We start from the raw sequence: 82,223 nt of genomic DNA, 5'->3' as shown, positions 1-82,223 counted from the left end.
GGTGCCCGGGGGGGGGTGGCCGGGGGGGCTCACGCCCCGGGGGGGGGCGGGGGGGGGGGGGGGGGGGTGGTGCGGGGGGGGGTGGGGGGGGGGGCCCCCCCCCCCCCCGGGCCCCCCCCCTGCGTGGCGTGCGTGGCCTGCACGACCTGCGTGGCCCGCGTAGCCTGCGGGCACCCCGTCACGCCCGGCTGCGCACCCACCCCGCCCAGCCCTCACGCCGGGCCGCCCTCAAGCAAGCCCTTCAGCAACGCCCCGCAGAGCCGAAAGCACCCTCCCCACCGCAACCCCCGCCTCACTCCCCCTCCGCACAGCCGCCACCACATGCCGAACCGGCCGATCCGCCTCAAGCCGGCGCATCACGACCCCGCCTCTCCCCACCGCAACCATCCGCGGCACCAACGCCACCCCCATCCCCGCCTCCACCATCGCCAGAATCGCCGTCCACCCCGCCGCCGAATGCCCTTGCCGAGGACTGAACCCGGCCGCCTCGCACGCCCCCCGCGTGATGTCCGACCACGGCCCGCTCCCCCCGAAGATCCAGTCCTCCCCGGCGAGATCGGTCAGCCGCAGCCCTTCCACGCCCGCCAGTGCGTGCCCCCGCGGAAGCGCGACGTCCAACGGGTCCGCGAGCAGCTCCACCCGCGTGAACCGCACGTCCCCGACCGCCGGCGCCTGCGCGGCCAGCGACAACGCGAGGTCCACCTCCCCCGCCGCCAGCAACTCGTACGCCTCCCCGGCCTCGGCCTCCCGCACCCGCACGACCACCCCGGGCGCCGACTCCCGCAACGCCCGCACAGCCGGTACGACCAGCGCGGGCACCGCCGTCGAGAAAGCCCCCACCCGCACCTGGCCGACCTCACCGCGCACGTAGGCCGCCAACTCGGCGTCCGCCCGCTCCAGTTGCTCGAACACCGCCTCGGCATGCCGCAGCACCAGCCGCGCCGCGTCCGTCAGCCGCACCCGCCGCCCCTGCGCCTCCAGCAGCGGCACCCCGACCTGCTTGGCGAGATTCGTCAGCTGCTGCGACACGGCCGACGGCGTCATCCGCAGCGCCTCCGCCGTCGCGGTCACGGTCCCCCGTTCCCGCAACGTCCGCAGGATCCGCAGCTTCCGGATGTCCCAGTCGACCATGGCGGCAACCTACGTCACCGACGCGCCGCCGCACCCAGCACGACTCCGCCGAGGATCAGCGCCATGCACACCGCCTGTGTCCAGCCGACCGCCTCGCCGAGGACCGCCCAGGACAGCAGGGCCACGCACACCGGCTGGAGGTAGTAGACGACCCCGGCACGGCTCGGACCGACCAGCGCGATCGCCCGGTTCCAGGCGAAGAAGGCGACCGCGGAGGAGGCGACCCCCACATACAGGATCGGCAGGACCGTGCCGGGCGTCGGGTCGAATCCGCCCTGCACGGCGAGGCTCACCCCCTGCGCGGGCAGCAGCAGTGCCGTGCCCAGCAAGAACGTGGCGAACAGGAAGGCCGTACCGCCGAGTTCGGCCGGCTTGCGCCGCAACAGGGCGCTGTACGACGCGAAGCAGCACGCCGCCGCCACCATCCACAGGTCCCCCGCCACGAAACCGGCCCCGCCCGTGCCTCCCGCCATCAGGAGCACGACTCCCGCGCACGCCGTCAGCAGCCCCAGCACCCGGCGCGCACCCAGCCGTGTCCCCGCGACCCGCTCGAAGACGGCCATCAGTACTGGTGAAGCGGCCATGATCAGACCCATGTCGGCGGCCGGTGTGGTCAACCCGGCCTGGTTGACCAGGGTGTTGTAGACGCTCACGCCGAGGAGCGAGGCGATGACCACGAAGCCGAGGTGGCGGCGGATCACCGTCCGCTGCCGCCAGGCCTGCCGAGCCCCGAAGGGGGCCACCGCGGCCAGCGCCACCAGCCATCTCCAGAACGCCTGCTGCACCGGCGGCACGCTGTCGCCCAGCGCCCGGGAGGTGACGAAACTCCCCGACCAGACGACGGTGGCGAGGGCGGCGAGCGCGATGCCGAGGGCGGTCGCCTTGAGGAGCGGGGTCGGGGTGGTGGTGGCTGTGGTGGTGTTGGCCGTGGTGGTGTTGGCCGTGGTGGTGGCTGTCCTGGGGAGGAGGACGGTCACGGAGATCCTTTCGCTGGTCGGTGATCGGTCCGATCTACCGTCGCAGCGCCGATCCCGTCAGGTCCATCGAATCTTTTCGACCAGTCTGTTCAGGAGAACTGAAAGAACCGGCAGATCGAAAGGATGCCCGGCCCGCAGTCGTCCGGCCCGGCCCCAGTTGACCCGCGACCGTCGCCCCGAACGCGAGCGCCATCCCCGCCAACTGCAGCGGGGCCAGCGCCTGCCCGAGCGCCGCCCAGCCGATAACCGCCGCCGTCAGGGGGGACAGCGGACCCAGGAAGGTGACCTGCGTGGCGCTGAGGCGGCCGATGCCGCGGAACCAGAGCCAGTACGCGACCGCCGTGTTCGCCAGCGCCAGGTAGAGATAGCCGGCCGCCGCCCGGCCGTCGAGCGCGGGCGGCGCGCCCTCGACCAGGACGGCGAGCGGGGCGATGAGCAGGCCGCCCGCCGTCAGCTGCCAGCCGGTGAGGGCGAGCGGGCCGACGCCGTCCGGGCGCCCCCAGCGCTTGGTCAGTACGGTGCCGGCGGACATGGACGCCGTGGAGGCCAGGGCCGCCAGCAGGCCGAGCGGATCGAGCGCGCCGGCCGCCTTCAGCACGACCAGACTGACGCCGAACGCGGCCACGACGCCGGTGAGCACGTTCCGCACCGTCGGCCGCTGCCCCAGCAGCAGCGCCGAGAGACCCACGACGAACAGCGGGCCGACCGAGCCGACGACGGCCGCCATACCGCCGGGCAGGCGGTACGCGGAGAGGAAGAGCAGCGGGAAGAAGGCACCGATGTTCAGCGCCCCCAGCACCACCGACTTCCACCACCAGGCGCCGCGGGGCAGCACCCGGGCGACGGCGAGCAGCAGCAGACCGGCGGGGAGGGCGCGCATCAGGCCTGTGAAGAGTGGCCGGTCGGGCGGGAGGAACTCCGTGGTGACGGCGTAAGTGGTGCCCCAGGAGATGGGTGCGAGGGCAGTGAGGAGGGTCAGGGCGGCACGGTCGGCGGCCATGGGGACACACCCTTCGGAAAGGAGGCGAGGGGAAAGTAGGCCAGTGGAAAGTAGCTTACTGCTAAGCTACTTTCCGTCAAGCCACTTTCTTGCGGCCGAGCGTCCGACGGCCGATACTCGGCGCATGAGCGAAAGCCCGCAGCGCAAGGACCCCGTCGACGCGATCATCGACCAGTGGGCGGCCGTGCGGCCGGACCTCGAGACGAAGCCCATGGAGGTCTTCGGGCGGATCTACCGCCTCTCGCGCACGATGGGCGACCGCATGGAGAAGGCGTACGCGCCCTACGGCATCTCACGCGGCGAGTTCGACGTCCTGGCGACCCTGCGCCGCTCCGGTGAGCCCTACACACTCTCGCCCCGGCAGCTCTCGGCGACACTGATGCTCACCACCGGAGGCATGACCGGCCGCCTCGACAAGCTGGAACGGGCCGGTCTGCTGCGCCGCTCCCCCGATCCGCACGACCGCCGCGGACTTCAAGTCACGCTCACCGAGAAGGGGTTGAGCCTCATCGACGAGGCCGTCGGCGCCGGGCTCGCCGTCCAGACGGAGGCACTGTCCACCCTCGACGACGAACAGGCCGACCGACTGGCCGACCTGTTGCGGGCGCTGCTCGCGGGGACGCCCGAACCCCGATAGGAGGGGTTCCGCTCACCCCAGGTGGGCGGCGAGCGCCGCCTCGACGGCCGCCGCATCCGCGGTGTCCGCCGCCCAGGCCACGTAGCCGTCGGGCCGCACCAGCACGGTCGTACGGCGATCGCTCGCCCAGCGCTCGACGGTCAGGCGGTCCTTGCGCCCGCCCTGCCCCTCGGACACCTCCACGCCGTCCGGCGCGATCAGCACGAACCGCCCGCCGCGCAGGGCCTCGTAGAGCCGGCCGCTCTCCAGTGCCACGTCGGGGAGGCGGGTGCCGACCAGGCGGTGGGAGCCATGGGGGGCGGGGTACTTGTAGCCGATGCCCGAGATCTGGGCCAGGGCCTTGGCCCGGGCGGGCCGGGCCGCGTTGACGAAGGCGGAGAAGAGGGCGCGTACGGCCCGCAGCGCCGGGTTCTGCGCCCGCGCCAGCCGGACCAGCCCGCCGCTGCTGCGCAGCACGGCCTTGCCGACGGGGTGCCGCTCGGCCTGGTAGGTGTCCAGCAGCCCCTTGGGAGCCCAGCCCCGGACGGCAGCGGCGAGCTTCCAGCCGAGGTTGGCGGCGTCCTGGAGGCCGGTGTTCATGCCCTGGCCGCCGGCCGGTGAGTGGACGTGCGCGGCGTCACCGGCGAGGAAGACCCGGCCGACCCGGTACTCGGGCGCCTGCCGCTCGTCGCTGTGGAAACGGGAGAGCCAGCGGGCGTCGTGCATGCCGTAGTCGGTGCCGAGGGCACGCCGGGTGACCTCCTTGACCTCGTCGAGGTCGAGCGGGGCGTCGTCGGGGACCTCGTGGCGCCGGTTCCAGCCCATGACGCGGTACCAGCCGTCGCCGAAGGACGCGATCATCGCGAAGGAGTCACCCGCGCCGTTGACCGTCAGCACACTCTCGGGCCGCTCGGCGAGCCGGACGTCCGCCAGGAACAGGGACTTGATGACCGAGACACCGGGGAAGGACAGACCGATGGCCTCACGCACGGCGCTGCGGTGACCGTCCGCGCCGACGACGTACGCCGCGCGACGCGTCACGACCACCCCGTCCGGGCCCCGCACATCGAGGTCGACCCCGCTGCCGTCCTGCCGCAGCCCGACGACCTCGTGCTCGAACAGGAACTCCACGCCGAGCTCCCGCGCCCGCCGCTCCAGCAGCCGCTCGACCTCGTACTGCGGGGTGATCAGCAGGAACGGGAAGCGGGACGGCAGCGTGCCGAGATCGAGCGAGAGGCGACGGAACAGGCGCAGCTCGGTGATGGTGCTGCCGGTGGCGAGCAGTGGGTCGGCGAGGCCGCGGGCGTCGAGCTGCTCCAGGGTGCGGGCGTGCACGCCGAAGGCGCGGGAGAGGTTGCTGATCTTGTGAGGCCGGCGCTCGACCAGGGCGACGGGGACACCGGCGGCGGCCAGGTCACCGGCGAGGAGGAGACCGGTGGGGCCGGCGCCGACGACGATCACGGGGTGGGCGCTGTCCGGGGTGCCGGGGGTGTGAGTGCCGTTCACGGTGGTGCCGTTCATGGTGGCCTCCTGTTTGCCAACGCTTGTTGGTCAACGCTTGTTGGCAACAATAGGAGCGCATTACGAGGGTGTCAACACCCGTTGGCCAACGTGCGTTGACCCGCGCACGTTGGCCTGCGCACGTTGGCCTGCGCCCGTTGACCTACCTCCGTTGGCCTACGCCCGTTGACCTACCCCCGTCGGCCTGCACCCGTTGCCCCACGAACGTTGGCCTACACCTGTTGGCCTACACCTATTGGCCCCCACCCGTTACTCAACCCGCCGCCCCACACCCGTTTGCCTACATTTGTTGACCCACACTCGTTGGCCTACGCTTGTTGGCATGAGCCAGAGCACTCCCCCCGCCCCCTCCCGCCGCTCCGACGCCACGCGCAAGGCGATCCTCGACGCCGCCCGCGAGCGCTTCGCGACCGACGGATACGAGCGCGCCACCATCCGCGCCATCGCCAAGGACGCGAGCATCGATCCGTCGATGGTGATGCGCTACTACGGCAACAAGGAGGGCCTGTTCGCGGCGGCCGTCGCCATCGACCTGCGCCTGCCGGACCCGGCGTCGCTGTCCCGGGACGACGTCGGCCGGGCGCTCGTGACGCACTTCCTGAGCATGTGGGAGAAGAACGAGGTGCTCACGGCCCTGCTCAGGGTCGGCGCGACCAACCAGGCCGGGGCCGAGCGCATGCGGGGCATCTTCGGGGACCAGTTGCTGCCGGTGGCCCGCCGGGTGTGCCCCGACCCGGAGCAGGCCCCGGCGCGGGCGGCACTGGCGTCGGCGCAGTTGCTGGGGCTGGCGCTCACGCGCTACGTCCTGCGGTTCCCGCCCGCCGTGGAACTGGCCCCCGAGGAGGTCGTGGCCTGGCTGGGGCCCACGGTGCAGCGGTATCTGACGGCGCCGCACCCGGCGTGAGAACACAGCGAGGGCGCCGACCTCGTCCTACCGTACGGCAGCTGCGCGTACGCACGACGGGGTCGGCGCCCTCGGGAAGAGAGATGACCGGACGGAACCGTCCCGGTCAGGCCTTCGCCTTGGCCTTCGCCTTCGGCTGGCGGTCGGTGGAGCGGTCCAGGACCATCACCAGGCCCGCGATGACCGCGAACAGCACGATGGGGGCCAAGACGAACTGGCCCAGCGTCTCCATGACACTCAGGCCCTGGCCGGGGTCGTCGCCGTCGTCACGCGTGAGCGCGAGCGCGGGGGACGACATGAGCAGCATCATCAGCGTCGTACCGGCGGCCAGGGCGCCGGCGCGCAGGGCGTTCTTCTTGTCCACGGTCCCAAAAGTACAGAACCCCACGAGGGGCCGCGCGCCCGGGGTGCCGTATGCGACGCGACCGCCCCGCCCACCTTGCTCAGCCCTCTCCCACGCTCAGCCCCCACCCACGCTCACCCCGCGCCGGGCCCCATCGTCATCCCCGCCGGACGATCTCCCCGCGCAGCACCTCCACCAGCGCCCGCACCCTCGGCGAAGCCGCCAGCTCCTCCAAGGTCACCGGCCGCCCCTGCGCGTCGGCGATGGGCAGCCGCCAGTTCGGATACTGGTCCCACGTCCCCGGCAGGTTCTGCGGTCGCCGGTCGCCCACCCCGTCCGGAAGCCAGACCCCGACCATCCGCGCGGGCGTACGCAGCAGGAACCGGTGGACCGCCTGGATCTCGGCCTCCTCCTCCGAGGGGCCGCGCCCGCCGCCCGTGCCCCGCAACAGCCCCAGCCGGGACAGCAACTCCAGCCACTCCCCCGTGTCCGCCGCGGCCTCCGCCCGCTCCTGTTCCAGGGGACGGGTCAACAACCCCAACTCGTCCCGGAGTTCGACGTGCTCACCGGTGAGACGGGCCGCGGTCGGCGGCAGGTCATGGGTCGTGGCGGTGGCGAGGCAGTCGGCGCGCCAGGACTCCGGCGGCAGGGGACGGCCGTCCCCGTCCCAGTCCCGCTCGAACCACAGCACCGAAGTGCCGAGCACTCCCCGCGAGCGCAGCGTCTCGCGCACCCCCGGTTCCACCGTGCCGAGATCCTCCCCGATCACCACCGCCCCGGCCCGGGAGGCCTCCAGCACCAGGATCGCGAGCATGGCCTCGGCGTCGTAACGGACGTACGTCCCCTCGGTCGGCGCATGCCCCTGCGGCACCCACCACAGCCGGAACAGCCCCATGACGTGATCGATGCGCAGGGCGCCCGCGGAACGGAACAGGGCCCGCAGCAGCAGGCGATACGGCTCGTATCCCGACTCGGCCAGCCGGTCCGGCCGCCAGGGCGGCAGCCCCCAGTCCTGGCCGCGCGCGTTGAAGGCGTCCGGCGGCGCGCCCACCGACATCCGGGCCGCGAAGTACTCCTGCTGCGCCCAGGCGTCCGCGCCCCCGGGGTGCACACCGACCGCGAGGTCGTGCACGATCCCGACCGGCATCCCCGCCTCCCGCGCGACCCGCTGGGCGGCGGTCAGCTGGGTGTCGGTGAGCCAGGCGAGACGGCAGTGGAAGTCGACCCGGTCCATCAACTCGCCGCGCGCGCGGGCGGTGTCGGGTGACCGCGGGTCCCGCAGTCCCTCCGGCCACCGCTGCCAGTCCGAGCCGTGCACCTCGGCCAGCGCGCACCACGTGGCGTGGTCCTCCAGTGCCTGCCCCTCCCGCGCGAGGAAGTCGACGTAGGCGGCCCGCCGACCCGGCCCGAGCGGCACCTCACGGACCAGTTCGAGCGCCTCCCGCTTCGCCTCCCACACCGCGTCCCGGTCGATCAACTCCCCCTTCTCCAGCACCGCTTCCCGCAGCCGCCCGGCCCGTTCGAGGAGCCCCCGTACGCGCTCGCGGTCCTCGACGTACGCGAACTCGGGGATGTCCTCGAGCCGCAGGTGCACGGGGTCGGGGAAGCGGCGGGAGGAGGGGCGGTAGGGGGACGGGTCGGTGGGGGCGCCGGGTACGGCCGCGTGCAGCGGGTTGACCTGCACGAATCCGGCGCCGAGCGCCCGGCCGGCCCAGCCGGCGAGTTCGGCCAGGTCACCGAGGTCGCCCATGCCCCAGGAGCGGCGGGACAGCAGGGAGTAGAGCTGGACGAGGAGGCCGTACGAGCGTCCGCCGGGCGTGGGCAGCCGGGGCGGGGCGACGACCAGGTGGCTGGTCGCCGTACGGCCGTCCGGTGTGGTCGCCGTCAGGCGGTGGACGCCGGGCGGGAGCAGGCCGGTCTCGGTGCGGATCTCGCCCTGCTCTGTCGTGATGTGCAGCCGGGTGCCGGACGGGAGCCCGGCCGGCGTCCCGGGCTCGGCCCCGCTCCAGCACACCACTGTCGGGGGCAGCAGCCGCTCGCGCAGTTCCCGCTCTCGCGCGGCGAGCGCGGCACGCACGGCGCCGGGCGTGCTCGTGTCGATGCCGAGGGCGGCCAGGGCGAGGGTGAGTGCGGTGGCGGAGGCGGTGACGGTGCGGTCGGCGGACGGCTGGTAGGAGGTGGCTACGCCGTACAGCTCGGCGAGCCGGGACAGGTCGTCGGAGGGGCGGCCCTCAGCGTCCTCAGGACCTTCGGGACCCTCGGCAGGGGGTTCGGCCGACCGCTGAGCTGTCATCTACGACCTCGGGAAGTCCATGTCCATGTCCATACCGGTGTCCATACCCGCATCCCACACCGCCGCCTCACTGGTCAGCGGCGCGGCGTCGGCGAGCGGCGGCTCGCTGGTGAGGGGCTCGGCGTCGGGCAGGGGTGGTTCGCTGGTGAGCGGGGTCTCGGCGCAGGCGCCCTCGGCGCTGAAGACGCAGTCGTGCATCTCGGGCTCGATGGGCGCCTCAGGTTTGGACAGGGCCGATGCTGCGGGCACGGGTTCCTCCTTGTCGAGTACGTCGGGTACATCGGGTACGTCGGGTACGTCGGGTAGTAGGTCGTCTTCGTCAGGTACGTCGGGTACGTCGTGTACGTCGTGGCGGTTACCGCAGCCCTACCCAGTGGGCGCGGAGGCAGACGTACACAACGCAACAACGTGCCTCTCGTCACATTCGTTATCCCGCCACGGGAGCTCACCGGTGTTCCGGGGCGTGAACCGGTCGCACCCCACTCGTCGATAGACGGGGTGTGAGACTGTTCCGCCCCATGGGGGGCCACCGGGAGAAGGACGAGGAGCACTCGGACGCGGCACTGCTGCGTGCCGTGGCGGGCGGCGACTCGGCGGCGCTGGCCACGCTCTACGACCGGCACGCGGGTTGGCTGCACGCCCGGCTGCGTCGGCGCTGTGCCGATCCGGAGGTGGTGCGCGAGGTGCTGCAGGACACGTTCGTGACGGTGTGGCGGTCGGCGGACGCGCACCGTGGCGACGAGGCCGGCGGCTGGCTGTGGACCATCGCCGCGCGGCGCCTGGTCGACGCACGGCGGGCGCAGGAGCGAACCACGCGCCTCGAAGCGGCCCCGGTGGACGAGGCTCACACCGGGCACGCGCCGGAGACGGCCGTGCCGTCCGCCGAGGACCGGGTCCTCGCGGGGCTGGAGTACGGCGATGTCGGCACCGCCCTCGACCGGATCTCGCCCGAACTGCGCGACGTGCTGCGCGCCACGGTCGTCGACGGACTGTCCACCCGCGAGACCGCCCGCCTGCTCGGCATCCCCGAGGGCACCGTCAAGTCCCGCGCGATGCGCGCCCGTGCCGAACTGCGCGCCGCGCTCGCCCAGTTGCACCCCTCGCCGTTGGGAGGCCCGGCATGACCGGCTGGCACGCGTCCGACGCCCTTGTCACCCGCTACGCGAACGGCTCCCTGCCGGAACCGGACGCCTGGTCGCTGGAGAAACACCTGGAATCCTGCGGGAGTTGCGCGGCCCGCGCGTCGCGAGCGGTGCGGGAGACACCGGCCGGCGTGGTGCTGGCCGAGGTGCGGGAGACGGTGCTGAGGGCGAGCGAGCGGGAAGCGGCGGCGGACACCTCGGCCGCCGCCCCCTCACGGCCTCTGCGCCGAGCCCGGTTCCGGGTGTCCCGGCCCCTCACCTCCACGCCGATCGGCTCCCGCACGGCCCGTGCGCTGTGGGCCGCCGGGCCCGCCGTGCGCGGTGCCTGGTCGGCGAGCGTGCTGGGGGTGGCGCTCGCCGCGGTGCTGCTGGCCCGGTTCGCCGACTTCGCGGGAGCGCGGCCGCTGCTGCTTGCCGTCGCTCCGGCGGTGCCGGTCGCCGGTGTCGCCCTGTCCTACGGGGCGCACTCCGATCCGCTGCACGAGATCGCGGCGGCGACGCCTTCGGCCGGGATCCGGTTGGTGCTGACGCGGACGGCCGCCGTGCTGGCGGTCAGCCTGCCGCTGCTGACTGTCGCCGGGGCGCTGCTGCCCTCGTCGGGCGCCCCCGCCGCGGCGGCCTGGCTGCTGCCCGGGCTCGCGCTGACGCTGGTTTCGCTGGCCCTGGCCGGTTACCTCGGCTTCCGTGCCGCGACGGCCGTGACCGGCGGCGGCTGGCTGTGTGCCGTACTGGCCCCGGTACTCACCGCGGACGGCCGGCTGACCGCACGGCTGGCCGGGCAGGTCTCCGCCTACCTCGACGGCGCCCCGGCCCAGGGCGGCTGGGCGGCGACGGCGGTGCTGTGCGCCGCGCTGCTGATCGCCCGCCGTTCCGCCTACGACCGCCTGGACCGGCGTTGACCCCGGCCGACGGGCCCGGCCGGGGCCACGCCCGGCAGCGCACGGAAACCACCTCGCCTGTGCCGCCGTGCCGTGCTCCCCTCACCCCCGCCGCCGCCCGTGACGAGCCCGCCTGCGCCACCACCCGTGACCACCCACCCGCGCCACCACCCGTGACCACCCGCCCGCGCCACCGCCCATGACCACCCCACCCACGCCACCACCCGTGCCCAAGTTCGCCGCCGGCCCACGCCTCCCCTCCCCATCCCCCTCCCCCTCCCCCCGTCCGCCTGCCCGCCCGCCCGAGGCGGCCACACCTCACGCCCCCTCACCCCACCCGATCCACCTGGAGCCCCCTTGCCCACCATCCGCGTGACCGACCTGCGCGTCCGTCACCGCAAGACCGTCGCCCTCGACTCCCTCGACGTCGACTTCGGCCCCGGCGTCCACGGGCTGCTCGGTCCGAACGGGGCCGGCAAGACCTCGCTGATCCGCGTTCTCGCCACGGTCGCCGAACCGACCGGCGGCCGGGTGGAGATCCTCGGCGAGGACACCGGGGAGTTGCGGCGGCGCGGCGCGGTGCGGCGCAGACTCGGCTATCTGCCCCAGGAGTTCGGCTACTACCCGGGCTTCACCGTGCGGGAGTTCGTCGCGTATGTGGCGTGGCTGAAGGACATGCCCGCCGCCGATACACCGGCCGCCGTCGAACGGGCCGTCGCCCGGGTCGGCCTCGGCGACCGGATCGACGCGAAGGTCAAGACGCTGTCCGGTGGGATGGTCCGCCGTGTCGGCATCGCCCAGGCCATCGTCAACGACCCCCTGGTGCTGCTCCTCGACGAGCCGACCGCCGGTCTCGACCCGGAACAGCGCGTGGAGTTCCGCGAACTGCTGCGCGAACTGGGCGCCTCGGCCACGGTCATCGTCTCCACCCACCTCGTGGAGGACGTGGCGGCGGCCTGTACGGAGGTCACCCTCGTCGACGCGGGCCGGGTCGCCTACCGTGGCACGCCCGAGTCCCTCGCGGCTCTCGGTGAAACGGCGCCGGGCGTCGTCGGCGACAACCCGATCGAGCGCGGTTACACGGCCGCCCTGCGCGCCCACCGCGGTCCCGGGTCCGCCGCCCGCACGGCCAATCCCCTCGAGGGGGCGGCCCGATGACCCTCGTAACAGCCAAGGAGCAGGCGTCGGGCCGGGAACCGGAACAGCAGGCGCACGCGAATGACCCGAGCGCCCCGACCCTGCGCACATCCCGCCGTCCTCGCCGCGCGTCCCGCCATCCTCTCCGCGCCGAGTTCCTGCGCGGCTTCGCCCCCTGGGCCGGCGCGGCGCTCTTCCTCGCCTGCGCCGTGGCCATGGCCGCTACGTCCGCGCAGTGGCAGGGCGGATGGGCCGAGACCCGTGAGCGGCTGCACGTGACGGCCGTGTTGCTCGGCGTGCCGCTGGCCCTGGCCGCCGGCTGCCGGCAGGGCGGCCGGGAGCGCAGACGCCGTACCGAGGAGCTGATGGCGACGGCCGTGCGGGGCACGCTCGCCCGGTCCCTGGCCGCCGCACTGCCGGTCGCGTGCTGGGCGGTCGCCGGGTACGCGGTCGCCGCCGCCCTGGCCCTGCTCGCCACGGCGCTGACTGCCACAGGTGATCGTCCGGACCTCGTCGCGCCGCTCATGGACGCGGTCGCCCTGGCGTCCGGCGCTCTGGTGGGACATGTGGTGGGCCGCCGGCTGCCGTGGCGGCTGACGCCGCCGCTGTTCGCGGTGGCCGGGTACGTCGTCCTCGGCGTCGTGGCGTACGACAGCACCAGCTCGCTGCGGCAGCTGTCCCCCATCGGCAGCACGTCGGACACCGACGTACCGGTGTGGTGGCAACCGCCTGTGATGGCCGTGTGGTTGGGCGGTCTGGCGGTGGCCGCGGTCCTCGCGCACGCGGCCCGCCGCCGGCTCACGGCCCTGTTGCCGCTGGCCGCCGCGACGGCCGCGGGCACGCTGCTGGTGCAGACCGGCGACGGACTGTGGCACACCAACCCCCTCGCCCGGCGGCAGGTGTGCGACACCTCGACGGCCCCGCAGATCTGCGTCAACGCCCGCTACGAAGACCTCCTGCCGCAGGTCACGGACGCCCTGGCCGACCTGACGACCCGGCTGGACGGCGTACAGAACCTGCCGGTCCGCTTCACCGACCTGCCGGGGGAGCCCGGCCCGGACGAGGTCCACCTGCCGATCACCACGCCGATCGGTTGGACGGTCGTACGGGGACGGCTCACCGATCCGCGGCAGTTCGCGTGGGAGGCCGGGATGGCGCTGTACGACCGCGACGAGTGCGACACGGCCGTGGACCCGGTCGTGGCAAGGACCGACGAGGCCGTGCAGCACTACCTGGCGCCGCATCCGCTGGCTGGGCACTTCGAGAAGCTGCAGGCCCAAAGGGGCGAGGCCGAGCGCGCGGAACTGCGGGAGCGGCTCGCCGCCCGGGCCCGTCTGCAGGCGATGGGCGGGGAGGAGCGCCGCGCCTGGTTGTCGGCGTACTTCGCGACCGCGCGGGAGTGCGACCCGAGGGAGGTGCCGGCCCTGTGACGACGTCCGGCCTGCTCCTCTACGCCCGCTCGCGCACCGTCCCCCGCTCGGTCGCCGCGCTCGCCGCGACCGCGGCCCTCGCGGTCTGGGCCGCGCACGGTCTGGACGCCTATCTGGACCCGGAGCGCAGGGTGCCGGTGATCGCGCTGGCCCCGCTGTTCGCGGCCTCGGTGATCGGCACGAGCCTGTACGCGGCCTCCTGGGAACTGGACCGCACGGCCGTCCACCCCTGGTGGCGGCGCCGTCTGATCCATCTGCTGGCCCTCACGGCGCTGGCCGCGGCCCTGCTGCCGTGGGCCGTCCTCGGACACCCGTCCTTCTTCGGCCCGTCGGCCATGATCCGCAACACCCTCGGCTGCACCGGCCTCACCGCGGCCGCGGCCGCCCTGCTCGGCGCCCGGCTGAGCTGGCTGCCGGTGTTCGGGTACGTCAGCGCGGTGTACCTGGGCGCCTCCGCCCTGCGCGGGAACTCGGTACCGCTGTGGGCGTGGCTGGTGCAGCCGGCCGCGGAGGGAGGCGCATGGCTGGTGGCGCTCGTCGCCTTCGGGGTGGGCGGCGCGCTGTATGTGCTGCGGGGCGCGCGGGCGGAAGGGGCGCGCGACTGAGGGACCCCGTGTCGGGGGACCCCGCGGCATGGCCACGGGGCCCCGGAGGCACCGGGTATGCGAAGGCCCGGATCGTCAGGCTGAAATGCCGTCGATCCGGGCCATGGCGTCCTCCGCGCCGTACGGCTGCAAGTACGGCAGCCAGCGCGGGTCCCTATGCCCGGTGCCGATGATGCGCCAGGCGAGACCGGTGGGTGGAGCGGGTTTGTGGCGCAGCCGCCAGCCGATCTCGAACAGGTGTCGGTCGGCCTTCACGTGGTTGCAGCGGCGGCAGGACGCCACCACGTTGTCCCAGACGTGCTTGCCCCCGCGGCTGCGCGGGATGACGTGGTCGACGCTGGTTGCGACGCCACCGCAGTACATGCACCGGCCCCCGTCGCGCGCGAAGAGCGCTCTGCGGGTGAGCGGAACGGGCCCCCGATAGGGAACCCGGACGAATCGCTTGAGCCGGACCACGCTGGGTGCGGGGACTGTGACGGTTGCGCTGTGCATGAAGGCGCCGGACTCCTCGAGGCATACGGCCTTGTTCTCGAGGACGAGGACGAGCGCGCGGCGGAGCGGTACGACGCCGAGTGGCTCGTACGACGCGTTGAGGACCAGGACATGCGGCACGGATGCCTCCTTGGGCGTCGGCGGCGCGTGGCTCGCGCCGGGACGATCTGTAGTCAGTCTCCCCTCTTGCCTGGTGAAAGCGCCACCATGTCCCGGTAACGGGCTGGGAGTGTTTTCAACCACATCTCAATCCATCCCCCGGATGATGAACGCTTCATCCCACCAGTTCATCCCCGGGTGGGCACGTTTCCTCCCTCGAACATGGCGGCGATCCACACACGATGCCCCGATAGTGTGGTGGACCTGCCCCACCGGTGACCTTTTCGTGACCTTGATCAGCTGACCATCTGCCGGTGGGGCGGGCGCTGCACTGGAGGTACCCGCCGTGTCCCTGCCCGCCGTCCTACTGGCCGCCGGTTCGTCGCCGTCACCGACTCCCTCGGAGTCGACGACCCCGGCGGTTCCCTCGATCCAGGACGCCCAGGAGAGCGCGACCCAGGCCGCGAGCTGGGTCGAGCAGAACTGGTCGACCTGGCTCGCGATAGGCCTCAAGGTCCTGCTGATCCTCGTGATCGCGGGCGTGCTGAGAGTGCTGATCCGACGGGCGATCACCAAGCTCATAGACCGGATGAACCGCACCGCGCAGGCGGTGGACGGCACGGCCATCGGCGGCCTGCTGGTCAATGTCGAGCGCCGCCGTCAGCGCTCCCAGGCGATCGGCTCGGTGCTGCGCTCGGTGGCCAGCTTCCTGATCATGGGCACCGCCGCGCTGATGGTCCTGTCCGCCTTCGACATCAACCTGGCCCCGCTGCTCGCCTCCGCCGGTGTCGCGGGCGTGGCGATCGGCTTCGGCGCCCGCAACCTGGTCACCGACTTTCTCTCCGGCGTCTTCATGATCCTGGAGGACCAGTACGGCGTCGGCGACTCGATCGACGCGGGCGTGGCCTCCGGCGAGGTGATCGAGGTCGGCCTGCGCGTGACCAAACTGCGCGGCGACAACGGCGAGATCTGGTACGTCCGCAACGGCGAGGTCAAGCGCATCGGCAACCTCTCGCAGGGCTGGTCGACGGCGGGCGTGGACGTCACGGTCCGCCCCTCCGAGAACCTCGACCGCGTGAAGGCCGTCCTGAACGGCGTCGGCGAGGCGATGAGCAAGGAGGAGCCCTGGAACGAGCTCCTCTGGGGCCCGATCGAGGTGCTCGGTCTGGACAGCGTGCTGCTGGACTCCATGGTCGTGCGCGTCTCGGCGAAGACCATGCCCGGCAAGTCCCTCACGGTCGAACGCGAGCTGCGCTGGCGCATCAAGCGCGCCTTCGACGCCGCCGACATCCCAATCGTCGGCCGCACCCCCCTCACGGTGGAGGAACAGCCCGCGACCGACCCGACGGCGGGCATGGCAGCCCCGTCGGCATACTCGAACACGTCCTCGCCGCAGGCCCAGGCGGCTACGCCGCTGGCGCCGCCGAGTGTGACGAAGTAGGCGTACGAGGCCGAGCAGATGTACGACGAAGGGGGCGCCCGGAGATCCGGGCGCCCCCTTCGCGCTCAGCGTGCGGCCACGGACCTCAGCCGACCCACCCCCGCCACCGCGGCCAAGGCGGCTCACAGCGCCCGTCCGCGACGGCCTCCTCATAGGCCTGCTGGGCGTACTCGTCCAGCTCACGTCCGGTCGGCTTGCCGAAGACCGAGTAGGCGACCACGCACTCGTCGTGCGGCACCGGCCGGGTCGCCCAATAGACGAAGGACATACCCGCGAGGATCACGGCGAGCCAGGCGAGCAGCGAACGGCGACGATCATGTGGCATCCGTGCAACCTAACCTCGAGCGGTCACCGCGCCCAGCCCGGCGTCCACATCTCTGTCTCCCGGCGCTCGGTCCGGCTCGCGACGAGGTGGGCGCGCAGGGCCGCGAGCGTGGGATGGGGGTTGTCGGCGCGCCACAGCAGGGAGTGCGGATAGACCGGGGTCGGGTCGCGCAGCGGGACGCGGCGCAGGTCCTGGCCGGCGGGCGGGACGACGCCGGTGTCCGCGCCGACGAGGGTCGCCAGTACGGCGGAGCCGGCGATCGTGTCGAGGAGCGGCTCGGTGCCGAAGTCGGGCCCCGTCGCCTCGATGGTGAGTCCGAACTCGGCGGCGAGGGACTCGTAGTAGGCGGCCCATTCGGTGCCCTCGACGATGCCGGGCATCCAGATCCGGTGCCCGGCGAGTTGGGCGGGCGTCACGGCGCGGGCGGCGGCGAACGGGTGCCCCGGTCCGGTCAGGAGCTGCACCGGTTCGTCGTAGACGCGGACGGCCTCGATGCCGTCGGGCAGCCTGCGCGCGGGCATGGTGACGGCGCGGAAGGACACGTCGATCGTGCCGGCGCGCAGGGCCGCGACCGCCGCGTCGGCGTCGAAGAGGGTCACGACATCGAGGTCGGTGCCGGGGTGGGCGCGGTGGAAGTCCCGCAGCAGGACGGCCGGGGCGAGCCGCCGGCCGATCACGTCGACGTGCAGGGCACGGCGGCCGGGTCGTACGGAGTCGATCGCCCGTTCCTCGGCCTGGAGAAGGGCACGCGCGTGGGGCAGGAACGCCTGCCCGTCGATGGTGAGCCGGGCCCCGCGCGCGGTGCGGGTGAACAGACGCACCCCGAGGCTCTTCTCCAGCGCGGAGATGCGCTTGGAGACCGCCTGCTGGGTGATCGACAGGCTCGCCGCGGCGTCCTGGAACCGGCCCGCGTCCACTGCGGCGACGAAGGTGCGCACGGCGTCGAGGTCCACGGCCGCCAGCCTAGGCGTACAACCGATGGTTGTGCCGGTGGACACCGGTCGGTTGTTTGATCCGCGGAACCGCCCCTCGCTTGGATGGCTCCGGTCGACGTGATGGCGGGGATGGGATGCGCATGGCGGGCGGGCGGTCGTTGGGGCGCGGGTTCGGGTGGCTGTGGGCGTCGTACGCGGTGAGTACGTTCGGGACGCGGCTGGCCTTCGACGCGTTGCCGCTGATCGCGGTCCTCGTGCTGCAGGCGGGAGCGACGGAGGTGGCGCTGCTGGCGGCGTCGGGGCTCGCCGTGGGGGCAGTGGTGGCGGTGCCGCTCGGGGCGTGGGTGGAGTTCCGCCGGAAGCGGCCGGTGATGATCGCGGCCGACCTGCTCCGGTGCGCGGCGCTGCTGAGCATTCCCGTCGCGTTCGCGCTGGACGGGCTCGGTCTCGGGCAGCTGCTGGTGGTGTCGGTGGTGGTCGCCGCGGCGGACATCACGTTCACCGCGGCGAGCGGCGCCTGTCTGAAGTCCCTCGTGCCGCCGGAGGACCTGCTCGTGGCCAACGGCCGTTTCGAGGCCACCATGTGGACGGCTACCGCGCTCGGGCCACCGCTCGGCGGGGTGGCGATGGGGGTGTTCGGCCCGATGACGACCGTGCTGACGGACGCGGCGAGCTATCTGCTGTCGGCACTGGGGATCGGGGCGATCGGTGGTAAGGAAAGGCAACAGACCCGCCCTGACACGCCGTCGGGCCTGCGGACGAGCGACCTCATGGCGGGCTGGCGACACATCCTCACCCACCCCGCCCTGCGCCCGCTGTTCCTCAACCAGGTCCTGGTCAACGCCCTGATCATGGCCCCGACCCCGCTGCTCGCCGTCCTCATGCTCGGCCGGCTCGGCTTCACTCCCTGGCAGTACGGGCTCGCCCTGGCCACCCCATGCCTGGGCGGCCTGCTCGGCTCGCGCCTGTCGCGCCGGCTGGTGGCCCGTTACGGCCGGCACCCGGTCCTGCTCACCGCCGGCACACTGCGCGCCTGCTGGCCCATCGGGCTGGCCTTCGTCGGCCCGGGCACCTCCGGGCTCCTCCTCGTCATGGCCGTCGAGTTCGGGTTGATCACCTGCATCGGCGTCTTCAACCCGGTGTTGGCCACCGATCGCCTCGACCACACCCCCCGGGACCGGATCACCCGCACCTTGGCGGCCTGGTCGGTCACGGGGAAGACGACGACCGCGGCCATGACGGCGCTGTGGGGCCTGCTGGCGGCGGCGACCGGCCCGCGCACCGCCATCGCCCTGGCCGGCGCCCTGCTCCTGGCGACCCCGCTCCTGCTCCCGCGCCACGAGCGGGAACCGCACCACAGCGCCCCGAAGTAACGACCGCGTTGCTGGTGTAGACCTCTCTTGACGCCACCTTCCCGCGGGCATACATTCTCGCCACCAGATAGGAAACTTTCCTAACAGTGATCCCTCGCAGCGACCTCGATGGCCTTCCGTCCTTCCGTGATGGACTTCCCTCGTAGATCGCTGAGAAGCTGGTCAGCCGAAAGGCAGGTGTCGATCCCATGGCAGGAAACGCCGGTACGCCGGGCACCCCGCGCGTCCTGCGCGCCATGAACGACCGTGCCGCCCTGGACCTCCTCCTGGAGCACGGGCCTCTGTCCCGCACGCGGATCGGCAAGCTCACCGGCCTGTCCAAGCCGACCGCCTCCCAGCTGCTGGCCCGCCTGGAGGCCGCCGGCCTGGTCCTGGCCACCGGCACGACCGAGGGGCGGCCCGGTCCGGGCGCCCAGCTGTACGAGGTCAATCCGGCCGCCGCGTACGCCGCGGGGCTCGACGTCACCCCCGAACGCATCCTCGCCGCCGTCGCCGACGTCACGGGCCGCACGGTCGGGTCGTACGAACTGCCCACCCCCGGCAGACGCCCGGCCCATCCGGTCGTACGGCAGGTAAGCGACGCCCTCGACGGCGCGGTGAAGGCGGCGGGCCTCGCCCGCGACGACGTCCACCGGCTCGTCATCGGCACCCCCGGCGCCTTCGACCCCAACACGGGCCGGCTGCGCTACGCCTCCCACCTCCCCGGCTGGCACACCCCCGCGCTGCTCGACGAACTCGCGGCCGCCCTGCCGATGCCGGTCGAGTACGAGAACGACGTCAACCTCGTGGCGGTGGCCGAGCAGCGGCTCGGCGCGGCCCGCGGCCACGAGGACTTCGTACTGCTGTGGAACGAGGGCGGCCTCGGTGCCGCCCTGGTCCTCGGCGGGCGCCTGCACCGCGGCTGGACCGGCGGCGCGGGCGAGGTGGGTTTCCTGCCGGTTCCGGGCGTACCCCTGGTCCGTCAGGTCACCAAAGCCAACAGTGGCGGCTACCAGGAACTCGCCGGCTCGCAGGCGATTCCCCGGCTCGCGCTCGAGATCGGCATGACGGACATCCCGTCCGGGTCGTACGCCGAGGCCGCCGCCGCACTCGTCCACCGGGCCGCCGCGGAGGACACCGTCCTGAACCGGCTGCTCCTGCAGACCTACGCGACCCGGCTGGCCACCGGTCTCGCCTCCCTGGTCTCCGTCCTCGACCCCGAACTGGTCGTCCTCAGCGGCGCCTCCCTGACCGCCGGCGGCGAGGTGCTGCGCTCCCTCGTCCAGGACGAGCTGGAGGAGCTGGCCGCGTCCAGGCCCCGGCTGGTCGTCGGCGACGTCCGTGAACACCCCGTGCTGCGGGGCGCGTTGGAGAGCGCGCTCGCCGCCACACGCGACGAGGTCTTCGACACCTCACGCTGACCGACCGCCCCGCCGACCGCCCACCACGGCGGGCCGCACTCACACACCCTCCGACTCACCCCCCGCCTTCCCTCACCCACCCCTGTCCCGCCCTTGGGAGACCTCGCCATGTCCGGAAAGTCCAAGAACGTCATATCCTCAGCGTCCCGCAGGACCGCCGCCGCCCTCGCCGCCACCGCCTCCCTGGCCCTGCTCGCCACGGCCTGTACCGGCCAGGCAGACAGTTCTTCGTCTGGCGCCACCGACGACCCCAACGCCAGGACGACGATCACCTTCTGGCACGGCTGGAGCGCGCCCGCCGAGGCCAAGGCGATCCAGGCGAACATCGACAGCTTCGAGAAGGCCCACCCCAACATCACCGTGAAGGTCGTCGGCAACATCAACGACGACAAGCTCAACCAGGCGCTGCGCGCGGGCGGTTCGAACGGGCCGGACGTCGTGTCGTCGTTCACGACCTCCAACATCGGCAAGTTCTGCTCCTCGGGCGCCTTCCTCGACCTCAAGCCCTTCATCGAGAAGTCCAAGCTCGACCTCGACAAGACCATCCCGAAGCCGATGCTGGACTACACCCAGTTCGAGGGCACCCGCTGCGCCCTGCCCCTGCTGGGCGACGCCTACGGCCTCTACTACAACAAGGACGCCTTCGACAAGGCCGGCATCAAGTCCCCGCCGAAGACCTGGTCGGAGTTCGCGAAGGTCGCCAAGAAGCTGACCGTAAGCAAGGGTGACAGTTACCAGCAGCTCGGTTTCATGCCGACGTACCACGGCTACGAGACGGTCGTGGACCACTACATGTCCCAGTGGGACCACGCCTACTTCGACGCCGACGGCAAGTCCAGCATCGCCAAGGATCCTGCCTTCGCCGAGATGTTCACGTACCAGAAGAAGCTCATCGACGACCTCGGCGGCTTCGCGAAGCTGGAGAAGTACCGCAACACGTTCGGTGACGAGTGGGGCGCCAAGCACCCGTTCCACACCGGTCAGGTGGCCATGCAGCTCGACGGCGAGTGGCGCCTCGGCATGGCGAGGGACGCGGGCGTCGACTTCGAGATCGGCACCGCCCCGATGCCCGTCGCCGACGACGAGGTGGACGAGTACGGCAAGGGCTTCCTCTCCGGCACGATCATCGGCATCGCCCCGCGGAGCGAGAAGCAGAACGCGGCCTGGGAGCTGGTGAAGTACCTGACGACCGACACCGAGGCCGTCGTCTCCTTCGCCAACGCCATCCACAACGTGCCGTCCACCTTCGCGGCCCTGAAGTCGCCCGACCTGAAGGTCGACCCGGGCTTCAAGACGTTCCTGGACATCGCGCAGCACCCGGAGTCCAACACCCCGCCGGCCTCCGTCAACGGCTCCACGTACCAGACGACGCTGCAGGACTTCGGCTACCAGTACGAGTCCGGCAAGGTGAAGGACCTCGAGGCCGGTCTGGAGAAGACCGCGCAGCAGATCGACACCGACATCGAGCAGGCGAAGTAGCGCCGTCGATGTCCACGCACACTCTCCGCGCGAAGCGCCGCAGGTCGGCGCTTCGAACGGTGGCCTTCCTGTCACCGTGGCTCATCGGGTTCGGCGTCTTCTTCGCCTATCCGCTGGTGTCCACCGTGTACTTCTCCCTGATGAAGTACGACGGCTTCGGCCCACCGGTGTTCCGCGGCCTGGGCAACTGGGCCTACGTCTTCGACGACTACCCGCTGTTCTGGCCGGCGCTGCGCAACACGCTCTGGCTGGTGCTGGTGATGGTGACCTGCCGGGTGGTGTTCGGCCTCGGCATCGGTCTGCTCATCACGAAGATCAAGACGGGCACGGGCGTCTTCCGCACCCTCTTCTACCTGCCGTACCTCGCCCCGCCGGTCGCCGCGACCCTGGCCTTCGTCTTCCTCCTCAACCCCGGCACCGGCCCGGTCAATTCGGTCCTGGAGAGCCTGGGCCTGCCGACGCCCGGCTGGTTCACCGACCCCACCTGGTCCAAGCCGGCCCTCACCGCGCTCGCGCTGTGGGGCGTGGGCGACCTCATGGTCATCTTCATGGCCGCGCTGCTCGACGTACCGAAGGAGCAGTACGAGGCCGCCGAGCTGGACGGGGCGTCGGCCTGGCAGCGGTTCCGGTTCGTCACCCTTCCCAACATCTCGCCGATCGTGATGTTCGCCGTGGTCACGGGCGTGATCCAGACCATGCAGTACTACACACAGCCGCTGGTGGCCGGAAAGGTCGCCTCCGGCGTCATCGGCGGCTCCGGCCAGCAGTTCGAGCCGGGCTACCCCGACAAGTCGACCCTGACCCTCCCCCAGCTCGTCTACAACCTCGGCTTCCAGCGCTTCGACTACGGCTCGGCCTGCGTGGTCGCGCTCGTCCTGTTCGCCCTCGCCATGGCGTTCACCTCGCTGCTGATGCGGCGCCGGGGCGGACTGATCCAGGCAGGTGACTGACCATGACCCAAGTGCTGGAAAAGCCGGTGGAGTTGAGTGCCCCGACCACCGCCGAGCGCACGTCCCGCCGCAGGGCGCTCCTGGAATGGATAGCGATCCATTCCCTCGGCATCGCGGCCGCCCTCTTCTTCACTCTCCCCTTCGTGTTCGTCGTCCTGACCTCCCTGATGAGCGACCAGCAGGCGCTCACCCGCGACCTGGTCCCGGACACCTGGGAGTGGGGCAACTACACCAAGGTCTTCGACACGCCCGGCTTCCTGACCTGGTGGAAGAACACGCTGATCTACGCCGGCCTGGGCACGGTCCTCACCGTGGTGTCGTCCGTGCCGGTGGCGTACGCGCTCGCCAAGTTCCGCTTCCGCGGCCGGAATCTGACCCTGATGCTGGTCATTTCGATGATGATGCTGCCGCCGCAGGTGGTCATCATCCCGATGTACCTGTTCTGGGCGAAGCAGCTGGACCTCTCGGGGACCCTCTGGCCCCTGATCATCCCGATGGCGTTCGGGGACGCGTTCTCGATCTTCCTCCTGCGCCAGTTCCTGACGACGATCCCGAACGAGTATCTGGACGCGGCGAAGGTGGACGGCTGCGGCGAGTTCCGCACGCTCCTGCGAGTCGTCCTCCCCATGGCGAAACCGGGCATAGCCGCGGTGGCCCTCTTCCAGTTCTTCTACGCGTGGAACGACTACTTCGGCCCCCAGATCTACGCGTCCGAGAACCCGGGCGCCTGGACGCTCTCCTACGGCCTGGAGTCGTTCAAGGGCGCACACCACACCGACTGGAACCTGACCATGGCCGCGACCGTACTGGTCATGGCCCCCGTGATCGTCGTGTTCTTCTTCGCCCAGAAGGCGTTCGTAGAAGGCGTCACACTCACCGGAGTAAAGGGTTGACCCATACATGAAACTCACCGTGGTCGGCGGAGGCTCGACCTACACCCCCGAACTCATCGACGGCTTCGCCCGCCTGCGTGACACCCTCCCCATCGAGGAACTGGTCCTGATGGACCCGGCGACGGAGCGCCTGGAACTGATCGGCGCCCTGGCCCGCCGTATCTTCACCCGCCAGGGCCACCCCGGCACGATCACCACCACCACGAACCTGGACGAGGCGGTGGCCGGCGCCGACGCGGTCCTCCTGCAGCTCCGGGTGGGCGGCCAGGCGGCCCGTGAGCAGGACGAGACCTGGCCTCTGGACTGCGGCTGCGTGGGCCAGGAGACGACAGGCGCCGGCGGCCTGGCAAAGGCACTGCGCACGGTTCCCGTGGTCCTGGACATCGCGGACCACGTCCGCCGCGCGAACCCCACCGCCTGGATCATCGACTTCACCAATCCGGTCGGCATCGTGACCCGCGCCCTGCTCCAGGAGGGCCACAAGGCGGTCGGCCTGTGCAACGTGGCGATCGGCTTCCAGCGCAAGTTCGCGACCCTGCTCGGCGTCACCCCCTCCGACGTCCACCTCGACCATGTGGGCCTCAACCACCTCACCTGGGAGACCGGGGTACGCCTGGGCGGCCCCGAGGGCGAGAACGTCCTGCCGAAGCTCCTCACGGACCACGGCGACACCATCGCCGCCGACCTGCACCTCCCCCGCACCCTCCTGGACCGCCTGGCCGTGGTCCCGTCGTACTACCTGCGCTACTACTACGCCCACGACGAAGTGGTGGAGGAACTGCGCGCCACGCCGTCACGCGCCGCCCAAGTAGCCGAAATGGAACGGCAGTTGCTCGAGCTGTACGCCGACCCGGCCCTGGACGAGAAGCCGGCACTGCTCTCCAGGCGGGGCGGCGCCTACTACTCGGAGGCGGCGGTGGACCTGGCGGCGGCGCTGCTGAACGGCGCGGGCAGCCCCTGCCAGGTGGTGAACACGTACAACAACGGAACGCTGCCCTTCCTCCCCGACGACGCGGTGATCGAGGTCCAGGCGGCGGTGGGGCCGTCGGGTCCGGCCCCGCTGCCGGTGCCCGCCGTGGACCCCCTGTACGCGGGCCTGATGGCGAACGTCACGGCCTACGAGGACCTGGCTCTGGACGCGGCGCTGCGCGGCGGCCGCGACCGGGTGTTCAGGGCACTGCTCGCGCATCCCCTCATCGGCCAGTACGCGTACGCCCACACCCTCACCGACCAGCTGATCGCACACAACCAGGAGCATCTCGCGTGGGCATGACCGCACGTGTCCTCGCTGTCGACGCGGGCAACAGCAAGACCGACGTGGCGGTGGTGGCGGCCGACGGAACCGTCCTGGCCACCGCCCGCGGAGGCGGCTTCCGCCCGCCGGCGGTGGGCGCGCAGCAGGCGGTGGACACCCTCGCCGAGGCGGTGGAGCAGGCCTTCACCGCGGCGGGGGTGACCTCCGTCGACCATGTCTCGGCCTGTCTGGCCAACGCCGACTTCCCGGTGGAGGAGGAGACCCTGGCGGCCGCGCTGCACGCCCGCGCGTGGGGCACGACCGTCGAGGTCCGCAACGACACCTTCGCGATCCTGCGCGCGGGGGTGCCGGAACCCCGCGGGGTCGCCGTGGTCTGCGGCGCCGGCATCAACTGCGTGGGCATGCGCCCCGACGGCCGTACCGCCCGCTTCCCCGCGCTGGGCCGTATCTCCGGTGACTGGGGCGGCGGTTGGGGCCTGGCGGAGGAGGCGCTGTGGCACGCGGCGCGGGCGGAGGACGGCCGCGGGGAGCCCACGGCGCTGGCGCACACGCTCCCCGGCCACTTCGGCCTGCCCACCATGTACGCCCTGATCGAGGCCCTGCACCTGCAGGACATCCCCGACGCCCGCCGCCACGAACTGACGCCGGTCCTGTTCGCCACGGCGGCGTCCGGCGACCCCGTGGCCCGCCGAATCGTGGACCGCCTGGCCGACGAGGTGGTGACCATGGCCACGGTGGCCCTGACCCGCCTGGACCTGCTGGAGGAGGAGACACCGGTGCTGCTGGGCGGTGGCGTACTGGCGGCCCGGCACCCGCAGCTGACGGACGGAATCCGGGACCTGCTGACGTCCCGCGCCCCGAAGGCGGTACCGCAGGTCGTGACGGCGAGCCCGGTGCTGGGGGCGGCACTGCTGGGCCTGGACGCGGTGAGGGCGGAGGCGGAGGCGCACGAGCGGGTACGCACCCACTTCGAACGCCGGTCCGCATAACTCAGCCCGTCCGGCGTTTGAGGACGAGGCTCGTTCAGGGCCGAAGCGGGGGTCTGGGGGCCGCAGGCCCCCAGGGGGGGGAACCGAACTGATTCCCACCGCGTGTACATGGGCAGGGGTGGTGCGGGGGGGGATCCGCCAAGCCGCCGGCAGGCACTCCGCTGCGATCGGATCAAGATCCAGTGAAGGCCGGTGCGGATGTCAGTCCCGCCAGCGATACTTGCGGCGACGGGATGACCACGGGGGAGGTCAACAGTGACACAGACGCCGACGAGCAGCGCACCACCACCGGGACACAGCCCGGCCCCCGGCGCGCCCACCATGCCGTCCGTACCCCCGCAGCCCACCCGCGCCGCCGCCCCCGCCCAGCCCCGCCGTACGGCCTTCGCCGAGGGCTTCGACCAACTCCGCGCCGCCGCCACCACCGAACCCGGCCGCCTGAGGATCATCGGCGCCCTGCTGGCCCTCTTCGTCGTCGCCTTCGGCGCCGTGGCCGCCTGGCAGATGACGGAACGGGCCGCCGCGGCCGACGACGTCCTCAACCGCAGCCAGCCCCTCAGCTCCGACGCGGCCGACATCTACCGCTCCCTGGCGGACGCCAACACCGCGGCCGCCAGCGGCTACCTGGCGGGCCTGCAGGAGAAGCCCGCCATGCGCGAGGGCTACGAGAAGGACATCCGCACGGCCGCCGAGAAACTCGTCAAGGCCGCCGCCAACTCCGAACCGGGCTCCCCGTCGGCGAACACGATCGCCGAACTGAGCAGGCTCCTGCCGGAGTACAAGGGCCTGGTCGAGACCGCCAGGGCCAACAACCGCCAGGGCTACCCGGTGGGCGGGGCGTACCTGCGCGCGGCGAACGAGATGATGCAGCAGAAGATGCTGCCGTCGGCCGAGAAGCTCTACCAGACGGAGAACCAGCGCCTGCGCTCCGACTACGCCGACGCGAAGTCCTTCCCCTGGGCGTCGGCCGGTCTGGGCCTGCTCGCCCTGGCCGCCCTCGCCTGGGCCCAGCGCCGCAACTACGAGCGCACGAACAGGGTCCTCAACCACGGCCTCGTCACCGCCACAGCCGCCTCCACCGTGGTGCTGCTGTGGCTCGCCGTGAGCCACACGGTGGCACGCGCGGACCTGAACGACTCCTACGACCACGGCGTCCGCTCCCTGGACGTCCTGCACGAGGCCCGCATCGCCTCCCTGACCGCGCGCAGCGACGAGAACATGACGCTGGTCCGCAGGGGCGCGGACTCGAAGACGCTCGACGACGGCACGGTCGTGGACTCCTACGACTGGGGCTACGACCAGCAGATCGCCCAGCTCGGCAAGGCTCTCGCCCGAGCGGAGGGCCTCGCCGACGACTCGGCGGGGCAGAAGCCCGTTCAGGAGGCGAACGGCTTCATGAAGGTCTGGAAGGACCGCCACAACCTCGCCCGCGACGACAACAACTCGGGCAACTACCAGGCCGCCCGCGACCGGGTCATCGGCGCCGCGAAGGAGCCGACGAGCGTGTGCTTCGACAACGTCGACAAGGCCCTGGCGACGGCGCTCACCCACGAGCAGAACGAGTTCAAGCTGGCCGCGAGCGACGGCCGTGACTCGCTGACCGGCCTCCCGACCGGCGCCGCGGTCCTCGCGGTCCTGGGCGCGACCGGCGCGGTCCTCGGCATCGGCCGCCGACTGTCGGAGTACCGGTGAGAGGGGGCACGATGAACGAACGCGACACGACGACGAACGCGGACGCCCCGGTCCACCCGCGGACCGCGGCCGACGCCTGGCGGCGTCTGCGCACCAGCTTGCGCGGCTGGGGCGGCGTGGGCGCGATGGCCCTCCTGTGCGCCCTTGCGGTGACCTTCGCCCTGCTGCTGCCCCTGAGCCAGCCGCAGGCCGACGACGCCGGCACGGCGACCGGCGGCCAGGGCGTCACCCGCACCACCCAGGTGAAGGCCGACGACTGCGAGAACCCGCAGGACCAGAGCCTGTCGCCGTCCGGCGGCGACGGCAAGGCGCCCACGCTGGACGCGATCAAGGCCCGCAAGGACCGGCGCCTGATCGTCGGGGTCGACACCAACAGCTACCGCTGGGGCTACCTCGACCCCAACAACCCGGCCGGGGAGCTGGAGGGCTTCGACATCGACCTGGTCCACCGGATCGCCGAGGACATCCTCGGCGACCGCGACGCGGTGCGGTTCAAGGCGATCCCGACCAGCCGCCGGATCGAGGCGATCAAGAAGGGCGAGGTCGACATGGTGGTCCGCACCATGACGATCAACTGCGACCGCATCGGGCAAGTCGCCTTCTCGGCACCGTACTTCGTGACCGGCCAGCAGGTCCTGGCGCCCAAGACCTCGACGATCACCGGGTTCGACAAGACCCTGGCCCGGAAGAAGGTGTGCTCGGCGCAGGGGTCCACCGCGTACGACAACCTCGAAGAGGGCAGGAAGAACGGCGACCTGCCGGACTCCACCGACATCAGGACCACCGTCCCCAACCAGCTCGACTGCCTGGTGAAGTTGCAGCTCGGCGAGGTCGACGCGGTCGTCACCGACGGCGCGCTCGCCGCGAGTCAGGCCGCGCAGGACCCCACGGTCGAACTGAAGGGCGGCCTGTTCACGGACGAGTACTACGGCGTGGCGATGAAACTGGGCTCCGACGATCTGGTACGCCAGGTCAACCGGACCCTGGAGAACTACGTCAAGGACGGCGGCTGGGAGGCGTCGTACGAGAAGTGGCTGCACCCCACCATGGACCAGGGCGACAAGAAGTCGGCGTCGGCGACTCCTCCCGAAGCCCGGTACAAGTGACCGACCATCGACTGAGGGACGTCACAACGGAACGCGGCAGCAGACGGCAGCACCCGACAGCAGACGACGGAACACAACGCAGCGAGAGGTGATCGATGGGCGTCACGGACCCCGCCGGGCCGGTGATGGACCGGGACGAGGTGGACCGTGCGCTGGCGCGGCTCGGCGCGGAGCACGAGGCGATCGAGACCTCGCTCCTCGCCCTGCAGGACCACGCGGGCCGCAGGCTTCTCGAGGGCGCCGAGCTCACGGGCGTCACCAAGGAGCGCTGGACGACCGCGGAGGCGTCGATCACGCTGCTGTGGGCGTACTTCGACGCGTACACGGACGCGTTGCGCTCCGCCCGCGAGATCAGGGCCCGGCGCCGCTGGTCCAGCCGCGAGGACCTGGTCGAGCTGACGGAGCTGCTGCGCGGCGAGTCCGTGACGGTGGCGGGATCGACGGCGGCGACCGCCAACGCCCCCACCCTGCACGGCGGTTCGGGCAAGCTCAGCGAACAGTTCACCCTGACCACGCTCGTGGACCGGATGAACGAGCTGTACGCGACCTCGCTGGACATGGTCGTCGCCGCCGACGCGGTCTGGTCGGCGCTGCCCGCCCGTATCGATTTACTGGCCGCCGAACTCCAGCGCACGCGAAGGCTCGCGCACTCCGTCGGCGTACGCCCCGGCGAGCACCCGGCGGGCGACGACCTGGAGCGCATCACGCGCACGCTCACCAACCTGCGCGCGCAGGTGGTCTCCGACCCGCTCGCGTACTGGCTCCCCGCGCAAGGGAGTTCGGCGCCCGGCGGCGGCCGGCCGGACACCACGGTCTACGACCGCGAGGCGCGCGCCCTGGAGGACGTACGCCGGGAGATCGACGCGGTTCTGACGGTACGTCAGGATGCCGAGCAGCGGCTGGTCAAGCTGCGTGACGTGCTGTCCCGCGCGGACCGCACGCTCGCCGAGGCCCGCACCGCGCGCGGCGAGGTGCTGGCGAAGATCGCCGCCACCGAGGTGCCGGTCGTCAGCGGCCCGCCGACCGCGCTGCAGGAGCAGCTGGCGACGGCCGCCGAGTACCGCAGACAGGCCCAGTGGCACCGTCTGTCCCCGCTCCTGGAGTCCCTGGAGCAGAAGGCGGAGGACGAACTGCTGCGCGCCCGCGAGTCGTTGACCGCGGTCACCGCGCCCCTGGCGGTCCGCGCCGAGCTGCGCGGCCGCCTCGACGCGTACAAGGCGAAGGTGGCCCGGCACGGCCTCGCGGAGGACCCGTTCCTCATCGAGCGCTACGACGCGGCCCGCCGCATGCTGTGGAGCGCGCCCTGCGACCTGCGCGTCGCCGAGCAGGCCGTCCTGCGCTACCAGCAGGCGGCCGCGGAACTGCTCGGCGGCCCGCGCGTGCCGGGGCCGCGCGGGCCCGAGGACCACCGGGGGCCGGGATCATGAGGGGCAGGGGGAACAGGGGGGAGTCGTCGTCATGACGCAGGCACAGCAGTCCTGCCAGCGGCCGGACTGCGGCGGTACGTACGAGGACATGGGCGGTGGCGAGCTGTACTGCGACACCTGTGGCCTCGCCCCGGTCGTCTCGGCGACCGGCATGGTGGGCTCGCCGCCCACCGGGGTGACGGGCGGCGGCAAGGGCTCGCGCGGCTCGGCGGGCAGCGGCAGCGCCCGCTCCACCAGCCGCGGCAGCTCCCGTACGTCGTCCCAGTCGTCGAAGTCCCGGCGCTCGGTGTCGGGGCGGCTGTCCCGCTCGCTGTCGGGCCGTACCACCGGCCGGTCGGTGTCGGTGCGCAGCTCCGGCTCGGGCGCCGGCTCCAGCGGGCGCGGCAGGCTCGGCGCGGGCCTGGTCCAGGTGCCGGACGTCCCGCGCCCCGACCCGCGCGCGATGGTGCTGGAGAACCCGGAGGTGCCCGAGCGCAAGCGGTTCTGCTCCCGCTCGGACTGCGGCGCCCCGGTCGGCCGGGCCCGCGGCGACCGCCCCGGCCGTACGGAGGGCTTCTGCACGAAGTGCGGTCACCCGTACTCCTTCATCCCGAAGCTGAAGGCCGGGGACATCGTGCACGGCCAGTACGAGGTGGTGGGCTGCCTCGCGCACGGCGGCCTGGGCTGGATCTACCTCGCCGTGGACCGCGCGGTCTCCGACCGCTGGGTGGTGCTCAAGGGCCTGCTGGACACCGGCGACCAGGACGCGATGGCGGCGGCGATCTCCGAGCGGCGCTTCCTCGCGGAGATCGAGCACGCCAACATCGTGCGGATCTACAACTTCGTCGAGCATCTCGACAAGCGCACCGGCTCCCTCGACGGCTACATCGTCATGGAGTACGTCGGCGGCAAGTCGCTCAAGGAGATCGCCAACGGCCGCCGCACTCCGGAGGGCAGGCGTGACCCGCTCCCCGTCGAGCAGGCGTGCGCGTACGGCATCGAGGCGCTGGAGGCCCTCGGCCATCTGCACAGCCGGAACCTGCTCTACTGCGACTTCAAGGTCGACAACGCCATCCAGACCGAGGACCAGCTCAAGCTGATCGACATGGGCGCGGTGCGCAGGATGGACGACGACGAGTCGGCCATCTACGGCACGGTGGGCTACCAGGCGCCGGAGGTCGCGGACGTGGGCCCGTCGGTGGCGTCCGACCTCTACACGGTCGCCCGTACGCTCGCCGTCCTGACCTTCGACTTCCAGGGCTACACGAACGTCTACGTCGACTCCCTGCCCGACCCCGACAACATCGAGGTCTTCCGCCAGTACGAGTCCTTCTACCGGCTCCTGGTCCGCGCCACCGACCCCGACCCGGCCCGCCGCTTCGCCTCCGCCCAGGAGATGGCGGAGCAGCTGACGGGTGTGCTGCGCGAGGTCGTTTCCTTGCAGACGGGGCGGGCGCGGCCGTCGCTGTCGACGCTGTTCGGGCCGGAGGTACGGGTCACGGACACGGAGTTGTTCCCCAAGCTGGACGGGGACGTCTCGCGGCTGGGGGCGCGAGTGGTACGGAACAGGAAGACGTCGGCGGCGTCCGGTTCGGCGGCCGCTCCGCCGACTCCCGCCGCGCCCAGCGCCTTCGCCGCGCCCGCCTCTTCCGCCGGTCGGCCCGCCGTCGGCACCGGGCGTGCCGAGCGGCCGGACGGGGGAGTCGCGAACGCCCTGACAGCCGCCACGAGGCTCGTCAAGGCCGTCAACACCCCGGCCGCCGCCCTCGCGCTCCCCGTCCCGCATGTGGACCCCGCCGACCCCAACGCCGGTTTCCTCGCGGGCCTGATGACCACAGCCCCGGCCGAGCTGCTCGGCGCGCTCGCCGCCGCGTCGGCGCCGTCGACCGAGACGCGGCTGCGGCAGGTGCGCGCCTGGCTGGAGAACGGCGACACGGGCACCGCGCACGAGACGCTGCTGAAGCTGGAGGACGAGCGGCCCGACGACTGGCGGGTCGTCTGGTACCGGGGTGTTGCCGCGCTCGTCACCGGCGACCACGAGGGCGCCGCGCTCGCCTTCGACGCGATCTACGACGCCTTCCCCGGCGAGCCGGCCCCGAAGCTGGCCCTCGGCATGTGTGCGGAGGTGCTTGGCCAGCTGGACAACGCCGCCGAGTACTACCGGCTGGTGTGGGCGACCGACCCGAGCTATGTGAGCGCCGCGTTCGGTCTGGCCCGCGTCCAGCTCGCGAGCGGGGACCGGCGCGACGCCGTACGGACTCTGGAGTCGGTTCCGGAAAGCTCCATTCACTACACGGCCGCACGCGTGGCGGCCGTCCGCGCGCGGCTGCGCGGCCGCACGGCGGTCGCCGCCGACGTACCGTTCCTGGAGGACCTGACCGCCGCCGCGGGCCAGGTCGAGGCGCTGGACGCGTACGGTCTGGATCCGGCGCGCCGGGAGCAGTTGTCGGCGGAAGTCCTCGGTTGCGCGCTGGACTGGATACTCTCCGGTGGCCAGGGTTCCGCCCCACCCGCCGCCGGAGGACGGACGCTGCTCGGCAGCGGCCTGGACGAGCGGGGACTGCGTTTCGGCCTGGAGCGTTCGTACCGCACGCTGGCCCGGCTCGCACGGGGCGGCGAGGAGAGGATCGACCTGGTGGAACGTGCCAACCGTTACCGCCCCCGGACGTGGGTGTAGTTGATGTCGCAGATGCCCCAGTTGTCCGCCTGCCCGAGCTGCGAATGGCCGCTCGAGTCGGGTGACCGTTTCTGCGGTGCGTGCGGATACGACCTGTCCGCCGTGCCCGTACGGCCGGACGACAACCCGACCATCGCCATGAACGGCTCGACGGCGCCCCCTGCCGGCGCGCCGGGCACGGGCTGGCCCGTCGCCGCAGCGCCGGACGGCACCGCCGCCCCGGCGGCCACGCATCGGCCGGCGGACCTTCACGGCAGGGACTCCGGCGGCCACGAACTGCCCCCGGGCACACCCCCGCCCCCGCTGTCACCGCCGCCTGCCCCGTCGACCCACCCGGCGCCGAGCGGCCCCCACGCGACGCCCGTCGCCCCGGCCTCCCCGGCTCCCGGCCACCACACCCCGCCCGGCTTCGCCTACCAGGCCCCGGGCGCCGCCGGCGTGCCGGACGACGCGCACCCGCAGCCCGCGCCCACCGCTCCGCCCACGCCACCCGTCCCGACCGGCTCCCCCGTCTCCCCGGCGTCCGGCGTCCGCTTCGACCGTCCGTCGGAGCCCGAGGAGTACCCGTTGCAGGCACCCGACCCCCGCGTCACCCCCGACCTGCCGACCCCGCGCGAGGGCACCAAGGTGTGCGTGGCCTGCCGCGCGGGCCGGGTCGACCACGATGGGTACTGCGAGAACTGCGGGCACGCCCAGCCGCGCGAACGCGACCACATGGAGCAGGACGCCGGCCCGGTCGCCGCCGTCAGCGACCGCGGCCTGCGCCACCACCGCAACGAGGACGCGTTCGCCGTCGGCTGCACCGCGCTGCCCGATGGCCGGCCCGCGGTCCTGGCGATCGTGTGCGACGGCGTGTCCTCGGCGACCCGCCCCGACGCCGCCTCGATGGCCGCCTCCCGGGCCGCGAGCGAGTCGCTGCTGACCGCTCTGCCGCGCGGCACCCACCCGCAGCAGGCGATGCACGAGGCGATCGTCGCCGCCGCGAACGCGGTCAACGCGCTCGCGGGCGAACCGGCCACGGCCCGCGAGCACGCCCCGCACCAGAACGCCCCCGCCTGCACGATCGTCGGCTCGGTGGTGACGCCCGAGCTGCTGATCGTCGGCTGGGTCGGCGACAGCCGCGCCTACTGGGTCCCGGCGGACCGCGGCACTCCCCCGGCCCGGCTCACCGAGGACGACTCCTGGGCCGCGCAGATGGTCGCCGCGGGCCTGATGAACGAGGCCGAGGCGTACGCCGACGAGCGCGCCCACGCCATCACGGGCTGGCTCGGCGCGGACGCCTACGAACTGGAGCCGCACACGGCTTCCTTCAAGCCGGACCGCCCGGGTGTGGTGGTGGTGTGCACGGACGGGCTGTGGAACTACGCGGAGGCGGCCGAGGACATGGCCGACGTCGTGCCCCTCGACGCCGCCGCGCGCCCCCTGCACAGCGCCCAGGTCCTGGTCGGTCACGCGCTCGACGGCGGGGGCCACGACAACGTAACAGTGGCCGTCCTGCCGTTCCCCGCGCCGCCGATGGGGGCAGGATCGGCCTGAGGCCGCACCGCGGGGCGGGTCTCCATACGGACCGGAGGGGACCGGTCCGTCGACAGCCATGGCACCGCCATGGGGTTCTTTAGGGGGATTTGAGAACGCATGGCCAATTTCTCGAAGTCGAACGTGCCGCAGTTCTCGGTGGACGTGTACCAGAACGAGTACCTGCCGGAGGGCGGTCGCGAGGTCAACGCGATCGTCACGGTGACCGCGACGGGCGGGGGCACCATCGGAAGCGCGGTCGCGGCGCCCCACCTCTACGCGCCGGGGCAGGGCCCGTCCGCGGCCGTGGCGATCATGGTCGACTGCTCGGGCTCGATGGACTACCCGCCGACCAAGATGCGCAACGCCCGCGACGCCACCGCCGCCGCGATCGACACCCTGCGCGACGGCGTGCACTTCGCGGTGATCGGCGGCACGCACGTGGCCAAGGAGGTGTATCCGGGGGGCGGCCGCCTCGCGGTCGCCGACGCGACCACCCGCGACCAGGCCAGGCAGGCGCTGCGCAGGCTCAGCGCGGGCGGCGGCACGGCCATCGGCACCTGGCTGCGCCTCGCCGACCGCCTGCTGTCCTCGGACGACGTCGCCATCCGGCACGGCATCCTGCTCACCGACGGCCGCAACGAGCACGAGTCGCCCGAGGACCTGAAGGCCGCGCTCGACGCCTGCGCCGGACGCTTCACCTGTGACGCCCGTGGCGTGGGCACCGACTGGGAAGTGAAAGAAGTCACAGGTATCGCCTCCGCTCTGCTCGGCAGCGCGGACATCGTCGCGGACCCGGCCGGTCTCGCCGCCGACTTCACGCGGATGATGGAGACGGCGATGGGCAAGGAGGTCGCGGACGTCGCCCTGCGGGTGTGGACGCCGGTGGACACGACCATCAAGTTCGTCAAGCAAGTCGCGCCGACGGTCGAGGAGTTGACCGACCGGCGCACGGAGGCCGGCCCGCGCGCCGGGGACTACCCCACCGGTTCCTGGGGCGACGAGTCCCGTGACTACCACGTTTGCGTCGAGGTCCCCGTCGCGGAGCTCGGCCGGGAGATGCTCGCGGCCCGGGTCTCCCTGGTCGTCCCGCAACCCGACGGCACCGCACGGAACTTAGGCGCCCAGGGTCTCGTACGGGCCGTATGGACCGACGACATGGCCGCCTCGACGTCGATCAACCCACAGGTCGCCCACTACACCGGCCAGGCGGAACTGGCGGAAGCCATCCAACAAGGGCTCGATCTTCGCAAAGCGGGCGATATCGATGGAGCAACGGCGAAACTGGGCCGCGCCGTTCAGCTCGCCAGCGCCTCCGGAAACGCGGACACCGCGAAACTCCTTGCGAAGGTGGTGGACGTGGTCGATGCCACGACGGGTACTGTGCGACTGAAGGCGAAGGTCGCGGAGGCCGACGAGATGACTCTCGAGACACGGTCGACAAACACTGTTCGTGTAAAGAAGTGACCCAGTACTGCCCTAGCAGGACCGTGAAAGCATCGAGCCTGACCCCTTGGGGTTGGAGAAATCCGGTCGAGGACGGCCGGAAAGGAGAGGGGGAAGCGCCGACATGCCGACCTGCCCGAACGGACACCAGTCGGGTTCCGACGACTGGTGCGAGGTCTGCGGTCACCGCATGGCCGGTGCCGTACCTCCACCCCCTCCGCCGCCCCCGCCCGGCGGCGGCTACGGCTTCCCACCGCCCGGCGGTCTCGGAGGTCCGTCCGGTGGCCCGAACGCCGGTCAGCCGGGCGGTCGTCCCCACATGTCCGCCGTACCGGAGCCCGAGCTGTGCCCGCAGTGCCGTACGCCGCGTGAGGGCGGTGCGCCGTTCTGCGAGGAGTGCCGGTGGAACTTCCTGACCAACACGGCGACGTCGTACACCCCCGCCGCCCCGCGCCCGCCGGCGCCCGGCGGCGGCGTGCCCTCCCACTTCCAGCAGCAGTCCGGTCCCCCGCCGTCGTTCGGCGGCGGTGACTCGTACGAGTACCAGGGCTCGCGCCCGTCCCAGGTGAACCGCCCGGCGGAACCGATCCCGCCGTTCGGCGCGGAACCGCCTGGTCCGGGTGGGCCCGGTGGCCCCGGAGGCCCGGGTGGGCCTGGCGGTCCCGGTCCTGGTGGCCCTGGTCCCGGCGGCCCGGGTGGTCCTGGTGCGGGCTTCGGCGGGCCTGGCGGTCCCGGTGGGCCTGGCGGCCCTGGCGGCTTCGGTCCCGGTCCCGGCGGTCCGGGTCCGGGTGGTCCGGGGCCGGGCCCCGGTGGTCCGGGCAACACCAACCCCGGTGGACCGACCGGCCCGGGCGGTCCTGGTGGTTTCGGCGGCCCCGGCGGCCCGGGTGTTCCTGGCGGCCCGGGAGGTCCCGGTGGCCCCGGCGGTCCCGGTGTCAACGCCCCCTCCGGCTTCGGCGGCGACCCGTCGCGGCCGGTTCCGCCGCCGCCCGGTCCGACCCCGCCCGGCGGTCCCGGCGCGACCAGCGGTGCCCCGCAGGCGTTCCAGCCGGCCGGACCGGCAGGTCCCGCCGCCCCGCCGGCCCAGCCCGGGTTCGGTCAGGACCCGCACCGTCCGCAGCAGGGCGGTCCGTCCTTCGGTGGCGGCAACGACGACTGGGTAATCTCCCCGCCGGGCCCCGGTGGCCACGGCGGTCCCGGCGGCCCGGGTGCCCCCGGCGCTCCGGCCCAGGGCGGCTACGGCTACCCGCAGCCCGGCCCGGCCCAGGCCCCGCCGCCACCCGGCCCCGCCTACCCGCAGCAGCCGGCGACCTGGTCGGCGACCATCGGCCCGGACCGCGACTACTTCATGGCGATGATGCAGCGCTCCGGCCCCGAGGCCGCGGGCCTCAACCTGCCCGCGTACTCGCCCGAGCAGCAGCGCACGCTCACCGGCAACCAGGTCACCATCGGCCGCCGCCGCCATTCCACCGGCGACACCCCCGACATCGACCTGTCGGTGCCGCCGGAGGACCCGGGCGTCTCGCACCAGCACGCGGTCCTGGTCCAGCAGCCGGACGGCACCTGGGCGGTCGTCGACCAGAACTCGACGAACGGCACCACGGTGAACGGCGCGGAGGAACCGATCACGCCGTTCGTGCCGGTGCCGCTGCAGGACGGTGACCGGGTGCACGTCGGGGCGTGGACGACGATCACGATCCGGCGCGGCTAGGTCCGGGCGCGGCTCGATTCGAGAAGACCGGGAGGGGGCGGTCGTACGGCGAAAAGTGCCGTACGACCGCCCCCCTCCGGCGTTCGACCGGCCTTCCGACGCTCGATCGGCCCCTCCGGCGTTCGGCTCACCGCCCGGCACGTCAGCCGGGCAGCGCCCAGGCGTACGGCCCCTCGGGGTCGTCCAGCCATGCCCACTCCTGCTCGCCGCTCACCGTGATCCCGTACCGCTCCCGCTGCGGCTGCCCCTCCCGCTCCCACAACGCGTACGCCTCCTGTGGGTCGAGGCTGCCGCGGGTCAGCGCCAGCAGGAAGCGGAACAGCTCGTGATCGCGGGCCCCGCGCGGCAGCCCGCCCAGGTTCGCGGCCCCCGCCTCGGAACGGATGCCGCCGCGCAGCGGCACGAAATAGGCGGGCGTGTGCAGGAACCGCCCTTCGGCGTGCTCGGCGTCATGTACGGCCAGGGCGACCAGGCCGGTGGCCAGCGGGGTGAGGATCCGGGCGCCGGGGCGGCACTGGGCCAGCCAGGCGCGGGGGATCGACGGCAGGGTGCAGGTCGCGATGATCCGGTCGAAGGGGGCGCGTTCGGGGACCCCGCGGGCGCCGTCGCCGGTGACGACGACGGGCTGGTAGCCGGCGGCCGCCAGATGCCGCCGGGCCGACTCGGTGATCTCCGGCTCCAGATCGACGGTGGTGACGAGGTCGTCGTCGCCGAGCCGGTGAGCGAGCAGGGCGGCGTTGTAGCCGGTGCCCGCGCCGATCTCCAGGACCCGGTTGCCGTCCTCGACCTCCAGCGCGACCAGCATCATCGCCATCAGGGACGGCTGGCTGCTGGAGGAGACCAGCTCGCCCTCGCGCAGCCGGGTGGCCAGCGGGGTGTCGGCGTACGCCCCGCGCACCCAGCGCTCGCGCTCGCCCGGGACGGGACTCTGACCCCAGCGCCGTTCGTAGCCGCCGACGACGCCGACGTAGTAGTACGGCACGAACAGATGCCGTGGCACGGCCGCGAAGGCGTCCCGCCACACGGGGTCCTCGGCCCACACCCCGCTCGCGTCGATCTCCCGCACCAGCGCGGCCCGCGCCGAGGCGGCGAGGTCGGCGACCCCCTCGGCGTCCCTGTCGAGATCCTGCGCGCTCATACGTCCACTGTCCTGCGGCACGCGGTACGAGGCGAGCGCCCCGCCGGACGAACCGGAACGCGTCGCTCGGGGGAGCGGTTGCCCCGGCTGCAGCCGTCGGCTGGTCCTAGGCCTGGAGTCCTCGGTCGCCGCGTCTGAGAGCATGGGAGCGTGAATGAGATTCGGCGCGGCACGCTTCAGGAGCAGACCTTCTACGAGCAGGTCGGCGGGGAGGAGACCTTCCGCCGCCTCGTCCACCGTTTCTACGAGGGGGTTGCCGAGGACCCGCTGCTGCGGCCCATGTACCCCGAGGAGGACCTGGGTCCGGCCGAGGAGCGCCTGACCCTCTTCCTGATCCAGTACTGGGGCGGCCCGACGACGTACAGCGACAACCGCGGCCACCCCCGCCTGCGCATGCGCCATGCCCCCTTCACCGTCGACCGCGCGGCGCACGACGCCTGGCTGAAGCACATGCGAGTCGCCGTCGACGAGCTCGGCCTCTCCGAGGAGCACGAGCGGACGCTGTGGAACTACCTGACGTACGCGGCGGCGTCGATGGTGAACACGGCGGGCTGAGCCTGCTGCCCAGCTCTCCCGGTCGCGCCGGCGAGGGACGCGGGCGGCCTGGCCGTCTCGCACATCAACGACGTGGGCTACTGGATGTTCGCCAAGCCGGCCGGCCTCGACGTGGCGAGCGGCCTGCGTACCTGGACGGTCCTGACGAGACCACGGTCCTGACGAGACCACGGTGGGAGTGATCGGCTTCGGCCTGACGGCCGCGCTGTGGCCGTTGGTGTGACCAGGGCTCTCAGCGGACGCTGATGTCCAGGGCGCCGAGTCCCGCACGCCGTACGGCGATCGACCCGTACGGCGTGCGCAGCCGTAGCCAGGCACCGGACGAGAGCAACGCCGGCTCCCCGCCGGGGCGCAGGAACCCGAGCGACTGGGCGGCGTGCACGGCCCGTACCGGAAGATGGGTGTCCCCGACGGTCCGGGACCAGATCTCCCGCCCGATGCGGTCCAGCTCGGCCCGGGTGCGCCGCTCGGGCACCAACTCCTGGGTGCGGGAGCGGAATTCGGCGACGCCCGCACCGACCATCGCCCGCAGGGCATCGGGCGCGGGCAGCCCGGGGACCGGCCGCCATCCGCCACGCGGCGGGAGCACCCCGGCCCATGGCGGCCCGGTCACCGCCCCCGGCACGACGGCGGTGGCCGCCGACTCGTCGACGGACTCGAGCAGCTCACCCGCGGAGACGGTCACGTCCAGTGTGACGTCGAGCCCGTTCTCGTACGGCTTCGCCAGCCGTACCGCGCGGATCGCCAGCACCTCGAAGGACGGCGGCCGCCCGAAGACGGCGAGCGCGGTGCCGGCCGCCTGCAGGCGCACCGCGGCTCCACGGTCGTAGTGGAGCAGCCGGGAGAGGAAGGCCGCGAGGTCCGCCGCCTCCCCCTCGTCGGCGAGGTGGAGCACCGTCATGCGGCGACGGCCTCCTCCTCGTCGTCATCCATGTACTCGCGCAGGAACTCCCGTTCCTCTTCGGTGAGCCGGCGCGGCCGCTGCGCCTCGAAGTCGAACGGCACGATCACCGTCGACGCACGGACGTAGACGACGTCGTCGTCCTTCACCTCATAGGTGAGGGTGAAGGACGCGGCCCTGATCTGCGTGACCCACAGCTCGATGTCCACGGGCGTGTGCCGGTGGACGAGCTGCCGCTTGTAGTCGATCTCGTGGCGCGCCACCACGGACCCCTGCTTGAAGTCCTTCTCCGGGCGGAACAGGAAGTCGATACGGGCTTCCTCCAGGTAGCGGAGGAACACCACGTTGTTGACGTGGCCGTACGCGTCCATGTCCGCCCAGCGCAGCGGGCAGCGGTAGATGTGCCGCAAGATCGATCAGCCCCGGGTCAGCTTCTTGTAGGTGGCGCGGTGCGGACGGGCGGCGTCCGGGCCGAGACGCTCGATCTTGTTCTTCTCGTACGACTCGAAGTTGCCCTCGAACCAGAACCACTTGGACTCGCCCTCGTAGGCGAGGATGTGCGTGGCGACTCGGTCCAGGAACCACCGGTCGTGGGAGACGACGACGGCACAGCCCGGGAAGTCGAGCAGCGCGTTCTCCAGGGAGCTCAGGGTCTCGACGTCGAGGTCGTTGGTCGGCTCGTCGAGGAGCAGCAGGTTGCCGCCCTGCTTGAGCGTGAGCGCCAGGTTGAGGCGGTTGCGCTCACCGCCGGAGAGCACGCCGGCCGGCTTCTGCTGGTCGGGGCCCTTGAAGCCGAAGGCGGAGACGTACGCGCGGCTCGGCATCTCGACCTGGCCGACGTTGATGTAGTCGAGCTCGTCGGAGACGACCGCCCACAGCGTCTTCTTCGGGTCGATGTTCTCGCGGCTCTGGTCGACGTACGAGATCTTGACGGTCTCGCCGACCTTGATGTCACCGGAGTCGGGCTGCTCGAGGCCCTGGATCATCTTGAAGAGGGTGGTCTTGCCGGCGCCGTTGGGCCCGATGACACCGACGATGCCGTTGCGCGGCAGCGTGAAGGAGAGGTCGTCGATCAGGACCTTCTCGCCGAAGGCCTTGCTGAGGTTGTTGACCTCGACGACGATGTTGCCGAGCCGCGGGCCCGGCGGAATCTGGATCTCCTCGAAGTCCAGCTTCCGCATCTTCTCGGCCTCGGCGGCCATCTCCTCGTAGCGAGCGAGACGGGCCTTGGACTTGGCCTGCCGCCCCTTGGCGTTGGAGCGGACCCACTCGAGCTCTTCCTTGAGCCGCTTGGCGCGCTTGGCGTCCTTCTGGCCCTCGACCTTGAGACGGGTCTGCTTGGTCTCGAGGTAGGTGGAGTAGTTGCCCTCGTACGGGTACGCACGCCCGCGGTCGAGCTCGAGAATCCACTCGGCGACGTTGTCGAGGAAGTACCGGTCGTGGGTGATGGCCACAACGGTCCCCGCGTACTTGGCGAGGTGCTGCTCCAGCCAGTTCACGGACTCGGCGTCGAGGTGGTTGGTGGGCTCGTCGAGCAGCAGCAGGTCAGGGGCTTCCAGCAGCAGCTTGCACAGCGCGACGCGGCGCTTCTCACCACCGGAGAGGTTCACGACGGGCCAGTCGCCGGGCGGGCACCCGAGCGCGTCCATGGCCTGCTCGAGCTGCGCGTCGAGGTCCCACGCGTTGGCGTGGTCGAGGTCCTCCTGCAGCTTGCCCATCTCGTCGAGGAGCGCGTCGGAGTAGTCGGTGGCCATCAGCTCGGCGATCTCGTTGAACCGGTCGAGCTTGCCCTTGACCTCGGCGACCCCCTCCTGGACGTTCTCCAGGACGGTCTTCTCCTCGTTCAGCTTGGGCTCCTGCATCAGGATCCCGACGCTGTAACCGGGCGACAGGAACGCGTCACCGTTGGACGGCTGCTCGAGCCCCGCCATGATCTTCAGAACGGTCGACTTACCGGCACCGTTCGGGCCGACGACGCCGATCTTCGCTCCGGGGAGGAAGTTCAGGGTGACGTCGTCGAGGATCACCTTGTCGCCGTGCGCCTTGCGCGCCTTGCGCATGGTGTAAATGAACTCAGCCAAGAGAAACCGTCCGGCAGCTTGAAATCTGGCAGTGGGCAGATACACCCCATCTTGCCCGACCGCTACCCCTGGGGGGAAACCCGTATCGCGGAGGGGCCCCGACCTGGGCTTTCAGTCGGGTCGGGCACCGGCTCGATGACGTCGGCCCAGACGCGGCCCAACCACGGGTTGTCCCCGACACCGAGGCGCGCGGCGACGACATCGTCGAGGAATTTCGCCTGCGGGATGTCCACCGTCTCGCCGGGCCACCACAGCGAGTCGCACTCGGTGCACAGCGAGAAGCGCGTCCCGTCGCCCTTGAAGCGGTACTGGTGGACCCAGTCCTGCCCACAGCGGGGACAGACGCGTTTTTCCGGCATGGGCAGCACACTACCCCGGACATTCGGGGGAAGATCGCAAATTTCGGCGCGCCATTCGGACATTCCAGAACTTTTTAATATTAACTACGCGTGACTGCACGAAATCGATCCGTTACGGATCGAACACACCTCACTTTCACCGGAGATGGCATGCACACGCTTCGCAAGGTTTCCGTCGTGGTCGTCGCGCTCGGCAGCGTCGGCCTCCTGGGCGCCGGCACCGCGACCGCCCAGGGCATGGACGGTCACGGCAACTCGATCCTGCAGAGCTCCAGCTGCAAGTCGCACGACCTGAACCTCGACGTCCTCGGCCAGGTCGGCCTGCTCAACGGCGTGCTGGGCAACGCGCTCAACGGCGAGGGCAACTCGGGCGGCCAGGCCACCCACCTGGGCTCGGAGATGGGCTGCAACAGCAGCGCCTTCTGACCCTCGGCGGGGTCCGCCGGCAGTGCGGACCGGTGCCCCATGGCATGACCTACCGGTGGAGTACGGACCGTGGGCAGACGGTCCCCTGGGTTCCGCCGATGGCGTGCACCGGTATCCCGTGAGCCGAGCCGACCTGGAACAGGTCAGGGGGCGGTCCGTCAGTGGCGGACCGCCCCCTCACTTGCGTGGGAACACCCCGACTCAGTCCTGGGACGCCGTTTCCTTCTTCCGTACGACCACCAGGGCCGCGCCGCCGATCAGAACCAGGCCGATGGCGATGCCCGCGATCAGGGGGGTCATGTCGGATCCGCCGGTCGCGGCGAGGTTGGTGTCGTCGGTCGTGGTGCCGACGGTGGCGGGGCTGGGCTCGCCGAGGGTCTGGACGTCGGGGCCCGCCGCCTCGGCCTCGGTCACCTGCGTCATGCAGTCCAGCACGCCCGTGAACCGCTTGTCGAAGCCGGCCGGGCCCTGGATCGTGAAGTCGTACGCCTGGTCCTCCTGCAGCGGAACCGTCACCGTCCGCGACTCACCCGCCGCGATGGTGTGCTCGATCCCGAGCAGTTCGAAGGTGAACGGCGCGTCGCCCTCGTTGGCCGCGGTGATGTCGACACCGCCCTTGTCGCAGTTCTCCACCGCCGACAGCGCAGGTATCGCACCGGTCTGCGCCCAGGTGGCGCTCGCCGTCGCCGAGACGGTCGACTCGCTGGAGCCGGCCAGGATCTGCGTCTGGCTGCGGCTCTCGGCGGCGAAGGCCCGCCCCACCGGCACGGTCGTCGAGGCCTGCACCGTCAGCTCGGCCTGGCCGTCCGCCGCCTTCTCCGGCACCTCGAAGAACACCTGACCGCCGTCCGCGGCGGACGTGACGGGCTTGCCGTCCTTGCCCACGATGCGCACCCCGCTGGTGGCCGCGTCCGCCGGCGGTGTCACCGTCACGCTCTCGGCGTCGGTGCGCACCGTCACCGGCCCGAGCCGCTCACCGGGGTGGCCGGAGACCGCGGGCGGTTCGAGCGTCAGCGACGCCCTCGGCTCCGCCATGTTCCGCGCGCTCTTGTGGAGGTAGTCCGCGAGCTGCTCGGCCTGCGGGTCGAGGGCGTCGACGTCCACCCCGTCCGAGTAGCGCCAGATGGCCACCTGGGTACCGGCCGCCGCGTCCTGCTCGGTGAGGCCGCCCTTGACGCCCGCCTTGCCCGCGAGCGCCGCGAGGTCGTTCACCTGCGGGTAGGAGTTCTGCAGGATCCAGCGGATCTTCCCGGCGTCCTTGTTGGCACCCAGCGAGGTGCCGCTCCAGGGGGTCTCGTGGTATCTGGCGTCGCGCTGCGTGGGGTTGTGGATGTCGACGCAGTACGTCTGCAAGGCGCCGCCGCCGTCGACGGACATCTCGAACAGGCCCGCCGAGATCTCCTGGTCCCCGGAGTCGGCGTGCACGACCGCCGCGCCGTATGTCTTGAGGCCACCTATCGTGGCGGTCGCCCCGCCCTGGCCCGGCGTCGCCTCGTCGGCCGCGGCCGGGCCGGCACCGGCCACCACCGTGGCGGCGACGAGCCCGGACACCAAGGCCGAGGCGGCGAGGCGGGCCACCCCTCGCCCCCGCACCGGCAGTGCAGAGAACGCAGCAAACACAGAATTCCCCTTCGAGCAGGACCCGTTGACGTGGGGGGAAGGTCCCACCAGCAGAATCACAAGCCCCGAGAGCTATGCCCGGCATCCTAGGGACGCGGCGCACCACGCTTCCCTGGGATCCCGGCAGAGGGCCGATCCGACTCGGAATCGTTATCGCCAAGATCCCTTGCGATCAGGGCTTATCGACAAATCCCCCGGGGTGGTTCGGCACGCATTCGTCGATAAGCCGCAGTTCGGTCAGCGCGTGAAGGTGACTGACGTCACGTCACTGCCGCTGGCTCAGGCGCCAGTTGGGAGTCGACGGCTGCGGGTGCCGTCTCCCAGTCGGGCTCGGGCCGGTCCGGTGCCGCGGCGGCGCCCGCCTCCGTCCGGGAAGTGCGCCGGAAGGCCGAGGTGCCGCGGGCGAGGTCGTGCCCGATCGCCACCGCGTCGATGTCGGCCGAGGTCCAGCTCTGTCCCTCGCGGACGTCCGACCGCACCTTCAGCCTGCCCTGGACCACGACGGGATCGCCCACGTTGAGCGACCCGGCGGCGTTCGTGGCGAGCTGCCGATTGGCCCACACCGTGAAGAAGTTGGTGTGCCCGTCGGTCCACTCGTTCTTCGCACGGTCCAGGTAGCGCGCGGTCACCGCGAGCCGAAAGCGGGCGGACGGTCCCGTCGCGAGCTCCCGGTACACCGGCTGTGTCGCCACGTTGCCCACCGCGCAGATGGTCGTCTCGTTCATCTCGAACCCCTCCCTCGCCCGGCCACTGCCGCCGGGCGGAAACACGTACGGGCCCGTCCCGTACGGCTGCGTCCGACGTGACGGCGGCGTACTCACCGCCGTCACCGCGATCGACCGCACCGTCGCGATCGCCGCGAAGCCAGACTGCCTCCGTCGGGCCGGGCCCGCTGAGCCCTGTGGATCACCGCCCGTCTGTGGAAAACTCCGCCACTCGAACGGGGGACACCATGGCCGCCGCACCCGGCCGCCGCCCCGGGGAGGGGCGCTGCCGCCCCCGGTCGCCGCAACCCCGGGACGCCCCCACAAGGGCACGGCCCGGGGCCCCCGGCTCACCTCACCGGTCCACCAACCCCCATCACCCGCCCGTACTGCTCCCGGACCTCGCGATAGCGCAGCAACTCGGCCGCCACCGGATCCAGCACCCGGGCCCGCCCGCACCCGGCCGCCGCCTCCCTGAGCCGCCGCTCCGCCTCCAGGCCGTACCGCCGGGCCGGCCCCCGTGCCGCGATCCGGCAGCCCCACTCGACGAGCGGCCCGCCGACGATGCCGGCCACCATCAGCAACACCGGCACGCCCAGGTTCGGCGCCATGACCCCGACGATCTGCCCCACCAGCCACAGCCCGCCGACGACCTGAAGGATCGTCATGGCCGCCTGCACCAGGACGGCCGCCGGCCACCAGCCCGGCCGCGGCGGGCGCCCCGGCGGCAGTCCGGCCCGCGCGGCCAGCTCGTCCAGCGCCTCGGGCAGCCCTTGGGCGCCCCGTACGGCCGCCTCGCGCACCGCCTGCGCCCAGGGCCCGGGCAGCCCGGCCGACGCCTGGTCGGCGACCGTCCGCACCGCCTGCTCGACGCGCTGCCGCGCGGTGGACTCCTCGTCCGTCTGGGTGCGCAGGGAGAGTCGTCCCGTCGGCGCCTCGCCCCGGTCCTGGTACCAGCGCCACAGCCGCAGCCAGGGCGTCCCGCACGCGCGGTTGGCGTTGCGCAGCCATGCCCGCTCGGCGGCCTCGCCCGCGGCGGTCGCGCCGATCGCGTCCGCTAGCCGGGCGGAGAACTCGTCCCGCGCCTCCTCGCTCAGCCCGGTCCGCCGGCGTGCGGCGTACACGGGCCGCAGCCGCCACCCCGCTGCCTCCACATCGGCCGAGATCCGGCGCGCCGCGGCCCCGCGCGCCGCCACGAACTGGCCGAGCGCCTCCCGCAGATCACCCACGCCGTCCCCGGTGAGCGCGGACAGCGCGAGCACCGTCGCGCCCGGTTCACCGTGCTCGCCCAGCGCGATGCCGTCCTCGTCGAGCAGCCGGCGCAGGTCGTCGAGAACCTGGTCGGTGGCCTCCCCGGGCAGCCGGTCGATCTGGTTGAGGACGACGAACATGATCTCGGCGTGTCCGGCCATGGGCCGCAGATAGCGCTCGTGCAGGACCGCGTCGGCGTACTTCTCCGGGTCGACGACCCAGATGACCGCGTCGACCAGCCCCAGGACCCGGTCGACCTGTTCGCGGTGCGCCACGGCCGCCGAGTCGTGGTCGGGCAGGTCGACCAGGACGAGCCCGCGCAGCTGCCCGTCCGCGGCAGCGCTCTGCGCCGGACGCCGCCGCAGCCGCGGCGGGATGCCGAGCCGGTCGATGAGGCCGACCGCGCCGTCGCTCCAGCTGCACACCAGGGGCGAGGCGGTCGTCGGCCGCCGTACGCCCGTCTCCGAGATGGTCACCCCGGCGAGCGCGTTGAACAGCTGCGATTTGCCGCTGCCCGTGGCGCCGGCGATGGCGACGACGGTGTGCTGCCCGGAGAGCCTGCGGCGCGCCGCCGCCTCGTCGAGCACCCGTCCCGCCTCGGCGAGCGTCTTGCTGTCGAGCCGGGTGCGCGAGAGCCCGACGAGCTCGCGCAGCGCGTCGAGGCGGGACCGCAGCGGCCCGTCGTAGGCGAGCGGCATCACGACCTGCCGCCCGGACGCCCGCGTCTCCACGACGGCGGGCTGCTTGGCGGAGGCGGTCTCATCCACCCTCCGCGCGATGAGTCCGTCGTCCCAGGGGGTCGAAGACTCCGTGCCGGAGGCGGCGTCCGCGCGGGAGGAGGGCTCAGGGCGGGACGGGGTTTCCACGCGGGACGACTCCTTACGGGATGAAGAATCGCTACGCGACGTGGAGTCCTTGCGAGACGGGGACTCCAAACGGGATGAGGGCTCCTTACGGGATGAGGGGTCCGTACGGGATGAGGGGTCCGTACGGGATGAGGACTCCGTACGGGATGAGGACTCCGTACGACGTGAAGCGCCCCCGGCCTCAGTGCCGCCTGAGCCGCCTGAGCCACCTGAGCCACCTGAGGCGCCGGATCTCGCGCGCCCACGCGCGTGAATCTCACCGTCCCCCACGCGCGCGTGGCCGCCGCTCGGCTGCTCCTCCCTCTTGCCCCGCTTCCTCCAGAGCTTGCGCCTCTCCGGCTCCGGGGCCGCCGCGGAGCTCTCGCCCTCACTTGGATCCCCCACCTCTCCCGCGGCGGAGCTCTCGGCCGCCGCTGGGCCCTCGGCCGCGGCGGAACCCTCACCCTCGCCGGACTTCTCCTCGGCGCGGTCACCCATCACGCGATCACCTTCAGCGCGGTCGCCCTCAGCGCCAGCACTCTCTGTGCCGTCGTCCTTCACGAGAAGGCCGTTCTCGGAAGCGGCCTCCTCGGGGGCGTCGTGCCCGCGCTCGTCGTCGCGGTCCGTGGCGGCGCTGTCCTCCGGGAGATCGACGTGTTCCGTCTGGTCCTGTTCCGTTTGGTTCTGGTCAGTGACGGCAGTCACCGGTCACCTCTCCTTCTGCAGTACGGACAGCGCGGCGATGAGTTCGGCCTGGGGGTCCGGATGGACCTCCAGCGCGTCCAGCGGGGCGAGGCGGCGCTCGCGTTCGTTGTGCATGACCCGGTCCAGGTGCTCGCTGAGCAGCCGCCCGGACCGGTCGCGCAGCCGCAGCGCCCCGTGCGCCCCGATCCGTTCGGCCAGCAACTCCCCCGCGGACCGCGCCCGGCGGGCGCCGAGCAGGGCGGTGGCGACGAGGGCAGCGACGACCTCGGGATCCTGGACGACACCGCGGTCGATGTCGTTCACCTCGTCCTCGGCGTACTCCTCGAGCTCGCGCCGCCAGCGCCGTACGGCCATGCCGATGCGGTGTTCGACGCTCGTCTGCGACGGGTCACGGCTCGTCAGCTCGGGCGCCGCGGCGGCCGGTTCGCGCCGCCAGGCGTCGTCGACCCGCTCGTCGGCGGCGGTGACCGCGCACAGCAGGAGGGTGCTCAGGCTCTCCACCAGCGAGTCGAGGAGCTCCCCGGCGGAGCAGTCGAGCGGAAAGGCGCGCCAGCGCTTCAGGGCGTCGCCGGCCAGCACGGCGCCGGCCTGCAACCGGCTCCGCACGCGCGCGTACTCGCTGTCGTACGCCGAGTCGACGGCGGCGGTGAGCCGCAGCGCGGCGGCGTACTGGGCGGCGGCGGCACTGGCGAGTTCGGGCATGCGGGCTTTGAGGGAGTTGAGGAACCCCTGGGCCGTACGGGCCATCACGTGCTGGCGTGCCGCCGGGTCGTTGGCGTGATGGACGAGCCAGTTGCGCAGCTGCGCCACCGCTGTTGCCGGGAGCAGGCCGCCGCCCCAGGCCGACTCGGGCAGCTCGGGCACCGTGAAGCGGGGTACGTCGCCGAGGCCGGCCTTGGTGAGCAGCGCCCCGTACTGCCGCGAGACCTCGGAGACCACCTGGTGGGGAACCCGGTCCAGGACGGTCACAAGGGTGGCGTCGTACTCCTTGGCGGTGCGCAGGAGATGCCACGGGACGGCATCGGCGTACCGGGCGGCCGTCGTGACCATGACCCAGATGTCGGCCGCGCAGATCAGTTCGGCGGCGAGGGCGCGGTTGTCGGCGAGGAGGGAGTCGATGTCGGGCGCGTCGAGGAGGGCGAGCCCGGGGGGCAGTGTGTCGGCGGTCTCCAGCCGCAGCACGCGCGCGGGGTCCTCGCCGGGCAGCATCAGTTCCTCGGCCGGATCGTGCTCGGGGACCCACACGCGCGTGAGGTCGGGCAGTACGCGCATCCCGCTGAACCAGTGATGATCCTCCGGATGGCAGACCAGCACCGGCGTCCGGGTCGTCGGCCGCAGTACGCCCGCCTCGGTCACGCGTCTGCCCACGAGGGAGTTGACGAGCGTCGACTTGCCGGCGCCGGTGGATCCGCCCACCACGGCCAGCAAGGGCGCTTCGGGCTGTCGCAGGCGGGGCACCACATAGTCGTCGAGCTGTGCGAGCAGTTCGTCGCGGTTGGCACGCGCGCGTGGGGCCCCCGCCAGGGGCAGCGGGAAGCGTGCGGCGGCGACACAGTCGCGCAGGGCGGAGATTGCGTCGAGCAGCTGAGGCCGTACGTCCAAGGTCACCACATGCGAAGAATGCCCAATTTTAGGGGAATTCTGAAGCATATGAGCATGTCTGCGTGCCGACGGGACAGAAGGGGCGGAAGGGACTACTGAGACACAGGCACAGTCCAGGCATAACGAGTGCACAACACCCGGGGCGCAAGAGGCCAAAAGCGGTGCACGATTCGTACCTGCCTGCGATTATCAGGACCGCTTCACCGAACCTCCACATCGAGCCACGGAGGCGAAGCAACAGGGACACGGATGCGGGACCTCTATCCTTGTCCCCGGCAACGTCACGGACCAGCCCACACCGGGCACCAGGACCGAGCCCACCACGACCGGCCCCCGTAGCTCAGTGGATAGAGCAGGCGCCTTCTAAGCGCTTGGCCGCAGGTTCGAGTCCTGCCGGGGGCGCACATGCTCCGCCCTCCCATCGGGAGGGCGTTTTTGCTGGTCAGAGGCCGTTCAGCGGGCTCGACGGAGCGGCTTCGCGGGTACGGGTGGGCCCTCGGGCGGAGTCGGCGGGTGTCCGGCTGGGGACGATTTCGTCCGGCTCTCGGCGGGTGTTCTTCCCGAAAACTTCCCGAAGTTTCGGTGCGGCCTCTCTGTAGTCGCCGCGGGACGACCACGTCGCCACAACCGAATAGATGGGGGCAAATCGGCATACAGGTTGAGGGAGCGCTGGATATCAGATCATCCTTGCCGTCATGAGTCTCGTCTCCACCTCGTTCGATGTGCCCGACATGGGTGACTACGCACACGACTGGGCCTTGGTTGATGTGGAGACGTCGGGTCTCATGGCCCGGCGAGATCGCGTGCTGTCCGTCGCGGTGATCACGATCGGTCCGGACGGCGAGCAGACCGGGGAGTTCTCGACGCTGCTCAATCCGGGGTGCGATCCGGGGCCGGTGGAGGTGCACGGGCTGACCGTCGAGCGGCTGCGGGGTGCGCCGACGTTCGACCAGGTCGCGGGGCGGATCGGGGCGATGCTTCAGGACCGGGTGCTGGTCGCCCACAACGCCCAGTTCGACTACGACTTCCTGGCCTACGAGTTCGCCCGTGCGCGGATGTGGCTGCCGGTGTCGCAGCGGCTGTGCACCCTGGCTCTGAATCGCCAGGTGGATCCGCCGACGGACGACATGAAGCTCGGCACCCTCGCCGCCCATTACGGCGTCCCCCAGCAGCGTGCGCACGATGCGCTGGACGACACCCGTGTGCTGGCCGGGATCCTGCGGGCGTCACTGCGCGAGGCGGCGCGGCTCGATCTGCCCTTACCGCTGGTGACCTGCCCGCCCCGGGCGGAATCGCAGTTCACGCCGAAGCCGCCGAAGACTCCCTGCGCCTACCGCAATCCGGGACGGCTGACTCCCGGCGGGCCTCTCCAGCAGGGGATGAAGGTCGCGATCACCGGTGAGACCGCCCATGCCCGGGCGGAGTTGGTGGGGCGGGCGGTTGCCGCCGGGCTGAACATGATGACGTCCGTCAGCCGGCACACCAGCGTGCTGGTCACCAATGAACCGGCGTCCGGTTCGGCGAAGGCCCGACGCGCACTCGCCGAGGGCGTGCCGGTCATCGACGAGCACGATTTCCTGCGGCTGCTGGCCTACGTACGGCCGGGCACCGCGCATGATGCGACGGCCGTCGCTGTCGCCCCGGTGGCCGAGCCGGAAGCAGAACCCGTCGTCGGGCCCATGGAGTCGGCGCCCACCACAACTTCTGCCGCCCCCGTCCCGGAAGCTGCGGCTTTCCCCACGGCCGCACCCGGTGCGCCCGTACCCGCTCCGCGTCGACCGGTGCCCTCCGTCGGCACGTTGGACAAGCCTCTGGCCGGGCGTCGCGTGCTGGTGCTCGGTGGTGTCCATGCCGATGCCGCGGCTGCCCGTACCCGCGTCGTCGAGCTGGGCGGGTCCGCGGCGATCAACCTGTCCGCCAGTGTCACCGACGTCGTACTCCTGGAGGGAGGGCGGGGTGACCGGCGCATGAGCCGCATCACCGCCCTCGAACTCCCCGTGCACGACCTCCACTGGCTCACCGCACCGACCGCCATCGCACCGGCCGCGGCGGCACTCCGGACTCAGGAGCCGTATGCGATGCCGAGAGGCGGTGTCATCGACCTGCCCATGCCGCACGGCAGACCCGCGCCGGAGTGGTATGTCACCGCCGGCTGGGCCCCGCAGTCAGACTGCGAGATCGACGTCGTAGCCTTCCTCCTCGACGAGGACGAACAGGTCACCTTCGACGAGGACTTCATCTTCTACGGGGCCCCGGAGAGCCCGGCTGGAACTGCGCGGCTGCTGACCGGCGGTCCTGCCGAACAGACCATCACCCTCAACCTGGCCTCCCTGCCGCCCGCGACGCGCAAGGTCGTCATCGCCGCCGCCATTGACGGCGCCGCGACCTTCGGGACGGTCGGTGCGGTCCAGATCGGTGCGGCACCCGGCAGCAGCGGGGCGCCTCTCGTCCGGGCCACCCTGGATGCCGCCACCACCGAACGCACCATGCTGCTCGCGGAGATCTACCGCAGAGGTCCGGTGTGGCGCCTACGCGCCGTCGGCCAGGGCTACCACCACGGCCTCGACGCCCTCGCACGCGGATACGGGGTCGACATCGCCGACTGAACGACGGTGCCGAAGACGGACGTACGTGCGTCCCCGGGGTCTCGGTCAGGCTCGGCGACGCGGTGCGGGCGTGGATCCGGGCTTGGGCACCGGCATGCTCGGGGCCGGCCTGGCGGGCAGTCGCTGGGGGCCTTCGATGCGCTGCTGGAGCTCGGCGAGCTGGCCCGTGATGCAGCGGGCGTAGGTGGCGAGCAGGACGGGGACACTGTTGCCGGCCCACTCGGCGACCTGGGCGGGTGGGATGCCGTGGTTGAGCCAGGTGGTCAGGCAGGTGTGGCGCAGGTCGTAGACGCGCTTGCCCACAGGTGACTCGTACTCGTGCTCCGGCAGGACCGCCTTGCGGGCCTTGTTCCAGGCGCGGCGGAAGACCGATCCGGCCAGCAGCCCGCCCTTCTCACCGGGGAAGAAGAGGTCGCCCGGCTGGAGGCCGTCCCTCTTGATCAGGTCGCGGAGGACAGCGACGAGTGCCGGGTGGGCGGGAACGGGGCGGGTGTCGCCCTCGGCGCGACCCTTGAGGTCGCGGGTCTCGTGGACGCGGCCGTCGTCGGTCCACTGGCTGCCGACCTCGGGCTCGGCGGTGTGGACGAGCAGCTCGCCCCAGCCTTCGGCGGGCAGTGTGGTGGCGCTGACGCGAAGGGCTACGGCCTCCTCCGGCCGTAGACCGGCGTAGTAGAGGGTGGCGAAGAAGGCATGGAGGCGGTGGCCGGTGCGAGGGCGGTCGGCGATCCAGGCAAGGAGGCGGGCGACCTGACCCGGATTGAGCAGCGACCGCTTGTCGACGGCCTCGGCCACCTTGGGGGCGGCGCCCTCCTCCTTGCCCTTGGGGAGCGGGTTGGCGGTGAGGATCTTCTGCCGGACGGCGTACTTCATCGCCACGTTGAGGATCCGATGCTCGCGCTTGACGGAGCTGGCGGCGGCCGGGCTGCCGTCCAGAAGTGTGTCGAGGGCCTGTATGACGGCGTCGATGCGTTTGGTGTCCTCCCAGGCCGTCATGGGGAGGGAGTTGCGGGCTATCCACGACAGGATGGTGCGGACTTCGGGCGTCGCCTCGTCGCGTCGGATCTTGTTGAAGGCGTACTCGCGCAGGGCCCGGCGTACGTCGATCGGGTCGAAGCGGTCCGGGAGTTCGGTGCGGAGCAGTGCGAGGGTGACCTTGGTGAGGGCCTTGGCGGTGTTCTTGCGGTTGTTGGCCGAGATGCGCGGCCACTTCATGTCGACGTACTGGAGGGCGAATTCGTAGTTGGTGACCTCGGCAGCCGAGGTGGCGTGTGAGACCGGCAGGCCGGTGTCCATCTCGAACGGTTCGCCGTTGTTCGCGGCTACGCGCAGCGTTGCGCGGAAGGATTCGGCGAGCGCGCTCGTGGCATAGCTCTGGCCGTGGCGCTTTCCGTTGACGGACCACCGGACGGTGTAGCTGGTCTTGCGCTTTCCCCTGTAGATCTCCGTGTCGTAGAAGCGGACCTTGTAGGACCGGTTGCTCAAGCGTGGTCCTCGCAGTCGGTCAGCCAGTTCTCGTAGTCACTGCGGCGGATACGCAAAGCGCCGTTGGGGATGCGTATGCAGCGCGGGGCTGTGCCCTTTTTGCGCCAGTCGTAGAAGGTGGAGCGGGAGATGCGGAGGTCGGCACAGAACTCGTCGACCGTGAGTTTGTCGGCGGGGCGGCGGGGCGGAGACGTCAAGCGGTGTTCCTTGGCTAGGGGGCGGGGCTGTCCTGCGTTTGCGCCGGGTTGGTGCGAAAGGCAGGCGGACTGTGGAGTTGCCAGTCGATAGCGGCGTGGATCCGTGGGCAGGGTCAGCACCTCGATTGGCACCACAACTATCCATAGAATCGCCGGTTTCGCTAACCGGCGATCGTCGTCTATATTGCGCTCGCGCGGTTCGCCGCAAAGCGGTTTCCCAGGGGCGGGAAGTACCGAAAACCGGCACATCAATCGACTATTTCGTCAACCGGCGATCGTGCCCTAAAATTTTGGGACCGCCTTCTACCGCCTTCTTTTTCGGCACCCCTTCTGCCGTGAGAGATGTCGCGGGATAGGGCTGGACTTGCGCGGCCCGGGTGTGGCTATGTGTTGACGGCACCCCCGGAAAGCGCGAGCGGCCACCAGTGCGCCACGCGCCGCCGGCCGGTCAACTCCCCCACCCCTGATGCCCGTACCGCCACGACGACGGTGAGCCGTGGGCTCCGCCCGCCTGCAACCGAGTGAGGAACCGCCCCTCTTGGCCCGAATCCGCACCATCAAGCCCGAAGCCTTCGTCTCCGAGTCCCTGGCCGCCGTCTCCCTGACCGCCGAGCGCACCTTCCTCGGCCTGCTCACCCAGGCCGACGACCAGGGCCGCCACCGCGACCATGCCGCGATCATCGCGGGACAACTGTGGGTGCTGCGCCCGGAACACGGGCCCTCGGACGTCGAGACGGACCTCGCCCAGCTCGCTGACGCCGGGCTGATCTGCCGCTACACGGGGCTGGACGACAAGCGGTACCTGCACGTCGTCACCTGGAGCCGGCACCAGAAGATCAACCGGCCCAGCAAGAGCCGCCTCCCGGCCTGTCCGCACCACGACGCCCCAGCCGCCGAAGCCACGCCAAGCGCCACGGGGGTCGGCTTCACGGAGCCCGCACTGCCGCCTCACGGAGCCCTCCGTGAAGCCGCACGCGAGATGCGCGAGCCCGCACCGAATCCGGGAACCGAAAGAGAATCCGCAGGTCAGGACGGATTCACGGAGTCCTCCATGAGGGCCCGCGGAGGACGCCCGGAACCGTCGGTGAAGCCTCACGGTACGGATCTAGGACCTAGGATCATGGACCTAGGAAGTACCCCTTCGGGGGGCGCAAGCGCCCCCGCACCCGATACCGTCTCGGCCCGGAAGCTGATCGCCGAGTACGTCGCTGCGTGCGCCCACCGTCCACCAGCTGGCGTCCTGGACCATCTCGGCCGGGAAGTGCGCAAGATGCTCGACGAGGGCATCGCCCCCGCCCACATCCGGGCCGGACTCGACCGCCACCGGGCCAAGGGCCTGCATCCCAGCACCTTGCCGAGTCTCGTCCACGAGGCCATGAATGCCGCGCCCGTGCCGGTCGGCCACACGCCGTGGACGAACCCCAGCGACATCGACGCCGCCTACGGAGGTGACCTCTGACCGCCACCCTCACCCGAGAGCCCCGCCAGGTCGGTCCGCTCGCCAACCGGCTCAACACGATCCTTGCCACCCGCGGTATCGACCCCCGCGTCACAGCCGAGGAACCGCCGCCCGAGCCCGTCACGGCACTGGAACTCGCGGACGCCCGGATCCCCGCCCGCTACCGCCGTGCCCTGGCCGACCACCCGCAGATCACCGCCTGGGCCGACCACGTCGCCGGAGCAGGACGCCCTGGCCCCGGAGGTCCGGGCATCGCGGAGGGCCCGTCGCTGCTGATCGCCGGCCCCACCGGCACCGGCAAGACCCACCAGGCGTACGGCGCCGTACGCGCCCTCCTCACACGGGGCGTCCGCCTGCGCTGGGAGGCCACCACCTCCGCAGACCTGCACGCGCGGCTCCGCCCCCGCGCCGGCCACGACGGCGAACGGGAACTGCAGACGCTGGCCCGCTGCCCCCTGCTGCTCCTGGACGACCTCGGCGCGGCCAAGACCAGCGAATGGACCGAGGAGCTCACCTACCGGCTCATCAACCACCGGTACGAGCACATGCTCCCCACCCTCATCACCACCAACCTCCCCACCGCCGAGCTACGCACCGCGCTCGGCGACCGCGTCGCCTCCCGCCTCGCCGAGATGACCGAACGCGTCATCCTCACCGGCCCGGACCGACGCCGCACCGCGCCCGCCGTCTGACGACAGCCGCGCCTCCCCTTCCCACTCTCACTTCACCCGCCCGCGTACAGGCATGCCTCGACCACGCGGGCCCATGGAGGCCCCCCATGACACCTCGCACCACCACGCCCCTGAGCGCCGAAGCGACCTCCACGTCGTTCGTGGCGCACTGGCTAAATTCCTCCATGGCAGCCCTCTTGCTGCTCGTCCCCGTCGCCCTTGCCTCTGTATGTCTGCTGTGGCAGAGCGCCCGAAAGCGTGCCAACGGGCGGCGACGCGGAACCGCCGCAGGTTGGCTCGCCGCCATCGCTGCTGTCGGCTGCACCGCCTACAGCGCCAGTACGAGTTGGCGATTCGCCGCCGACTACCTCGACATGCACAACACCGTCGAGCGCTGTGCCTTCTTCGCCACGGGGGAACTCGCCATGGTCGCCTACGCGGTGATGGCCCGCCAGAACCTGCACGGGCCACGGCAGGCCGCCGGTCTCCCCGCCGTCCTCGTCTGGGTGCTCGCCGCCGTGCTGACCATCCCCGCCTACGCGGAGCACGGCCTCGTCGGCGGCACCTGGAACGCCTTCTTCGGCCCCGTGATGGCGGCAGCGATGTGGCACCTGGCCATCGGGACCGAACCGCGCCATCGCACCCCCGCCGCCAAGCCCGCGTAGGCGTCCACCCCTGCGCCCCTCGCTCCCTCACCGCAAGTCCCACCGCACCAAACTCGGAGAAATCTGGCTTGCCCTCCCCCACCCCGAAAGCCCCAGCCGCCACGCACAGCGCCCGCACCGTCCGCGCCGGCATCGCCCTACTCGCCGCCGTAGCCTTCGCCCTCTCCTACGACGCCCTGCGCCAGATGGCCGTCGCAGGCCACGTACGCGGCCTGCTCACCTACCTCTTCCCGCTCGTGATCGACGGCTTCATCGCCATCGGCATCGTCGCCCTGCTCATCCTCCGCACCGCCCCGCGACGCTCCCGCTGCTACGTGTGGATGCTCGTCGGCGTGGCCACCGGCACCAGCATCGCCGCCAACGTCGTACACGCCGTCGGCCTCAACGAGGGAACCCGCCTCCGCCTCAACAACGCCACCGCGGGCGCTCTGTCCGCCATAGCCCCGCTCGCCCTCGCCGGCGCCGTCCACCTCTACCTCGTGATGAACCGCCACCTCGCCTCTGGCGGCGCCATGGCGGAAACGTCCCCGGCTACGCCGCCCGCCACATCCGCCACGCCAGGGGACGACCGTCCGATCCGCCAGGAGCAAGCGGACGACGTCGCCACCGCTCCTTCCACCAAGGCCGACCCCAAGCCCGAAGCAGACGCCACGATCACCAAGTCGCCACCGGCGAAGGCGAATCGGAAGAAGGGCGAGCGCAAGACCACCGCTCCCGACACGGTGCTTTGGTCAACGGCCCGCGCCATCGGAGCCGAACACGGCACAGTGCCCCGCACCACTCTGGAGGCCGCGATCAGGGCCCAGGGCTACACGATCCAAAAGGACCGCGCCAAGGAGATCGCCAACGCTGCCACGGCGGAACTCTCCTCCATCGCCAACACCGGCGCTGCCGCATAACCGCCACGGCGGAATACCCGGCCTTGGCGGAAGACCACCGCCAACGCCGGGCGCCGCCACTCGCACTTCGCCACCTCTACTCACACCACTCGGCGGCTCTTCAACTCGATTGCACCAACAGCTCGGCCAACTACGCCGCGGCTCTTCCTCACGGCCCTCGACCAGGGCGACGAACAGCACTTCTACCCGGCTCCACAACCACACACGCCCACTATCCGCACACTCCCTGGAGACACACTTCATGCCTGACCAGCACCGCGAAGACCCCACGACCCCCGAGAATGCACTGACGAGTAACCCTGCCTCAGGCGGAGCAAGTTGTACCGGGAGCAATGCTCCCGACGGTCCCGCCCCAGGGGTGGCGGGAACTGCCCGGTGCCAGGGGGCACCGGACAGTCAGGCTGCGACCGAGGGCGGATCGCAGCCGGGAGGGAAAGGGCAGGCCGAGTCCCTCTCGAAGAGACGTCAGCGCGCGCGTCTGCCGCGAGAGCGCAAGCGCCTGAAGCAGCCCAGCTGCCGTATGAACGACACCGAGTTCAAGCGATTCACTGATGCCGCCGCCTACTGCGACATGTCCAACGCCGCGTTCCTCGCCTACGCCGTCGACAAGACAGCCCGCGACCTGACCCGTACCGCCGCCGAGATCGCCACCGAACGGACTGTCATCGACGAGCTGTTCGCCGCCCGCCGCCACCTGGGCCGCATCCACGGCCTGTTCAACCAGGTCGCCAAGGCCCTCAACTCCGGCGCCGACGCACCCCAGCTCGGCGCTGCGACCGAGGCCGTCCGCCGCGCGGCCAGCCGCATGGAGGATGCCGCCGATGCCCTGCTCGCCCACCGCGACGGCGGCGCCCCGGAGTGATCCCCCGCATCCACAAACGCGGCAGCAAGACGATCGGGCTGATCCGCTACCTCTACGGCCCCGGCACCAAAGAGGAACACATCGACCCGCACCTGGTCGCGGCCTTCGACCCGCTCACCCCCGACCCCGGCCGCGACCCGAAGGCCACGTACGAGCAGCTGCAGCGCCTGCTCGACCAGCCCGTCACCGCCCTGCCCGCCAGCAAGCGCCCCGAGAAGCACGTGTGGCATTTGTCCGTGCGCGCCGCCCCGGAGGATCCGCCCTTGTCCGACGAGGACTGGGCGGCCATCGCCCGCCGCATGGTCGCCATCACCGGCATCGCCCCCGACGGCGACGAGCAAGCCTGCCGGTGGGCCGCCGTCCGCCACGCCGACGACCACATCCACATCATCGCCACACTGGTCCGTGACGACGGCCGCCGACCGCGCCTGCACAACGAAGCCCGTCGCGCGCAAGCCGAGTGCCGCCGTATCGAGGCCGACTATGGGTTGCGCCGCGTCGCGTCCGGGGACGGCACCGCCGCCAAGCCACCCACCAGCGCCGAGCGCCACAAGGCCGAACGCGAAGGCAGGGAGCAACCGGCACGCGAGGAGCTCCGGGAGACCGTTCGCCGCGCGGTCGCCGGCGCCACGAGCGAGGAGGAGTTCTTCGACCGGCTGGCCTCCGCCGGCCTGCTGATCCGCAAACGCGTCGCACCCTCCGGCGACCTGCTCGGCTACAAGGTCGCCCTCCCGGACAACCGCAACGGGAACAAGGAGCCGGTCTTCTACGCGGGCTCCACCCTCGCCCCCGACCTGTCCCTGCCTCGCATCCGCAAGCGCTGGGCCGATGACACCGACACGGCCTCCGTCCAGGCGGCGGGCCATGCGCCGAGCGGTCCGGCAACAGCGCGGCGGCGGGCGGCCGGAGCCGTATGGCAGGCCATGCTGATCATCGAACACGGTGAGGACGCTCAGGTGGCTGCGCACATCGCCGCCGCCGGAGAGGTCCTGGACGCGCTCGCCAAGACCTCAGCCGCCCGCACCCGCGCCCAACTCCGTGAGGCCGCCTTCGTGTTCGAGCGGGCCACACGATCCCACATCAAGGCCGTACGCGGGCACGACCGTGCCCTGCGCCAGGCCGCCCGCGACCTGGTCTACAGCGGACCCGCGCTAGGCCGCGGAGAGGACGGCGCGACGACCGCGATGGTGATCGACATGCTGTTCTTCCTCGTCACCGCCGCCGCCCACTGGCACGCCAAGAAGAACCACGCCCAGCAGGCGGCCGCAGCCCGCCAGGCCGCCGACCACCTGCGCGCCGCCTACCAGGCCGCCGCCGACGTCCCGCTGACCATGCTGTACCAGCGTGGCCGGCGCCTGTCCCAGCCCCTGCGCCAGAAGCAGGCCGCCCATCTGCGTCAGGCGATGCCGGAACTAGCAGAACAGGTCCTGGCCGAGCCGGGCTGGTATGCCTTGGCCGCCACGCTCGCCGACGCCGAGGCCGCCGGACACGACCCGACCGCGCTCCTGGCAGAGGCAGGTGGACGGCGAGAGCTGCACACCGCGGACTCCGTCAGCGACGTGCTGGTGTGGCGGCTGCGGCGCATGGCCGGCCTGCCCGCCGACGCGACCGCGATGCCCGAACCCACCACAACCACCGCCAGGGGCAGAGGTAGTACCGCCCAGCCCTCGCCCAGCCGGGACGACCGACTCGGCAAGTCACGGTGAATCAGCACATACAACGGTGCCCCTCTGCCAAGACCAAGGCAGAGGGGCACTGCAGTAGGAGCGGGTGGTCAGTCGGCGGCCTGAACCTTGGCCAGCGCCTTCTCCAAGTTGGCATCCACGAGCCCCGGCGAACCGGAGACGACCACCAGGACGTTGCCGGTGCGGACCGCCGTCTGCTTGACGACGCTGCGCTGCCCGCCAACCGAGTAGGTGAGCAGCTGACTCCACTGCTCGTCCCCCAGATCAGGAGCCGTCGCCTTGTCAGTGCCCATGTCGATGACCGTGCTGCCCGACACCACCTGGTACGCGGGACAAGAGACCATCGCATCGAAGATCTCCCCGATGCTCTTGGAGAGCTTCGCAGTGGTGTCGCTGTACAACTCCTCCGACACCTCTGAGTCGGCGCCGGCGGAATAGGTGAAAGACACCTTCGCCTTGCGCGAGAAGCCGAGGCTGGCACCGGTCGCCGCCTCCGCGCCAAGCTTCTCCAGCGCCGGGCAGCCGATCACAGTCACGGCGTCGTGCGCTGCCGGTCGCTGCGGCAGGCGGGTGTAGCCCTCGTCCAGGTCACTCCCGTCCAGGAGCAGCTTGGCCAGTGCGGCCGAGGACAACGGCGCCGACGCCGAGGCGTTCTCGGACGGCGCGGTCGCGGAGGGCGCCGGGAAGAAGGAGGTGCTGCCGGTCGAGCAGGCCGCCAGGGCCAGGACCGCGAGGGCGCTCAGGCTGAGGACGGTCATGGTGTGAAGACGCAAGTGAACCCCTAAGTGGCGTGCGAAACCGACGGGTTGACCAGGCCGGCCTTTCGGGCGCCGGCAGGACAAGGGGGTGTAGGGGGTTCGGGAATTCAGTGGCCGAGGTGGCGCAGGCCCTCTTCGAGGGTGGGGTGGAACCGGTCGGCCGGACCGGAGTGGCGGTTGTACCAGGCCGCGTCCAAGCCGGGCTCCTTCGTCGTGTGGCCGGCCCGGCAGCGCAGCCAGACCGAGTCGTCGCGCAGGCACAGGACGATCCAGTCCCGGTAGGCGCCGCACTCGGGGCACGTGCGGACCTCGCCATCGACGACGAGCGGCTGCAGCCAGCGCATCATCAGCCCGGCCACGTCCTGACGCGAGGGAACCCGTAGGCCCGGCGGCAGGAAGTCGGACGGCGGAGTCTGTGGCGCTGCCAGTGTCTCCGCGCCGGAGGCGGGATCCGGCAAGGGCCACTCAGCATGCATCTGCAGCAGTTCGTAGCCCGCACGCTGGGCCTCACGGAACGCACGGTCCGCGCGAGCGCGTCGAAAGAACAAGGACTCTTCCTCTCTGTCGTACAGCAGGCACGGGACCGGCCTCACACCTGTGACATGCAACTCATGGAAATCGGCGACGAGCACCGCCACAGGCCCCTTCGGACAGCGAGATGCTCAGCCCCGCCGGACCACGGTGAGGCGGCCCTGCGCACTCTCGGGCAAGGTGAGGCGGGGCACCGGGACCGGTGAGGCGAGCGAGGCGGCGAAAGCAGCGACCAGGTCATGCGGGACGCCGGCGCTGAAGCTCGCACACCACAGATTCGGGGCACCGACAACGGGTTCAGCCCACGCCTGCCAGCCCATCAGGTCAGGGCGTGGATCGGCGTCCTCGATGAGCGGCGGCAGCATCCCCAGAGAGATGCAGGCAGAGAGCCCGGGGTCCATGGCGGCGGTGTGGGGGCGGTCCACGTCCCGGATCCAGCCCCGGGCGATAGGCGCGTCGAGGACCGTCTCGGGCCGTTCAAAACCCGTGTCCGGGGCCTCGCGTGCATCGAGCGCGATGAGGAGGTCGGAGAGCGCCTCGTGCGGAACGCCGGCGGTGAAGTACGCGTTCCACTCCGCCATCGCGGAGGCCGCGTGCGAGCGTGCGCTCAGCTGCCAGGCAACAGGCAGGCCACCCAGTTGGAACGGGTGGCTGGCGAGGATCCACTCGGCTCCCCGCAGTCCGTCCGGGCTCACATGGAGCAGAGTGTTGCGGGCGGTGGGCCACATGCGCCAGCCGAGGTCGGCCAAGGTGTCGCCGATCCGCTCGGCGAGTACGCCATCGTCACCGGCCAGGTGCCGCGGGGTGACCCAGTACATCGGGTCCGGAGAGTCGGGGCGGAGGTGGTCGCTGGAATGGTGCGGGTGCAGGGGCGCCTCCGGGGGCTCGGGAGTGGGTTTTCCAGCAGAGCGTTGTACGTTGACATGCTCTGCCCCAGCGCACCAGTCCTTTCGCGACCTTTCCTGTCTGCCCCCGGCGAACTTTGTCCTTTGACATCGAAGTTAGTCGTGTGCAGCCCGCTGACCTGGGCCGACTAAGTTGGATGTCAACGATTCTGCTCGTGCTGACGCTGTCCGGGGTCGTGTGTATCGGATGTAGTGGCGGATGCTGTCGTATGTGACCAAGTAGTCGTGGTGGTCAACGTCCTCTGGGCACTCCTACGCGACGGGCGGTGCTACGAGCTCACCCCGCCCAGTGCTCTCGCGGCTTGACAGGCAGCATTAGGAATCACTGTCAACGGACAACTGTCCGCCGTCATCTCATCGAGGCTCGTTCCGATTCGGAACAACAACGCTGTCCCGTGACGGAACATATAGTAGGACTCCGTTAGGTCTGTCTCGATCTTGGTGTCGTGTGTGTCCTGACGGGCAGGGTTTGGTGGCAGGTGGTGCAGATGCCGGTCCAGCACCTCAAGGCGTCCTGGAGGGCGTCGAGGACTTGGTAGAGGGTGAGACAGGTCCGGGCACTTTTGGGGCCAGGCGCTGTTCGGTGAGGAAGGCGTGGGCTGCGGTCACGAGGGTGACGTGGTGGTGCCAGCCGGGCCAGGACCGGCCTTCGAAGTGGTCCAGGCCCAGGCCGTGTTTGAGTTCGCGGTAGTCGCGCTCGATGCGCCAGCGGACCTTGGCCAGACGGACCAGGTCGGCAACGGGTGTGTCGGCAGGCAGGTTGGACAGCCAGTAGTCGGTCGGTGCGTCGGCGTCGGCGGGCCATTCGATCAGCAGCCAGCAGTCCGGCAGGACCCCGTCCCACCAGCCCTGTTCGGCCGAGGCGGCGGCTTTGATCGGACGCTCGACGGCCTTGCCGGCCGGGCGGACACGCACCGCGGCGAAGCGGGAGCGTAACTCTCCTCGCGAGCCGTTGCGCCAGGTAAGAGGGGTGAATGCTTCCTGTCCGAGGTCGGCGGCCAGGGCTGCCATTGACGGCGCGGCCTGCCGGTAGCGCGGCTGGGGCCAGCAGCCGATGGGCCCGTTGCGGGCCGGGGCCACGGGTTTCGCGTCGAAGGGGTGGGCGCTCACATCCGAGCGGACGGCCAGGACGTAGGCCAGTCCTCGCTCGGACAGCGCGGTCCGCAGGTGGGCGTTGGTGCCGTAGGCCGCATCGGCCACCACGGCCGGCGGCCTCATGCCCCAGGTGGCGAGCGTGTCGAGCATGTCCAGGGCCAGGCGCCACTTCTCGCGGTGTGTGACCTCGGGTGGGATGCGGGTGACGGTCCGGCGGCCGGCGTCCGAGGCCCATTCCCGGGGCAGGAACAGGCGCCACTGCAGCGGGCAGGAGGCGGTGTCGGTCGCGGCGTGGACACTGACCGCGACCTGGCAGTTGGCCCGCTTGCCCAAGGCGCCGCAGTACTGCGGCGCCACCGCGACCGACATCCTCCCGTCCTTGGGCACGGACACATCGTCGATCACCCAGGCCACCGGGCGGATGAGCGGCAGCATCCGCTCGGCGATCCGCCGCTGCACCGGCATGGGATCCCAGGTCGACTGGTTCACGAACTGCTGCAGGTTCTGCTCGTTGCCGTCCGGCAGCCGCGAGGCCATCGCCTGGATGGACTTGCGGCGGCCGTCCACCATCAGTCCCCGCAGATAGCAGTCACCCTTGGCCCGCTGGTCCCTCCGCGGCACCGACGCGAACACATCAGCGACGAAGAACGCCAACGCCGCCCGGACACGGTTCACTTCATGTGCGTCCACACACCCAACATGCTCCCAAACAGGCCCGGCAGGAAGACCTAACGGAGTCCTAATAGAGGCCGTACTAAAAAGGGACAGACAACGCCCCAAAGTTGGATGGGGCTCCGTCCTGAGAAGCTGTGAACGGCCCCCACCCGATCCGGCGCTACGCCTTCGTGGCGTACTCAACGAATGCCGCCCAGCTGCTTCGCTGGACGGCCAGCACTCCCCGACCGCGCGCCTTCGTGTCCCGAACCAGTACGTGCTCAGGGTCGTTGTCGGCCACTTCGACGCAGTTCTGTGTCTCTGTGTAGGAGCTGGTTCGCCAGTTCGGGGTCATGGGCTGCATGGTGCGCTCTCCTAGTCGCTCGGCATCTGATCGAAGTGCTGGATCGCTGTGGAGATGAGGTCTCGGACGGCGGTGCCGTAGACTGCTGACTGTTTCAAGAGGGCGAACGCCTTGGTGTACAGCTCGATTTCTCGGGGCTGCGTGACGGAGAGCTCCGCTGAGTAGGTCTCGACGAGGACGAGCCGGTCATCGAACATCGAGAACGCGTTGCCCGGCCATATGGAGGTTGGCGCCGACCTGGGAACAATGCCCAGGCTGAGGCGAGGGAGCCTCATCACGGCCAGGAGGCGGTCAAGCTGCCCTCTCATCACTTCCGGGCCGCCGAAGTTGGTGTACAGGGCCTGTTCGCCGAGCAAGACGTTGAATATGCGATCCCCTTGGTACAGGTACTGCTGCCGCTCCAGGCGCTTCGCCACGGCCGCTTCGGCGTCGTTGGGAATCTCGTAGTAGCTGACGCCCTGCTGGAAGACCTCGGCGGCGTACTCGGAGGTCTGGAGAGTTCCCCAGACGACCGTGGGGTGCCAGATGCGGAAGACCTTGGTTCTGGCATACACCGGAATGGCTTGGCGCTGCCGCTTCTCGACGCCGGTCTGGAGTTGTCGGCGCCACTCAAGCCACAGCTCGTCGACATGACGGACGATCGCGACCAGGTCCCCCAGCTGGTCACCCTGGCCGGTCATCTCGCACCAGACGCGGATGTCGTCCTCGCTGGGGCGCTGCTTGCCGTTCTCGATGCGGGAGACCTTCGACTCCTGCCACGAAGTGGCACGCGCGAATGCCCGGCCGCTGGTGAAGCCGGCGTCCTTGCGGAAGCCGCGCAGCCGGGCACCGAGCGCTTGCAGTGCCTCTTCTACTTGCGTCGTCACGGGTCGGTCAGGGCTTGTACTCGGGGTGGGGGACGGCGGCGGACCACAGCAAGTCCCGCAGGCGCACGCACTCGGCCACGGTGTCCGGGGCCTCGACGATCTCCGACCCGAGCACTCTGCCGTCGGAGTCGAAGTGGCCTACGGCGAGAAGGCGGTCGTCATACAGCCACCAGTCGTTGCCTCCCACAGGGAAGGCGATGCCCTCCGGCAAGCGGTGTCGGGGTAGCCAGCGAATCTCCTCGCCGGCCTCCTCGTTGAGGGCGGTGGTGGCGTACTCCCACTGGATGTAGGGAGTGTGCGGCTCGGTGACGACGCGGACGCGCCGGACGGTCTTCCCTTCCCCGGTGACGCGTCGAATGAGCTGCGCCCACGGTTCCATGTAGGAGTAGTCGACGGTCCCACCGCGCAGCCAGCTCGTGAACGGGCTGTCCTCGTCGGGGACGGAGTAGTCGTCCCGCAGCTCCAGATGGAATGCGTCCTGCGCGAAGCTCTCAAAGAGCTGGTTGCGCTCGGCGCTGGAGATCAGCTCCACGCGGTTCCTCCAGTAGGGCGGTGATCGCGGCCTTGGGGACCTCGACCACGGTCTCGTAGTCCGGAATCTCCATCTGGGCCAGAGCCTCGGGGTTGGTCACCTCGCGGCCCTGAACGACGAACGTACCCCCCGGCGTCAGGATCATGATCGGGTCTTCGAGACGCCTGATCTCCCCCGCCGGCAGGCCGTCTTTCGTGAGGTGCTCGAACAGCTCCGTGGGCACCTCCACCGCCGTCTCCCCCTCGGAGATGTCGAGTTGCATCAACAGGTCGTTCGCGAAGATCTTCCAGCCCTGGACGAGGTAGGTGTCCCGGTCTGTGGCGTACAGGGTCGGGCAGTCGCCGACCGTGGAGTTCTTACCAAGGAACCGTAGCTTCATGGTCGTTCTCCTGTCTGCTGCCTTGCTCGGGTTTGCGCGACACGATGATGGTCGAGGAGGCGTTCGAGCCCGTCAATCGGCTTGCTGCAAACTCGCGCAATCTCCTTGGGACTTGGGTGACGGCCGCTCTACGTTCGTCTGCGAACCGAGCAACCGAGGCAGCCGCCCTGGTTGCGGTACGGAGGGGAGATGCGTGATGGCCACCGTGCCCGACGAACGCAAGGCTCCAGCCGTCGACTGCCTGTCCATCGACACGGAGCTGATCGGGGACAGCACCGACGCCGCACTGAAGATGGAGCTGAGCACCTCCACCCGCGAGGACATCAACGCCAGGACGGCGGCCATCATTGAGCAGCTGGGCCTGCTTCTCGGCCAGGAGCTGGGCGCCGACGAGGACCCCGCCGTCAGGGACCTGTGCAGACAGGCATACAGGCTGCTGAAGCTGTCCGAGCGGCCCACGAAGGAGACCCCGGCCTTCAGCGCCTTCTTCTTCATGCGGGACCTGGCCAGCCTGACCCGCCGTCTGCTGTGGGTGTACGCGGAGGAAGACGGCCATGCGCCCTAACCACCCCATGCTGCTTCACCGCTCGCCCGCGCATGCGCGTGCCGCCTTCGGTCCCGAACCAGGCTTCTGGTGCGAGTGGCGTCACGCCGACGGCCGGCGCATCAGCTCGACCGCGCGGCCGACCCCTGCCTCGGCTGTCCGATGGGCCCGAATCCAGATCCGCATCATCGCCTCGGCCGTCGAACCGGCGTTCATCGACCCGCTCGTGGACCTACGTGACCAGGGATGGCGTGACGCCGCCTCCGCCCTGAAGCAGGGAGCAGACTTCACGCTGCCACTCGCAGCAGAACCGCACTCCTTCGTGTGGCACGCACGTCCCGTCACCTTTCTGCCCCTCGTCGGCGGCCACCCGAGGCCGCATCTCCCGGGAGGCGGTCGGACATGGGTTTGAGGCCGGGTGAGTTGTGGGGCCGTTTCGACTGGCAGAACGGAAGCTGCTTCAGGTGCGAACAAACCGGCGTTCCGGTAGCAGAGATCGGCGACATCACTGTGGCAGACAGGGCCTTTCCCCTCTTCGCGTGCCAGCGGTGCGTCTTCAGGCTCGAACAGCTCCACTGGACGATGAGCGAGCGAGCCATCCGCAGGCAGCGCGCCCCCAGCTCCTCGCTCGCGCAGACTTACCCCGACGGCCAGTGGCCCACCAGCGCGCCACTCCACAGACCGCCCGCCCACATCGCGTAGGAAGTCGGCCGCGCTCTGGGCGAGCCTTCAAACCCCGCTCCCGCTGTTCGAACTGAAGGCTCTCCCTGGCCTCAAAACGACAGGTCACAGCGGGAGCGGGCCAGCCGCAACGAACTACTCCGGCGCGGGTCGCCTGACTCGCCTCCGCCCCTCTGTACGGCCCGTCCCCCAACCCATCGGCGCACGCCGCCGAGAAGGAGAACGCTCGTGGATGACGTCCCCGACATGACGACCCGGAACCACGACAGTGCCCCTGTGCCCGACCAGCAACTGCGCGACGCGATGGTGCAGCGGCTGATCGAACTGGGCGCCGCACGCAGCCCCCGCTTGGTGGCCGCGTTCCGCTCGGTCCCCCGGCACCTGGCCACTCCCGAGGTGGACATGGCCAGGACCTACGACGCCGAGTACGCCGCTGTGACGAAGACGGACGCCACAGGCGTGGACATCAGCTCGGTGTCCGCTCCGCGCATCCAGGCGATGCAGATCGAGCAGGCCGATATCCAGCCGGGGATGAGCGTCCTGGAGATCGGCTCCGGCGGCGTGAACGCGGCCTATCTCGCCGAGCTGGTGGGGGAGCACGGCCGCGTCATCACGATGGACATCGACCGCGATGTCACGCAGCGTGCGAAGGACTTTGTCAAGGCGACCGGTCACCGGAACGTCACCGTGATCACCGCCGACGGAGAGCACGGCGCGCCCGGCCATGCGCCGTACGACCGCATCCTCGTCACCGTGCAAGCAGCCGACATCCCGCCGACCTGGATCCACCAACTCAAGGAAGGCGGTCGGCTCGTCGTCCCGCTGCGGATGCGCGGCATGACGCGCACCATCGCCTTCGTCCGCGACGGCGAGCGTCTGGTCAGCGACGGGTTCGAGCTGTGCGGTTTCGTGCCGATGCAGGGCGCCGGCGAGAACCGGGTGCGCCTGGCTGTCATCCACGACACGGACGGCGAGGAGATCGCCCTGCGCCTGGACGGCCACCCCGAACCCGACACCCAGGCCCTGCGTGCCGCGCTGCGCACCACGGGCGCCGAGGCGTGGTCCGGCGTGACGCTCGCAGGCGATGAGTCCAACGAGCATCTGGACCTGTGGCTGACGACCGCCCTGGACAACCTCCCCTTGATGGCGGCGAAGCCCGCCGCCCGGCAACGCGGCCTGGTCGCTTCCGCCTCGCCGCTCGGCGTGCCGACCCTCGTGGATGGCGACAGCTTCGCCTACCGCACCGTCCGCGCCACCGACGACCCCGACCGGTTCGAGCTGGGCGCGGTCGGCCACGGGCCGCAGGGCAAGGCCGTCGCCGAGCGCCTGGTCGAGGAGGTCCAGACCTGGGACCGCGCCCATCGCGGTCACCGTGCGCACATCGAGGTCCACCCGGCCGGAACCCCGGACGACCAACTCCCCGCAGGCCGCGTCATCGACCGGCTGCACACGCGGATCACCATCTCCTGGCCGTGACGCCGCCCGCGTTGCGATCAGGGCGTAAGACACATCCACACACCTCTGCAGACGAGGAGAACGCGATGGCACCGCAGAACACAGGCACCACCCTGAAGGCCGCCACGGACTTCGGGGCCGCCGCAGACTCGGACTTCGACCTCCGTATCGAGACCGTCGCCTCCGCCCCGGTCCTCAGCTCGCTGCTGAACGACACCAGCGACAACTGCGGCTCCACCTGCCAGTCCGCCTGCTCCAACAGCACCTGCATCGGCGGCTGACCCGCCGCGCGGGGGCCGGGCCGAGGCTCCCTGCCGGTCCGGCCCCCACACCGTCGTGACGATGAAGGAGGCATGTCCCATGTATCGCGCTATTGACGCGGGAGTGATCAGAGCTTCGGTGTTCCCGTTGACGGCGACGCTGCCTCCCTGGCCAGATCTGTACGGCGACGCGTCCGCCGACGTGCACCGGTTGCAGGAGTGGATCGCCCAGGTCTGGACGGATGACACCGTGGCCGCTGCGATCGAGGTCGCCACCCCCCTCCTTGCCGACACTGTCCGCAAGGTGCTCGGCGGAGAACCCCGGCGACCACGGATCATCAGGCGCACAGCTGTCTCCCTGGCCCGCTACCTCCTGCGGATGCAGCACCGCGCCACGCCGTTCGGGCTGTTCGCCGGGCCCGCCCCTATACGTGTCGGGCGTACAGCCCGAGTCCAGTGGGGCGCCGAACACCGCGCCTTCGCGTGCGCCGACGCGGTGTGGCTGAAGGACGTCATCACCGTCCTGGAACGCGACCTGGAGGTGGTGCGGCACCTGCATGTCATCGCCGACCCCACCTGCACCGTGCACGGGGGCAGCATCACTGTGCAACACCAGCCGGGCGACGCTGACGGCCCCACCGATACACGGCTACGGCGCACCCCGGCCGTCGAAGCGGTACTGGCTCTGGCCCGTACGCCCATCACGGTCGGCGACCTCACGGCCAAGCTGTCCAGCGATTATCCCGAGACCCCGCCTGTGATCGAGGACATGCTGCGCAGCCTTGTCGAGCACCGGGTGCTTCTGAGCAGCCTGCACGCCCCTATGACGTGCGACGACGCACTCGGTCACCTGGTCGACCAGCTCGAAACAGCCGAAGCCGCCTCTGACACGGCCAGGAAGCTGCGGCAGATTCGCACACTCCTCACCGCCCACAACAGCGGCCCACTGGACAACCAAAAGTCTCTCCGTGCACAGGCCGGCGCAAGGATGACCGCCCTCACTGGCATCACGGACCGCACCCTGGTCGTCAATCTACGGCCCGACTGCAACATCGTCCTGCCGGAGATCGTGACCCGTGAGGCGGAGCGCGCCCTGGAGGTCATGGCCCGGATCACGCCATACCCGAACGGCTCCCCGGCCTGGAACGACTACCAGGCGCGGTTCCTTGAGCGCTACAGCATGGGCGCCATCGTCCGCTTGCGTGACCTCAGCGACCCAGACACCGGCCTCGGCTTTCCAGTCGGCTACCGCGGGACGGTCCTGAAGCGCCCGGTGCTGACAACGAGCCGTCGCGACGAATACCTCCTCGCCCTCGCCCAGAACGCAGCCCTCAACGACCAGCGCGAGATCGTCCTCAGCGAGGAGGACATCCAGGCGCTGTCCCTCGGCGAGCCCGACCAGGTTCCCGCGCACGTCGAACTGTGCTTCACCGTGCTGTCGCCTTCCCTGAAGGACCTGGAGCGCGGCCGGTTCGCCCTGAGCACGGCCGGGCTCTCCCTCGCGGCCGGCACCACCACCGGCCGCTTCCTGACCATGCTGGAGCGACCCGACCGGGAGCGGATGACCGCCGCGTACGCCGACCTGCCGACGCTCACCGCCGACGCCGCCCGAGGCCAGATCTCCAGCCCGCCGCTGCGGCTGCCCACGTACAACGTCGCCCGCGCCCCTGCCGTCGTGCCGAACGTGCTGTCCGTCAGCGAGCACAACCCGCACGCCACACTCGACCTGGACGACCTCGGCGTCGTCGCCGACTCCCAACGCCTGTACCTGGTGCAGTTGGCCACCGGTCGACCGATCGAACCGTCGGTCATGAACGCCGTGGAACTCGCCAACGCCACCCACCCACTGGTCCGCTTCGTGTGCGAACTGCACCGCTCGCACGCCGCGGTCCTCCTCCCCTTTGTCTGGGGCGCGGCGGCCCAACTGCCGTTCCTGCCCGAAGTGCGCGTCGGCCGCACCATCCTGTCCGCCGCGTGCTGGCGACTACGCGCCCGAGACCTCGGCGGAGACAACTGGGCCTTCCGCTTCACCGACTGGCGCATCCGCTACGGCGTGCCGCGCACCGTCTACGTCGGCAGCGACGACCAACGGCTGCGCCTGGACCTCGACATCCCCGCCCACGTCCAGCTCCTTCAGGCCGAACTGGACCGAAACGGAACGGTGGTGCTGCACGAGGCGCCCCCGGAGAGAGCGTTCGGCTGGGTGGGACGCTCGCACGAGATCACCGTGCCCTTCGCCACCGACCAGCCACCCACCCCCACGCCCCTCTCCCGGACGACGACCGTGGTGAGCCGCACCTCCGGCCGGATACCAGGCGCGAGCGAGTGGGCGTACCTCAAGCTGTACGGCAACTCCGACCGCGTGCCGGAGGTGCTGACCACCCACCTGCCGCGGCTGCTGAGCGACTGGGGAGCCGAGGGGCCGAACTGGTGGTTCACCCGCTACGCCGACCCCGACGCCCACCTGCGACTGCGGCTCCGCCTGTCAGACCCGCACGCCTTCGGTGACGTCGCACAGCGCGTCGCCGCGTGGGCCGCAGAGTTACGCGCCGAGGGCCTGATCCAGCGCGTGCAATGGGACACCGACGAGCCGGAGACGGGTCGCTACGGCACCGGCACCGTCCTGGAGGCCGCCGAACGGTTCTTCGCCGCGGACTCCGCCGCCGCCCTCGCGCAGATGGCCCTTCCCATCCCCGATCGCCTGCGGCCTGCAGTCACCGCCGCCAGCTTCGTGGACATCGCCGACACTTTCCTCGGCTCACCCGCAGACAGCCGAACATGGCTCACGGCCAACCTCCTGAAGAACGACGGCGACCCCGCACCCCGTGACGTACTCACCACGGCGATCCGTCTCATCACCCCGGACCCCGACCGCGCCTCCCTGCAGTCCCTGCCGGACAGCGCCTACGTCGCCACAACGTGGGCCCTGCGCCGAGACACCCTCACCGCCTACCACCAGGCCCTCAAAGCCAACGGTGCCGACCCAGCCGCCGTACTGCCATCCCTACTGCACATGCACCACAACCGCGTTGCCGGCATCGCCCCGGACGGCGAAGCCACCTGCCGCCGCCTCGCCCGCGCCGCCGCCCTGTCCTGGACCGCCCGCAACCAAGGAGCCCCGCGGTGACCACTGCCCCCGACGCCGGCCTGGCCACCCGGCAGTCCCTCGCGCACGGCACCCTCGGCATCACCCTGCTCCACATAGAACGAGCCCGGCGCGGGCTCGCCCTATGGCAGTCCGTACACCGGCGACTCGCCGCCATTCGCCCTCTGATCGACGGAGACGATGCAAGCCTGTTCCTTGGCGCGCCCGCGATGGCGTACGTCCTGCACCTCGCCGCCTCCGACAGCGACCGCTATGCCGAAGCCCTGCACACACTGGACGACGTCGTCGCCGCACACACCCGCCGCCGTCTGGCTTCCGCCCACGCCCGCATCGACCAGGGCTGCCATGCCGGCTTCGCCGAGTACGACCTGTTCCGCGGCCTGACAGGGCTCGGCGCCCTCCTGCTGCGCCGCCGACCGGACAGTGACGAGCTGAAGGCTGTCCTGGAGTACTTGGTCCGGCTCACCGAACCAGTTGCCGGGCCCAAGGGCGAGCCGCTCCCCGGCTGGTGGGTCGGACACGCCCCGGCCAGCGATAAGTCGGCAACGCCGGGCGGTCATGCCAACGCCGGTCTCGCCCACGGCATCACCGGCCCGCTCGCCCTCCTCGCCCTCGCCAAGCGCCACGGAGTCACCGTGACCGACCACGACACCGCCATGACCCGCATCTGCGGCTGGCTCGACCGCATCCGCCACAGCGACCACCGCGGGACCCGCTGGCCGCGCTGGATCACTGAGACAGGCCACGCACCCGTACAGCCAACCGCACCGTCCTGGTGCTACGGGACTCCCGGCCTGGCTCGCGCACAGCAGCTTGCAGCAATGGCTCTTGCCGACGCCGACCGCAAGCGGATGGCTGAACGCGCCCTCCTCTACTGCCTGGCCGACCCGCCTCAACTCAACCAACTCACCACCCGCGGCCTGTGCCACGGAGTCGGCGGCCTGCTACGCACCGTCCAACGCGTCGCCGAGGACGCCGAGACACCCACCGCGTTCACCGACCGACTCCCCGTACTCCGCGAACGCTTCCTCGCCCTCAGCCCTCCCAAGGAACCTGGCTTTCTCGAAGGAGCGGCAGGGGCAGCCCTGGCATGCCAAGGCGCCGTACCGGGTTCCGAGCCCGCCACTGAATGGGACAGCTGCCTGCTCTTGTGCTGAGGAGTGAAGTGGAGCACAAAGACCCCGGCGTGCTGGAGGACGCGGTGCTGTCCGTCCTCACCGGCACGCCTGTCAAAGAAGCAGCTGCCAGAGCCGGCACGACCCCTGCCCGACTAGCCGAGGCGGTCGAGCGCTACCGCGCCGCCGGCCGGGCCGCACTCGGCACCCCACCCACGGACTGGCATCAGGTGAACATCGAGTTTGCCGACTATCCCAACGCAGATCGCGCCTTCCGCACCCATCTCCTGTCAGCCCTGAACACCTGGCCGGTTGCAGCATGGTGGTTCGTGCGCAAGTACCCCTGCTGGCGCCTACGCGTCCAGCTGGCCCTGGGGGCGAGGACCGAGGACACCGTCGAGCACGTCTCCAAAGCCCTCGACAACGCCCTGTCCTGCGGTGCGGCCACTTGGTGGTGGCCCTCCCTGTACGAACCGGAATCCGTCGCGTTCGGTGGCCCGCGCGGCATGAGGCTCGCCCATGCCCTGTTCCACGCCGACAGCGTCGGCGTGCTCCGCTACTACCAGCACGTCACCGACGCCCCTGGGGAGTTCCTCGGGCCCAAGGAGACTTCCTTCCTCGTCACCACGCTGTTCCTGCGCGCCGCTGGGCTGGAGTGGGGCGAACAGGGAGACGTGTGGGGGCAGGCCGAAGCCAGACGGCCCCTGCCCACAGACATGTCCCCCGACAAGGTCAGCGGCATGGTGGGAGCGCTACGCCGGCTCCTGATGCTCGACGCCGGCCCAGCACTCTGTGACGGGCCCCTGATGCTTCTGCGTGCCTGGGTCACCAGCATGGAGCACGGCGCACAAGCCCTGGGCGCAGCAGCACGTGCGGGCGACCTTCAGCTCGGGCTGCGCGGCATCCTGGCCAGACACATCCTCTTCCACTGGAACCGCATGGGCTTCACCACCCGCCAGCAGGCCGTCTGGGCACGCGCTGCCCGGGAGGCAACCCTGGGGCGCTGACCAAGCCTTGGCGCCGGCTTCACCAGCACCAGCATGTGGATCTCACCTAGGCCAGGACGGCAGGCCGTACTGCTGGCCCGGAGCCCCGCAGCCGCAGCCCTCACACGGACGGTCTCGCGGCTGCACGTTGCGAAGCTGCGCGCTCGGGTTACCGCCCCGCCTACCCCGCCACTTCCCGGCCCTCTTCCTGGTCCTTCCCTTCTTCCCGGCCCTCTCCCTCGTCCCGGCCCTTACGCCTGCTCGGCCACGACAAGGAGAGCAGCAACACGGCCGCGATCAGCGCGGCCACGATGCCGAGGATCGTCTGCGCCGAGGTGAAGAAGTCGAGGATGTCGTTGTCATCGGCGGGTTGCGGAGGGGCGTACGGCTGGTCGGCACGCAGGACTGAATGGGCGAGGTCGACTGCGTGGCTGTTCCAGGCAGCCAGCGCCGGTGCTTCGAGATGTGCGGACACGACGAACACTCCAGTGTCGATCAAGGCACGCCGTAGTCAGGCATGCGGTAGAGGTGTTGGTGCGGTGGAGTGCCGTGCGGGCTATGGCGCGCAGGGCTGTGCGCGGTACAGCAGGACCGTGAGCGCGTGTGGCCGTGGGAGTGCCGCGGCGGGCAGCGGAGACCAGGGCGGCTGCGACAGGGCAGTGGTGCGCGTCAGACGCAGGACCAGGCCGATGACGTACAGCAGACGGTCCCACCAGCGGCGCGTGGTGGCTGCGACGGCGTACGACAGGCGGGCAGGCAGCCCGGAGGCGCTGCGGAAGAGGTGGATCAGGGCCAAGGCCGCGAGGAAGTTCAGCGCTGCCATGGCCAGCGGGTTGTGATGCCAGGCGGACGGCATCCGCAGGTGGTCGTCTAGTGCCGGCGCCGGAATCTCGGTGTCGGTGAATTCCAGCCAGGCGGGCAGGAATGCCTGTACGGCGGCCAGGGCGAGGGCACTTGCGCGGTCGGCGCCGGTGCGCAAGGCGGGGTACGCGCACGCCGCGAGCACGATCGCCGCGATTCCGAGCGCGGGCCAGGACAGGGAGGAGTCCGTCGCGGCGTGGTGCAGTCCGGCGGCCAGGAGTACGGCCGCCAGGGCAAAGCCGACCGCGCGGGCGGCGGTGCCGTTCGCGGTGCGGGCGTGTGCGATGGGGCCGGTCATGTCCGACCATCATGGCGCATCGCGTGCGAACCCTGGTGCGAATACGGCATTGCTGCCCTGCCCGTATGAAGGGCCCGAGCCGTATGAGGGGGGCGGCGCCGCACGAGGGGCCGGCACCATACAAGGCCCGCCCTGCGAACGACCGGCGTACACAAAGCGAATGCCGGAATTCTGGACGAGACGCCTCTTTGCGGATCCGGCCTCCGGTCGAGGTGAGCGATGTTCGATGATGGGCGGGCCATGACCATGCTCAGCTCACTCCGTACGCCGTCGCGCCGCGCGCCGCTTCCCGTTTTGCGGGCGGCCGTGTTCGCCGTCGTCGGGACGGTGCTCGGGGTGAGCGCGCACCATCTGGTTGCCCAGGGGCCCGCGCCGTGGCGGCAGAGTGCGCTGGCGGCCCTGGTGCTGTTCGGGGTCGGTCTCGTCGGTACGCGGCGGCCCCGTTCGCTGGCCACGGTGGTGGTGACGTGCGGGGCGGCGCAGGCGGGGCTGCATCTGTGGCTGATGGCTGAGCACGCAGACGCCGTAGCGGCACCCATGGCCATGCCGGGGCACCTGCATCACGCGGCCGGCGCCCACCAGGCATGGCACGAGCGCCCGCACGACTCGCTGGCCATGACGGCCGTACATGCCGCAGCGGCCGTACTCGTCGCCGTGCTGTTGCACCGCGCGGACACCGTCTGCTGGTCACTGGCGCGCGGTCTGACGACGACCGTCGACGCGGCCCGCGCCCGGATCGCCACGACCCGTGCACTGCTCGGCGACGGCCCCGCCTCGGCGGCGGAGCAAGGGCTGCCGGCGCGCGCCCTCATATGGCTGGAGCGGCCACCGCCCGACGAGGCGGTGCTCGCGTACACGGTGGTACGGAGGGGGCCTCCCCAGGCGGGTCTCACTCTCGCCAACTGACCATGCCGGGCGGTCGTTCCGAATGACACCGCCGCCCCGCGCTCCCCCACGCCTGGAGACATCCATGTTCCGTGCCGCCAAGACCACACACCGCACCGCGCGCCGCCTGACCCTCGCGCTGGGCGCGACAACTGCCCTGCTCCTCCTCACGGCTGTCCCGGCCGCCGCCCATGTGGAGGTCGAGGCCGACAAGGCGCAGGCCCTCGCCGAGAACGTCGAGCTCACCTTCGTGGCCGAGTCGGAGTCCGCGACAGCCGGCATCACCGAGCTGCGGGTGGTCCTGCCCGAGGGCATCGCGCCCGCCGACGTGACGTACGGCGAAGGCCCCAAGGGCTGGAAGTTCACCGCGAACGACGACGGCTACACCGTCAAGGGCCCGGCCGTGAAGACCGGCGAGGACGCCGAGTACTCGGTCGTCGTCCGGCAGCTCCCGGACGCGAAGGAGCTGGCCTTCAAGACGCTGCAGACCTACAGCGACGGCAAGGTCGACCGCTGGATCGAGCTGGGCGAGGCCAGTGGCGGCGGCCATGGCAACGAGGCTCCCGTCCTGGAGCTGAAGGCCGCCGCACCCGGCGCGAAGCCGGTCAGCCCCTCGCCCACCGAGTCCGAGAGCCCCTCCGCCGCGCCGACGCCGACAGCGACTGCCGAAGAAACGGACGCCTCGCCCTCCCCGCAGGCGGCCGACACCGAGAAGGATGACGACGGTGGGCTGTCGGCCGGTGCCTGGACCGGCATCGTCGCGGCGATCGTCGTAGTGGCCGCGGCAGTGGGCTTTGCCGTCGTGCGCCGCCGGGGCAGCGCCCAGCAGTAAGCCGGCAGCAATCGGAGCTCGCTTCGAGGGCCCTTGCATTCCCGGGCACATCGGGATGCGAGGGCCCTGGCATGTCCGCCGGGTCAGTCGTGTGGCGCCTTCCCGCTCACCCGGTGGTCCGCATGGCTGAGTGCCTCCACGACCAAGCGGCGCAGATGCCCGTCGCTGAGGCGGTAGTAGATGTGCCGCCCCTCGCGACGGGTATCCACGAGCCCGGCGAGCCGCAGCTTCGCCAGGTGCTGGCTGACCGCGGTGCGCGAGGCGTCGCAGTGCTCGGTGAGCGAACCGACGTCCGACTCGCCCTGCGCCAGCAGCCACAGCAGATGCAAGCGGGTGGCATCCGACAGCATGGCGAACACCCCGGTCGCTTCAGCGAGCCGCGCGCTGTCCGGAGCGCGCAGATGCGCATCGGCCGCAAGTGAGACGGGGTGGCTTTCAGGCATGAGGTCAGCCTAGAGCCACACGGCAAGGGCGGGGGGGTCCAGCCGCGTCCCGTCGACTTCCAGCCATCATGTGCGCAGGTGCGCACATGATGGCTACACTCGTCGAGGCCCATCGGACCAGACCGCCCGGACCGCCCCTCCCAGGAGCCGCCCGCATGCTCGCCGTCCTGCGCAACCGCATCTACCGCCACCTCTTCGCCGCCCAGGTGATCGCCCTGGTCGGCACCGGCCTCGCCACCGTGGCCCTTGGGCTACTGGCATACGACATCGCGGGCGCCGAGGCCGGTTCGGTGCTCGGCACCGCGCTCGCGATCAAGATGGTGGCGTACGTGGCGATCGCACCGGCCGTCGGCGCGGTCGCCGACCGAATACCGCGCCGGGCACTGATGGTGTCGGCCGACCTCATACGCGCCGGGGTCGCACTGATGCTGCCCTTCGTGGACCAGGTCTGGCAGGTGTACGTCCTGGTCTTCCTGCTCCAGTCCGCCTCGGCCGCGTTCACGCCGACGTTCCAGGCCGTCATCCCCGACGTGCTGCCCGAGGAGCGCGACTACACGCGGGCGCTGTCCATGTCGAGCCTCGCCTACGACCTGGAGAACCTGTTCTCCCCCGCCCTCGCGGCAGCGCTGCTGTCGGTGATGACATACAACTGGCTGTTCATGGGCACCGTGCTGGGCTTCCTCGCCTCGGCCGCGCTCGTGGTCAGCGTGGTTCTCCCCAAGCCCGTCACCGCTCCGGCCCCGCGCACGGGCGGTGCCTACGCCAAGGCCACCGCGGGCACCCGCCTCTTCTTCACCGTCCCGCAACTGCGCGCCCTGCTCGCGCTCGACCTCGTGGTCGCCACCGCGAGCGCGATGGTGATCGTCAACACCGTCGTCTACGTACGCGACTTCCTTGGGCGGCCCGAGGGCGCGGTGGCGCTCGCGCTGGGCGCGTTCGGCGCCGGGTCCATGATCGTGGCCCTCGTCCTGCCCCGCGTCCTGGACAGGGTCTCCGACCGGGTCGTGATGCTGCCCGCCGCACTGCTGCTCACCGTCGTGTTCACCGGACTCGGGGCCATCACCGCCGCGCCGGGCGGGAGTTGGCGCTGGCCCGCGCTGCTGATCGTATGGGCCGCGTTCGGTGCCGCGTGCTCCGCGGTGCTCACTCCGACCGGGCGACTCGTCCGCCGCTCGGCACCGGCCGAGCAGCGTACGGCGGCGTTCGCGGCCCAGTTCTCGCTCTCGCACAGCTGCTGGTTGCTGACGTATCCGCTGGCGGGGTGGCTCAGTGCGAAGGCCGGGCTGCAGGCAGCCGTGGTCGCGCTCGGTGGGATCGCCCTCGCGGCGTCCGTGCTGGCGGTGCGGCTGTGGCCGGCGCGGGAACCGGTGCACGTCGAGCACGAGCACACCGACCTCCACGACGGCCACCCCCATCTCGCCGATGCCACGCGGGTTGCGGGCGGTTGGAGGCACAGGCACGACTACGCGGCGGACGAGTTGCATCCCGTGGTGGCCGGGCGCGTGTGACGCCGTTGAGGGCTGCTGCCGCTCAGAAGGCTTAAGAGGCCCCTGTCCTCATGCGCGGACACAGCGGAGATCAGCCGGCCAGCAACCCTGTTCGACCCCCACAGCCTCGCCGATTGGCAACCGGAAGCCCTCTGAGGGTCAAGCCCCCTTTCCGAAGACAAGCACCTCCGTGGAGGCGACACCCATGGGCGCTAGGAAGCTGGCTTCCAGGCTGCAGCCGACGGTCGCGAAGAGGTCCACGCATGTCTGGCGAGGCATGGCGGCCGGGTAGGAGCCGTGCCCCGCGCCGCCCTTCGACGCCCAGGCGCGTACCGCGGCCGGATCCAGGCAGGTCTCCGTCATCACGTCGAAGACGATCCGACCACCGGGTCGTGTGACGCGCGCCATCTCGAAGAAGTAACGGGAGGCACAGAGGAAAGTCACGGTGTTGAAGACCTTATGGGCCTGAACGAGGTCGATGCTGGCGTCGGGTGTCGGGGCGAGACTGCTTCCTGCGGTCGGTTGGGCGACCACGCCGAATGTGTCCACCAGGTAGTCGGCCCAGGGCGCTGCCGTCTCGTAGATCTCGTAGCGGCCTGGTGAACACTCCTTCAGCGTCTTCTCCAGGTACCGCCCGGACCCGGGGCCGATCTCCAGCACCGTGTTCGGGCTGGCGGCGAAGACGCCGAGCGCGCCTAGTTCGTCGATGGTGGACTGGGTGGCGCCAGGCGTCCCGTTCATCACCTCGTCCAGGTAGTCACCGACCGGCATACCGGCCGCACGTGCAGCCCGCATCGTTGCCTCGAACGGCAGGAAGTCGTCGACGCCCCCCAGGTTGTTGGTGCTGCGCACGATGTCGAATCCAGCGCGCCCCAAGAGCCGCTTGACCCCCGACTTCAATAAGGACGTTCCCCCACCTGCTGCCCCCATCAGACATACCCCCCAGATCGTCTCAAGTTTCGGTGCCAGCATAGGATCACGGACGCAGACGCGCAGCGGGACGGCGAATTCGCTACGCGGCTGTCGAGGGCCGGTCCAGGGCTACCGTTGTTGCCCGTGCGTCGGCCGGCCACTCAAGCGCGCTTTCGGCTGGGGCCGACGCGACCCGCACCCGCTCGGCCTCCTCCCGCGGCCGGCAACCGTTCGCGCCTACCCAGACCCAATCAAACGATCACGTTCGGAAAGCAGAAGCCTTCTCAAGTGATTGTGACGGTCGTCGTCACTGTGGCCTGGTCGATGTCGGAAATGCGGACGGTCACCGCCATCTCCCACTTTCCGGCCGTGGGGAGTTGGAGGTTTCCGGCTCGCCAGTAGCCGCCCACGTTCTTCATTCCGGCGTCGAGCGGGCCGATGCCGCGCTCGGCGTGGGTGAAGGTGACGCGCAGTTCGGGGACGGAGGCGACGCCGTTGTCGGCGGCGTAGACCACGGCCTGGAGTTCGTTGCGGCCGGTGCTCGCGGGGGTGAGCGTGATGAGGATCTTTCCGGAGCCGTTGTCGGTGCCGGTGTCGAAGGGGACCGTGCGGCTGACCGCGGTGGGCTGAGCGACTGCGGCCGTGGGCGGAGGCGCGATCGCCGAGGTTGCTTCGGTGCGTGCGGGGGTGGTGACGGTGAGCTGGGTGGTGATCGCGAGGACCACGAGGGAGAGTACGGCTTCGACCGCGACCGAGCGTCGCAGTCGCCGGGTCAGTCCGTCGGGGTCCGTGCCGTCCCCCGATCCCGACCCTGGCCCAGCGGCGGCATTCCTGGTCTCGGTCTCGGTAGCGTCCGCCTCCTCCGCCTCCGAGGCGGGGACGGACCGCCCAGCGCGCGACGCCGCCATAGCAAGTGCCGGGCGTGCCGCTCGCCCCGGCGCCCGCTCCGCGACCGGCTCCCGCAGCCGGGCCGCCCAGCGGCGCGAGTACGCCGCCGCTCCCAGCATGGCCACGACCACGGCCGACTTCAGCAGCAACAGAACGCCGAAGCGAGTGGACACCAGAGCGTCCAGGGAGCCGACCAGCCGCCAGGACTGGTAGAGGCCCGTCACGACCAGGGCCACCACAGCGGCAAACGCGAGCCGGGAGAAGCGGGCCACTGCCTCCGCCGGCACCCGCTCGCTCTCGGGGGTACGGAAGAGGACGCCGACCAGTGCGGCCAGCCCACCCAGCCAGAGCGCCACGGCCACCAGGTGCAACGCATCCGCCGCGAGCGCGAGAGTCGTCTGCGAACCGGCCGCCGCATGTCCCGTGACGGCCCAAGTCCCGGCCAGCGCCACGGCGATCAGCGCACCTACCCCGATCAGCCCTGGCTTGCGCCCGCCCAGTAGCGGCCGGTCCGCTGTGTCGGACCCGTCGGGCTGATCGCCGTCAGGACGAAACATGGAGCCGGCGAGTACGGCCAGGAAGAGACCGGCGCCACCTAGCAGCAGGAGTCGTACGAACAGGGCCGAGCCTGGCCCTGTGTCGAGGGTCGCGCGCAGGGCAGTCAGGTCGACGGCCTGACCGAGCCCCTCACCGGAGGTGTAGGGAGCACGCAGGAACAGCAGGGCGAGGCCAGACAGGAGCAGGGTCGACCAGCCGGCCTGGAGCAGTCGTCGCAGGCGGGGCCGTCCTGCACCGCCCGGCCAGCACACCAGCAGGAAGGCACCGACGCCGACCGCTAGGACGTAACCGAGGTAGGCGACGTACCGGGCGACGGAGTACAGGGTGCCCACCAGACCCCCGCCCGGCGGCGCGTCGACGGCGACGGCCTTCGTCGGCGAGGGTTTGCCCACGGAGAACACGAACGCCTCGCCGATGGGGTGGCTGTCGGCTGACACCGCCTTCCACGACACCGTGTACGTGCCGTCGACGAGACCACTCTGCAGCGCCACCCGGGCGGTCGCGGCGTCGGAGCCGACGTGGTCCGTGGTCCCCGTGTCCACACGGCTGCCGTTGGGTGCGAAGACCTTGATCGAGTCCTCGGCGAGCGTCATGGCTTCGGTGAAGGTCATGGTGACCTGGGTGGGCGCGGACTTCAGCACCGCCTCCGCGGCCGGATCCGTCGAGCGCACCTTGGCGTGTGCGGCGGCGGGGCCGGCGCCGACGAGCAGGAGAGCGAAGACCGTACCCAGGAGCAGGGCGAGGGCTGCCACCCGGCGCCCTGGGCGATGAGCTGGCCTGAGGCTCACGGGCCCGCCTCCTCGGATGTCGGTGCGGTAGGGCTGTCGGGTTGCGACGCTCGTGATGTCGTACGGGGGACTCGGCGGCCTCGTTCACCGCGTGGCCGGGTCGGTGAACGGCGCCGAAGGGTATCCGGTGTCGAAGTGCATGTAGTCGGGCACCTTGATGTTCTGC

General features: G+C 71.1%; 76 protein-coding genes and 1 tRNA gene (1 of these 77 cut by a window edge). 42 read left to right on the top strand and 35 right to left on the bottom strand.

The genetic code is table 11. The features are described 5' to 3' along the window. Window positions 1-228: 228 nt before the first annotated feature. The 3 genes from ACIBAG_RS07955 to ACIBAG_RS07945 form a co-directional block, all read right to left on the bottom strand. On the bottom strand, window positions 229-1,131 hold the full coding sequence (locus ACIBAG_RS07955) for a LysR substrate-binding domain-containing protein (RefSeq protein ID WP_399102233.1): 903 nt from the start codon (window positions 1,129-1,131) through the stop codon (window positions 229-231). A 14-nt stretch (window positions 1,132-1,145) separates the two neighbouring features. Further along, complete coding sequence (locus ACIBAG_RS07950; protein WP_399103268.1) at window positions 1,146-1,997, bottom strand: DMT family transporter; 852 nt, start codon at window positions 1,995-1,997, stop codon at window positions 1,146-1,148. A gap of 145 nt (window positions 1,998-2,142) precedes the next feature. Beyond that, entirely contained in the window at window positions 2,143-3,108 is a 966-nt protein-coding gene (locus tag ACIBAG_RS07945; RefSeq protein ID WP_399102231.1) for an EamA family transporter, read from the bottom strand. Window positions 3,109-3,232: 124 nt separating this feature from the next. On the opposite strand from ACIBAG_RS07945, the gene ACIBAG_RS07940 reads away from it, so the two are divergent. Further along, the gene (locus ACIBAG_RS07940; RefSeq protein WP_399102229.1) at window positions 3,233-3,745 is read left to right on the top strand and encodes a MarR family winged helix-turn-helix transcriptional regulator; all 513 of its coding nucleotides are present in this window, start codon (window positions 3,233-3,235) and stop codon (window positions 3,743-3,745) included. A 12-nt stretch (window positions 3,746-3,757) separates the two neighbouring features. Here the strand turns inward: ACIBAG_RS07940 and ACIBAG_RS07935 are convergent, their stop codons facing one another. Then, entirely contained in the window at window positions 3,758-5,245 is a 1,488-nt protein-coding gene (locus ACIBAG_RS07935) for an FAD-dependent monooxygenase (RefSeq protein WP_399102227.1), read from the bottom strand. 322 nt (window positions 5,246-5,567) lie between these two features. Here ACIBAG_RS07935 and ACIBAG_RS07930 point away from each other — a divergent pair, with 322 nt between their 5' ends. Next, window positions 5,568-6,149 carry a TetR family transcriptional regulator gene (locus tag ACIBAG_RS07930; protein ID WP_399102225.1) on the top strand — a complete coding sequence of 194 codons (582 nt, stop codon included), beginning with the start codon at window positions 5,568-5,570 and terminating at the stop codon, window positions 6,147-6,149. 106 nt (window positions 6,150-6,255) lie between these two features. Here the strand turns inward: ACIBAG_RS07930 and ACIBAG_RS07925 are convergent, their stop codons facing one another. The 3 genes from ACIBAG_RS07925 to ACIBAG_RS07915 form a co-directional block, all read right to left on the bottom strand. Further along, the gene (locus ACIBAG_RS07925; protein WP_031476771.1) at window positions 6,256-6,513 is read right to left on the bottom strand and encodes a hypothetical protein; all 258 of its coding nucleotides are present in this window, start codon (window positions 6,511-6,513) and stop codon (window positions 6,256-6,258) included. A 136-nt stretch (window positions 6,514-6,649) separates the two neighbouring features. Beyond that, window positions 6,650-8,785 (bottom strand): 4-alpha-glucanotransferase, encoded by a 2,136-nt coding sequence (gene malQ, locus ACIBAG_RS07920; protein WP_399102223.1) that lies wholly within the window; start codon window positions 8,783-8,785, stop codon window positions 6,650-6,652. After that, window positions 8,786-9,034, bottom strand: a complete 249-nt coding sequence (locus ACIBAG_RS07915) for a hypothetical protein (RefSeq protein WP_399102221.1) — start codon at window positions 9,032-9,034, stop codon at window positions 8,786-8,788. 269 nt (window positions 9,035-9,303) lie between these two features. Between ACIBAG_RS07915 and ACIBAG_RS07910 the strand changes: the two genes are divergently transcribed. The 5 genes from ACIBAG_RS07910 (at window position 9,304) to ACIBAG_RS07890 (ending at window position 13,977) form a co-directional block, all read left to right on the top strand. Continuing rightward, the gene (locus tag ACIBAG_RS07910; RefSeq protein WP_399103266.1) at window positions 9,304-9,909 is read left to right on the top strand and encodes an RNA polymerase sigma factor; all 606 of its coding nucleotides are present in this window, start codon (window positions 9,304-9,306) and stop codon (window positions 9,907-9,909) included. Further along, on the top strand, window positions 9,906-10,826 hold the full coding sequence (locus tag ACIBAG_RS07905; protein ID WP_399102219.1) for a zf-HC2 domain-containing protein: 921 nt from the start codon (window positions 9,906-9,908) through the stop codon (window positions 10,824-10,826). The genes ACIBAG_RS07910 and ACIBAG_RS07905 overlap by 4 nt, the downstream gene beginning before the upstream one ends. A 336-nt stretch (window positions 10,827-11,162) precedes the next feature. Next, window positions 11,163-11,963, top strand: coding sequence for an ABC transporter ATP-binding protein (locus tag ACIBAG_RS07900; RefSeq protein ID WP_399102217.1), 801 nt, complete (start codon window positions 11,163-11,165; stop codon window positions 11,961-11,963). Next, entirely contained in the window at window positions 11,960-13,372 is a 1,413-nt protein-coding gene (locus ACIBAG_RS07895; protein WP_399102215.1) for a hypothetical protein, read from the top strand. Before ACIBAG_RS07900 ends, ACIBAG_RS07895 begins: the two co-directional genes overlap by 4 nt. Then, on the top strand, window positions 13,369-13,977 hold the full coding sequence (locus ACIBAG_RS07890; RefSeq protein WP_399102213.1) for a hypothetical protein: 609 nt from the start codon (window positions 13,369-13,371) through the stop codon (window positions 13,975-13,977). Before ACIBAG_RS07895 ends, ACIBAG_RS07890 begins: the two co-directional genes overlap by 4 nt. Before the next feature lie 75 nt (window positions 13,978-14,052). On the opposite strand, the gene ACIBAG_RS07885 is transcribed toward ACIBAG_RS07890, so the two are convergent. Further along, window positions 14,053-14,589, bottom strand: coding sequence for an HNH endonuclease (locus ACIBAG_RS07885; RefSeq protein WP_031476758.1), 537 nt, complete (start codon window positions 14,587-14,589; stop codon window positions 14,053-14,055). A 325-nt stretch (window positions 14,590-14,914) separates the two neighbouring features. On the opposite strand from ACIBAG_RS07885, the gene ACIBAG_RS07880 reads away from it, so the two are divergent. Beyond that, window positions 14,915-16,009: a mechanosensitive ion channel family protein gene (locus ACIBAG_RS07880; protein ID WP_399102211.1), complete on the top strand. Its 1,095-nt coding sequence runs from the start codon at window positions 14,915-14,917 to the stop codon at window positions 16,007-16,009. An 85-nt stretch (window positions 16,010-16,094) separates the two neighbouring features. Here the strand turns inward: ACIBAG_RS07880 and ACIBAG_RS07875 are convergent, their stop codons facing one another. Further along, window positions 16,095-16,334: a hypothetical protein gene (locus tag ACIBAG_RS07875; RefSeq protein ID WP_399102209.1), complete on the bottom strand. Its 240-nt coding sequence runs from the start codon at window positions 16,332-16,334 to the stop codon at window positions 16,095-16,097. Between the two features lie 23 nt (window positions 16,335-16,357). Beyond that, window positions 16,358-17,287, bottom strand: a complete 930-nt coding sequence (locus tag ACIBAG_RS07870) for a LysR family transcriptional regulator (RefSeq protein WP_399102207.1) — start codon at window positions 17,285-17,287, stop codon at window positions 16,358-16,360. 122 nt (window positions 17,288-17,409) lie between these two features. On the opposite strand from ACIBAG_RS07870, the gene ACIBAG_RS07865 reads away from it, so the two are divergent. The 14 genes from ACIBAG_RS07865 to ACIBAG_RS07800 all read left to right on the top strand — a co-directional run bounded on the left by ACIBAG_RS07865 (window position 17,410) and on the right by ACIBAG_RS07800 (window position 37,161). Beyond that, window positions 17,410-18,642 carry an MFS transporter gene (locus ACIBAG_RS07865; protein ID WP_399102205.1) on the top strand — a complete coding sequence of 411 codons (1,233 nt, stop codon included), beginning with the start codon at window positions 17,410-17,412 and terminating at the stop codon, window positions 18,640-18,642. 188 nt (window positions 18,643-18,830) lie between these two features. Further along, window positions 18,831-20,042 (top strand): ROK family protein, encoded by a 1,212-nt coding sequence (locus ACIBAG_RS07860; protein ID WP_399102203.1) that lies wholly within the window; start codon window positions 18,831-18,833, stop codon window positions 20,040-20,042. 108 nt (window positions 20,043-20,150) lie between these two features. Beyond that, entirely contained in the window at window positions 20,151-21,521 is a 1,371-nt protein-coding gene (locus tag ACIBAG_RS07855) for an ABC transporter substrate-binding protein (RefSeq protein WP_399102201.1), read from the top strand. Between the two features lie 8 nt (window positions 21,522-21,529). Then, the gene (locus ACIBAG_RS07850) at window positions 21,530-22,471 is read left to right on the top strand and encodes a carbohydrate ABC transporter permease (RefSeq protein ID WP_399102199.1); all 942 of its coding nucleotides are present in this window, start codon (window positions 21,530-21,532) and stop codon (window positions 22,469-22,471) included. Window positions 22,472-22,473: 2 nt separating this feature from the next. Next, a complete protein-coding gene (locus ACIBAG_RS07845) occupies window positions 22,474-23,364 on the top strand; it encodes a carbohydrate ABC transporter permease (RefSeq protein WP_399102197.1) in 891 nt (296 codons plus the stop codon). 7 nt (window positions 23,365-23,371) lie between these two features. Further along, window positions 23,372-24,637 carry a 6-phospho-beta-glucosidase gene (locus ACIBAG_RS07840; RefSeq protein WP_399102195.1) on the top strand — a complete coding sequence of 422 codons (1,266 nt, stop codon included), beginning with the start codon at window positions 23,372-23,374 and terminating at the stop codon, window positions 24,635-24,637. Then, on the top strand, window positions 24,628-25,608 hold the full coding sequence (locus tag ACIBAG_RS07835) for an N-acetylglucosamine kinase (protein ID WP_399102192.1): 981 nt from the start codon (window positions 24,628-24,630) through the stop codon (window positions 25,606-25,608). Before ACIBAG_RS07840 ends, ACIBAG_RS07835 begins: the two co-directional genes overlap by 10 nt. A gap of 255 nt (window positions 25,609-25,863) precedes the next feature. Further along, a complete protein-coding gene (locus tag ACIBAG_RS07830) occupies window positions 25,864-27,300 on the top strand; it encodes a hypothetical protein (RefSeq protein ID WP_399102190.1) in 1,437 nt (478 codons plus the stop codon). Between the two features lie 125 nt (window positions 27,301-27,425). Then, window positions 27,426-28,406: a glutamate ABC transporter substrate-binding protein gene (locus ACIBAG_RS07825; RefSeq protein WP_399103264.1), complete on the top strand. Its 981-nt coding sequence runs from the start codon at window positions 27,426-27,428 to the stop codon at window positions 28,404-28,406. 95 nt (window positions 28,407-28,501) lie between these two features. Then, complete coding sequence (locus ACIBAG_RS07820) at window positions 28,502-29,833, top strand: hypothetical protein (RefSeq protein WP_399102188.1); 1,332 nt, start codon at window positions 28,502-28,504, stop codon at window positions 29,831-29,833. A gap of 31 nt (window positions 29,834-29,864) precedes the next feature. Continuing rightward, a complete protein-coding gene (locus ACIBAG_RS07815) occupies window positions 29,865-32,489 on the top strand; it encodes a tetratricopeptide repeat protein (RefSeq protein WP_399102186.1) in 2,625 nt (874 codons plus the stop codon). A 3-nt stretch (window positions 32,490-32,492) separates the two neighbouring features. After that, complete coding sequence (locus ACIBAG_RS07810; protein ID WP_399102184.1) at window positions 32,493-34,025, top strand: protein phosphatase 2C domain-containing protein; 1,533 nt, start codon at window positions 32,493-32,495, stop codon at window positions 34,023-34,025. A gap of 99 nt (window positions 34,026-34,124) precedes the next feature. Continuing rightward, window positions 34,125-35,471 (top strand): VWA domain-containing protein, encoded by a 1,347-nt coding sequence (locus ACIBAG_RS07805; RefSeq protein WP_399102182.1) that lies wholly within the window; start codon window positions 34,125-34,127, stop codon window positions 35,469-35,471. 103 nt (window positions 35,472-35,574) lie between these two features. After that, window positions 35,575-37,161 carry an FHA domain-containing protein gene (locus ACIBAG_RS07800; protein ID WP_399102180.1) on the top strand — a complete coding sequence of 529 codons (1,587 nt, stop codon included), beginning with the start codon at window positions 35,575-35,577 and terminating at the stop codon, window positions 37,159-37,161. A gap of 142 nt (window positions 37,162-37,303) precedes the next feature. Here ACIBAG_RS07800 and ACIBAG_RS07795 read toward each other — a convergent pair whose 3' ends face one another. Next, a complete protein-coding gene (locus ACIBAG_RS07795) occupies window positions 37,304-38,299 on the bottom strand; it encodes a methyltransferase domain-containing protein (RefSeq protein ID WP_399102178.1) in 996 nt (331 codons plus the stop codon). A 150-nt stretch (window positions 38,300-38,449) separates the two neighbouring features. Here ACIBAG_RS07795 and ACIBAG_RS07790 point away from each other — a divergent pair, with 150 nt between their 5' ends. Beyond that, entirely contained in the window at window positions 38,450-38,854 is a 405-nt protein-coding gene (locus ACIBAG_RS07790) for a globin (protein ID WP_399102176.1), read from the top strand. A gap of 84 nt (window positions 38,855-38,938) precedes the next feature. Next, window positions 38,939-39,016 (top strand): hypothetical protein, encoded by a 78-nt coding sequence (locus ACIBAG_RS07785; RefSeq protein WP_399103261.1) that lies wholly within the window; start codon window positions 38,939-38,941, stop codon window positions 39,014-39,016. Between the two features lie 70 nt (window positions 39,017-39,086). Here the strand turns inward: ACIBAG_RS07785 and ACIBAG_RS07780 are convergent, their stop codons facing one another. From ACIBAG_RS07780 to ACIBAG_RS07765, 4 genes are all read right to left on the bottom strand, one after another. Next, window positions 39,087-39,755 (bottom strand): hypothetical protein, encoded by a 669-nt coding sequence (locus ACIBAG_RS07780; protein ID WP_399102174.1) that lies wholly within the window; start codon window positions 39,753-39,755, stop codon window positions 39,087-39,089. Continuing rightward, window positions 39,752-40,165, bottom strand: coding sequence for an acyl-CoA thioesterase (locus tag ACIBAG_RS07775; protein ID WP_399102172.1), 414 nt, complete (start codon window positions 40,163-40,165; stop codon window positions 39,752-39,754). The genes ACIBAG_RS07780 and ACIBAG_RS07775 overlap by 4 nt, the downstream gene beginning before the upstream one ends. Window positions 40,166-40,171: 6 nt before the next feature. Then, the gene (ettA, locus tag ACIBAG_RS07770; protein ID WP_399102170.1) at window positions 40,172-41,836 is read right to left on the bottom strand and encodes an energy-dependent translational throttle protein EttA; all 1,665 of its coding nucleotides are present in this window, start codon (window positions 41,834-41,836) and stop codon (window positions 40,172-40,174) included. A 62-nt stretch (window positions 41,837-41,898) separates the two neighbouring features. Then, entirely contained in the window at window positions 41,899-42,195 is a 297-nt protein-coding gene (locus ACIBAG_RS07765; RefSeq protein WP_399102168.1) for a hypothetical protein, read from the bottom strand. A gap of 150 nt (window positions 42,196-42,345) precedes the next feature. Between ACIBAG_RS07765 and ACIBAG_RS07760 the strand changes: the two genes are divergently transcribed. Then, window positions 42,346-42,621 (top strand): hypothetical protein, encoded by a 276-nt coding sequence (locus tag ACIBAG_RS07760; protein WP_399102166.1) that lies wholly within the window; start codon window positions 42,346-42,348, stop codon window positions 42,619-42,621. Between the two features lie 201 nt (window positions 42,622-42,822). Here the strand turns inward: ACIBAG_RS07760 and ACIBAG_RS07755 are convergent, their stop codons facing one another. From ACIBAG_RS07755 to ACIBAG_RS07740, 4 genes are all read right to left on the bottom strand, one after another. Then, the gene (locus ACIBAG_RS07755; RefSeq protein WP_399102164.1) at window positions 42,823-44,241 is read right to left on the bottom strand and encodes a Cys-Gln thioester bond-forming surface protein; all 1,419 of its coding nucleotides are present in this window, start codon (window positions 44,239-44,241) and stop codon (window positions 42,823-42,825) included. 260 nt (window positions 44,242-44,501) lie between these two features. Next, a complete protein-coding gene (locus ACIBAG_RS07750) occupies window positions 44,502-44,966 on the bottom strand; it encodes a single-stranded DNA-binding protein (RefSeq protein ID WP_399102162.1) in 465 nt (154 codons plus the stop codon). Window positions 44,967-45,295: 329 nt separating this feature from the next. Then, entirely contained in the window at window positions 45,296-47,539 is a 2,244-nt protein-coding gene (locus ACIBAG_RS07745) for a GTPase (protein ID WP_399103259.1), read from the bottom strand. A 210-nt stretch (window positions 47,540-47,749) separates the two neighbouring features. Continuing rightward, window positions 47,750-49,357 carry a dynamin family protein gene (locus ACIBAG_RS07740; protein ID WP_399102160.1) on the bottom strand — a complete coding sequence of 536 codons (1,608 nt, stop codon included), beginning with the start codon at window positions 49,355-49,357 and terminating at the stop codon, window positions 47,750-47,752. Between the two features lie 320 nt (window positions 49,358-49,677). Here ACIBAG_RS07740 and ACIBAG_RS07735 point away from each other — a divergent pair. Continuing rightward, window positions 49,678-49,750: transfer RNA gene (locus ACIBAG_RS07735), tRNA-Arg, on the top strand. Window positions 49,751-50,043: 293 nt separating this feature from the next. Beyond that, window positions 50,044-51,954 carry a TerD family protein gene (locus tag ACIBAG_RS07730; RefSeq protein ID WP_399102158.1) on the top strand — a complete coding sequence of 637 codons (1,911 nt, stop codon included), beginning with the start codon at window positions 50,044-50,046 and terminating at the stop codon, window positions 51,952-51,954. Between the two features lie 45 nt (window positions 51,955-51,999). On the opposite strand, the gene ACIBAG_RS07725 is transcribed toward ACIBAG_RS07730, so the two are convergent. Then, window positions 52,000-53,436: a tyrosine-type recombinase/integrase gene (locus tag ACIBAG_RS07725; RefSeq protein ID WP_399102156.1), complete on the bottom strand. Its 1,437-nt coding sequence runs from the start codon at window positions 53,434-53,436 to the stop codon at window positions 52,000-52,002. Continuing rightward, window positions 53,433-53,633 (bottom strand): helix-turn-helix transcriptional regulator, encoded by a 201-nt coding sequence (locus ACIBAG_RS07720; RefSeq protein ID WP_399102154.1) that lies wholly within the window; start codon window positions 53,631-53,633, stop codon window positions 53,433-53,435. The genes ACIBAG_RS07725 and ACIBAG_RS07720 overlap by 4 nt, the downstream gene beginning before the upstream one ends. 538 nt (window positions 53,634-54,171) lie before the next feature. Between ACIBAG_RS07720 and ACIBAG_RS07715 the strand changes: the two genes are divergently transcribed. The 6 genes from ACIBAG_RS07715 to ACIBAG_RS07690 all read left to right on the top strand — a co-directional run bounded on the left by ACIBAG_RS07715 (window position 54,172) and on the right by ACIBAG_RS07690 (window position 59,895). After that, window positions 54,172-55,092, top strand: a complete 921-nt coding sequence (locus ACIBAG_RS07715) for a hypothetical protein (RefSeq protein WP_399102152.1) — start codon at window positions 54,172-54,174, stop codon at window positions 55,090-55,092. After that, window positions 55,089-55,784, top strand: coding sequence for an ATP-binding protein (locus tag ACIBAG_RS07710; protein ID WP_399103256.1), 696 nt, complete (start codon window positions 55,089-55,091; stop codon window positions 55,782-55,784). Before ACIBAG_RS07715 ends, ACIBAG_RS07710 begins: the two co-directional genes overlap by 4 nt. An 86-nt stretch (window positions 55,785-55,870) precedes the next feature. Next, a complete protein-coding gene (locus ACIBAG_RS07705; protein ID WP_399102149.1) occupies window positions 55,871-56,428 on the top strand; it encodes a hypothetical protein in 558 nt (185 codons plus the stop codon). 68 nt (window positions 56,429-56,496) lie between these two features. Continuing rightward, window positions 56,497-57,327 carry a DUF2637 domain-containing protein gene (locus ACIBAG_RS07700; protein ID WP_399102147.1) on the top strand — a complete coding sequence of 277 codons (831 nt, stop codon included), beginning with the start codon at window positions 56,497-56,499 and terminating at the stop codon, window positions 57,325-57,327. Window positions 57,328-57,847: 520 nt separating this feature from the next. Beyond that, window positions 57,848-58,189, top strand: coding sequence for a plasmid mobilization relaxosome protein MobC (locus ACIBAG_RS07695; RefSeq protein ID WP_399102145.1), 342 nt, complete (start codon window positions 57,848-57,850; stop codon window positions 58,187-58,189). Then, on the top strand, window positions 58,186-59,895 hold the full coding sequence (locus ACIBAG_RS07690; protein WP_399102143.1) for a relaxase/mobilization nuclease domain-containing protein: 1,710 nt from the start codon (window positions 58,186-58,188) through the stop codon (window positions 59,893-59,895). The genes ACIBAG_RS07695 and ACIBAG_RS07690 overlap by 4 nt, the downstream gene beginning before the upstream one ends. Window positions 59,896-59,963: 68 nt before the next feature. On the opposite strand, the gene ACIBAG_RS07685 is transcribed toward ACIBAG_RS07690, so the two are convergent. The 8 genes from ACIBAG_RS07685 to ACIBAG_RS07650 form a co-directional block, all read right to left on the bottom strand. Beyond that, the gene (locus ACIBAG_RS07685) at window positions 59,964-60,632 is read right to left on the bottom strand and encodes a hypothetical protein (RefSeq protein ID WP_399102141.1); all 669 of its coding nucleotides are present in this window, start codon (window positions 60,630-60,632) and stop codon (window positions 59,964-59,966) included. A gap of 107 nt (window positions 60,633-60,739) precedes the next feature. Further along, on the bottom strand, window positions 60,740-61,180 hold the full coding sequence (locus ACIBAG_RS07680; protein WP_399102139.1) for a hypothetical protein: 441 nt from the start codon (window positions 61,178-61,180) through the stop codon (window positions 60,740-60,742). A gap of 114 nt (window positions 61,181-61,294) precedes the next feature. Further along, entirely contained in the window at window positions 61,295-61,981 is a 687-nt protein-coding gene (locus ACIBAG_RS07675) for a DUF317 domain-containing protein (protein WP_399102136.1), read from the bottom strand. 591 nt (window positions 61,982-62,572) lie between these two features. Continuing rightward, window positions 62,573-63,853: an IS701 family transposase gene (locus ACIBAG_RS07670; RefSeq protein ID WP_399102135.1), complete on the bottom strand. Its 1,281-nt coding sequence runs from the start codon at window positions 63,851-63,853 to the stop codon at window positions 62,573-62,575. Between the two features lie 145 nt (window positions 63,854-63,998). Then, a complete protein-coding gene (locus ACIBAG_RS07665) occupies window positions 63,999-64,172 on the bottom strand; it encodes a DUF397 domain-containing protein (RefSeq protein ID WP_399103253.1) in 174 nt (57 codons plus the stop codon). A 20-nt stretch (window positions 64,173-64,192) separates the two neighbouring features. After that, a complete protein-coding gene (locus ACIBAG_RS07660; protein WP_210534374.1) occupies window positions 64,193-65,047 on the bottom strand; it encodes a helix-turn-helix transcriptional regulator in 855 nt (284 codons plus the stop codon). 7 nt (window positions 65,048-65,054) lie between these two features. Then, window positions 65,055-65,579: a DUF6879 family protein gene (locus tag ACIBAG_RS07655; protein WP_399102131.1), complete on the bottom strand. Its 525-nt coding sequence runs from the start codon at window positions 65,577-65,579 to the stop codon at window positions 65,055-65,057. Then, window positions 65,539-65,958, bottom strand: a complete 420-nt coding sequence (locus ACIBAG_RS07650; RefSeq protein WP_399102129.1) for a hypothetical protein — start codon at window positions 65,956-65,958, stop codon at window positions 65,539-65,541. Before ACIBAG_RS07650 ends, ACIBAG_RS07655 begins: the two co-directional genes overlap by 41 nt. A gap of 196 nt (window positions 65,959-66,154) precedes the next feature. Here ACIBAG_RS07650 and ACIBAG_RS07645 point away from each other — a divergent pair, with 196 nt between their 5' ends. From ACIBAG_RS07645 to ACIBAG_RS07620, 6 genes are all read left to right on the top strand, one after another. Next, window positions 66,155-66,523 carry a hypothetical protein gene (locus ACIBAG_RS07645; protein ID WP_399102127.1) on the top strand — a complete coding sequence of 123 codons (369 nt, stop codon included), beginning with the start codon at window positions 66,155-66,157 and terminating at the stop codon, window positions 66,521-66,523. Window positions 66,524-67,411: 888 nt separating this feature from the next. Next, entirely contained in the window at window positions 67,412-68,659 is a 1,248-nt protein-coding gene (gene fxlM / locus ACIBAG_RS07640) for a methyltransferase, FxLD system (RefSeq protein WP_399102125.1), read from the top strand. Window positions 68,660-68,724: 65 nt separating this feature from the next. Next, window positions 68,725-68,919, top strand: coding sequence for an FxLD family lanthipeptide (locus ACIBAG_RS07635; RefSeq protein WP_399102123.1), 195 nt, complete (start codon window positions 68,725-68,727; stop codon window positions 68,917-68,919). Window positions 68,920-68,998: 79 nt separating this feature from the next. Continuing rightward, window positions 68,999-72,025 (top strand): lantibiotic dehydratase, encoded by a 3,027-nt coding sequence (locus ACIBAG_RS07630; RefSeq protein ID WP_399102121.1) that lies wholly within the window; start codon window positions 68,999-69,001, stop codon window positions 72,023-72,025. Further along, window positions 72,022-73,161: a lanthionine synthetase C family protein gene (locus ACIBAG_RS07625; protein ID WP_399102119.1), complete on the top strand. Its 1,140-nt coding sequence runs from the start codon at window positions 72,022-72,024 to the stop codon at window positions 73,159-73,161. Before ACIBAG_RS07630 ends, ACIBAG_RS07625 begins: the two co-directional genes overlap by 4 nt. An 8-nt stretch (window positions 73,162-73,169) precedes the next feature. Further along, window positions 73,170-74,126, top strand: coding sequence for a thiopeptide-type bacteriocin biosynthesis protein (locus ACIBAG_RS07620; protein ID WP_399102117.1), 957 nt, complete (start codon window positions 73,170-73,172; stop codon window positions 74,124-74,126). Between the two features lie 160 nt (window positions 74,127-74,286). Here the strand turns inward: ACIBAG_RS07620 and ACIBAG_RS07615 are convergent, their stop codons facing one another. Further along, window positions 74,287-74,580 carry a hypothetical protein gene (locus tag ACIBAG_RS07615; RefSeq protein ID WP_399102115.1) on the bottom strand — a complete coding sequence of 98 codons (294 nt, stop codon included), beginning with the start codon at window positions 74,578-74,580 and terminating at the stop codon, window positions 74,287-74,289. A gap of 81 nt (window positions 74,581-74,661) precedes the next feature. Next, the gene (locus ACIBAG_RS07610) at window positions 74,662-75,264 is read right to left on the bottom strand and encodes a hypothetical protein (protein ID WP_399102113.1); all 603 of its coding nucleotides are present in this window, start codon (window positions 75,262-75,264) and stop codon (window positions 74,662-74,664) included. A 240-nt stretch (window positions 75,265-75,504) separates the two neighbouring features. On the opposite strand from ACIBAG_RS07610, the gene ACIBAG_RS07605 reads away from it, so the two are divergent. Beyond that, window positions 75,505-76,170, top strand: coding sequence for a hypothetical protein (locus ACIBAG_RS07605; RefSeq protein ID WP_399102111.1), 666 nt, complete (start codon window positions 75,505-75,507; stop codon window positions 76,168-76,170). Window positions 76,171-76,234: 64 nt separating this feature from the next. Further along, window positions 76,235-76,981: a DUF1775 domain-containing protein gene (locus ACIBAG_RS07600; RefSeq protein WP_399102109.1), complete on the top strand. Its 747-nt coding sequence runs from the start codon at window positions 76,235-76,237 to the stop codon at window positions 76,979-76,981. Window positions 76,982-77,064: 83 nt separating this feature from the next. Here ACIBAG_RS07600 and ACIBAG_RS07595 read toward each other — a convergent pair whose 3' ends face one another. After that, window positions 77,065-77,424 (bottom strand): ArsR/SmtB family transcription factor, encoded by a 360-nt coding sequence (locus ACIBAG_RS07595; RefSeq protein ID WP_399102107.1) that lies wholly within the window; start codon window positions 77,422-77,424, stop codon window positions 77,065-77,067. A gap of 155 nt (window positions 77,425-77,579) precedes the next feature. Here ACIBAG_RS07595 and ACIBAG_RS07590 point away from each other — a divergent pair, with 155 nt between their 5' ends. Continuing rightward, window positions 77,580-78,932, top strand: coding sequence for an MFS transporter (locus ACIBAG_RS07590; protein WP_399102104.1), 1,353 nt, complete (start codon window positions 77,580-77,582; stop codon window positions 78,930-78,932). A gap of 138 nt (window positions 78,933-79,070) precedes the next feature. On the opposite strand, the gene ACIBAG_RS07585 is transcribed toward ACIBAG_RS07590, so the two are convergent. From ACIBAG_RS07585 to ACIBAG_RS07575, 3 genes are all read right to left on the bottom strand, one after another. Beyond that, on the bottom strand, window positions 79,071-79,841 hold the full coding sequence (locus ACIBAG_RS07585) for a methyltransferase domain-containing protein (protein WP_399103251.1): 771 nt from the start codon (window positions 79,839-79,841) through the stop codon (window positions 79,071-79,073). A gap of 266 nt (window positions 79,842-80,107) precedes the next feature. After that, window positions 80,108-82,057: a copper resistance CopC/CopD family protein gene (locus ACIBAG_RS07580; protein ID WP_399102102.1), complete on the bottom strand. Its 1,950-nt coding sequence runs from the start codon at window positions 82,055-82,057 to the stop codon at window positions 80,108-80,110. Between the two features lie 84 nt (window positions 82,058-82,141). After that, a protein-coding gene (locus tag ACIBAG_RS07575; RefSeq protein ID WP_399102100.1) for a M15 family metallopeptidase crosses the window boundary here: on the bottom strand, window positions 82,142-82,223 show its 3' end. Its footprint extends 686 nt past the window's final position; only the last 82 of its 768 coding nucleotides appear in the window; its start codon lies beyond the right edge, outside the window — the gene reads right to left on this strand; the stop codon is at window positions 82,142-82,144.

Source organism: Streptomyces sp. NPDC051243 (assembly GCF_044455405.1).
Taxonomy (GTDB): domain Bacteria; phylum Actinomycetota; class Actinomycetes; order Streptomycetales; family Streptomycetaceae; genus Streptomyces.
The sequence above is the reverse complement of the archived record's forward strand: the minus strand, read 5'-3'. Positions and strand labels throughout refer to the sequence as shown.

Coding starts and splice junctions, on each gene's coding strand:
- ACIBAG_RS07955 (WP_399102233.1), bottom strand. CDS start 1,131: ATGGTCGACTGGGACATCCGGAAGCTGCGGATCCTGCGGACGTTGCGG.
- ACIBAG_RS07945 (WP_399102231.1), bottom strand. CDS start 3,108: ATGGCCGCCGACCGTGCCGCCCTGACCCTCCTCACTGCCCTCGCACCC.
- ACIBAG_RS07940 (WP_399102229.1), top strand. CDS start 3,233: ATGAGCGAAAGCCCGCAGCGCAAGGACCCCGTCGACGCGATCATCGAC.
- ACIBAG_RS07935 (WP_399102227.1), bottom strand. CDS start 5,245: ATGAACGGCACCACCGTGAACGGCACTCACACCCCCGGCACCCCGGAC.
- ACIBAG_RS07930 (WP_399102225.1), top strand. CDS start 5,568: ATGAGCCAGAGCACTCCCCCCGCCCCCTCCCGCCGCTCCGACGCCACG.
- malQ (WP_399102223.1), bottom strand. CDS start 8,785: ATGACAGCTCAGCGGTCGGCCGAACCCCCTGCCGAGGGTCCCGAAGGT.
- ACIBAG_RS07910 (WP_399103266.1), top strand. CDS start 9,304: ATGGGGGGCCACCGGGAGAAGGACGAGGAGCACTCGGACGCGGCACTG.
- ACIBAG_RS07905 (WP_399102219.1), top strand. CDS start 9,906: ATGACCGGCTGGCACGCGTCCGACGCCCTTGTCACCCGCTACGCGAAC.
- ACIBAG_RS07895 (WP_399102215.1), top strand. CDS start 11,960: ATGACCCTCGTAACAGCCAAGGAGCAGGCGTCGGGCCGGGAACCGGAA.
- ACIBAG_RS07875 (WP_399102209.1), bottom strand. CDS start 16,334: ATGCCACATGATCGTCGCCGTTCGCTGCTCGCCTGGCTCGCCGTGATC.
- ACIBAG_RS07865 (WP_399102205.1), top strand. CDS start 17,410: ATGGCGGGCGGGCGGTCGTTGGGGCGCGGGTTCGGGTGGCTGTGGGCG.
- ACIBAG_RS07860 (WP_399102203.1), top strand. CDS start 18,831: ATGGCAGGAAACGCCGGTACGCCGGGCACCCCGCGCGTCCTGCGCGCC.
- ACIBAG_RS07855 (WP_399102201.1), top strand. CDS start 20,151: ATGTCCGGAAAGTCCAAGAACGTCATATCCTCAGCGTCCCGCAGGACC.
- ACIBAG_RS07850 (WP_399102199.1), top strand. CDS start 21,530: ATGTCCACGCACACTCTCCGCGCGAAGCGCCGCAGGTCGGCGCTTCGA.
- ACIBAG_RS07845 (WP_399102197.1), top strand. CDS start 22,474: ATGACCCAAGTGCTGGAAAAGCCGGTGGAGTTGAGTGCCCCGACCACC.
- ACIBAG_RS07840 (WP_399102195.1), top strand. CDS start 23,372: ATGAAACTCACCGTGGTCGGCGGAGGCTCGACCTACACCCCCGAACTC.
- ACIBAG_RS07825 (WP_399103264.1), top strand. CDS start 27,426: ATGGCCCTCCTGTGCGCCCTTGCGGTGACCTTCGCCCTGCTGCTGCCC.
- ACIBAG_RS07820 (WP_399102188.1), top strand. CDS start 28,502: ATGGGCGTCACGGACCCCGCCGGGCCGGTGATGGACCGGGACGAGGTG.
- ACIBAG_RS07815 (WP_399102186.1), top strand. CDS start 29,865: ATGACGCAGGCACAGCAGTCCTGCCAGCGGCCGGACTGCGGCGGTACG.
- ACIBAG_RS07810 (WP_399102184.1), top strand. CDS start 32,493: ATGTCGCAGATGCCCCAGTTGTCCGCCTGCCCGAGCTGCGAATGGCCG.
- ACIBAG_RS07805 (WP_399102182.1), top strand. CDS start 34,125: ATGGCCAATTTCTCGAAGTCGAACGTGCCGCAGTTCTCGGTGGACGTG.
- ACIBAG_RS07800 (WP_399102180.1), top strand. CDS start 35,575: ATGCCGACCTGCCCGAACGGACACCAGTCGGGTTCCGACGACTGGTGC.
- ACIBAG_RS07795 (WP_399102178.1), bottom strand. CDS start 38,299: ATGAGCGCGCAGGATCTCGACAGGGACGCCGAGGGGGTCGCCGACCTC.
- ACIBAG_RS07785 (WP_399103261.1), top strand. CDS start 38,939: ATGTTCGCCAAGCCGGCCGGCCTCGACGTGGCGAGCGGCCTGCGTACC.
- ACIBAG_RS07780 (WP_399102174.1), bottom strand. CDS start 39,755: ATGACGGTGCTCCACCTCGCCGACGAGGGGGAGGCGGCGGACCTCGCG.
- ACIBAG_RS07765 (WP_399102168.1), bottom strand. CDS start 42,195: ATGCCGGAAAAACGCGTCTGTCCCCGCTGTGGGCAGGACTGGGTCCAC.
- ACIBAG_RS07760 (WP_399102166.1), top strand. CDS start 42,346: ATGCACACGCTTCGCAAGGTTTCCGTCGTGGTCGTCGCGCTCGGCAGC.
- ACIBAG_RS07750 (WP_399102162.1), bottom strand. CDS start 44,966: ATGAACGAGACGACCATCTGCGCGGTGGGCAACGTGGCGACACAGCCG.
- ACIBAG_RS07745 (WP_399103259.1), bottom strand. CDS start 47,539: ATGGGTGACCGCGCCGAGGAGAAGTCCGGCGAGGGTGAGGGTTCCGCC.
- ACIBAG_RS07730 (WP_399102158.1), top strand. CDS start 50,044: ATGAGTCTCGTCTCCACCTCGTTCGATGTGCCCGACATGGGTGACTAC.
- ACIBAG_RS07705 (WP_399102149.1), top strand. CDS start 55,871: ATGACACCTCGCACCACCACGCCCCTGAGCGCCGAAGCGACCTCCACG.
- ACIBAG_RS07695 (WP_399102145.1), top strand. CDS start 57,848: ATGAACGACACCGAGTTCAAGCGATTCACTGATGCCGCCGCCTACTGC.
- ACIBAG_RS07685 (WP_399102141.1), bottom strand. CDS start 60,632: ATGACCGTCCTCAGCCTGAGCGCCCTCGCGGTCCTGGCCCTGGCGGCC.
- ACIBAG_RS07675 (WP_399102136.1), bottom strand. CDS start 61,981: ATGTACTGGGTCACCCCGCGGCACCTGGCCGGTGACGATGGCGTACTC.
- ACIBAG_RS07665 (WP_399103253.1), bottom strand. CDS start 64,172: ATGACCCCGAACTGGCGAACCAGCTCCTACACAGAGACACAGAACTGC.
- ACIBAG_RS07650 (WP_399102129.1), bottom strand. CDS start 65,958: ATGAAGCTACGGTTCCTTGGTAAGAACTCCACGGTCGGCGACTGCCCG.
- ACIBAG_RS07645 (WP_399102127.1), top strand. CDS start 66,155: ATGGCCACCGTGCCCGACGAACGCAAGGCTCCAGCCGTCGACTGCCTG.
- ACIBAG_RS07635 (WP_399102123.1), top strand. CDS start 68,725: ATGGCACCGCAGAACACAGGCACCACCCTGAAGGCCGCCACGGACTTC.
- ACIBAG_RS07630 (WP_399102121.1), top strand. CDS start 68,999: ATGTATCGCGCTATTGACGCGGGAGTGATCAGAGCTTCGGTGTTCCCG.
- ACIBAG_RS07610 (WP_399102113.1), bottom strand. CDS start 75,264: ATGACCGGCCCCATCGCACACGCCCGCACCGCGAACGGCACCGCCGCC.
- ACIBAG_RS07605 (WP_399102111.1), top strand. CDS start 75,505: ATGACCATGCTCAGCTCACTCCGTACGCCGTCGCGCCGCGCGCCGCTT.
- ACIBAG_RS07600 (WP_399102109.1), top strand. CDS start 76,235: ATGTTCCGTGCCGCCAAGACCACACACCGCACCGCGCGCCGCCTGACC.
- ACIBAG_RS07595 (WP_399102107.1), bottom strand. CDS start 77,424: ATGCCTGAAAGCCACCCCGTCTCACTTGCGGCCGATGCGCATCTGCGC.
- ACIBAG_RS07590 (WP_399102104.1), top strand. CDS start 77,580: ATGCTCGCCGTCCTGCGCAACCGCATCTACCGCCACCTCTTCGCCGCC.
- ACIBAG_RS07585 (WP_399103251.1), bottom strand. CDS start 79,841: ATGGGGGCAGCAGGTGGGGGAACGTCCTTATTGAAGTCGGGGGTCAAG.